The organism is Variovorax sp. 01T432 (assembly GCF_056398605.1).
On sequence record NZ_JBFTPS010000011.1, the window covers coordinates 1 to 112,785 of the forward strand.

Sequence of the window (112,785 nt, forward strand, 5' to 3'; positions counted from 1 at the left end):
GCCCTTGGCCGGCCGACGTCACCGCCCCTTCGGGGTCCCCTGCGCTGCTCACGTCAGGCGGGGTCACGTGCAAACTCGCTTCGCTCAAACAGCACGTGCCCTTATCCGCCTGCCGCTGCGCTGCTCGGCGGCGCCTCAACGGCCAGCCAAGGGCACACCGCCCCCCGCCGTGGACACGTTGGTGGCTTATCCCTCGGCCGGACGCTTCGTTGTCGTGCGGAGGTTGATCCGTTGGGGGTGCCCTCGGGAGGCACCCAAACTTCGATAGCGAGCAAGAGCGACCTAGAATCTTCAGTCCCGAAAGGGAGTGGGCTTGGCGGCTCATCAATCAGGGCTAACAACTACCTCTCATCAAGGAGTCCGCCATGGCTGACAACGCCGCCGCTTCCCGTCACCACATCGATGGACGCAACTTGCTGTCAGAACTGGTCGAGCAAATCTGCCGTCTACGCACCATCGTCTCCGCCATCTGCATGGCTGCTCGCCAAGACGAACCCAGCACGTTGTACTGGCCTGATCTGATCGAAATCATCCAGGACATGCTGCCGGACGAAGACAAGATTGATGCCACGTTCAGCCGCGTGTTCAAGAACTATGAAGCGCTGTTGCGCGAGGCTGAAGAAGCCGCTGGCGACGCAGAGCCGAAGGCCACCGCAAAGAGCCCCCGCAAGCGAAGAGCGGCTACCCCAGCGCCGACCACCTGACGGGGCGCACCGCATGCCGGGCGTGCTTCCATGGGACACTGCCCGCAAGACACTGCCATGAACCTCAACCAGGAGAGCCAGATGATCGTCGGCATGAACCATTTCACCGTGACCGCGGAGGATGAGAAGAAGACACTGGACTTCTACGTGGGCTTGCTCGGCCTGAGCGTCGGCCACCGGCCGGAACTCGGCTTTCCCGGCGCGTGGCTCTATGGCGCGAGCCCGCAGGCCGTGCTGCACCTCATCTTCGGCCGGCCGGTGCCCGCGCAGCGCACCGGCGTCATCGACCACATGGCCTTCACCGCGCGCGACCTGCGCGCCGTGAAGGCCCGCTTCGACGCGAGCGGCACCAGGTACACCTTGCAGCAGCAGGTGGGCTCGGGCACATGGCAGCTGTTCTGCCACGACCCCAGCGGGGCAAAGGTGGAATTGGACTTCGACGCGTCCGAGACGCTCTAGGAACGCACCCAGGGAGGCAGCCCGCCAGCAAGGCCAGAAAGCCACACCGCAGTGCCGGCATGCGCAAGACGCTGCGCCGAGTCATCGGCAAAGAATACCAGCGCGGGCCCGGGCGTCGGCCTGGCCGTCCCCCGCTTCAGAGCCATTCCTCATTGACGAACATCGACAGCATGGCCGTCCTCAGCTGCAGCATCCAGCGGGCATGGGGCTCGGCCGCGAACACGACTTCCTGTCGCCGCGAACCCAGCGCCACCCATTCGAGACCCATCGCCTTGCCGGCGCTGCGAACCTGGTAGCTGCGGGGCAACTCGTCCCGGCGCAGCAAGGTCGACACCTCGCTCGCGAGCTCCGGGCTTTCGATGATCAGGCCCATCTCGGTATTGCAATGCGCGGAGCGGCGATCCATGTTCATGGAGCCGATGGACAGCCAGCGCCGGTCCACCACGGCCAGCTTGGCATGCAGGCGGCCCAGCGAACCATGCCCCAGACCGGAGGACTCGGCGGGCGTATCCGCGCCGGGCATCAGCTCGTACAGGGCCACGCCCATCTCCAGCAGTTCGTCGCGATGGCGCGCATAGCCGAAGTGCACCAGCGGCACGTCGGTGGTCGCCAGCGAGTTGGTCAGCAGGGCGACACGGACCTTGTTGTTGGTGGCTTGCCTGAGGATGCCAAGGGTGCGCGAACCGGGGACGAAGTAAGGCGACGCGACGAGCACTTCCGAGCGCGCCGACTGCAGCAGTTCCAGGTTGGCGTCCATGACGGCGCCATCGGCCAGTCGGGCGTCGGCGGCGTCGGCCTTGGACGGGGCGTCGGCCAGCACGCGAACGGCCGCGGGGTGGAGCTCGACGCGTCCTTCGGCCAGCTGGGCGGCGACGCCGGTCTGTCCTAGCAGGTCCAGTGCCCTCGCGGGCGTGGCGGCGCCTGTCCGCGCCACGGCTTCGTCGAAGCCGCGCCGGGCCGCCTCCGCGCCATCGGGCTGCGCGGCCAGGCTCTGGATCGGATAGGCGTAGGGGCTGTTCCAGTAGCCGTCGAACACGGCCGACATCTCGCGCACCACCGGGCCCGCCGAGAGGATGTCCATGTCGATGAAGTTGGCGGGCAGGCCGCGGCCGAAGTAGCCGTCGGCGATGTTGCGGCCGCCACTGATCGCGAAGCTGTTGTCGACGACGAAGAGCTTGTTGTGCATGCGCCGGTTGATGCGGGAGAAGTCGTGCAGGGAGAGCAGCACGCGGGCGTTGACGCTGCCCTCGCGCACCGCCAGCGGATTGAACATGCGAAGTTCGACGTTCGGGCGGGCGGCCAGGCCGCTGAGCAGGCGGTCCTCCCCCGCCGCGTACATGTCGTCGATGAGCAGGCGCACCCGCACGCCGCGCGCGGCGGCATCGCGCAGGGCGCGCAGGAATTCGCGGCCCGAGGCATCGTCGGCGATCTGGTAGTACTGCGCGTCGATCGACTTCTCGGCGGCGTTCGCCAGCGCGATCCGGGCCTCGAAGGCCTGGCCGCCATCGGGCAGCAGGCGCAGGCCGGACCGGCGATCCGCCGCGGGCAGCGACGCGGCGGCCAGCGCGGCGAGGTGGGTGTCGGCGGTGTCCACGCGGGCCTGCGAAACCGGCCGTTGCACGCTCTCGGTGCTCGGCAAGGCGGCACAGCCCGTCAGCGCCGCGGCCACCCCCACGACCACCGCGCAGGCGATCCGTGTCACGGCGGGCGCCAGGCCGAGCGCGAGCAAGCGGATCTCCAGCTGGCTGACGATCAGAAGGACGAACAACCGGAACATCTGGCACTCCATCGGGGGCGGCGGGGAGCAGGATCGGCTCGCCTTCGCCAAGGCGCCAATCTAGGCCAGGCCTCCCACTGCCACGAGTGCGCAATGCGCCCGCCGGATGTGACAATGTTCACAGTGCCCGGATTCGGCGAAGGATGCAGAAACGGAGTGTCGAATGAGTTCCGACGCGGATGACCTGGACCGCCTGCCGCAGGCCTTGCTCGAAGCCATCGCGCCGCACGGGACGACGCGCACCTTCCCACCGCACGCCATCCTGATCAACGAGGGCGACACGACGGATTCGCTCTACATCGTGCTGAGCGGCCGGGTGAAGGTCTACGCGAGCTCGGACGACGGCCGCGAAGTCGTCCTGACCGAGTACGGCCCGGGCGAGTATTTCGGCGAGCTCTCGATCGACGGCGACCGGCGCTCGGCCTCGATCAAGGCGCTCGAAACCTGCCGGTGCCGCGTGGTCCAGGGATCGGACCTGCGCCAGTTCCTGGCCGACAACCCCGATTTCGCGGTGCACCTGACGCACAAGCTGATCCGCATGGTCCGGCGCCTGACACAGCAGTTTCGCAGCATGGCGCTGCAGGATGTCTACGGCCGCGTGGTGGAGCTGCTCCACACGCTGTCGGAGCCGGTCGGCGCGGAACGCGTCGTGCGCCACAAGCTCACCCAGCAGGACATTGCCGACCGCGTCGGCTCCTCGCGCGAGATGGTCAACCGCGTGATGAAGGACCTGAGCGTCGGCGGCTATGTCACGCAGCGCGAGGGGCGCCTCGTGATCCTGCGCAAGCCGCCGTCGGCCTGGTAGCGGCGCTCAGGCGCAGGCTCGCGCCGCCTCGAGGATCATGTCCTCGGACGGCAGCTTGCCGACGCCGGCCATGCCCTCGCGGCTGCATTCGATGTCCACCCAGCGCACGATGCCGTCGCGGTCGATCATGTACAGCGCCTTGAGCTGCGGCCATTGGCGATCGACGTCGGCCAGGTCGGTCGCCGTGCAGGCATAGCCGTCGCGCGCCTCGATCACCTTGGCGGCCTCGGGGATGGGCAGCGCCTCGGGCAAGTCGCCGAAGGGGTCGATGCGGGTCTCCTGCATCGCCTGCAGCAACTCAGGCGTCGGCTCGGGCTTGGGCACCCGGAAGGCGCGGTGCGTCGACAGGTCCGGGTCGGAGGCCAGACGCAGCCGCGTGGGCCTGAACTTGAAGTACAGGCGCGCGTTCTCGGGCTCGGTCGCCACCACCACGAGGCTCTCGACGCCCAGCGCCTTCAGCTTGTCCTCGAAGCCCCCGATCTGGACCAGTTGTCGTCGGCAGAAGGGGCACCACAGCCCGACCATCAGCGCCAGGAACAGGGGGCTGCGCCCCCGGTAGTCGGCGAGCGAAACGGTTTCGGGGCCGGCCACCGCCGGCAGCGTGAAGTCCGGGGCCGGTTCGCCCGGGGCCAGGGGTTGACTCATCGCGGTTGTCATGTCGCGGCTCCTTCCGGCAGGTTCAGCAAAGGAACGGAAGCACCATCAGGGCGTCCGGCTCGAGGCCGGCTCGCTCGCAAACCGCCTGCGCCATGGCGAGATAGTTCTCCGCCTGCGCAGGCCGCCCCGCATCGAGATACAGGGTCGCCAAACCATCGTAGCAGGGAAACAGCAGTTGAGGCTCATCGGCCTGCTCGGCCAGGGCCAGCGCCTCCTTGTACGAGGCGAACGCGTGCGCATGGTCGCCGTGGCACTGGTAGATCTGGCCCAGCACGATCAGCGGCACGGCGAGGTGCTCGAGCAGGCCCAGCCGGCGGTCCAGGCTGGCCGCGGCGCGCGCCGCCTCGATCCCCTCGGCCTCGCAGCGGTTGGTCAACGCGCAGTAGGCGACCGCCAGGTTGGCATAGAGCCGCGACTGGAAGCCCAGGTCGCCGACCTTCCGGGCTGTGTCGAGCCCGCGCAGGCAGGTCTCGATGCTGCGCTGCGGATCGAGCGACGCATACAGCACGCCCAGGTTGGTGTAGCCGCGGCAGGCCGCCTGCAACATATTGTTCGCCTCGGCTTGCGCGACGCTGTTCTCGATCTGCTCGACCGCCTCGGAGGGGCGGCCCAGGCGCGCCAGCGCGACGCCGAGCGTGTTGCAGGCCTGGGAGCGTACGACGGTGGCCTCGCGCGAGCGGCCGGCGGCGTCGGCGGGCAATTCGGCCAGCGCGCGTTGCGCCAGGGCGAGCGCGGTGGCGTTGTCGCCGGCGCGAAAGGCAAGGCGGCCCATCTCCTGGAACAGATGCGCGCGCTCGATCGGGTCGCCCTCCTCGCCCAGGCATTCCAGGCCGGCGCTGAAGCAGGCGCTGGCGCGGTCGCGTTCGCCGGCCTCCCAGTGCAGACCGCCGATCTTGCGCAGCAGGCGCGCGGCCCGCACCGGATCGCGCCGCCCCTCGGCCACGCGCCGCACTTCCTCGTATTGCGCCAGGGCCTCGGCACGCCGGCCTTGCAGGCCGAACAGGTCGCCGAGCCGCTCGCGCGCATCGCACATCGCGGCCTCGACCCGCGCCGCCGCGTCGGGCGTCTCGGCCGGTGCTTCGGCCAGGGTAGCGAGCGCGCGCTCGTAGTGGCGTATGGCGTCGTCGTTGGCATAGATCGCGCGCGCCCAGTCGCCGGCGGCCAGCAGATAGTGCGCGCCACGGGCCTTGTCCGGCGACAGGCTCCAGTGGTGGCCCAGCGCTTCAAGTTCGGCCAGCCGCCTCGGGCTGCGGGCTTCGCCATCGCCGTCCGGTGGCGCCTGTTCAGGGCCGAGCGCGGCTTCGAGCGCGAGGCCGGCACGCCGGTGCAGTTCGGTGCGGCGCGCCAGCAGCAGGTTCTGGTAGGCCACTTCGTGCAGCAGCGCGTGCGTGAAGCGCCAGCGTTGTCCGTCGGGTCCGTCGGCCCGGATCAGGTCGGCCGAGGCCAGCCGGGCCAGCGCCTGCGCGGCGGAACGCGGCTCGCTCGCGATGCCTTGCAGCAGCATGCCGTCGAATTCGGCGCCCAGCACCGCCGCCTCCTGCAGCGTCCGGCGCTCCTCGGCGCCCAGGCGGTCGATGCGCGAGAGCAGCAGGCCGTACAAGGTGGGCGGAACGTCCACCGCCTCGCATCTCTGCTGGCACACCCAGCGGCCGTTCTCGCGCATCAGCAGGCCACGGCCGGCCAGACTGCGGACGATCTCCTCGACAAACAGCGGGTTGCCACCGGCGCGCGCGGCAACGAAATCGCGCACCGGCGCGAGCCCATCGTCCGCGGGCGCGCCCAGCAGGTGGCTGACGAGGGCGCGCGCGTCCTCGTCGCCGAGCGGGCCCAGTTCGATGGTCGTGTGCTCGGCCCGCACGGTGCGCAGGGCGCGCGCGTCGGGGCGCTGCGAGACCAGCAGCATCAGGGGCCGGTCGGCGAGCTGCTCGAGCACCTCCTGCAGCAGGTCCACCGAGGCCGCATCGGCCCATTGCAAGTCGTCGATGACGAGCATGACGGGCTGCCGCGCCAGCCTGCGCTCGACCAGCGCGCGCGCCGCCATCGTGATCTGGCGCTGCAGCTGCTCGGGTTCGATGTCGCGCGGGCGCGCTTCCTGGATGCCGAGCAGGTAGTTCAGCACTTGCGCCACCGCATCGGCCTCGTCCGCGTCGGCACCCAGGGCGCGCAGGCCCTCCTGCAGCTTGCCCCGGGCCCGTTCCAGCGAATCGCTCTCCTCGACGCGGTAGGCCTCGCGGAACAGCGCGCCGAAGGTGCCGTAGGTCGGCTCGCCGAGCGACGAGCACGCGGCTCGGCGCACGCCCGTCGCCGCGAAGCGGCCGTCGCCCTCCAGCCGCGCGAACAGCTCGGCCAGCAGCCGCGACTTGCCCGCGCCGGCCTCGCCGACGATGCTGACGCACTGGGCCTCGCCGCCCTGCATGCGATCGCAGGCCGCCAGCAGGCGCTCGATCGCCTCGCCGCGTCCGATCAGCGGCGCCGCCAGTCCGAGCTCGGCCAGGCCGCGCGCGGAGGCAGGATCGGCGCGCGCGCCGATGAGGCGGTAGACCCGGACGGTCTGCGACCTGCCCCGCAAGGCCATTTCGTCGACGGCTTCGAAATCGAAGCAGTGGCGCACCATCGCCTGCGTGGCCTCCGACACCAGCACCGTGCCCGGCGCGGCGGCCGTGAGCAGGCGCGAGGCGGTGTTGACGGTATCGCCGGTGACCGCATAGGCACCCCGGGCCCCGGTGCCCAGGCTGCCGGCGACCACCGCGCCGGTGTGGACCCCGATGTGCAGCGTCACCGGCCGACCGAGGCGCGCGGCCCACTGCAGGCCGAGCCGGTCCACGCGCTGCAGCATGTCCTGCGCGGCGCGGAGCGCGCGCTGCGGGTCGTCCTCGTGCGCATGCGGCGCGCCGAACACCGCCATGACCGCGTCGCCGACGAACTTCTCGACGAAGCCGTCGTAGCGCGCGATGGCCTGTGCCATCGCCTCGAACAGCGCATTCTGGAAGCTACGCAGGGTCTCGGGGTCGAGCCGTTCGGCCAGCGAGGTGAAGCCCGTGAGGTCGGCAAACACCACGGTGACCTGGCGCCGGTCGGGCTCGTGCGCCGTGTCCTCGGGCGGCGGGCCAGGGTCGGCCAGCCGACGTCCGCAGTGTTGGCAGAAGGAGGATGTGGGCAGCACATCGCCGCCGCAGCCGGCGCAAGTCGTGGTCATGGCGAATCCCGATGCCCGATGCTGCCGCACTTCGCGCGGCCGCGCCACTGGGGTCGGAGCTCAGGCCGGCTTCGGGGCCGCCGCCAGCAGGTGCTGCAGCATGCGTTGCGCGTTCAGGGGCAGCGTGTCGACATCCCGGACGCAGGCGAGCAGGTGCCGAGCCGCCCATGGTTCCGCGATGTCGATCAAGCGCATGTGCGCCGCCGACGGCGAGCGCTGCGCCGCGGCCCTGGGAACGATGCCCACGCCGATGCCTTGCGCGACCATGCGGCAGACGGCTTCGAGACTTCTCACGCGCACGCGGTAGACGAGCCGCCTGCCCAGCCTCCTGGCGTACTGCGCGACGTGCTCCTGCAGCGGGCTGCCTTCCGCCAGGCCGATGAAGCGGCAGTCCAATACCTCCGCCAGGGCGACGCGCCGTCGCCGCGCGAGCGCATGGCCGCGCGGCACGACGAGCACGAGCTCGTCGCGCCGGAACACGAAATGCTGCAGGCCTTCGACATCGACGACGTCCGAGACGATGCCGATGTCGCAGAGCCCCGCGCGCACGGCATCGACGATGTCCGTGCTGGCATGCTCGTCGAGGTCGACCGAGATGCGCGGATGCTGCGCGAGAAAGGTGCCCAGCGCTTCGGGCAAGTGCTCCGTCATCGCCGAGGTATTGCACAGCAGCCGGACGTGGCCCTGCAGGCCGTCGCCGTATTCGCCGAGCTCGCTGCGCATGCGCTCCATCTGCTGCAGCACGAGCCGCGCGTGGTGCGCCAGCGTGCGGCCGGCCTCGGTCGGATGCACGCCCTGCTTGGAGCGCAACAGCAGCGGCGTGCGCAGGACGGCCTCCATGCCGAGCACCCGCTGGCTGGCCGAGGCCAGTGTCATGTGGGTCTGCGCGGCGCCCCCGGTGATGGTGCCGGCTTCGACGATGTTCGCGAACAGCCGCAGATCGGTGAGGTCGAATCGCATGCCGGCAAAGGTAGCACGGCAGCCTCAGGCGGCGCCTGAGGCTGGGTACGCCACTTCCGCATTTTCGGGCGACGTGTTCTTCGGGAAACTGCGTCGATGCCCGCACACGAGTTCTCATTCCCCACCTTTCCGACGCTGTGGGCGCTCGTCGCCGCGGTCTTCGTGCTCGCTGGCATGGTCAAGGGCGTGATCGGGCTCGGGCTGCCGACACTGTCGATGGCGCTGCTTGCGCTATGGATGCCGCCGGCCGCCGCGGCCGCGCTGCTGATCGCGCCCTCGCTGGCGACGAACCTGTGGCAATTGCGGCCGTGGGCGAGCCTGGGCGGCGTGGCGCGCCGCCTGGGCGGCATGCAGCTCGGCATCGTCGCCGGCACGCTGCTGGGCGCGTGGCGGCTTGGCGCACCCGCCGGTAGCGGCGCGACGGTGGCCCTCGGCGTGGCGCTGGCCGCCTACGCCGCGTGGGGCTTTCTGGCGCGGCCGCTGCACGTGGCGGCGGGCCATGAGCGGTGGCTCGGTCCCGCGGCGGGCGCGCTCACCGGCGCCGTCACGGCAGTGACAGGTGTGTTCGTGCTGCCGGCCGTCGTCTACCTGCAGGCCCTCTCGCTGTCGCGCGACGAACTGGTCCAGGCCATGGGGCTTTCATTCACCACCTCGACCCTCGCGCTGGGCTTCGCGCTGGCCGGGCAGCACGGCTACTCGACGCCGCTGGTCGGCGCCTCGTTGGCCATGCTGGTGCCGGCGCTGGCGGGAATGGCCTTCGGCCAATGGCTTCGCCCGCGGCTTCCGGTGCCGGTATTCAGGCGCTGCTTCTTTGGCGGGCTGGCCCTGCTGGGCATCTACATGGTCGCGCGGGAGCTGGGCGGATGATGGGCCGCGCGGCGCAAAGGTGCGCGGCTGAGACTCGCCATCCCCTGAGCGGGTGATTGCATCCGCGGCTCGGACGGCCACAATGCGCGAGGGAGTTGGGGCCATGCGTACCCGGACCATCCGGCGACGCCGCCCCGAGGGAGGAACGCCATGACAGTCTCCGGAAGCAGCCGCGTCAACACCGAAGTCAATACCTTCCCGCCGGCACGCAACTACATGATGCTGACGCTGGCCGACATCCTGGATGCGCGCCAGCACTACCACGTGCACCTGGCCCATCTGCCCCATGTCGTGGGAACGGCGGTGGGCCGCTACCTCATTCACGAGCGGGACTGGTATGCCACGCACGAGCCGAGCGTGCCCCGAAAGACACCCAAGCCGGCCAGCGCCCGCACGCTCTTCAACACCGTCGTCAAGCCCTGGTCGTGGCCCTGCGTGCTCGTCTTCCTCAATCAGTGGGAGCACCGAGGCGCCTTCACCCGGGACCCCGACCGGATGGTGCCGCGGGCGCTGTACCTGCCCGACGGGCGGGTCGTTCCGACCTGCACCATCCTCGTCGAGGAAGAGCCCGTGCCTTCGGCGCCCGACTACCAGCTGTCCTTCGCCAACAGCTTCCTCGGCGGGGGCTATCTCGCCTATGCGCAAGTGCAGGGGCAACTGCACCTCGGCTCCATCGCTTGCCTCGTCTCGGACGGTGACCTGACCTATGCGCTGACCAATCGGCATGTGACGGGATCGGCCGGCCGGGAGCTGTTCACCACGCTCAGCGGCAAGCGCCGCAGGATCGGCGTCTCGGATGCGAACCAGGTGGGCCTGCTGCCGTTCGAGAAGATGTACCCGGGCTGGCGCGGCGAGAACGTCCAGCTGCACGTGGACGCGGGTTTGATCCGCGTCGACGACATCGGCGACTGGACGACGCAGGTCGTCGGCATGGGGCCGCTCGCGGAATGGCTCGACCTCACGACCGACACGATGACGCTCGATCTCATCGACTCGGACGTGCGGGCCTTCGGGGCGGCGTCCGGCGATCTCAGGGGCCGCGTCGCCGCGCTGTTCTATCGATATTCGACGGCGGGCGGCGTCGACTACGTGACCGAGTTCCTGATTCGCCCGCGCTCCGTGGCGGAGCCCGGATCGCTGCATGGCGATTCAGGCACCTTGTGGTTCTGGGAGCAATGGCAGGACAAGAACACGCCGCAGGCCCGGCTCGCGGCGCTGCGGCCCTTCGCCATGCAGTGGGGCGGCCATTCGTGGGTGGATGCCGGTCAGGCCAGGCGGGTGGGCCGCTTCGCCCTCGCGGCGGCCCTCAGCCCGATCTGCCGGGAACTCGGCGTCTCGCTCGTGCGCGACTGGAACGCGAGCCTGCCCGAATACTGGGGGCCGGTGGGGCACTACACGATCGGCTACTTCGCGTGCGACGGCCTGCCTGGCAACCTGGGCAAGTTGATGAAGGCCAACCAGACGGTCGTGTCGTACCCGCTCGAGGCCATCAGCTCGAGAACCAGGATCGACGCGAAGGGGCCGGACGGCCTGGTGCCGCTTGCCGATGTGCCCGACCGTCTCTGGGCGCATGGGAAGACCCTGCGCGGAAGCGCCGACAAGCCGAGTCATTTCGCGGACATGGACCTGCCCGATGCGAAGAGGGGCAACAAGACGCTGCTGCAGCTGTGCGAAGACCCGGCCAACGTGAACCCGGACTTCTGGCTGGCCTACTACGCGGATGTGGGCGACACCGGCCACGGCCTGCTTCCCTTCAGGGTGTGGCAGTTCTTCGACGAGATGGTGGATGCGGTGCAGAAGAAGGACGCGACGCGCTACGTCTGCGCGGCGGGGATCCTGGCGCACTACGTCGGCGATGCATGCCAGCCGCTGCACCTTTCGTACCTGCACGATGGAGAGCCACAGGGCGCCGGCAAGCCCGCGCGCGGCAGCGGTGTGCACACGGCCTATGAAGAGACCATGCTGCGCCAGAACGCCCCGACCCTGCTGGAAGCCATGAAGAAGGCACTGCAGAAGAGCGGGAGCGTGGCGATCAAGGCGCCCCCCTCGGGGCAGGCCGCGGCGGTCGAGACAGTGAGGTTGATGCAGCGCACCTTCAAGACCTTCGCACCCATGGCCATCGTCGATGCCTTCGCTGCCGGCGACGACCTGTGGGACGCCTTCGGGACAAAGACGGTGGACGTGATGACCGACGGGGTGCGCACGCTGCGCGCGATCTGGCGCGGCGCCTGGGTCGCCGGCGAGGGCGACAAGCGCATCGCGGCCAACCGCCTCGCGGAGGCCCCGCACAAGGACCTCATCGCGCTCTACATGCGCAACACGTGGATGCCGTCCCGGACCTTGAAGACCGTGGGCCAGGTGCTCAAGGGCCCGCAGCCCTGAGCACCTCGCCTCGCCCGGGCCGGCGCAAACTCAGGCCAGGGTATAGGCCGTCTTCACCGTGGTGAAGAATTCCTGCGCATAGCGCCCCTGCTCGCGAGGCCCGTAGCTGGAGCCCTTGCGGCCGCCGAAGGGCACGTGGTAGTCGACCCCCGCCGTCGGCAGATTCACCATCACCATGCCCGCCTGGCTGTGGCGCTTGAAGTGCGTCGCGTACTTCAGGCTCGTGGTCGCGATCCCGGCGGAGAGGCCGAACTCCGTGTCGTTGGCGGTCGCCAGTGCTTCCTCGTAGTCCTTGACCTTGATCACGCTGGCCACCGGCCCGAAGATCTCTTCCTTGTTGATCCGCATCGAAGCCACCGATTCGCTGAACAGCGCGGGCGACATGTAGAAGCCCTCGGTCTCCAGCTTCAGCCGATCGCCGCCGGCAGCCAGCGTGGCGCCTTCGCCCTGCCCGATCTCGATGTAGTTCAAGTCCTGCTGCAGCTGGCTCTCGCTCGACACCGGACCGATGTCGGTGCCCTGCGCCAGCGCATCGCCCACCTTGATCTTCGCCATGCGGGCCTTCATCGCCTCGATGAACCGGGGGTAGATGCCCTCGGTCACGATGAGCCGGCTGGACGCCGTGCAGCGCTGGCCGGTGGAATAGAAGGCGCTCTGCACGCTCAGCTCGACCGCCTGCGCCAGGTCGGCGTCGTCCAGGATGACCTGCGGGTTCTTGCCGCCCATCTCCAGCTGCACCTTCTTGTGCTTCGTCACGCACTGCACCGCGATGTTGCGGCCGACGCCGACCGAGCCGGTGAAGCTGATGGCATGGATGCCGGGATGATTGACCAGCGCCTCGCCGATGACGCTGCCGCGGCCCATCACCAGGTTGAACACGCCGGCCGGAATGCCCGAGCGGCTGATGATCTCGGCCAGCGCCCAGGCGCAGCCGGGGACGAGGTCGGCGGGCTTGAGCACCACGCAATTGCCGAAGGCCAGCGCCGGCGCGATCTTCCACGCGGGGATGGCGATGGGGAAGTTCCACGGCGTGATCAGGCCGACCACGCCCACGGGCTCGCGCGTGATCTCGACGCCGATGCCGGGCCGCACCGAAGGCAGCAGCTCGCCCGACAGGCGCAGGCATTCGCCGGCGAAGAACTTGAAGATCTGGCCGGCACGGGCGGCTTCGCCCATGCCTTCGGCCTTCGTCTTGCCTTCCTCGCGCGCCAGCAGGGTGCCGAGCTCTTCCTTGCGCGCGAGGATCTCATTGCCGATCTTGTCCAGCGCATCCGAGCGCGCCTGGATGCTGCCCGTGGCCCAGGCCGGGAAGGCGGCGGTGGCGGCGGCGACGGCCGCGTCGACGTGGCCCGCGTCGCCCTGGGTGTACTGGCCCAGGATGTCGGCGAGGTTGCTGGGGTTGACGTTGGCGCTGTAGCTGGCGCCGGCGCGCCATTCGCCGTTGATGAGGTTGTCGAAGTTCTTCATGGCGGGTGTCCTTGGGGATCGGTCGAAAGGAAGCGGGGGCGTCTTACTGCGGGCCGAGCTTGGCGATCAGCGACGCCAGCGCATCGTACTCGGCCGGCTTGAGTTCGGTCAGCGGGGTGCGCACCGGGCCGGCGTCGTGCCCGACGATCTTCGCGCCGGCCTTGACGATGCTCACCGCGTAGCCCTGGCCCTTGTTGCGGATGTCCAGGTAAGGCATGAAGAAGTCCTTCAGCAGGCGGTGCTGCGTGGCCATGTCGTCCGCGGCCACCGCCTTGTAGAAGTCCATCGCGGTCTTCGGGATGAAGTTGAACACCGCCGACGAGTACACCGGTGTGCCCAGCGCCTTGTAGGCGGCGGCATAGACCTCGGCCGTCGGCAGGCCGCCCAGGTAGGCGAAGCGGTCGCCCATGCGCAGGTGGATGGAGCTCATGAGCTCGATGTCGCCGATGCCGTCCTTGAAGCCCACGAGGTTAGGGCAGCGCTCGGCCAGCTTCTCGAGCGTGGCCGGGTAGAGCCTGCTCTGGCCGCGGTTGTAGACGATGACGCCGAACTTGACGCTCTTGCACACCGCTTCCACGTGCGCGGCCAGACCTTCCTGGCCGGCTTCGGTGAGGTAGTGCGGCAGCAGCAGGATGCCGTGCGCGCCGGCCTTCTCGGCGGCCTGCGCGCACTGGATCGCGAAGCGCGTGGGGCCGCCCGCGCCGGCGATGATCGGCACGATGCCGCGGCAGGTGTCGACCGCCGTCTGGATGATCCCGGGGTATTCGTCACCGGTGAGCGAGAAGAACTCGCCGGTGCCGCCGGCGGCGAACAGCGCGCTCGCGCCGTAGGGGGCCAGCCATTCGAGGCGCTCGACGTAGCCCCTCTTGTGGAAGTCGCCGTTCGCGTCGAAGTCGGTCAGGGGGAACGACAGCAGGCCGGAGCCCATGATGGATTTGAGTTCTTGGGGGTTCATGCGAAGTGGAAGAAGAAGTTGGGTTGGAATACAGGCGGCCTATGGCGGCCGCCGCCGGGCCGCCTTGAGGCCAGCCGGGGGCTGTCGTGATCAGTCCAGCTTGATGTTGGCGGCCGTCACGACCTTGGCCCAGCGCTCGCGTTCCTTGTTGAAGAACTGCTCCTGCTCGGTCGGCGTCATGGTCACGACCTCGGCGCCCTGCCCGGCCAGGCGCGAGCGGATGTCGGCGGTGCGGATGATGGTCACCAGTTCCTTGTTCAGGCGCTGGATCACGGCATCGGGCGTGCCGCGCGGGGCCAGCACGCCTTGCCAGGTGCCGGATTCGAAGCCGGGCACACCCTGCTCCGCGATGGTGGGCACGTCGCCGATCAGCGGCATGCGCGTGCCCTTGGAAACGCCCAGCACCTTGAGCTTGCCGCTCTGCACGTGCGGCAGGGTCGCGAGCATGCCGTTCATCAGCACCTGGGTCTGGCCGCCGATGGTGTCCTGGATGGCCTGCACGCCGCCCTTGTAGGGCACGTACTCCCATTTCGCGCCGACCGCGCGCTGCAGCGCCACGCCCGCGAGGTGCGGCGCGCTGCCGGTGGCGGTGACGGCGAAGTTCAGGTCCGTCGTCTTCGACAGCGCGACCAGTTCCTTGAGGTTGTTCGCCTTCACGGAAGGATGGACCACCAGCAGGTGCGGCGAGTAGGCCAGCATGGTCACGCCGCGCAGGTCCTTCGACGGGTCGAAGGCCAGCTTGTTGTAGACCGAGGGGCTGATGGCGAGCGCGCCGACGTCGCACAGCAGCAGCGTGTAGCCGTCGCCCGGGGCCTTGGCGACGAAGTCGGCGCCGAGGTTGCCGTTGGCACCGGCCCGGTTCTCGACGATCACCGACACCTTGAGCGCCTCGGCAAGCGGCTGGGTGATCGAGCGGGCAATGATGTCCGACGAGCCGCCGGGCGGGTACGGGATCACGAGCCGGATGGGCTTCGAGGGCCAGGCGTCGGCCGCCTGCGCGGCACCTGCCGCCAGCAAGCCGCCACCCAAGGCACCTAGAACGAGGTCGCGTCGGTTCAAAGGCATTGTGTTTGTCTCCTGAGTTGGGATCGATGAGCATCGGCGATGGCTCCGCCGGTCGCCCGCGTTGTCAGTCATCGTACAACCAAGAAGATGACTTGTCCAGATCTGGCGGTCCTCAGGCCGCGGGCGGCACCGGCGCGCCCGCCGCCGCCTCGGCCGCGAGCCTGGCGGCCTCCTGGGCGATGCGCAGGCGCTCGCGGCTGTTGGTGAGGTGGATGCGCATGGCCGCGCGCGCCGACTCCGGGTCCCGCCGCGCGATGGCGGCGTAGATCTCCTCGTGCTCCCGGTTCACGCGGCTGAGGTATTCGCCGCGCCGGTCGTGGTTGCGGATGGCGTTGATGCGCGTGCGCGGAATGATCGTGGTGCCCAGGTGGCTCATGATGTCCGCGAAATAGGGATTGCCGGTGGCCTGGGCGATCTGCAGGTGGAAGCGGAAGTCGGGCGCGACCGTGTTGCCCGCCACCTCCACGTTGCGCTCGAAATCGTCCAGTGCCTCGCGCATCGCGAGCAGTTGCTCGTCGGTGCGACGCGTCGCGGCCAGCCCGGCCGATTCGGTTTCGAGGCTGATGCGCAGTTCCAGCACCGCCAGGACGTCGACCGAAGTCGCCATGTCGCTCGAATCGAGGCGGAACACCCCGCTCGCACGCGGCTGCAGCACGAAGGTGCCGACGCCGTGGTGGGTCTCGACAAGGCCCCCGGCCTGCAGCTTGGACAAGGCCTCGCGCACCACGGTGCGGCTCACGCCGAAGGCCTGCATGATTTCGGATTCGGTCGGCAGCTTGTCGCCAGGGCGCAGGGCACCGTCGCGAATCTTGAGGCTCAGGTCCTCGACCAGGCCATGCGCCAGGCCGCGTGCCCGCTTGCGCGGCTGGCCGGCGAAGGCCACGCCCGGCGCGGCCGCACCCGCCGCCCCGGCGTGCGCCGGCGACGCTCCTTCGACCTGGGGATTACCCGCAGCTGTCATTGCCATCCCAAGATGATAATTTGCAACCTGTTGTACGACAACATATGACTAACGTCTTTATAGCCAGAAGTATCACCTGGATTTCAGCAGCCAACCGGCCCATTTTTGACAAAGCACCACGGGCGCGACCTGCCCGCGAACGTGGTGAAGCCCATCCGAGGACTGAATGACCATGCAAGCCCCTTCCGACCGCAAGCTCTCCCGCCTGCTGCTGACCGGCGCCGCCGGCGGCCTGGGCAAGGTGCTGCGCGAAAGCCTGCGCCCCTTTGCCGACGTGCTGCGCCTTTCCGACATCGCCGCCATGACGCCCGCTCAGGGCACGCACGAGGAAGTCGTGCCCTGCAACCTGGCCGACAAGGCCGCGGTCGATGCGCTCGTGGCCGGCTGCGACGCCATCGTGCACCTGGGCGGTGTCTCGGTGGAGCGCCCGTTCGAGGAGATCCTCGAAGGCAACATCAAGGGCGTGTTCCACATTTACGAGGGCGCGCGCCGCCACGGCGTCAAGCGCGTGATCTTCGCCAGCTCGAACCATGTGATCGGCTTCTACAAGCAGAGCGAAATCCTCGACGCGCATGTGCGGCCCCGGCCCGACGGCAACTATGGCCTGTCGAAGTCCTTCGGCGAGGACGTGGCGCAGTTCTACTTCGACCGCTACGGCATCGAGACCGTGAGCATCCGCATCGGCTCGTCCTTCCCCGAGCCGCTCAACCGCCGGATGATGAACACCTGGCTGAGCTATCGCGACCTGACGACGTTGATCGAGAAGTCGCTCTTCACGCCCGACGTGAAGCATACCGTGGTCTACGGCGTGTCGGCCAACCGCGACGTCTGGTGGGACAACAGCGCCGCGGCGCACCTGGGCTTCGTGCCCCAGGACAGCTCGGAGGTCTTCCGCGCCAAGGTCGAGGCACAGCCGCCGGTGGCCGCGACCGATCCGAACGCGGTCTACCAGGGCGGCGCGTTCACGGCGCAAGGCCCCTTCGAATAAGCCGGCGTCGGTCCATCCTTTTTTCAGCAGTCCGACGAGACGATGGGTCTCGCAATTTCAAACCAAGGAAGAGACATGAAGATTCAGAAACGCAACCTGCTCAGCCTGGTCGCCACGGCCGTGCTTGCGCTTGCCGCCGTGCATGCGCAGGCGCGCGACTTCCGTTCGGCGGAGGTGCACGCCAAGGACTTCCCGACCAACATGGCGGTCAAGTTCATGAGCGACGAGCTGTCGGCCGCCACCGGCGGCAAGGACAAGATCAAGATCTTCGCCGACAGCTCGCTGGGCTCCGAGAAGGACACGGTCGAACAGGTCAAGATCGGCGCGCTGGACATGGTGCGGGTCAGCTCGGCTTCCTTCCACGGCATCGTGCCGGAATCGGTGATCCCCTCGCTGCCCTTCCTGTTCCGCGACATCGAGCATTTCCGCAAGGCGATGTACGGCCCGACGGGCGACAAGATCCTGGCGGCGTTCGACAAGGCCGGCTTCATCGGCCTGTGCATGTATGAAAGCGGCGCGCGCTCGGTGTACGCGAAGAAGCCGATCAAGTCGGTCGCCGACATGAAGGGCCTGAAGCTGCGCGTCCAGCCCTCCGACCTGATGGTCGGCATGGTCAGCGCGATGGGCGCCTCGCCCACGCCGATGCCCCTGGCCGAGGTCTATACCGGCCTCAAGACGGGGCTGGTGGATGCGGCGGAGAACAACTACCCCTCCTACGAGGAAGCCAAGCACTTCGAGGCGGCGCCGGTCTATTCGGAGACCATGCACGTGATGACGCCCGAGGTGCTGGTGTTCTCCAAGAAGATCTGGGACACCCTGCCGAAGGAGGAGCAGGCCGCGATCCGCAAGGCCGCCAAGGATTCGGTGCCCTACTACGTGAAGCTGTGGGAGCCGCGCGAGAAGGACGCCAAGGCCGCGGTCATCAAGGGCGGCGCGAAGATCGTCGCCGCCGCCGACATCGACCGCAAGAGCTTCGTCGAGGTCGAGAAGCCGGTGTGGGACAAGTTCGCGACCACGCCCGAGCTGAAGGCGCTGGTGCAGGAAATCGTCAACACCAAGTGACGAGCGCGCGATGAGCCTGTTCTCCCACATCAACGCGAAGCTGTCGCGCTGGACGATGTACCTCGCGTGCATCTGCCTGGTCGGGCTGCTCGGCGTCGTCGTCTACGGCGTGGTGCTGCGCTACGTCTTCAACGACGCGCCGCCCTACGTCGAGCAGGTCGCCCTGCTGCTGGTGATCTCGGTGGCCATGTTCGGCGCTTCCGCCGGGGTGCGGGACGCCGGGCACATCGGCATGGATTCGCTGGTGAAGACGCTGCCGCCGCGCGCGCAGTTCTGGTGCAGGTTCATCGTCTACGTCCTGAGCATCGCGTTCGCGGTCGCCCTCTTCCTCGGCGGCGCCGAGATGGCGGTCTCGACGCGGGACACCACGATCCCCACCCTGGGGCTTTCCGAGGCGACCCGCTACGCGCCGGTTCTGATCGCCGGCGTGCTCATCACCCTCTTTTCGCTCGAACACCTCATCGCGCAATTCACCGGCCATGAGGTCGTCCCATCATGGCACTGACGATCCTCTCCCTCGGCTTCCTGCTGTTCCTGCTGCTCGGGATGCCCGTCGCGTTCGCGATCGGGCTGAGCTGCCTGCTGACCTTCGCCTTCGAGGGCCTGCCCTTCGAGACCGCGATCCAGATGATGGTCTCGGGCATGAACGTCTTCTCGTTCCTCGCCATCCCCTTCTTCATCTTCTCCGGCGAACTGATGCTGCATGGCGGCATCGCCGACAAGATCGTCGCCTTCGCCCGCAGCCTGGTCGGCCACTGGAAGGGCGGCCTGGGCCTGGCCAACGTGATGGCCTCGACGCTGTTCGGCGGCGTGTCGGGCTCGCCGGTGGCCGACACCTCGGCCATGGGCGGCGTGATGATCCCGATCATGAAGCGCGAGGGCTACAGCGCGGCCTATGCGGTCAACGTCACGACGCACGCGTCGCTGTCGGGCGCGCTGATGCCGACCTCGCACAACATGATCATCTATGCGTTCGCGGCGCAGGCGGCCGCGGGCGAGATCGCGGGGCACACCATCAAGGGCGTCTCGATCGGCGACCTGATGTTCGCGGGCCTCATCCCGGTGTTCTGGATCATGGTGTGCATGCTGGTCGCGGCCTACTGGCAGGCGGCGAAGTACGGCTTTCCCAAGCGCGAGGACGGCACCACGATGCTCGAGCGCTTCCCGGGCTGGGCCGCCGTGGTGCGCACCTTCGTCGCCGCGATACCGGGCCTGCTGGTGATCGTCATCATCCTGGCGTGCGTGATGGAAGGCATCACGACGGCCACCGAGGCGGCGGCCATCGCGGTCACGTATTCGCTGCTGCTGACGGTCGTCATCTACCGCACGATGACACGGCAGAAGCTCTTCAAGTCCCTGGCCAAGGCCTCCAAGACCACGGGGGTGATCCTGCTGCTGATCGGCGTGTCGAACATGCTGCGCTACCAGATGGCGTACCTAGAGATCCCGGACACGATCGAGGCCGCGCTGCTGGCCGCGACCACCACGCCCTGGCTGATGCTGCTCTATATCAACATCATCCAGATCTTCCTGGGCATCTTCCTGGACATGGCGGCCCACATCCTGATCACCACGCCGCTGTTCCTGCCGCTGGCCATCCAGATGGGCGTGGGCCCGGTGCAGTTCGGGATGATGCTGCTGCTGAACTGCGCGCTGGGGCTGGTCCACCCGCCGGTGGGCACGGTGCAGTTCATCGGCTGCGCGATCGGCAAGATCTCCATTGGCGAGGCGACGAAGACCGCCTGGCCCTACTACCTGGCGATCTTCATTGCCATCACCCTGGTGACCTACGTGCCCGCCTTCTCGACCTGGCTGCCCACGCTCATCACCGGCCACCCGGTGTTCTGACCGATGTTCGCCGTCTATGTTTCCAACGCCGAGAGCGGCGATATCTCGGTCCTGCATATCGACCCACAGCGCGGCACGCTGGCGCCGATCCAGCGCGTGGAGGTCGGCGGCGAGGTGATGCCGATGGCGCTCAGCCCCGACCGGCGCCGGCTCTACGCCGCGCGCCGCTCGGAGCCGCGCGAGGCGCTCAGCTTCGAGATCGACCCGAAGAGCGGCGAGCTCGATGCCATCGGCCATGCCGCGCTGCCGCACAGCATGGCGTCCATCGCCACCGACCGCGGCGGCCGCTTCCTGCTGAGCGCTTCCTACGGCGGCAACCAGATCGCCGTCAGCCCGATCGATGCGAACGGCGTCGTGCAGGCCGCGCGACAGGTACTGCCGACCGATCCGAAGGCGCATGCGATCCACGCCGATCCCTCCAATCGCTTCGTGTTCGCGACCAGCCTGGGCGGCGGAGTCGTCATGCAGTTTCGCTTCGACGCCGCGACCGGGGAGCTGACGCCGAACACGCCGCCCACCTTCGCGCCGCACGCATCCGCGAGCCCGCGGCACTTCGTCTTCAGCGCCGACGCGCGCTTCGTCTACCTGCTCAATGAACTCGATGCGGCGATCGACGTCCTCGCGTTCGACGAAACGACGGGGACGCTGCGCACGGTGCAGACGATCGGCTCCCTGCCGCCCCGCTTCAGCGGCGAGCCGTGGGCGTCGGACCTGCACCTCACGCCCGATGGGCGTTTTCTCTACAGCAGCGAGCGCCGCTCCAGCACGCTCGCCGTGTTCCACGTCGACGCCGCCAGCGGCGAGCTGAGGCTCGTCGGCCACGTGCCCACCGAGGACCAGCCGCGCGGCTTCAACGTGACGCCCGACGGACGCTTCCTGGTCGCGGCCGGCCAGCGCTCGAACCGCCTGCGCCTCTATGCGATCGACCCCCATGCCGGCTCGCTGTCCGACTGCGGCGACAGCCCCGCGGGCCGCGGGCCCAACTGGGTCGAGAGCATCATGCTGTCGCCTTGAAGAGGATTCCCATGCCCAGTAGTACCACCAGCACCCCCATCCGCCCACCGCTCTACATCACGATGCACGAACGCGACAACGTCGCGATCGTCGCCAACGACGGCGGCCTGCCGGCCGGCACCGTCTTCCCTTCCGGGCTCACGCTGGTCGACAAGGTGCCGCAAGGCCACAAGGTCGCGCTGGTCGATCTCCCGGCCGGCACGCCGGTGCTGCGCTACAACGTGGTCATCGGCCACGCGACGCGCGACCTTCCGGCGGGCAGCTGGGTGCACGAGCGCCTGCTCGCGATGCCCGATGCGCGCTCGCTCGACGGTCTGCCGATCGCCACCGTCAAGCCGCCCGCCCAGCCGCCGCTGGAGGGCTACACCTTCGATGGTTATCGCAACGCCGACGGCTCGGTGGGCTCGCGCAACATCCTCGCGATCACCCAGACCGTGCAGTGCGTGGCGGGCGTGACGGACTTCGCGGTGCAGCGCATCAAGGCCGAGCTGCTGCCGAAGTACCCTCACGTCGACGACGTGGTGGCGCTGGAACACAGCTACGGCTGCGGCGTGGCCATCGACGCGCCCGACGCCATCGTGCCCATCCGCACTCTGCGCAACATCAGTCTGAATCCGAATTTCGGCGGCGAGGTGATGCTGGTGAGCCTGGGCTGCGAGAAGCTGCAGCCCGAGCGGCTGATGCCGCCGGGCACCATCCCGCTCATCGACGAGCGCAATGTGGCGGATGTCGGCGACAACGCCGACACCCACCTCGATGTCGTGTGCCTGCAGGACGAGGCGCACGTGGGCTTCATGTCGATGGTCGATTCGATCATGCGCCAGGCCGAGGAACATCTGGAGCGCCTGAACGACCGCCGGCGCGAGACCGTGCCGGCCAGCGAGCTGGTGGTCGGCGTGCAGTGCGGCGGCAGCGATGCGTTCTCCGGCGTCACGGCCAATCCCGCGGTCGGCTTCTGCACCGACCTGCTGGTGCGCGCCGGCGCCACCGTGATGTTCTCGGAAGTGACCGAGGTGCGCGACGGCATCGACCAGCTGACCTCGCGCGCCTCCACGCCCGAAGTCGCCCAGGCCATGATCCGCGAGATGGCCTGGTACGACGCCTACCTGGAGAAGGGCCGGGTCGACCGCAGCGCCAACACCACCCCGGGCAACAAGAAGGGCGGCCTCTCCAACATCGTCGAGAAGGCCATGGGCTCGATCGTCAAGAGCGGCAGCGCGCCGATCTCGGGCGTGCTCTCGCCTGGCGAAAAGGCCAGGCAGAAGGGCCTGATCTACGCGGCCACGCCGGCGAGCGATTTCATCTGCGGCACGCTGCAGATCGCCGCCGGCATGAACCTGCATGTGTTCACGACCGGCCGCGGCACGCCCTATGGCCTGGCCGAGGTGCCGGTGATCAAGGTCGCCACGCGCAGCGATCTCGCGCGCCGCTGGCACGACCTGATGGATGTCAACGCGGGGCGCATCGCCGACGGCGAGGCCACGATCGAGGAAATGGGCTGGGAGCTGTTCCACCTCATGCTCGACGTGGCGAGCGGCCGCAAGAAGACCTGGGCCGAGCACTGGAAGCTGCACAACGCATTGGTGCTCTTCAATCCCGCACCCGTCACCTGAAAGGAAAAGGAACCATGGAAGATCTCAAGGGCAAGACGGCGCTGGTCACGGGCGCCAGCACGGGCATCGGCGCCGCGGTCGCGATCGCCTACGGCGCGCGCGGCGTGCGCGTGGCGGTGCACTACAACAAGTCGGCGGGCGCGGCGCAGACGGTGGTCGATGCGATCACCCGGGCCGGCGGCGAGGCTTTCGCGCTGCAGGGCGACGTGCGCGACAGCGCGGCCATCCAGCGCGTGGTGGACGAGACCGCCGCGCGCTGGGGCGGCATCGACATCCTGGTCAACAACGCGGGCAGCCTGGTCAAGCGCGTGCCCATCGCCGAATTCGACGATGCGCTCTTCGACGATGTGCTTCACATCAACGCGCGCTCGGCGCTGGTCTTCTGCCGCGAAGTGGTGCCGCTGATGCGCCGGCGCGGCCAGGGCGGCTGCATCATCAACGTGACTTCGATCGCGGCGCGCAATGGCGGCGGACCCGGCGCCTATCTGTATGCGGGCGCCAAGGGCTTCGTGAGCACCGCGACACGCGGCCTCGCCAAGGAGCTCGCACCCGACAACATCCGCGTGAACGCGGTCGCGCCGGGCGTGATCCAGACGCCTTTTCACGACCAGTTCTCGACGCCGCAGATGCTCGAAGCCTTCAAGGCCTCCATTCCGATGGGCCGCATCGGCGACCCGCAGGAGTGCGTGGGCGCCTTCCTCTATCTCGCATCGACACAGATGTCGAGCTACGTGACGGGACAGATCCTCGAAGTCAACGGCGGTCAGTACATGCCCTGACACAGGTTCGCCCCCAGGCTGCGCGCACTTCGTGTCGCTTCGCCTTCCCCCCTCCGGGGGCGACACCGGAGGACCGGCGAAGCCGGATCCGCGGTGTCCCACCGGGCCTCGAAATACCAGGAGACTCCACTCATGCAACGACGCACTCTCATTCATACCGCCATCGCCTCTGTCGCCGGGGGGCTCTACGGGCTGCCGGCCTTCGCGCAAAGCCAATGGCCCACGGGCAAGGCCATCACCTACATCGTGCCCTTCCCCGCCGGCGGCACCACCGACGTGCTGGGCCGCCTGATCAGCCAGAAGCTCGGCGCGGCGCTGGGCACCAGCGTCATCATCGACAACAAGGGCGGAGCCGGCGGCAGCGTCGGATCGGAAGTCGCGTCGCGCGCGGCGCCGGACGGCTACACGTTGCTGGGCGGCACCATCAGTTCGCACGCGATCAACGTCAGCCTCTATCCGAGGATCGGCTACGACCCGCGGAAGTCCTTCTCGCCGGTCACGCTGATCGGCACCAACCCGGTCGTGCTGGTGGTCAACCAGGCGAGCCCCTACAAGACGCTGAAGGATGTGCTGGCCGCGAGCAAGACCAAGCCGGGCGGCATCTCGTCGGCTTCGGCCGGCACGGGCACCTCGCAGCACCTGGCGCTGGAACTGCTGGCCTACAAGTCGGGCGTGAAGTTCACGCACGTTCCCTACAAGGGCAGCGGCCCCGCCATCCAGGACGTGATCGGCGGCCAGGTCGAGATGATGTTCGACACCACCGTGGTCGCCGGCCCGCACATCCAGAGCGGCAAGCTGCGCGCGATCGCCGTGACCTCGGCCAAGCGCCTGCCTTCGATGCCGGACGTCCCGACGATCGCCGAATCGGGCGTGCCGGGACTCCAGGATTTCGAGGTGCTGTCGTGGCAGGCGATCTTCGTGCCCGCCGGCACGCCGGCGCCCATCATCGACCGCCTGCATACGGAAATCCGCAAGATCCTCGCGCAGCCCGAGATGCAGGAGAAACTCAAGAGCTTCGGCATGCAGCCCTCGGACATGACGACGACGCAGATCGCCGCCTTCCAGAAGTCCGAGGTCGAGAAATGGGCGCAGGTCATCAAGGCCGCCAACATCAAGGCTGACTGACGCGCTTGTTCCGCCGAGCGGCCCGATGGCCGCTCGATAGAATCGCCTTCCCCTTCATGGAAGACCTCTTGTCCGACCGCCTCCCCGTCCTGCCCCAGTACTTGTTTCCCAAGCAGGCGCTGACCTCTTTCGCCGGCTGGGTGGCCGGCAAGGAACGGGGCGCCGTCACGACCTGGATCATTCGCCGCTTCGTCGCCAAGTACGGCGTGAACATGGCCGAGGCGCTCGACAGCGACATCCGCAGCTACGCGAGCTTCAACGCCTTCTTCACCCGCGCGCTCAAGCCCGGCGCGCGGCCGATCGCGCAGGCGGCCCTGGTCTGCCCGGTGGACGGCGCCATCAGCCAGTTCGGCCCCATCGAAGGCGACCAGATCTTCCAGGCCAAGGGCCACCGCTACTCGACCACCGCGCTGGTCGGCGGCGATGCAAGCCTCGCCGCGCGCTTCGCGCATGGCAGCTTCGCCACGCTCTACCTGAGCCCGAAGGACTACCATCGCATTCACATGCCCTGCGACGGGCGGCTGCTGCGCATGATCTACGTGCCGGGCGACCTGTTCTCGGTGAACCCCACGACGGCGCGCGGCGTGCCCGGCCTGTTCGCCCGCAACGAGCGCGTGGTGTGCGTCTTCGAGACGGCGCGCGGGCCCTTCGTGCTCGTGCTGGTGGGCGCGACCATCGTCGGCAGCATGGCGACGGCGTGGCACGGCGTGGTCAACCCGCCGCGCGGCGGCGAGGTGCGCGAGTGGCACTACGAGGACCGGCAGATCCTGCTCAAGCAAGGCGAGGAGATGGGCCGCTTCCTGCTCGGCTCGACCGTGGTGATGCTGTTCCCCGCCCCGCCGCTGGTCTTCAACCCGGCGTGGTCGCCCGCCAGGCCCGTGCGACTCGGCGAAGCGATGGCCAACTACTCCAATTCCTGAGACTTCGCTTCGGAAGGCCGCAACAGGCCTCACGCTACAGCTATAAAACTTGTAGCATGAAATATTCTGCGATATAGTCGCCGGCCGATCCGGGCGGTCCCGGCATCCAGCAATAAGAAAAACGCGCCGACCCGAGGAGAAGACGTTCATGAGTGGCAAGGAAAACGCGGCGGTCAGCCAGTTGCTTGCGCTGCTGGAAGCCCGTTACGCGCTTCGCGTTCTTTGGGCCTTGCGCGACGGCCATGCGCAGACCTTCCGCCTGCTGCAGGACAGCGTCGGCGGCATCACGCCCAACACGCTCAACACCCGCATCAAGGAACTTCGCGAGGCCGGACTCGTGAACCACGGCGGCGACGGCTACAGCCTGACGCTCAGCGGCCAGGACCTGCTCAAGCGCCTGTCCGATCTGCAGGCCTTCGCCGGCAAGTGGCAGTTGAGCCAGATCAAGAAGACCCTGCCGACCGCGCCCCCCGTCACCGCAGATCGTTAAACTGCGCGGCTCTTTTCAATTCGAACCAAGGAGCGTTCCATGCCCACCACTTCCTCCGGCCTGCAGTACGAAGACACCACTGTCGGCGAAGGCGCCGAAGCCAAGGCTGGCCAGCATGTGCATGTGCACTACACCGGCTGGCTCTACAACGATGGCGTGCAGGGCGCCAAGTTCGATTCGAGCCGCGACCGCAACGATCCCTTCGCGTTCTCGCTGGGCGCGGGCCAGGTCATCAAGGGCTGGGACGAAGGCGTGGCCGGCATGAAGATCGGCGGCCAGCGCACGCTGATCATCCCGCCGGCGCTCGGCTACGGCGCGCGCGGCGCCGGCGGCGTGATCCCGCCCAACGCCACCCTGAAGTTCGACGTCGAGCTGCTCGACGCCCACTGAGCGCAGCGGCACCGCCGGCTCCCCCATGCGCCTTCGCGGGCGCTTTTTTTTGTCTTGAAAACGGCTTTGCCAGCCCCCAACTGGCGGGCTAATGTTCGTTTTCGTTGATTTTCCGGCGTGGCAGCCGGCTTTCTAAGCATGTCAGACCCGCACAACACCCCATCGAACCCCCAAACCCTGCAAGGCGAGCCCAGCCCCGAAGAGCTGGAAGCCGCGCAGGCCGCCAACGAGGCCGACGCGCTGGCAGCGGCCTCGAACGAGATCGCCGCGCTCAAGGCGAAGAACGCCGAGCTGGCCGACCAGTTCCTGCGCGCCCAGGCCGACGTGCAGAACGCGCGTCGCCGCGCCGACGAGGAAATCACCAAGGGCCGCAAGTTCGCGATCGAATCCTTCGCCGAAGGTCTGCTGCCCGTCCTGGACAGCCTGGAGGCGGGCCTGGCTATCCAGGACGCCACGCCCCAGCAGATCCGCGAAGGCGCCGAAGCCACGCTGCGCCAGCTCAAGAGCGCGCTGGAGCGCAACAAGGTGATCGAGATCGCGCCCCCGGCCGGCAGCAAGTTCGACCCGCACCAGCACCAGGCCATCTCGGTCGTGCCCGGCGTCCAGCAGGACCCGAACACCATCGTCGGCGTGCTGCAGAAGGGCTACACCATCGCCGAGCGCGTACTGCGCCCCGCGCTGGTCACGGTCAGCGCCCCCGGCTGATCCCCCTCCGAAAGCCAACGAATCCACAGGAAATCCCCGCTTCATCCCCTTGAATCGAGTCGGGTTATCCACAAGTTCACAACAACATATCTTTCGCACTCAGGAGAAACACAATCATGGCCAAAATCATCGGCATCGACCTCGGCACCACCAACTCGTGCGTGGCGATCATGGAAGGCAACACCATTCGCGTGATCGAGAACTCGGAGGGTGCGCGCACCACGCCGTCGATCGTCGCGTACCAGGAGGATGGTGAAGTGCTGGTCGGCGCCTCGGCCAAGCGCCAGGCCGTCACGAACCCCAAGAACACGATCTACGCCGTCAAGCGCCTGATCGGCCGCAAGTTCGACGAAAAGGAAGTGCAGAAGGACATCGACCTGATGCCCTACAGCATCGTCAAGGCCGACAACGGCGACGCCTGGGTGGAAGTGCGCGGCAAGAAGCTCGCGGCGCAGCAGATCAGCGCTGAAATCCTGCGCAAGATGAAGAAGACCGCCGAGGACTACCTGGGCGAGCCGGTCACCGAGGCCGTGATCACCGTGCCGGCCTACTTCAACGACAGCCAGCGCCAGGCCACCAAGGATGCCGGCCGCATCGCCGGCCTGGACGTCAAGCGCATCATCAACGAGCCGACCGCCGCGGCGCTGGCCTTCGGCCTCGACAAGCAGGACAAGACCGACCGCAAGATCGCCGTGTATGACCTGGGCGGCGGCACCTTCGACATCTCGATCATCGAGATCGCCGATGTCGATGGCGAGAAGCAGTTCGAAGTGCTGTCGACCAACGGCGACACGTTCCTGGGCGGCGAAGACTTCGACCAGCGCATCATCGACTACATCATTTCCGAGTTCAAGAAAGAGCAAGGCGTTGACCTCGGCAAGGACGTGCTCGCGCTCCAGCGCCTGAAGGAAGCCGCCGAGAAGGCCAAGATCGAACTCTCGAACAGCGCGGCGACCGACATCAACCTGCCGTATGTGACGGCCGACGCGTCGGGCCCGAAGCACCTGAACATCAAGCTCACCCGCGCCAAGCTCGAAAGCCTGGTCGACGAGCTGATCGAGCGCACGATCGCTCCCTGCCGCACCGCCATCAAGGATGCCGGCGTGAGCGTGTCCGACATCAGCGACGTGATCCTGGTCGGCGGCATGACCCGCATGCCCAAGGTGCAGGAAAAGGTGAAGGAGTTCTTCGGCAAGGAACCGCGCAAGGACGTGAACCCCGACGAAGCCGTGGCCGTCGGCGCCGCCATCCAGGGCCAGGTGCTCTCCGGCGACCGCAAGGACGTGCTGCTGCTCGACGTGACCCCGCTGTCGCTGGGCATCGAGACCATGGGTGGCGTGATGACCAAGATGATCACGAAGAACACCACGATCCCGACCAAGTTCGCGCAGACCTTCTCGACCGCCGAGGACAACCAGCCGGCCGTGACGATCAAGGTGTTCCAGGGCGAACGCGAGATCGCCGCGGGCAACAAGGCGCTCGGCGAGTTCAATCTCGAAGGCATTCCGCCGGCCGCGCGCGGCACGCCGCAGATCGAGGTGAGCTTCGACATCGACGCCAACGGCATCCTGCATGTCGGCGCGAAGGACAAGGGCACCGGCAAGGAAAACAAGATCACCATCAAGGCGAACTCTGGCTTGAGCGAAGAAGAAATCCAGAAGATGGTGAAGGACGCCGAGCTCAATGCCGCCGAGGACAAGAAGAAGGTCGAGCTGGCGCAGGCCCGCAACCAGGGCGAAGCCATGGCACACAGCGTGAAGAAGTCGCTGGCCGAACACGGCGCGACCCTGGATGCCGGCGAGAAGGAAAAGATCGAGGCAGCCATCAAGGCTGTCGAGGAAGCCCTGAAGGGCGACGACAAGGCCTCGATCGAGGAAAAGACCAACACGCTGATGTCCGCGAGCCAGAAGCTGGGCGAGAAGATGTACGCCGACTCGCAGGCGGCGGCTGCCGCGGCAGGTGGCCAGCCGGGCGCCGGCCCGGAAGCCGCAAGCGCTCCGGCCGACGACAACGTGGTCGATGCCGAAGTGAAGGAAGTCAAGAAGGGCTGAGCGCCCTGCCTTGACCCAGGGGCTGGATCACCTGAAAAGGCGGTCCGGCCTCTTTCCGCTTATTGACGCGCTTTTCCGTCTGCATTCCGATTCCGCTACCGCCCACTGAACATGGCCACCAAACGCGACTACTACGAAACCCTCGGCGTCCCCAAGAACGCGAGCGAGGAAGAGATCAAGAAGGCTTATCGCAAGCTCGCGATGAAGCACCACCCCGACCGCAACCACGGAGACACGGGCAAGGAGGCCGAGGCCAAGTTCAAGGAGGTCAAGGAAGCGTACGAGATGCTTTCGGACGCCCAGAAGCGCGCGGCCTATGACCAGTACGGCCATGCCGGCGTGGACCCGAACATGCGCGGCGGCCCGGGGCCCGAAGGCTTCGGCGGCTTCGCGGAAGCTTTCGGCGACATCTTCGGCGACGTGTTCGGCGGCGCGCGCGGCGGCCGCCAGGGTGGTGGGCGCCAGGTGTTCCGCGGCAGCGACCTGAGCTACGCGATGGAGATCACTCTGGAGGAAGCGGCGGACGGCAAGGATGCGCAGATCCGCATTCCGACCTGGGACGAGTGCGGCACCTGCAAGGGCAACGGAGCCAAGCCAGGTACCAAGCCCATCACCTGCACCACCTGCCACGGCCAGGGCGCGGTTCAGATGCGCCAGGGCTTCTTCAGCGTGCAGCAGACCTGCCCGACCTGCCACGGCACCGGCAAGATCATTCCCGAGCCCTGCACCGTCTGTCATGGCCAGGGGAAGATCAAGACCAACAAGACGCTGGAGGTCAAGATTCCGGCCGGCATCGACGACGGCATGCGCATCCGCAGCACCGGCAACGGCGAGCCGGGCACCAACGGCGGGCCGCCCGGCGACCTCTATATCGAGATCCGGCTCAAGAAGCATGACCTCTTCGAGCGGGACGGTGACGACCTGCACTGCGTCGTGCCGGTGAGCATCACCACCGCGGCGCTGGGCGGCGAGGTCAACGTTCCAACGCTCAAGGGCGCGGCCGCCATCGACATTCCGGACGGCACACAGAGCGGCAAGCAGTTCCGCCTGCGCGGCAAGGGGATCAAGGGCGTGCGCTCCAGCTACCCCGGCGACCTGTATTGCCACGTGCGCGTCGAGACGCCGGTCAAGCTCACCGAGCACCAGCGCAAGCTCCTGAAGGAACTCGACGAGTCGCTCAAGAAGGGCGGCGACAAGCACAGCCCGACCGAGAAGAGCTGGTTCGGCAAGGCGAAGGAATTCTTCAGCTAAGCGGCCCTAGAGGTTGCTCGTCGCGCGCACCTCATCGATGGTGGTCTGCCCGGAGAGCACCTTGTCGATGCCGTCCTGACGCAGGGTGCGCATGCCTTCGCGCAGCGCCGTCTCCTGAAGCATCTCGGCGCGGGCGCCGGTCTGAACCAGCCGCCGCAACTCGCGCGACATCACCATCAGTTCGTGGATGCCGACGCGGCCCTTGAAGCCCGTGTCGTCGCAGTGCGAGCAGCCGACGCTCGTGTATCTGAGCAAGCGGCCTTCGCGGCCGTGGCGCGCCAGCCAGTCGCCACGCGCATCCTCGCGCGCCTGCGGCGTGTCGCTGGACTCGAAGGCGTGCATGTAGTCCGACAGCAGCTCCTCGACCTCTTCTTCGGTGGCCGGCCGGCTCTCGACGCAATGCGAGCACAGCCGGCGCACCAGCCGCTGGGCCAGCACGGCGAGCAGCGAGTCGGCGAAGTTGAAGGGGTCCATGCCCATATCCAGCAGGCGCGTCACGGTCTCGGGCGCGCTGTTGGTGTGCAGGGTGGACAGCACCAGGTGACCGGTGAGCGAGGCCTCGACCGCCGTCTTGGCGGTCTCCTCGTCCCGGATCTCGCCGACCATGATCACGTCCGGGTCGGCGCGCAGGAAAGCCCGCAGCGCCTTGGCGAAGGTCCAGTCGATGCGCGGATTGACCTGAACCTGCCGCAGACCGGCCTGCGTGATCTCGATCGGGTCCTCGGCGGTCCAGATCTTGCGCTCCGGCAGGTTGATGTGCATCAGCGCCGAGTGCAAGGTGGTCGTCTTGCCCGAGCCGGTCGGCCCCACGCACAGCACCATGCCGTAGGGCCGCTCGATCGCGCGCTTCAATTGCGCGAGATTGCGCTCCGAGAGGCCGAGCCGGTCCAGCGCGATGGGCTTGGCCGATGCCAGGATGCGCATCACGACATCTTCCAGGCCGTTGTTGGTCGGGATGGTCGCCACCCGCAGTTCGATGCGGTGCTGCGGCGAGAACTTGGCGAAGTTGATCTTGCCGTCCTGCGGCTTGCGCTTCTCGCTGATATCGAGGTCGCACATGATCTTGATGCGCGCGATCATGGCGTTGCGGTAGTTCGGCGGCAGTTCGAGGTAGGTCTTGAGCCGACCGTCCTTGCGGAAGCGGATGCGGATCTTCTCGCGACCGGGGTAGCTTTCGATGTGGATGTCGGACACTCCGCCACCGTGGGCCTCGAGGATCATGCGGTTGATCATCCGCACCAGGGAGTTGTCCGACTGTTCGATGGGCGCGTCGTTGTCGCTCGAGTGCAGGCCTTCCTTCTCCAGGGTCTCCAGCAGCTCGTTGGTGTCGCCGAGGTCGTAGTCGATCGGCCGCAGCTCCGCGCCCTGGGGCCGGCCCTCGCTGGCACCGATCTTCTCGTACGCGGCCTGCAGCACGCCGTCGAGGTCGCGTGACTTGCCGAGCACGGCGACCACCTTCATCTGGGCGTTGAACTCGACCTCCTCGATGGCGGCGTGGCGATTGGCCGGGTCGTCCATCGCGAGGATGAGCCGGCCGTCACGCACCAGCAGCGGCATCACCTGCAGCCGCAGCGCGACGCCGTGGCCCAGCTTGCGAAGCGCCTCGGCCTCGACCGGAAAGACATCCAGGTTCACCAGCGGGTAGCCCATCTTCCGGGTCAGCGCCATCTGCAGGTCCGGACGGGTCACGACGCCCATCTGCACCAGGGTTTCGCCAAGGGGGATGCTGCGGTCGAGCTGCTGCAGTGTCAGTGCCTCGCGCAGCTGACTCTCGGTGATCATGCCCAGCGCGGTGAGCGCCTCGCCGATCCGCACGATGGGCATTCGGGCCTGCCGCTCGATCGCCGCCAGCAACTGCTCCGGCGACAGCACCTCCTGCGACAACAGATCGGGGGCGGCGGAATCGGGGGCCGCGCCTTGCTCGTCGAGCGAGAAGCTCTGATAGCCGCAGCGCGGCACGAACATGCGCCGAACGGCACCGTCATCGCCCGTCGGCGGGAACAGGAACAGGCCGAATCCGGTCTCGACCTGGCCCACCGTCTCGCCGTTCAGTTCGACGCCGTCATTCAGCAGCACGCGATAGTTGGAGCGCGCGGGCCGTGGCGCGGAGGATCGCGAACCCGCCGCCAGCGGCTCCAGCGGCGTGGTGATGGTCAGCGCGCGAAACTGCTCGAAACGCAGCGCGATCGCGGGCCGCGTGCGCGAAAGCTGAACGTGGGCTGTCTCCTCCGCCACGGCGAAGCCGGTCAACAGGCCGGGCACTCGCTTGTCGTTGAGGCCGAGGATCTCGCAAGGCAGGGGCGCGGATGGCGCCGTTGCGCCCGGGTAGAGAACATAGGGCGGATTCGGCCAGAGGAAGCCTTCGCCGGGCTCCTCTCGGTCCGTGGCAGTCGCCTTGCCGGGGGTTTGCAAGCTCAAGGGTTTGATTGTCATGGCCATGTGGATTAAGCGCCTCCAGCGCGGCGGGATCACGAAGAGCCCGCCGCCGCCGCGCCGCGCCTGAAAATATTTCGCCGCAGGTGTGGAGCTTTCCACAGGATGCGGAAAAGCGCGAATGACTGTGGTTGTCGTGACACACCCCCTCCCTACGATCCGCCGTCATGAAATCCACTGACTCGACGGGGCGCCGCCGCCTGCTGCGCGGCGCGGCCGCAGCCACGGCGGTCGCCACGCTGGCGGGCGCCGCAACATCGGCCATCGCGCAGCCACGACCGGCGGAAACGGCCGTCACACGCATCACCCAGCTTCTGGACACCTCACCCGATCAGCAGGAACTCTCGCGCGACTACAGCACAGGCATCCGCCTCGCCTTCGCCGAACTGAGGAAGTCGAATGTCCCCTTGCCGCTGCTGTCGACCGTCGAGACCGACGCCTCGCCAGCCTCGGTGCGCAATGCCTTGCAGCTCATCAAGAATGACACGGCACAGGTGGCGCTGATCGGCGCCGTGGGCGAAGGCCTGGCGCTTGCCAGCCTGCGGGAGGCGGCTCAGGTCCGGCTGGAGATCGCGCATGTGGCGCCCTGGCTGGCCGATTCGAGATTCGATGCCGGCGGCAACCTGTTCTCGCTGTTCGCATCTCGCGAGGACCAGATCCGCTACGTGATGAAGAACTTCGCCGCCATGGGCGTGACGGAACTCGGGATCGTCTACCCCAACCCGATGTTGGAGCAGGCATTGCACGCGGGCCTGGCGGAGGCGACCGAGCGGCTGAAACTGAAGGCGCGCGTACTGACGGTGCCGCAGGGCAAGGACATCGCCGCCTTCGCGTCCGGGCTGGCGCCGGACATTCCTGTCTTCCTTCTGTTCATGGGCGGCAGCATCGACCTGGCGCGCTTCACGCAGGGCCTGGACAGGAAGGGCCGGCAACGCTATCTGGTATGTCTGTCGGATGTGGACATCGCCAGCTTCCTCCAATTCAATCCCGGCAAGGCGGTGCCCGTCGTCTTCACGCGCGTCGTTCCCAATCCGATGTCGAGCAAGGTCCCTGTCGTGCGCGCATATCGCGAGGCGCTGGCCCGTCTGTTCGACGAAGCGCCGTCCCCGATGAGTCTGGCGGGCTATCTGGCGGGGCGGTACGCGGCCAACGTCCTCGGCGCCGCCGGCCCGAACGCCGGTCGAGCCCGCGTCCTCGCCGAATTCCAGAAACGGCGGTCGATCGAGTTCGACGGTTATCGCGTGGCATTCGCCGGGAACGGCAGGGCCGGCGGCTTCGTCAGCCAGATCCTGCTGAATTCCCAGGGCGGTTTCGTCGAATGAAGGAGCTCGCCGAACTCGCGGGAGAACCGCTGCAGCGCCTCATGCGGGACGGCGGTCTCTATCCGCTCTTCCAACCGGTGGTGAACTTCCGCGACGGCTGCATCTTCGCCCACGAGGCGCTGATCCGGGGCCCGGCGGGCGGAAGGCTGCACACGCCCGCCAGCCTCCTGGCGGCCGCCGCGCGCGAATCATCGCTGCCCGCATTCGAGTTGCACTGCGCCGAGGTGATCCTTGCCCACTGGGGCCGCATGCGCGAGCCGGGCCGCCTCTTCCTCAACATGAGTGCTGACGTGCTGACGGCCGCGATGACCGGTGACCAGCCCTACGCCCTCGAGCGCATGCTGGCGGCTTCGGGCGTGTCGCCGCGCATGCTGACGATAGAGATCACCGAGTACGAGGCAGCGAGCGACATCGCAGCGCTGCGCCAGGCCGTGAAGATGCTCCATGCCACGGGCGCGCTTCTGGCGCTGGACGATTTCGGCAACGGTCATTCGAGCCTTCGACTGTGGACCGAACTGAAGCCGGACTTCGTCAAGATCGACCGATTCTTCACCGAAGGCATTGCCGCCAGCGCCGAGAAACTGGAAGTCGTGCGCGCCATCCGCGCCATCGGCGACGCCTTCGGCACTCGACTCGTGGCTGAAGGCATCGAGAACGGCGATGACCTGCGCGTGCTGCGCGACCTGGAGATCGGGTACGGGCAGGGCTATTTCCTCGGCCGCCCCCAGGCCGGGCTCGCGATGGCCGTGCCGGCCGCCGCATTGAATGTCGTGAAAGGCAGCCGCGTGGCCGTCATGCCGCATGCGCAGCAGCAGGCGCGCCCGGGCGCCCTTCGAAGCCTGACGGTCATCCAGGCCGGTGCGATGTCCCCCCGGAGCACCAACGACGAGGTTGCCCTGGCGTTCCAGCGACACACGGACCTCCACGCGCTGGCGGTGGTCGCCGAGGGACGGCCGGTAGCACTCATCAACCGGCAGCAGTTCATGAACGACTACGCGCGCCTCTATTTCCGCGAGGTGCACGGCCGCCGGCCCTGCGTGGCCTATGCCAACCGGACACCGCGCGTGATCGAGCTCGATGACGACGTCGCCGAGTTGATCGGCATTCTGACTTCCGACGACCAGCGCTACCTCAGCGAGGGATTCATCGTCACCGAGAATGGAAGATATGTGGGGCTGGGCACGGGCGATCAGCTCGTGCGCGCCGTGACCGAGACACGCATCGAGGCGGCGCGCCACGCCAACCCGCTGACCTTCCTGCCCGGCAATATTCCGATCAGCCTGCACATCGACCGCCTGCTGGCCAGCGGCGCCGAGTTCGCGGCCTGCTATGCCGACCTGAACGACTTCAAGCCCTTCAACGACCGCTACGGTTTCTGGCTCGGCGACGAGATGATCCGCATGGTGGCCAAGCTGGCGATCTCGCATTGCGACGCTCGCCACGATTTCGTGGGGCATGTCGGCGGCGACGACTTCATCATCCTGTTCCAGAGCAGGGACTGGCAGCGGCGTTGCGAGCGCATCGTGGACGGATTCGCCCAACAGGCGCCCACGTTGTTCGACGAATCGGCACGCGCCGCCGGAGGCTTCGAAGCGGAGGACCGGCACGGCGTGACCCGTTTCTTCCCCTGCACGACGCTTTCCATCGGCGCTGTGCGCATTGCACGGGGCATGTACAGCCGGGCCGAGGAAGTCGCGAGCGAAGCAGCGCTGGCCAAGCACGAGGCCAAGCTGGCCCTCTCAGGCATCGCCGTTCGCGAAGCAGGCGCGCAGCGGCCGCCCGGCCGCTCGGCCTTTCCGGCGCCATCGACGCGGCTGATCGCCGTCCCGTGACGCCATGGCGCCGGAACCTTCGACGCCGGCGAACTCAGAACTCGAAACCGCTCTGCGCCCGAAGCGCGCGCGACCGAGGCCCCGAGATCCAGTCGACAAAGCATCGGGCGATCGCCGGATCGCTGGCGCTCGCGGCCACCGCGGCGGTGTACACCGTCACAAGATCGAAACTCTTAGGCAAGGCGCCCACCAGCACGACGCCGGGTGTGTCCCTGATGTCGGTGATCTGCGCGCAGCCGATCGCCCCGAGCTGCGGCGCGGCGGCGAGTTCGCTCATCACCAGGATGCCACTGGCGAAGGTGTGCAGCCGTCCGGACACCCCCTCGGCGATGCCCAGCTTCGCCAGCACCGTCGCGAAATGGATGCCCGCCGTCGAGAGTTGTGCGTGGGGGAAGTAGATCGCGCTGGCGGCCAGCAGGCGCGACCTCAGCGTCTCGGGCGTCGAGATGTCGGGCATCGGCTCGCCCTCGGGCACCGCCAGGCCAGTACGCACCCGCCCCAGGGCGGCTTCCGTTCGGGGCATCAGGCGACCTTCCCGCTGCAGGACGGCCACCATGGGCGCACTGGCGATCAGCACATCGCAAGGCTCACCCGCCAGCAAGGCCTCCTTCAAGAGGCTCAAGGGGCCGGAGCGCCACGTCACCTGGACACCTTCCGCCTCGAAGAATGCGCTCCGCGACGACCTGACCACACCGTGCGCAACGCCCGTGCAAAGAACATTCATCGTGCCACCCCTGCATCTGTCTTGATGACGCGAGACCTTCTCCACCCAGGCAATTGGTATCGATTGGTTGCCTGGCACGCCCAGTGATCGCGAATATATACGCCACCGTAACATCGGTCAATGCGGGGGGCTTTTCCGCAAGCCGGCGCCCGGCGGTCTTCAATAGCCCAGCAGGTTGCGCCGCACGTTCAGCAGGTGGTCAAGGCAGAGTCTTGCCGCGCGCTCGCCATCGCGATCCTTGAGCGCAGCGACCAGCTCGCGATGCTCGCGCTGGTAGTCCAGCCTGCGCTCGGTCGTGGCGCTGCGCCGCTTGAGCATGCCCCACTCGCTCTGCGCCCGCACCTCGCTCATGCGCTGGAAGACCGTGGAGATGAAACTGTTGTGCGTGGCATCTGCAATGGCCTCGTGCAGCCTGCCGTCCCACACCTCGAACTCCTCGATGGTTGCCGCTGTCTCGCCCCGATCGCAATACTCCTCCATTCGAAGAAAGTCCGCCGCCGTTGCGCTTCCGACCACCATCGCAACGATTGCCGGCTCGAGCACCAGGCGCGCGCTCATCAATTCCGCCGGACTGGTGGCCAGCGGCGAGCTGCCGTTGCTGAGTTCCGCCAGGGCGCGACCCACCTCCCCACTGACATAGGTGCCGCTGCCCACGGTCTGCGTGATGAGACCCCGGCTCTTGAGGTCCGCCAGCACACGACGGACCGTCGAACGGCTGAGGCCGTATTGCCCGCTCAGCTCGCGCTCCGTAGGCAGGCGATGGCCGGCCCGCCATACGCGCGATTTCAGGTTCTCGAGAATGGCTTCCCGCAAGGTCAGGGCACTGTGCACGATGGAGAAGCTGAACGGGTTGTGGACGAAGGCGCCGATCGTATCAACGATGGCACAGGATGGCGCTATTGTGAACTTGGTATCTCATTGGTAGCATCTTGATCCGCATTGGCCCAGATGCAGAACCTTCAGAAGAACACCATGGAGACAGAACAAATGCCCCCTCACCGACCCGCAACGCGCCGCGCCCTGCTCGTGCTCGCCGCGTGTTGCGCCGCGAACACCGCGGCGTTCGCGCAGCCGTCATGGCCCGACAAGCCGATCTCGATGATCGTGCCCTTTCCGCCGGGCGGCGTAGCCGATACGGTTGCGCGGCCGGTGGCCGACGCCTTGGCGCGCGAACTCAAGCAAGCCGTCATCGTCGAGAACAAGGCGGGCGCGGGCGGCGCCGTCGGCATGGGTTTCGTCGCACGCGCGCCCGCTGACGGCTATACCATCCTCATGAGTCTGTCCTCGATCTCGATCATTCCCGAGGCCGACACCCTCCTCGAACGCAAGACCGCCTACCAGATGAGCCAGTTCAAGCCGATCGCGCGCTTCACGGCGGACCCGACGGTGCTGGTCGTGCGCGCGGATGCGCCGTGGAAGACGCTGGCGGAGTTCATCGCCGACGCGCGCGCGAAGCCCGGCGCCTACAACTACGGGAGCTCGGGCAACTACGGCACCATGCATGTGCCGATGGAGATGCTGAAGAACGCGGCGGGCTTTCGCATGACGCACATCCCTTACACCGGCGCCGGGCCCGCTGTTGTTGCACTGCTCTCCGGACAGGTCGATGCGGTGGCGAGCGGACCATCCACCGTCGTGCAGCAGATCAAGGCCGGCAAGCTTCGTGCGCTTGCGCATTGGGGCGACAAGCCGCTGACCGCGCTGCCCGATGTGCCGAGCCTCGAACAGGCCGGATTCAAGGTGAAATTCGCGCAATGGTCGGGGCTCTTCGTGCCCGCCGCCACGCCGGACGACATCGTGCGCAGGCTTCGCGCCGCCGCGGCCAAGGCCGCCATCGATCCCATGGTGGTGCAGGTCATCGAGAAGGCCGGCAGCCCGATGGCCTACCTCGACGCGCCCGAGTTCCAGACATACTGGAGCGCCGACGCCGCAGTGATGACCAAGGCCGTGCGCACGATCGGCAAGGTCGAATAGCACAGGCCATGCGCGGAACCCAGCCGAGGACGCAGGTGCACGTCTCTCCTTCGTGCCGGCACTTTCCTCGCCGCCTTTCGAGCCGCACGCCTACGCCGGCCGAAGACGTGTAGGCTGAAGCTGGGCGACAGACGTTATGTGAGCGAATATGTCGGTAGATACGTGACGGCGGCGTTGGAACTTTTAGACGGTGCGGTCGTTCTTATTTGAAAACCAATTTGCTGGACGGGCTGTTTGTTCTATGCTTTGTGCAAGTCAAGTTCTCTGCTTGAGGAGTTAATCCAAAGCGTGCACACATCACCTGGCACCATTCCTGCGAACGATGCAAAGTGTGCAGCACGGAAACTCCGGGCAGCGCCCCGCTGACTCGATGGAGGTGTCTATGGTGGATGTCATCAGCAGCTTCGCCGCTCGTTACGAGCGTACGCGCGAAGAGGTCCTGTCCCTGCAGGAGTACCTTGAGATCTGCAAACGCGAACCGATGGCCTACGCCACCGCGTCGGAGCGGATGCTCAAGGCCATTGGTGAACCTGAACTGGTGGATACGCGCAACGACCCTCGTCTGTCGCGCATCTTCGCCAACAAGGTCATCAAGATCTATCCTGCATTCAGGGAGTTCTACGGCATGGAGGACGCCATCGAGCAGGTGGTGTCGTACTTCCGGCATGCCGCGCAGGGCCTTGAAGAGAAGAAGCAGATTCTCTACCTGCTGGGGCCGGTGGGCGGCGGCAAGAGCTCCATCGCCGAGCGTCTGAAGCAGCTCATGGAGCATGTGCCCTTCTACGCCATCAAGGGCTCGCCGGTGAACGAGACACCGCTCGGGCTCTTCGACGCGGCCGAAGACGGCGAGATCCTCGAGAGGGAATACGGTATCCCGCGCCGCTACCTCCAGCGCATTCTCTCGCCGTGGGCCGTGAAGAGGCTCGAGGAATACGGCGGCGACATCCGCAAGTTCCAGATCGTCAAACGCTACCCGTCGGTGCTGCGGCAGATCGCGGTGGCCAAGACCGAGCCGGGGGACGAGAACAACCAGGACATCTCCTCCCTCGTCGGCAAGATCGACATCCGCAAGCTCGAGACCTTCGCCCAGGACGATCCCGATGCCTATGCATACTCCGGCGGCCTGTGCCTGGCCAACCAGGGTCTGCTCGAATTCGTCGAGATGTTCAAGGCGCCGATCAAGGTGCTGCATCCGTTGCTGACGGCCACGCAGGAAGGCAACTTCAAGGGCACCGAAGGTTTCGGCGCCATCCCCTTCGACGGCATCGTGCTGGCCCACAGCAACGAGAGCGAGTGGAAGGCCTTCCGCAACAACAAGAACAACGAGGCCTTCCTCGACCGTATCTACATCGTCAAGGTCCCCTACTGCCTGCGGGTGTCGGAAGAGATCAAGATCTACGAGAAGCTGGTGCGGAACTCGTCGCTCGCCCAGGCGCCCTGTGCGCCCGGCACCATGCGCATGATGGCCCAGTTCTCGGTGCTGACGCGCCTGAAGGAACCGGAGAACTCCAGCATCTTCAGCAAGATGCAGGTGTACGACGGCGAGAACCTCAAGGACACCGACCCCAAGGCCAAGTCCATCCAGGAGTATCGCGACTACGCGGGTGTGGACGAGGGCATGAGCGGCGTCTCCACGCGCTTCGCCTTCAAGATCATCTCCAAGGTCTTCAACTTCGACAGCAGCGAGGTCGCCGCCAATCCCGTGCATCTGATGTACGTACTGGAGCAGCAGATCGAGCGCGAGCAGTTCGCGGCCGAGACCGAGCAGAAGTACCTCTCCTACATCAAGGAGCTGATGGCGCCTCGCTATGCGGAGTTCATCGGCAAGGAGATCCAGACGGCCTACCTCGAAAGCTACTCCGAGTACGGCCAGAACATCTTCGACAGGTACGTGACCTACGCCGACTACTGGATCCAGGACCAGGAATACCGCGACCAGGACACCGGCGAAGTCTTCGATCGCGGTTCGCTCAACGGCGAACTGGAGAAGATCGAAAAGCCCGCGGGCATCAGCAACCCCAAGGACTTCCGCAATGAGATCGTGAACTTCGTGCTGCGAGCGCGCGCCGGCAATGCGGGCAAGAATCCGCTGTGGACGAGCTACGAGAAGCTGCGCACGGTGATCGAGAAGAAGATGTTCTCGAACACCGAGGAGCTGCTCCCCGTCATCAGCTTCAACGCCAAGAGCAGCGCCGACGAGCTGAAGAAGCACGAGGATTTCGTGAACCGAATGGTGCAGAAGGGCTACACAGCGAAGCAGGTACGCCTGTTGTGCGAGTGGTATCTGCGCGTTCGCAAGAGCTCATGATGAGCTAGAAGGAGTTCCGGCCGTGGCCATGCTGCAGCAGATCATCGACCGCCGGCTGTCGGGGAAGAACAAATCCATCGGCAACCGCGAGCGTTTCCTGCGGCGTTATCGCGAGCAGATCGGCGAAGCCGTGCGCCGCGCGGTAAGCGGCCGCAACATCCGCGACCTCGAGCAGGGCGAGGACATCACGCTGCCCAAGCGCGACGTTTCCGAGCCGGTGTTCGGCCATGGTCAGGGTGGCGACCGCGAATACGTTCATCCCGGCAACAAGGAGTACGTCAAGGGAGACCGCATCGAGCGGCCGCAGCAAGGCGGCGGCGCAGGCAGCGGCCAGCAGGCCGGCGATGGTGAAGGCGGAGACGACGATTTCGTCTTCCGTCTCACGAAGGAAGAATTCATGAAGGTCTTCTTCGAGGACCTCGCCCTGCCCGACCTGGTGCGCACTCAGCTCGCGGAAGTGCCCGAATGGAAGAGCCACCGCGCCGGCTTCACCAGCGATGGCATGCCGACCAACCTGCATGTGGTGCGTTCGATGCGCGGCGCGCTGGCGCGGCGCATCGCGCTGGGGGGTGAGTCCCGACGCGAAATCCGTGAACTCGAAGCCCATCTCCTGCATCTTCGGCGCAGTCCGCGCGCGGCGGACGCCCTGGTCCAGCGCGAGATCAAGGAAACAGAGGCCAGGCTGGAGGAGCTTCGCGCCAAGGCAAAGCACATTCCCTACCTCGACCCGATCGACCTGCGTTACCGCAACCGGGTCAGGGTCCCGGTCCCCTCGGCGAAGGCGGTGATGTTCTGCCTGATGGACGTGTCGGGATCGATGGATGAGGCGCGCAAGGACATGTCCAAGCGCTTCTTCATGCTGCTCTATCTCTTCCTGACAAGGCACTACGAGAAGATCGACCTGGTCTTCATCCGCCATCACACCCAGGCCGCCGAGGTGAGCGAGGAAGAGTTCTTCCATGCCACCGAGACCGGCGGTACCGTGGTGTCGAGCGCGCTGACGCTGATGCACGAGATCATCCGGGCGCGCTATCCGAGCAGCGATTGGAACATCTACGGCGCACAGGCCAGCGATGGCGACAACTGGCACCAGGACAGCGGCCGATGCCGCGAGTTGCTGCGCGACCAGCTGTTGCCCCTCGTTCGCTACTACGCCTATGTGCAGGTCGCCGAAGCCGAGCAGAACCTGTGGGAGGAATACACCCAGCTCGTGGAATCGCACAGGAATTTTGCGATGCGCAAGGTTGCCGACGCCCAGGACATCTATCCGGTGTTCCGTGACTTGTTCAAGAAGGAGAGGACGCCGTCATGAGCACCACCACCGCGAGCACCAGAACGAGGGAGCCCCTGCCCAGCCCCTCGGACTGGACCTTCGAACTCATCGAGCAGTACCACGCCGAAATCGCACGTGTGGCACGCGGCTACAAGCTGGACACCTACGCCAACCAGTTGGAGATCATCACCGCCGAGCAGATGATGGATGCCTATGCCTCGGTCGGCATGCCGGTGATCTACCGCCACTGGTCCTACGGCAAGCAGTTCATCTCCACCGAGAAGAACTACCGCCGCGGACACATGGGCCTGGCCTACGAAATCGTCATCAACTCCGACCCGTGCATCGCCTACCTGATGGAAGAGAACACCATGGCGATGCAAGCCCTGGTGATCGCCCATGCCGCGTACGGGCACAACAGCTTCTTCAAGGGCAACTACCTCTTCAGGATGTGGACGGACGCCTCATCCATCATCGACTACCTGGTCTACGCCCGCAACTACATCACCGAGTGCGAGGAGCGTCACGGTGTGGGCGCCGTCGAAGACCTGCTCGACTCCTGCCACGCGCTGATGAACCATGGCGTGGACCGCTACCGCCGCCCCCAGAAGCTATCGCTCAGCCAGGAGCAGACCCGACGCCAGGAGCGTGAGCACCATCTCCAGCAACAGGTCAACGACCTGTGGCGCACATTGCCCAGGCGCGGCGGCCGCAGCGCGGAGGAGGAGGAAGCCTCGAAGCGCTTTCCGTCCGAACCCCAGGAGAACCTGCTCTACTTCATCGAGAAAAATGCACCATTGTTGGAACCCTGGCAACGCGAAGTGGTGCGTATCGTGCGCAAGATCGGGCAGTACTTCTATCCGCAGCGCCAGACCCAGGTGATGAACGAGGGCTGGGCCACCTTCTGGCACTACACCCTGCTCAATACCTTGTACGACGAGGGACTCCTGGCCGACGGCTTCATGATGGAGTGGCTGCAGTCCCATACCAACGTGGTCTTCCAGCCGCCGATCGGCCATCGCGCCTACACCGGCATCAATCCCTACGCACTGGGCTTTGCCATGTTCACCGACCTTCGCCGGATCTGCGAGAAGCCGACGGAGGAAGACAGGCGCTGGTTCCCCGACCTCGCCGGCTCCGACTGGGTGACCTCGCTCGACTATGCGATGCGCAATTTCAAGGACGAAAGCTTCATCGGACAATTCCTTTCGCCCAAGCTGATGCGCGACTTCCGGCTCTTCTCGGTGCGGGACAAGGAGAGCGATCCCGAACTCGAGGTGTCGGCCATCCATGACGACAGCGGCTACCGGCAGTTGCGCGAATCGCTGTCTCGCCAGTACGACCTCAATCACCGCGAGCCCAATATCCAGGTGTGGAGCGTCAATGTGCGCGGCGACCGCTCACTGACGCTGCGCCATACGCAGCACAACAATCGGCCCTTGCACGACGATTCTCAGGAGGTGCTGAAGCATGTCGCGCGCTTGTGGGGCTTCGACGTGCACCTGGAAAGCATCGACAGCCAGGGTCGGGTGAGCCACCGCAAGGTGGCGGCGCCGCCCTCCCACTGAGGGTATCAAGGCAGCAGCGAGATGCGAGGGATCGCGAGGGCGGGCAGCGTCGGGTCATAGGGGGCCTTCGGTGCCTTGTAGCCGGCGAAGTAGGCAGTCAGCGCATCGATGTCCTGCGCCCCGCCCAGCCTGTTGGTGCCGCCAAGCAGCGTCGTGAAGCCGTCGCCACCGGCGGCCATGAAGCTGTTGACGGTGACCCGGTAGCTCTTGCTCGGGTTCAGCACCACACCATTGGCCACGATGGTCTCGGGTGCGCCGGACACCACCGGCGGCGTGACGGTGACATCGGTCGGCGTGAGAACCACGTCGACGATCTTCGAGCAAGGGGCGGCTGAAGCGCTCCAGGAGTACTTCACTCCGTTCGAGACCTGCATCACACGCTGCGTGCCCTGGCCCAGGCAACCCACGAACTGCTGTTCGAGCAGATCCTTGAGCTGTTGCGCCGTCAGGCTCATGGTCACCAGGCTGTTGCCGAAGGGCTGCACCGTGAACGCGTTGCCGTAGGTCACGTTGTATGGATAGCTGACACCGGCAATGGCGAATCCCGGGTTGCGAACACCACCGGCATTCGTGAAGGACATGACGGCGCCTCCGAGCGCGGCCGGCTGGGTCGCCTGCAATTGATCGTCGGCAACCAAGTCGCCCGCCGGCATTTCACCAGCGGCATTCGTCGCGATCGGCAGCGGCGCTGCGATGGTTCCAATCACCTGATTGGCCAATGGCGACACCAGGGCGCTGTACCCGGAGACGATGTTTCTCACGCTCGGATCGCTGGCGATGGCATCGTTGATCGCGGGGTCGGTGCGGTCAACCAGTCTGTTGGTCGCCAACACCGCCATCACCTTGTGCGAATACGGATGGATCGTCATGTCGATGTCGGTCAGCACGCGGCCGAAAGCGCTCGCGCTGGTGACGGGTATCAGACGTCCTTTCTTGTTCGGCAGGCCCGTGGGCCGTGGCGTGCTGACGGCCACGCCACCGACGTTCTTCACGTCGACCGTGTTGGCGGAACAGTTGTACGCCGCGTGCGTGTGGCCGCTGATGACAAGGTCGACGGCGTCATCGAGCCGCTTGACGATGTTGGCGATGTCGGAGTCACTGCCATCCGCATTCTTCAGATTGCCGTCGCAGCCATTGATGTCGGCGACCGTCGGAGGCGTCTGAAACCCACCCTGGTGGACCAGCACGACGATGGCATGCACGCCCTCGGCATGCAGACGAGGAATCAGGGCGTTGATCGTGTCGGCCTCATCCCGGAATTCCAGGCCGGCGACACCGGTGGGCGTGACGATGCCGGGCGTGTCCTTCAGGGTCACGCCGATGAAGGCCACCTTGGCCCCGTCGAAGGTCTTGATGCGATAGGGTGGCAGCAAGGTGCGGCCGGTCGCGGTCTCGACGACATTGGCCGACAGCCATTGGAACTTCGCCCCGTCGAAGGTGCCCGGCGCGTTCGAACCCAGCCCCTTGCAGCTGTTCGGGTCCGGCAGGCCGTCCGTCAACTTGCACCCTCCCTTTTGCAGCCGCAGCAACTCGGCCGAACCCTTGTCGAACTCGTGATTGCCCACGGTATTGAACTCGACGCCGACCTTGTTCATTGTCTCGACCGCGGGTTCGTCGAAGAACAGCGCCGAAATCAGCGGCGACGCGCCGATGAAATCGCCTGCACCGACAACCACGTTCAATGGATTGCCGGCCTTCATTCGTGCGACATAGGCCGCGAGATATTCGGCACCGCCGACGGCTGGCGCGGCCGCTGGAACGACATTGTTGATTCCGAATGTTCCGGGCGACTGCAGAGTGCCGTGATAGTCGTTCAAGCCGATGATCTTGATGTTGATCGGCTCCGGCGGACGCCCGTGATGGTCATCCTGGTTGTCTGGATTGTCGAGCCCGACACTCCCGATGGGCTCGTGCGGATCGGCCCGCACGCTGTCGACTCTCAGGCCCAGTCCTGCAGCGGCGGCAGCCAGCGCGCAGGCCATTCCCCATTGGCGAATCTTCATGACATGGTCCCCCTGTCAACTCGTTGATTCGCCAGAATACTAATTGAACGAGTCTCGCAATGCCATATTCATTTCTCGAGTCAATCATGCCCGCGGAATGCAATGCAATTAATTGACATCAATTGCAATTCCATCAGTCCCCACTCAATGATTCGCAGTTGAATTGCATGCCTCCGCGACAGTACCCAGGCGGCACCGACACCGATCGATCAACGCGGCAACCTGAGCTTCGCTCGGGCCTGCAGCGCGAGCTCACGCGCATGGCAATCTTCGATGTGGTCGTTGACCAGCCCCATGGCCTGCATGAAGGCATAGACCGTCGTCGGCCCGACGAAGCTCCATCCCCGCTTCTTCAGGTCCTTCGACATCACCACCGATTCGGGCGAAGTGGTGATCGTCTTCAGCGTCTCGTGTGTGATGCGCGGGGGCCGGGACGAAGGATCGGGCTCGAAGCCCCATGCATACGCGGCCAGCGATCCGAATTCCTTGCGCAGCTCGAGCACTCGCCGTGCGTTGTTGATTGCGGATTCGATCTTCCCGCGATGCCGCACGATGCCCGCATCGGCCAGCAGCCGGTCGACATCCGATGCATCGAAGCGAGCGACCTTGTCCGCATCGAATTCGGCAAAGCCGCGACGGAAGGCTTCGCGCTTGTTGAGAATGGTGAGCCAGCTCAGGCCGGCCTGGAAGCCTTCAAGGCACAGTTTCTCGAAGAGGCGCCGATCGTCCGTGACCGGAAAGCCCCACTCCCTGTCGTGGTAGTCCTGGTAGACCTGCGTGGCCTGGCACCAGCGGCAGCGCCAGGTCCCGCCGGAATCCGCGAAAAGGCCGGCTCGTTCGCTCGTCATGCCGCGGCGTCGCTCACCCTCACCAGTGCTTCGATAGCGAGCGGGTAGCCCTTCACGCCGAGCCCGACGATGATTCCGCGCGCGGCGGGCGAGATGTAGGAGTGATGGCGGAAAGATTCGCGCGCATGCACGTTGGAAATGTGCAGCTCGATCAGCGGAACGCTTGCGCCCTTGATCGCATCGTGCAGCGCGACGGAGGTGTGCGTGAAGGCGCCGGGGTTCATCACCACGCCGAGCATGCGGCCCGCCGCCACCTCGCGTCCCGACTCCTGGATCCAGTCGATCAGCAAGCCTTCGTGGTTGGACTGCCGGCACTCGATCTCGACGCCCAGTTTCGCGCCGGCCTCGTGGCACATGCGCTCGACGTCGGCCAGGGTTTCGCGGCCATACTGCTCGGGTTCGCGCGTGCCGAGCAGATTGAGATTGGGGCCATTGAGGATGAGGATCTTTTTCATGATGTGACGCTCCAGTGCCGGGCATCTTATAGTGGCCGCTCTTGAACCGAACCCGAACATTCCATGAAAACCAAAGCCGCCGTCGCCTGGAAATCCGCCGCTCCCCTGACCATCGAGACCGTCGACCTGGAGGGCCCGAAGTTCGGCGAGGTGCTGGTCGAGATCAAGGCCACCGGCATCTGCCACACCGACTACTACACGCTCTCAGGCGCCGACCCCGAAGGCATCTTCCCCGCCATCCTGGGCCATGAAGGCGCCGGCATCGTGGTCGACGTGGGCCCGGGCGTGACAACCCTCAAGAAGGGCGACCACGTCATCCCGCTCTACACGCCGGAATGCCGCCAGTGCAAGTTCTGCCTCTCGCGCAAGACCAACCTGTGCCAGCTGATTCGCGGCACGCAGGGCAAGGGCCTGATGCCAGACGCCACCAGCCGCTTCAGCATGGACGGCAAGCCGATCTTCCACTACATGGGCACCTCGACCTTCAGCAACTTCACGGTCGCGCCGGAGATCTCGCTGGCCAAGATCCGCGAGGACGCGCCCTTCGACAAGGTCTGCTACATCGGCTGCGGCGTGACGACCGGCATCGGCGCCGTGATCTTCACGGCCAAGGTGGAGGCCGGCGCCAACGTGGTCGTGTTCGGCCTGGGGGGCATCGGCCTGAACGTGATCCAGGGCGCGAAGATGGTGGGCGCGGACAAGATCATCGGCGTCGACCTGAACCCGGCGCGAGAGGCGATGGCACGCAAGTTCGGCATGACGCACTTCATCAACCCCAAGGACACGGCAAACGTCGTCGACGCCATCGTGCAGCTGACCGACGGCGGCGCCGACTACAGCTTCGAGTGCATCGGCAACACGCAGGTGATGCGCCAGGCGCTGGAGTGCACACACAAGGGCTGGGGCCGCAGCATCATCATCGGCGTGGCGGAGGCCGGCGCGGAGATCAGCACGCGCCCCTTCCAGCTGGTCACCGGCCGCAAATGGGAAGGCTCGGCCTTCGGCGGCGCGCGCGGGCGCACCGACGTGCCGAAGATCGTCGACTGGTACATGGAGAACAAGATCAACATCGACGACCTGATCACCCACACCATGCCGCTGGAGGACATCAACAAGGGCTTCGACCTGATGAAGCGGGGCGAGTCGATCCGCGGCGTCGTCCTCTACTGATCCACGGAGGGAATCGGCATGCAACGCATGGAGCCACTGCGCACCATCCAGGCCGGCGTGCTGGAGGTCGCCTACTTCGAAGCCGGCCCCGCGAGCGGGCCGCCCGTGCTGCTCATGCACGGCTTTCCCTACGACATCCACGCCTACGCCGAGGTCGCACCCCTGCTGGCCGATGCGGGCTGCAGGGTGATCGTGCCCTTTCTGCGCGGCTACGGCGCGACGCGCTTTCTCAGCGAGGCGACGCCGCGCTCCGGCGAACAGGCGGCCCTGGGCGCGGACCTCCTTGCGCTGCTCGACGCGCTGGCGATTCCGCGCGCCGTGCTGGCCGGCTACGACTGGGGCGGACGCGCGGCCTGCGTTGTCGCGGCCCTCTGGCCCGAGCGCTGCGCGGGGCTGGTCTCGTTCAACGGCTACAACATCCAGAACATCGCGAAGGCCATGGAGCCGGACTCCCCGGAGAACGAACTGCGGCTCTGGTACCAGTATTACTTCCACAGCGAACGCGGACGCGCCGGCCTGGCGGCTGACCGCCGAGCGCTGACGCGGCTGCTCTGGCGTCTCTGGTCGCCCACCTGGGACTTCGACGAAACCACCTTCGAACGCAGCGCCGCCGCCTTCGACCACCCGGATTTCGTCGAGGTCGTGATCCAGTCGTACCGCCACCGCTTCGGCCTCGCGTCGGGCGACCCGGCCTACGCCGCCATCGAGGCGCGGCTGGCGGCTCAACCTCCCATCACGGTCCCGGCCATCACCTTCGACGGCGCCGACGACGGCGTGCGCCCGGCGGCCGACGCATCCGCGCACGCACACCGCTTCACCGGGCCGCGCTCGCATCGCGTGGTGCCAGGCGTTGGCCACAACATGCCGCAGGAGGCGCCCCGCGTCTTCGCCAAAGCGGTGCTCGAACTCCTGGCTCAACTGCAGACATGACAGATACCTTGAAGACTCTTTCCGAGCATCGCTGCTTCGGTGGTGTGCTGCGCTTTCACGAACATGCCTCGCGCGAAACCGGCCTGCCGATGCGCTTTTCGGTGTTCCTGCCGCCCCAGGCGTCGCAGGGGCCGGTGCCGGCCGTGACATACCTCGCGGGCCTGACCTGCAACGAGGAAACCTTCATGATCAAGGCCGGGGCCCAGCGCATGGCGGCCGAGCTCGGCCTGGCGCTGATTGCGCCCGACACCAGCCCGCGTGGCGAGGAGGTGGCGGTGCTGCCGGGCGCCAGCTCGAGCTGGGACTTCGGCATCGGTGCGGGCTTCTACCTGGACGCGACCGAACCGCCCTGGTCGCGGCACTGGCGCATGGAAAGCTGGCTCATCCATGAACTGCTGCCGCTCGCCATCAAGTCCTCGGGTCTGGACGCCCGCCGCATCGGCATCTTCGGCCATTCGATGGGCGGCCATGGCGCGCTCACGCTGGCGATGCGGCATCCGGGGCGCTTCCAGTCGCTCTCGGCCTTCGCGCCAATCTGCGCACCGACGCTGTGCCCGTGGGGCGAGAAAGCCTTCGGCGGCTATCTCGGTGCCGACCGCGGGGCCTGGCTCGCGCATGACGCCAGCGCCTTGATGCAGTCTCAATGTGCCCCACCCTACCCCGCGGGCATCCTGGTCGACCAGGGCCTGGCCGACCCATTCCTCGCGCAGCAGTTGCATCCGGAGGCCTTCGAGGCGGCGTGCCGCGCGGCCGGCCAGCCGCTGACGCTGCGCCGCCATGAGGGCTACGACCACGGCTACTATTTCATCCAGACCTTCATGGCGGACCACCTTCGCCACCATGCCGCGACGCTGGCAGCACGATGAGCGAGTTCGTTGCAAGCCTGCAGGAGGTGTTCGAGCGCTTCGGCCGCATCGAAGGCAAGCGCATGTTCGGCGGGCATGGCATCTACCATGAGGGGCGAATGTTCGCCCTGGTCGTCAGGGACACCCTCTATCTCAAGTCCGACGCCACCAGCGTCGGGCATTTCGACCGGCTTCGCCTGCCGGCCTTCGAATACACCCGACAAGGGAAGACGATGAAGATGTCATACCGCGAGGCACCCGCGGAGGTGTTCGAGGACCGCGACGAGGCCGCGCTGTGGGCGCGTCGTGCATGGGAAGCGGCCTTGCGTTCGGGCCAGGCGCCCCAGCCGCGCCGCCAGCGGGCCAGGCGCGCATGAGCCACGAAGCACCACTTCTGCCCAGCCGCGAGGAGATCGCGCTGCTCGAAGCCTTCGACGGCCTCGGGCTGCGAGACATCCGTGTCGTCGACACGCCGCAGGAAGCCGAGCGCGCCGCCGCCGCGCTGCTGGACAGCGGCGTGGCCGGCTTCGACACCGAATCGAAGCCCACCTTCGCCAAGAACGAAATCTCGGGCGGGCCCCATGTGCTCCAGTTCGCGACGCTCGAGAACGCATGGCTGTTCCAGTCGCATCGCACCGACTGCAATGCGATCCTGGGGGAACTGCTTGCATCGACAGAACTCCTCAAGGTCGGCTTCGGCCTGTCGACCGACCTGAGCCTGATCCGTCAGCGCTTCGGCGTCGAGCCCGGCGCCATCTTCGACATCGACACCGAGTTTCGCCGCCGCGGCTATCGAAAGTCGGTCGGCGTGAAGGTGGCGGTTGCGCTCGTCTTCCATCGCCGGTTCGCGAAATCGCGCAAGGCGACCACCTCGAACTGGGCCAACCGGCAATTGACCGAGGCCCAACTGCGCTACGCGGCCAACGACGCCTATGCCGCGATGCGCGTGTTCGACGCGCTGGGCTTGCAAGCGCCGGCCTAGGTTGTCGCTTCGGCGAACGCCGGCAGCTGGCACGCATCTTGATCGTGCCTACCGGCTCTACGGCCAAAGCCGGTTCTGCGCGGGCACCTGACGCAATCGGCGTAGATTGCTGGGCTGCGCCACGTAAAGCTTCCGCATGACATGAAAAGTCATGGGTTCTCTCCTTATGATGGCGCCCTCTCGCCCAGGAAGTAACAAGTCGTGTCCATGGTCCAGCTGGCCTTGCGCCGCCCCTACACCTTCATCGTGATGGCGATGCTGATCGTCCTCGCGACGCCATTCGTCCTGCTGCGGATGGCGACCGACATCTTTCCGGAGATCAATATTCCGGTCATCAGCATCATCTGGAACTACGGCGGACTGCCGGCGCAGGAGATGGGTCAACGCATCGCCGGCCAGACGGAGCGCGGCCTGACCACCACGGTCAGCGATGTCGAGCACATCGAATCGCAGTCTCTGGCCGGCGTCACGGTCATCAAGGTCTTCTTCCAGCCGACGGCGAACATAGAAACCGCCATCGCCCAGGTGGTGGCCTCGACACAGACGCAAGTTCGGCAGTTGCCCCCTGGCATCACCCCGCCGCTCGTCATCAAGTATTCGGCGTCGAGCATTCCTGTCATCCAGCTCGCGCTGTCGAGTCCCACGCGGGCAGAGAACGCGCTCTTCGATTCGGCCATCAACCAGCTGCGCCCGCAGCTCATCACGATTCCGGGCGTCGCCGTGCCCTTCCCCTACGGCGGCAAGAACCGGCTGATCTCGGTCGACCTGGATTCCCAGGCAATGCAGGCGCGCGGGCTTTCTCCGGCTGACGTGGTGAACGCGGTCAACGCGCAGAACCTGATCCTCCCTTCGGGCACGGTCAAGTTCGGCGCGACCGAATACAGCGTGAAGATGAACGGCTCGCCCGAAGAGATCGCCGGTCTCAACGACCTGCCGGTGCGCACCGCCAACGGCGCCACCATCTATCTGCGCGACGTGGCCAATGTGCGCGACGGCTTCTCGCCGCAGACGAACGTGGTGCGGCAGGACGGCGTGCGCGGCGTGCTGCTTTCGGTGCTCAAGAACGGCGGCGCGTCGACGCTGGACATCGTGTCGAACCTGCGCGCGCTGCTGCCCGTCGCCGCGCAGGCGATGCCGAGCGACATCAAGATCACGCCGCTCTTCGACCAGTCGATCTTCGTCAAGGCCGCCGTGCAGGGCGTCGTGGCCGAAGCCATGCTCGCCGCCGCGCTGACGGCCGCGATGGTGCTGCTGTTCCTCGGCAACTGGCGCAGCACCCTGATCATCGCGCTGACCATCCCGCTGTCGATCCTGGCGTCGATCCTCGTGCTCTATGCGCTGGGCGAAACGCTCAACCTCATGACCCTGGGCGGGCTTGCGCTCTCGGTCGGCATCCTGGTGGACCAGGCGATCGTGACGATCGAGAACATCGAGCGCCACCTCCACATGGGCACCGAACTCACCGAGGCCATCATGGTCGGCGCCGGCGAGATCGGCCCGGCCGCCTTCGTCTCGACGCTGTGCATCTGCATCGTCTTCGTGCCGATGTTCTTCCTCTCCGGCGTGGCGCGCTTCCTGTTCGTGCCGCTGGCCGAGGCGGTCGTGTTCGCGATGCTGGCGTCCTACCTGCTTTCGCGCACGCTGGTGCCGACGATGGTCATGCTGCTGATGGGCGGCGCGCATGCGAAGGCGGCCGCCGACGCCAGGCCCAGCCTGCTGCAGCGCGTCTATCGCGGCTTCGATCGCCAGTTCGAACATGTGCGGCGCGCTTACACGCTGGTGCTGTCGGCGCTGCTGTCCAGGCGCGGGGGCTTCATCTCGCTGTTCCTCGGCTTCTGCCTGCTGTCGTGCCTGCTCTACCCGGTGCTGGGGCGCGACTTCTTCCCGAGCGTGGATGCCGGCCAGATCCGGCTGCACATGCGCGCGCCCACGGGCACGCGCATCGAGGAGACCGCGCGCCTGGCCGACCAGGTCGAAGTGGCGATCCGCGAGCTCGTGCCCAAGGACCAGCTCGACACCATCCTGGACAACCTGGGCGTGCCCAACAGCGGCATCAATCTCTCCTACAGCAATGCCGGAACGATCAGCACGCTGGACGGCGAGATCCTGCTCTCGCTGCACGAGGGGCATCAGCCGACGGAAAGATTCGTGTCGCTGCTTCGCGCCGAACTGCCCAAGCGCTTCCCCGGCGTCGAGTTCTTCTTCCAGCCGGCGGACATCGTCACGCAGATCCTGAACTTCGGTCTGCCCGCGGCGATCGACGTGCAATTCAGCGGCAACGACCTCGCGGGCAACGCGGTGCGCGCCGCCGACCTGGTGAGAGCCATTCGCCGGATTCCGGGAGCGGTCGATGCCCACGTGCATCAGCGGCTGGACGGCCCCGCGCTGAACCTGCAGATGGACCGCACGCGGCTCCAGCAGTTCGGGTTGACGGCCGCGAATGTCGGGCAGAACGTGCTGATCGCGCTGTCGGGCAGTTCGCAGACCGCGCCGGCCTTCTGGCTCAATCCCCAGAATGGCGTGGTCTACAACATCGCGGTGCAGTCGCCGCAATACAAGATCGATTCGCTCGACGCGCTGCTCAACATTCCCGTCGGCAGCCCCGGCGCGGCAGCCGGGGCGCCGCAGCTGCTCGGCAACCTGGTCAGTGCGCAGGCGGCGCGGCAGCCGCTGGTGGTCTCGCACTACGACATCCGGCCGGTGGTCGACGTCTTCGTCAGTGTTCAGGGAACCGATCTCGCCAGCGTGGCGGGCAAGGTCAAGACGCTGGTCGACGACATGCGGCCCAGGCTTTCGCGCGGCAACCAGGTCACGATCCGCGGACAGGTGCAGACGATGCAATCGTCCTTCATCGGCCTCGGCGTCGGGCTGGCGATGGCGATCGTGCTGGTCTACCTGCTGATCGTCGTCACCTTCCAGTCGTGGCTCGACGCCGCCATCATCATCACGGCCCTGCCGGCCGCGCTGGGGGGCATCGCGTGGATGCTCTTCATCACCGGTACGACGCTGAGCGTGCCGGCATTGACCGGGGCGATCATGACGATGGGCGTGGCCACGGCCAACAGCATCCTGCTGGTGTCCTTCGCGCGCGAGCGCCTGCAGGCCGGCGTACCGCCGTTGTCGGCCGCGCTCGAGGCCGGCGCGACGCGCATCCGCCCCGTGCTGATGACCGCCCTGGCCATGATCATCGGCATGATACCGATGGCCCTGGGCCTGGGCGAAGGCGCAGAGCAGAACGCGCCGCTCGGTCGCGCCGTGATCGGTGGCCTGATCTTTGCGACCGTCTCGACGCTCTTCTTCGTTCCGGCGGTCTACGCCGAAATCCACAGCCGCCGGGCGCACCGCAAGGCGGCGCGCGAAGCCGACGGCCACCCCACGCCACCGTCGCCGCCCCAGCTCGGGGCCGCGCCCCAGGAGACTTGAAAACATGTCGGAGCAACGCCACGCGGGCTTGGCCATCCATCCGATCGCCAATGAGCAGGACGGAGATCACCACGAACTGCTGAAGCGGCGCCAGATCGTGCGCCGCACGCGCCTTCTCGTCGTCGCTGTTCTCGTGCTGCTGGGCGTCGGCACGGCGCGCGTCGTGTGGGTCCGCCTGGCCAACGCCAGCGCCCTGGAAACCAGCGCGGCCCTGCACGCCACGCAATACGTCAAGACCGCCCTGCCCCGGCAGGCGGGCGCCGGCCAGACGCTGGCCTTGCCGGGCACGCTGCAAGGCTTCGTGCAGTCGCCGATCTCGGCGCGCGCCAGCGGCTACCTCAAGCGCTGGACCAAGGATATCGGCAGCACCGTCAAGAAGGGCGAATTGCTGGCGGAGATCGAGACGCCCGAGATCGACCAGCAGCTCTCGCAGGCCGTCGCCGCGCGGCAGCAGGCCGCGTCCGCCCTCGACCTGGCCAGGAGCACCGTCGCGCGCTGGGAAGGTCTGCGCAAGAAGGATGTGGTCTCGCAACAGGACCTGGACGAGCGCCGCGGCGCCGTCGAGCAGGCCACGGCCAACCTCGCCGCCGCCGACGCGAACATGCAGCGGCTGCGGCAGACCGAGGGATTCAAGCGCGTGGTGGCCCCCTTCGACGGCGTGATCACGCGGCGCAACGTCGACGTGGGCGACCTGATCGACGCGGGCGGCGGCGGCGGGGGCCGAGCGCTGTTCCAGCTCGCGCAGATCGATCCGCTGCGCGTATACATCAATGTGCCGCAGGCCTACGCCCAGCTCATCAAGCCGGGGCAACCCGCGGTCGTGACGCAGGCCGAGCTGCGCGGCAAGGAGTTCCGCGGCGAAGTGGCGCGCACCTCGGGCGCCATCGATGCCACGACGCGCATGATGCAGGTCGAGGTCTCGCTGCCGAACCGCGATGGCACCCTGCTGCCGGGCGCCTACGTGCAGGTCTCGCTGCCGCTTGCGGCCAGCCTCTCGCTCACCATTCCCGCCAACGCCCTGCTCTTTCGCGCCGAAGGCACGCGCGTCGCCGTGGTCGACGGCGAGGGCCGCGTGCAACTGCGCGCCGTCACACTGGGTCGCAACTACGGCGAGACGGTGGAGATTCTGGACGGCATCAACGGCACGGACAGGCTGGTTTTGAATCCCTCGGATTCGATGACGGACGGCGACCGGGTGACTGTCGCCAAGGATCAGGCGTGATGCGCATGCGTGCCACCGCGCCGGGCGCCGCAGCCCTTGTCCTGCTTGCGGCATGCGCAGCCGGGCCTGACTACCGCAAGCCGGCTGTCGATGTGCCTGTGACCTGGCAGACCGAGCAGCCTTGGCGTCAGGGCGCTCCGAATGACGCCACCGACAAGGGTCCGTGGTGGCAACGCTTCGGCGATCCACAGCTCGACGCATTGGCGCGCAGGGCGCTGGCCAACAGCCCGACGCTGGCGCTTGCCGGTGCGAGGCTCGCACAGGCACGCGCTTCCCTGGCCGGAAGCGATGCCAGCCGCTTTCCGCAACTCGGCCTCGGCACGCGCGCGCAGCGCCTGCGAATTTCCGCGAACCGGCCGCTGACCAACTACGCCGCACCCAACTTCTCGACGATCCAGGACGACTATGCCCTGTCGCTGACTGCAAGCTACGAAGTCGATCTGGCTGGCCGCGTGCTGCGATCGATCGAAGGCGCAAGCGCCTCCGCCGCGCAATCCGCCGCCGACCTCGAGAACACGCGGCTGCTGCTCACGACGGACCTGGCAACGAACTACTACAACCTGCGCTCGACCGATATCGAACTCGACGTCGTGACGCGCTCCATCGGGCTGCAGCGCCGCGCGCTCGAATTCGTGACGGCGCGGCATGAAGGTGGCGCCGTGTCGGGCCTGGACGTGGCGCAGCAGCAGGCCCTGCTCGACAGCACGCTCACGCAGGTCGACCTCCTCAGGAAGCAGCGCTCGCAATACGAGCACGCCATCGCCGCGCTGATTGGAACGCCGGCGCCCTCGTTCGCGCTCGCGCCCGATCTCACGCCTCTCACGCCGCCGGCCATACCGATCGGCGTGCCATCGGACGCGCTGGAACGCCGCCCCGACGTCGCCTCTGCGGAGCGCGCGATGGCCGCGGCCAACGCACAGATCGGCGTGGCCCGCGCGGCCTTCTACCCCAGCGTGATCCTGGGCCCCTCGCTGGGGGTGGACAGTCGCATGTTCTCGGCCCTCTTCGATGCACCGAGCCTGCTGTGGTCGGTGGGGGTCTCGGCGACGCAGTCGATCTTCGACGGCGGCCGCTTGCGCGCCAATGTCGATTTCGCGCGCGCCGGCTACGACGCCAGCGTGGCCAACTATCGTCGCGTCGTCCTGACCGCAATGCAGGAGGCGGAGGACGGCATCACCGGCCTCGCCTCGCTCGACCGGGCCTCGGCGCAATCCCTGGCCGCCGTGGCCACCTCGCGCCGCGTGCTCGACATGGCGACCAGTCGCTACGAAGGCGGCGCGTCGACCTACCTGGATGTGATCACGGCCCAGCAAACGCTGCTGACGGCTGAGCGGCAGGCCGCGCAACTGACTGGCCAGCGCATGCTGACCTCGGTGTTTCTGGTGAAGGCCCTTGGCGGCGACTGGTGCGGCGTCGAGCCGGCCAGCGCCACCGACTCTAGAACAGGTTGCCCTGCCCCGCTGCGCCAGGTGGCCGAAAAGCGCTGACATCGAGCGTGATGCGCTCGCGGTTGAAGCCGATGCGCTGCGTCGCCTTCTCGAAGCGCTGACGGATCAGATCGGCCCACAGGCCGCTCCCCTTCATGCGGGTGGCGAAGTCGGCCTCGTAGTCCTTGCCGTCGCGCATCTCGTGGATGCGCGCCATGATGCGCGCCGCGCGCTGCGGATAGTGCAGTTCCAGCCATTGCCGGAAGAGCGGCGCCACTTCCCAGGGCAACCTCACCACCGCATAGAACGCACTGCGGGCACCGGCTTCCCACGCGGCTTCGAGCACCTGCTCCATGTCTTCCGTGACGAAGGGAATCTGCGGCGCCACGCTCACGCCCACCGGCACGCCCGCATCGGCCAGCGTGCGCAGGGTGCGCAAGCGCCGGTGCGGCGCGGCGGCCCGCGGCTCCAGCTTGCGGGCGACATCGCCGTCGAGCGTGGTGATGGTGATGTAGACGGCCGCCAGTCGGTCCGCCGCCATGGGCGCGATGAGATCCAGATCGCGCTCCACAGCGCTCGACTTGGTGAGCAGGGCGAAGGGATGGCGCGTTTCCTTCAGCAGTTCGATGACAGAGCGCGTGAGCCGCAGTTCGCGCTCGATGGGCTGGTAGCAGTCGGTGGCCGTGCCGATCGCGATGTGGCTGGGCCTGTAGGTCTTGCGACCCAGTTCCGCGCGCAGCACCTCGACGATGTTGCGCTTGGCGATCAGCCTGGTCTCGAAATCGAGGCCGGGCGAGAGATTGAGGTAGCTGTGCGTGGGCCGCGCGAAGCAATAGATGCAGCCGTGCTCGCAGCCCCGGTAGGGATTCAGTGAGCGATCGAAGGGCACGTCGGGCGAGTCGTTCTCGCCCAGGACCGATTTGACGTCCTCGAAGCGCACCTCGGTGGCGAGCGGCGGCGAAGGCTCGGCCACGCCCTCTTCGAGCGTGCCCCAGCCGTCGTCGAAGGCATCGCGGACATCGCGTTGGAAGCGATGCGCAAGGCGCGTCGCCGCGCCCCGGCCCTTGAGGGCGGTGACGGGAATGAAAGCGTCGGCCATGATGCGTTGAATATACTGTATAAAATTACAGTATTGCACCAATCGACCGAAGACGCCAGCACGCGCTCAGATATGCAGCACCGCCAGGACGCCGATCAGCAAGCCGACCCCGGCGACGCCGAACATGCCCCACTCCAGCCACCTTTTCCGGGTCAGCAAGGCGATGGCCGCCAACGCGATCGATACCTGCAATATGGTGGTGGCCTGGGCCCAGCGGTGGTGCTGGTGCAACTGCTCATCGGACTGCCGGTCCCAGTCATTGGCCTGGGCTTCGAGCTTCTGCGCGGCGGCCTGGATCTCCGCCTTCTCACGCTCGTAGCGAACCACCTTGTCGTCCCACACCTGCTTGCGCTCGTCCGTGGAGGTGTCGCGCGCGAATTCGGCAAGAGACTGCTTGGTGCTCTTGGACTGGAAGTAATTCCACTGGTTGGAGGCTTCCGTCTTCTTGATCGCCGCATTGTTCTTGTAGAGACCCGCGTTCGCCTGGGTGGCCCCTCCCATGTAGGCAAAGATCGCCCCCACGGTCGCGATGATCGCGGTGCACACCGCGATCTGGCTTGTCATGCTCCCGCGCCCCTCGGCATCGGGGCCGTGGTGCGCGGACTGGGCAGCGTGCTCGAGTTCGTGGTCGTGCGGGCCGTGCACGTGGAAGCCGTGGTTTGACATGAGTGCCTTTGAACGAGGAAGAAATTGCAGGGCGCGGCCAGAGTATGGCAAGGTTGGCCGCGAGAGCCGCGGCATGCCCTGCGGACAGATCTTGAATCGACTGTTTACAGGATCTTTGCAGGCTGCCGGTCCACCAGGGCGTTGCCCGGACGTTGAACATCCAACGGGACGATCTGTTGTCCTGATATGGAGATTCTGATGAGCTTCAATCGCTCCGCCGTCCTCAAGCTTGCCATTGCCGGAGCAACGGCAGCCGTCGCACTCTTCGGCGCGGCCACGGCAAGCGCCGAGGTGAACTGGTCAGTCGGCGTGACCCTGCCTGGCGTGGTGGTGACGGAACCCGCGCCCGCCTACTATGAGCCGGCACCCGTGTATTCGCGGCCGGCGCCGACCTACTACCAGCCCGCGCCTCCTGTGTACTACAGCCCGCCGCCGCCCCGGGTCTATGCCCCGGCGCCGGTGTACTACGAACCCGGCTATCGGGTGGAAGAGCGGCGCGTCGATCGCCGGGACTGGCATCGTGACCATGATCGCCGCGACTGGGACCGCGACCATGATCGCCGCGACTGGGACCGCGACCATGATCGCCGGGACTGGGACCATGATCGGCGCGAACGCCGGGATTGACCCGGGGAACGGCCGGACCCACGGGCGGGCGCGGATTCAGAACTCCGCGTCGAGTTCGTCGATCTCTTCCGGCTCCTGCCTGGCCGCCTGAATCCATTCCTGCATCGCAGGCAGCCCGATGATCCGCTTGCAGTAGCCGGCGCAAACGCTGTCGAGCGAGACGTCGTAGGTGATGAAGCGCGTGACCACCGGCGCATACATGGCATCCGCCATGCACGGCTGCTTGCCGAACAGGAAGGGGCCGCCGTAGTCCTTCAGGCATTCGCGCCAGATCGTCACGATCCGGTCGATGTCGCTTTGCGCGCGTGACCAGATCTTGAAGTTCGGAAACCTCGCCTTGACGTTCATGGGGAGCGATCCGCGCATCGCGCTGAAGCCCGAATGCATCTCGCCGCAGATGGCCCGGCAGTGCGCGCGCGCCTTGGCGTCGGCGGGCAGCAAGCCGGCCTTGGGCTTGATTTCGTTGAGGTACTCGCCGATGGCGAGCGTGTCCCAGACCTTCACGCCGCCGTGCTGCAGCGAAGGGACCAGCATGGAAGCGGAGAGCAGCAGCATCTCGGCCTTCATCGCCGGATCGTCCGGCGGTATCACCTTCTCGGCGAAGTCCAGCCCCGCGAGACGGCACATCAGCCAGCCGCGCAGCGACCATGCGCCGTAGTTCTTGCTGCTGATGGTGAGAACGGGTTTGGCCATGCTGACGCTCCTTGGCTGCCGGATCGGCTTTGGACGTGTGCAAGGCCTGTGCCAGAAAGGTGCGCCCTGCCTTCCTTGGCCCACAACTTGCCTATGGCCTCTGCATGCTGTACCGGGCCTACCAAACAAATGCCGACCTGCTGTCGCCGTCCCGGCTCGCAGCCCAGTATCTCGGCCGCGCGCTGTGGCAGCAGGATACCGATCGAAGCGCGACTCGGCGCATCGCCTCTCTCATGGAGGTCTATTCGCGCATGCGGCTCACCCACACTCGACCGGCCTACGACATCCGGAGCGTGATGGTCGACGGCGAGGAAGTCGCAGTCCATGAAGAAGCCACGCTGGTGGCCCCCTTCGGCACCCTGCTGCACTTCCGCAAGGACACCACCGCGGTGCATCCGCCGGTACTGCTGGCCGCACCACTTTCGGGCCACTTCGCCACCCTGTTGCGCGAAACCGTGCGGACGCTGCTGCGCGACCATGATGTCTACGTGACCGACTGGCACAACGCGCGCGACGTGCCGCTGTGGAACGGCGGATTCGGCCTCGACGACTACACGCTGCAGCTCGTCCGCTTTCTCGAAGCCATCGGCGCGGGCGCGCACATGGTGGCGGTCTGCCAGCCCTGCGTGGCGGCGCTCGCGGCCACCGCGCTGATGAGCGAGGACGACAATCCCGCCACGCCGCGCAGCCTGACGCTGATGGCCGGCCCGGTCGATTGCCGCGTCAACCCCACGGCCGTCAACAAGCTCGCGAACGAGCGCGACATCGGCTGGTTCGCACGCAACCTGATCAGCCGCGTGCCATGGCCGCACGCCGGCATGATGCGCCGCGTGTACCCCGGCTTCCTGCAGCTGAGCGCCTTCATGAGCATGAATCCGGAGCGGCACAAGCAGCAATTCATCAAGCTCTACCAGCACCTGGTCGACGGCGAACTCGAACAGGCCGAGACCATCCGCAATTTCTACGACGAATACCTGGCGGTGAATGACCTGCCGGCCGAGTTCTACCTGGAGACGGTGGAGCGCGTATTCCAGACCTACGACCTGCCGCGCGGCGCGCTCACGGTGGGTGATCGCAAGATCAATCCGGCCGCCATCCGCCGCACGGCGCTGCTGACAGTGGAAGGCGAACGCGACGACATCTGCGCGGTCGGGCAGACGGTGGCGGCGCAGGATCTGTGCACCGGCGTGCGGCCCTATCTCAAGACGCATCACCTGCAGGCGGGCGTCGGGCATTACGGCGTGTTCAGCGGCAGCAAGTGGAACACCCAGATCTACCCCCGCGTGCGCGAGACGATTCACGCGGCGGCCGAGCTTCACTGACACACGAAATCCAGCCACATTCGATTCGATGTCGCCTGGAGCGCAGGGTCGGCATCATGCCGACGGTCGGCTGCGGCGCGAGCGCGCGCTGCGCGCGGGCTCCTTGATTGCCTCGCTGGGCAAGGGCAGGCGCAGCCGGAGGAACGCAATGAACTCATGCGCCGCCACGTTGCGCATCGGCCCCGGCAGATAAACCAACACGATGCGTCGCTCCACCACTGGCATGCGCAGTTGCAGCACCACCAGTTCGGGGTCGCGCAGCGACGATGTATAGAGCCGCGGCATCAACCCGAGTGCGAGCCCGCCGCGCACCAGCGCATAGAGCGTCTCCGAATAGCCGACACGGTAGGGCTGCGCGCCTTGAGCGAACTGTGCGCGGGCCGAATCGCCCAGCGCCGGCATGCTCCCGCTCTCGAACAGCACCAGTCGCTCATGCCCGATCTCCTCCCAGCTGGCCTCGCCCATCCGCGCCAATGGATGGCCCCGTCGGACGATCAGCACCAGGGGATCGCGAAACAGGTCGATGCACACCAGACCGCCCGGCGGTTCGGTGATGGCCGCCACCGCCATGTCGAGTTGCCCGCTGCGCACCTCCGCCAGCAGCACGGTGGAGGGCGCATCGCGCCAGGCGAACTCGACCTCTTGCGTCGCTTCGCGAACAAACTCGCTTACGGCCGACGCGACGCGCGCGCTGGCGGATGGGATCACGCCCACGTTGATCAGCGCGCGCCCGCTGCGCACTGTGCTGTAGATGTCGCGCAATGCCAGCTCGAAGGCGTTGACCAGGAAATCCGTGCGCGCCAGCACTTCGGCGCCCACGGGGGTGAGTTCCAGCTTGTGCGTGGAGCGCGTCAGCAGTTCTTCGCCGAGCAGCTGTTCCATCTGCTTGATGGCATTGCTGAGCGCCGGCTGGGTGATGGCAAGGCGGCGCGCCGCGCGCCCGAAGTGTCCCTCCTGAACCAGAACCGAAAAGAACTGGAGCTGACGCAGTGTCAGCGCGCGCAGGGACGAGGGGATCATTTCTAAGCCGGCTATAGATCGGATGAATTAAATTATAGAAATTCAAAATTTTCCTTATCAAGATCCCTTCACTAGACTGCATGCATGTCCTCCATCACCGAGACCTCCACACCCGCGCTGGAGTCTTTTCTTCACGCGATGCCGAAGGTGGAGCTCCACTGCCATCTGTTCGGCACGGTCCGGCACGAGACCTTCCTGCAACTCAATCGCCGCGCTGGCGGACCGCTGGCCGAAGAAGAGATCGAGGACTTCTATACGCGCGGCGAGAAGCCGGTCGGCGTGCTGCGCGTGCTGCGCGCGCTCGACGCGCAGCTGGTGCGCACCGCGGACGACCTGCACCAACTCACTTACGAGTACCTTGAAGACGCGGCCGCCCACAACGTGCGCTATGCCGAGTTCTCCTGGAACCCCACCGGCACGGCACAGGCATCCGGCATTCCTTACCGGCAGGCACAAGACGCGATCGTGCGGGCCATCCACGACGCCCAGGCCGACCGTGGTATCACCGGGCGCCTGATCGCAGCCATCGACCGGGAGGCGAGCCCCGAAGCGGCCGTGGAGATGGTGGAATGGGTGACGGCGCACCGTTGCGAGGAAGTGGTCGGCATCGGCATCGACTATCGCGAGGTCGACCGCCCGCCTGAGCTTTTCGTCAATGCCTACCGCGAAGCACGCCGTGCCGGCCTCAAGACCACGGCGCATGCCGGCGAATTCGGAACGCCCTGGACCAACGTGCGCACAGCGCTCGACTACCTGCAGGTCGACCGCATCGACCACGGCTATACGGTCGTCGACCGCTTCGAGTTCGCGCGCGAGTGCGCCGACCGCGGCGTTCTGTTCACGGTGGTGCCCACCAACTCCTACTACTTGCGCACGCTGCCGCGCGAACGCTGGGCGCTCGACCATCCGATCCGCCGCATGCCCGGACTGGGCCTGCGCATCCACCCCAACACCGACGATCCGACACTGCACAAGGTCACGCCCACGCAGGCCTGGCTGATGATGACGCGCGACTTCGGCTTCAGCCTCGACGACCTGCGCGACTTCATGCACAACGGGCTCGACGGCGCCTGGATCGACGACACGACGCGCCGGCAGTGGATACCCCAATGGAGCGCCGAGTTCGATGCGCTGCGCGCCCGGTTGCCGCAAGACCCACCCCCCTCCGAAGAACAATGATCAAACGCAAGGCCTTCCTGCTCCCCTCGATCCTCTCCGTTTCGCTGTTGCTGCCCGGCGTCGCACTCGCCCAGGCCGCCTGGCCCGCCGCCAAGCCGATCACGCTGATCGTTCCCTACTCCGCGGGCGGCAGTGTGGACTTCATTGCGCGCCTCGTCACCCACAAGCTGGGAGAGCGGCTCAAGCAATCCATCGTGATCGAAAACGTGACCGGCGCGGGCGGCGCGATCGGCGTCGCCAAGGCGGCGAACGCGGCGCCGGACGGCTACACCCTGGTCGCGGGGCCCGACAGCGTCATGGCGATCGGCAAGCTCGTCAACCCGAGCGCCTTTCGCTTCGATCCCCTCAAGGACCTCGCGCCGGTGGCCATGCTGAACACAGCGCCCATGGTGCTGGTCGCGCGACCGGGACTGCCCGCCGGCAACTATGCCGAGTTCGTGAAGCTCGCCAAGGCCGCGCCGGGCAAGTACAACTACGCGACCTCGGGCGTCGGCACCGTGCTGCAACTGGCGATGGAGTTGCTCAAGGAGCGCAGCGGCATCTTCGTGACCCACGTGCCCTACCGCGGCGGCGCGCAGATCGCCACCGACGTGATCGGCAACCAAGTCGATCTGGCCATGCTGGTCAGCACCAGCGCGATCCCGCATGTGAACGCCAAGCGCCTGAAGGCCCTCGGCGTCACCGGCGGCAAACGACTCGAAGCGCTGCCCGACGTGCCGGCCTTCAATGAGATGCCGGGCCTGAAGGACTATTCGATGGTGAGCTGGACCGGCATCTTCGCGCCTGCCGGCACGCCGGCCGCGACCGTGAACCGCATCAACCAGGAACTCAACGCGGTGCTGCGGGACCCGGACGTACGCGCCAAGCTGCAGGAGCAGGGCGCGCTGCCCGGCAGCGGCTCGGCCGAGGAACTCGGGCGCTTCGTGCAGTCGGAATACGCTCGCAACCAGAAGATCGTCCAGGCCGCGAACATCCGGGAGTGAGCGTCTAGGACGACGACTCGTCTTCCGCCGGCCAGTCGCGGATGTAGGCCTTGAGCATCTTGTTCTCGAAGTTCTGGCTGTCGACCACGGCCTTGGCAACGTCGTAGAAGCTGATCACACCCATCAGCATGCGCTTGTCCATGACGGGCATGTAGCGCGCATGGCGCTCCAGCATGATGCGGCGGATCTCGTCGAGGTCGGTCTCGACGGTGCAGGTGACGGGATGGTCGTCCATGGCCTTGCGCACCAGCGTGCCACCCACCTGGCCGCCGTTGGCGACGATGGCGACGATCACTTCGCGGAAGGTGAGCATGCCCACCAGGTCCCCATGCTCCATGACCACCAGCGAACCGATGTCCTTGTCGGCCATGGTATTGACTGCGACAGCCAAAGGTTCGTCGGGCGTGACGGTAAAGAGCGTGTTGCCCTTGACGCGCAGGATGTCGCTGACTTTCATCGTGTTGCTCCTCTCATGCTCGGCGGTGTGCCAATTTGAATATAGCCCACAATGGCCGCCCGTCCACAGGCCCGCGTCGACGTTGCAGACAGTGCGCGTAACGGGGCATTGCAGAAACGACATCGAAAGGCCTCCATGCCCGGTTACTCCGACCCCGGTTTCGATACGCTGGCATTGCATGCCGGCGCCACCCCGGACCCCGCCACCGGCGCGCGCGCCGTTCCGATCCACCTGACGACCTCCTTCGTCTTCGAGTCGAGCGACCATGCGGCGGCGCTCTTCAACCTCGAGCGCGCGGGACACGTGTACTCGCGCATCAGCAACCCGACCAACGCGGTGCTCGAACAGCGCGTGGCCGCGCTGGAAGGCGGCATCGGCGCGATCGCAACCGCCAGCGGCCAGGCCGCGCTGCATCTCTCGATCGCCACATTGATGGGCGCGGGCTCGCACATCGTCGCGAGCACCGCGCTCTACGGCGGCTCCCAGAACCTGTTGCATTACACGATGCGCCGCTTCGGCATCGAGACGACCTTCGTGAAGCCCGGCGACCTGGACGGCTGGCGCGCGGCGGTCCGGCCCGAGACCAAGCTGCTGTTCGGCGAAACCGTGGGCAACCCGGGCCTCGACGTGCTCGACATCCCCGCCGTGAGCGACATCGCGCATGCGGCCGGCGTCCCGCTGCTGGTCGATTCGACGCTGACCTCGCCCTACCTGATAAGGCCCTTCGACTGGGGCGCCGACCTGGTCTACCACTCGGCCACCAAGTTCCTGTCGGGCCATGGCACCGTGATCGGGGGCGTGGTGGTCGACTCCGGAAATTTCGACTGGGAGCGGGCCTCGGGAGGCACGGGCAAGTTCACCGAACTCACGAAGCCCTACGATGGCTTCCACAACATGGTGTTCACCGAGGAGAGCACGGTGGGCGCCTTCCTGCTGCGCGCTCGGCGCGAAGGCTTGCGCGACTTCGGCGCTTCGATGAGTCCGCACACGGCATGGCTGATCCTGCAGGGCATCGAGACGCTGCCGCTGCGCATGGAGCGCCACATCGACAACACGCAGAAGGTGGTCGAGTTCCTGGCCGCCCACCCCTTCGTCGCGAAGGTCGGGCATCCCCTGCTCGAAGAGCACCCGAGCCATGCGCTGGCCGGCAAGCTGCTGCGCCACGGCGCGAAGGGCGCGGGCGCCGTCTTCAGCTTCGACCTCAAGGGCAATCGCGAGCAGGGCAAGAAGTTCATCGAGGCGCTGAGGCTCTTCAGCCATCTTGCGAATGTGGGGGACTGCCGCAGCCTCGTGATCCATCCCGCGAGCACCACGCACTTCCGGATGACCGACGAGGCATTGGCCGGGGCCGGCATCACGCAAGGAACCATCCGCCTCTCGATCGGACTCGAAGACCCGGCCGACCTGATCGACGATCTGAAGCGCGCGTTGAAGGCCGCGGAAAAGGCAGGAAGCTGATGGACTTCGTCGTCAACGGTCACCGGACCTATTGCTACACCGGCGGCAAGCCGCTCGACAGCGCGAAGCCGACTGTCGTCTTCATCCATGGCGTGCTCAATGACCACAGCGTGTGGATCCTGCAAAGCCGCTGGTTCGCCAACCACGGCTGGAACGTGCTGGCGCTGGACCTGCCGGGCCATTGCAGGAGCGAAGGGCCGCCGCCCTCCAGCGTGGAGGAAGCGGCGGACTTCGTCATCGCGCTGCTGGACGCGGCCGGCGTCGGCAAGGCCGCGCTCGTCGGGCACAGCTTCGGCTCGCTGATCGCCCTGGAGGCGACGGCGCGGTCGCCCGACCGCGTCAGCCATCTTGCGCTCGTGGGCACCGCGTACCCGATGACCGTGTCGCCGGCGCTGCTCGACGGCGCGCTGAACGATCCGCAGCGCGCGATCGACATGGTCAACAACTTCTCGCATTCGCTGCTGGCGCCGCCGCCCTCCTCGCTCGGGCCCGGCACCTGGCTGTATGGCGGCTCCCGCGCCCTCATGCGGCGCGTGCTTGCGAGCAACCGGCAAGCCAACGTGTTCCACCTCGGCTTCAAGGCCTGCAACGACTATGCGCATGGCGAAGAGGCGATGGCCCGGGTGCACTGTCCCACGCTCTTCCTGTTGGGCGACGCCGACCAGATGACGCCGCCGCGGGCCACCCGCACGCTCGTCGGCAAGGCCGGCAACGCCAGGGTGGTGAGCGTCAAGGCTGGTCATGCGCTGATGACCGAGGCGCCGGACGAGACGCTGTTCGCCCTGAAGGCCTTTCTCGGCGCCTGAACCGCGGCCGCTTCTCAGCGCAGGTTGTTGATGTCGATGGTCTCGAGCAGCGGCTTGGGCGCGCCCCGCTTGGCGACCACGAGCATCGCGTGCCCCACCTGCTCGCTGGTGGTCACCCAGCTCGGGGCCAGGCGGCGCAACAGCCCGAACAGCGGGCCCGCGACCCGGTAGATCCAGCGATAGAGCGCGGTCCTGGAACGCACGCCGTGCAGCGGCTGGATGCCGCCGGGACGAAACATGTATGTGGCCTTGAAGGGCAGGCGCATCAGCGCATTCTCGGTCGCACCCTTCACCCGCGCCCACATGACGCGGCCGCGCTCGCTGCTGTCCGTGCCCGCACCGGACACGTAGACGAAGGTCATCTCCGGATTGAGCCGGGCCAGGGTCTGGGCCGCCGACAGCGTGAGCTCGTAGGTGATGCGCCGGTAGTCCTCTTCGCTCATGCCGGCCGACGAAACGCCGAGGCAGAAGAAGCAGGCGTCGAAGCGCAGGAGGTCGAGCACCACGCTCGAAAGACTGCCGGGGTCCGCCACGATCAGTTCGCGCAGCTTCGGGTGGGTCAGTCCGGTGGGGCTGCGACCGACGCTGAGCACCTGGGTCACTTCCTCGTCCAGCAGGCATTCGCGCAGGACGCCTTGCCCGACCATGCCCGTGGCGCCGAAAAGCAGAACCTTCATGGAGCGGGAGGCCGGCACGACGGCTTCAGGCAACGAGGAAGGCCGCGGGCTCGCGCTCCAGCGCCTCGAGCAACGCGCGGACCTCGGGCGCGGCGGGCTGTGCCGGCTGCAACGCATCGAGCATCCGCCTCAGCGTCTCCGCATATGGCAGCAATGGGCCGAGAAAGCGCGTTCCCGATCCGCCGGCAATGAGAAGCGTGGGGAAGGTCGTGACGTCGAAGTCGTCCGCCAGGTCCGCATGATCTTCGATGTCCACCCACGCGAAGCGGAACTGCGGATGCTCGCGCGCGACCTCCTCGAAGAGCGGATGGTATTCGCGGCAGGCGCCGCACCATTCGGCGCACAGGCAGATCACCCACAGCGGCTCGACGGAAGCTTCGGGGGTCGCGGGAAAGGTCGAGGCCACTTTGGAAACGTCGGTAGTAAGTATGGAAGAAGAGCGCAGGACAAAGGCGGCGCCATTATCGATTCGGCAGCACGTCCTGCAGGCGAAGCGTGCTCAATGGTCCTTTATGCCACAGGTTGTCGAGCGATGGCGCATGGGGCATGAGCAGCAGGCCGAGCAAAGGCTCGAGCAGCGTGCTGGCGGGATCGGCCAGCAGCACGAGGCGCGGGTCCTCGTCGGCAGGCTCCTCGGCGATCGGCGCGATCCAGTCGAGCGCGACCAGCGTCTCCAGGACCGGCGCGAGCTGCAGCGCATCCACCCTCATTCGAAGCACCAGTTCGGCCGCGCCCAGGCCCTTGTCCGGCGTGGCCTTCGCGCCGGCCAGGTGCTGCAGCGCCTCGACGGCGAGCTGAAGCGGCCAACCCGCCGCTCCACCGCGCCGCGCCACCCCGGTGAGCAGGCTCGGCAGGTAGGCGGCAATCACCGCGCCCAGCAGCACGATGACCCAGGCGACGTAGATCCAGACCAGCAGGATCGGCACCGCGGCAAAGGCGCCGTAGACCACAGAGTAGGTCGGCACGAGGCTGAAGTAGTAGCCCAGCACGCGCTTGGCGATCTCGATCGCCGAGGTGGCGAAGAGCCCGCCCGCCCAGGCATGAGCCCACTTCACGTGGGTGTTGGGCACGTAGTGGTAGAGCCCGGCCATGCCGGCGGCCAGCAGCACGAATTCGAAACTGTCGAACACCAGCTTGATCATCCCGCCGCCGACCACTTCGCGCGACGCGGCGAACACATAGGCGCTGGTGCTCAGGCTCACCGCCAGCAGAACGGGCCCGAGCGTGATGGCAGCCCAGTAGATGAGCACCCGCTGGGCCAGCGGCCGCGGTGAACGCACTCGCCAGATGTTGTTGAGCGCCCTGTCCATCGTGAGGATCAGGGCGATCGCCGTCACCACCAGCGCGACAAGGCCGGCCGCGCCGAGTCCGCTCGCCTTGCTCGCGAACTGGTTGAGATAGCCCAATACCTGGCGCGCGATGTTTTCCGGGATGAGGCTCTCGATCAGCCAGCGCTGTACGCGCCCCTGCATCTTGGAGAACATCGGAAACACGGTGAACAAGGCCAGCGCCACCGTGAAGAAGGGCACCATGGCGATGGTGGTGGTGAAGGTCAGGCTGCTGGCCGTGAGGCCCAGCCGGTCTTCGCGAAAGCGCTCGCCGAGCACCGCGGCGGTGTTGCCCCAGGGAAAATGCGAAAGGTCCCTCCACAGTTGCCGGCGATTCATGGCCGGTATCATGCCATCCGCCTCCCCCTTCCTTGTCCCATCCGACGCTTCCCTCGTGATCGCTCCCACCGTCTCCCCCGCTTCCGTCACCGCCACCCGATGGCTCGCCGTCGGCAGCCTCGTCGGCCTGATTGCGCTCGGGCTCGCCTGGGAGCTGTGGCTGGCGCCCTTGCGTCCGGGCGGCTCCTGGCTGGCACTCAAGGTCCTGCCCCTGGTAGTGCCGCTGGCCGGCCTTCTCAAGAACCGCATGTACACCTACCGCTGGGTCAGCCTGATGATCTGGCTCTACTTCACCGAAGGCGTCGTGCGCGCCTGGAGCGACACCAACGGCATCGGCCAGGTGCTGGCGCTGATCGAGATCGTGCTGTGCCTTTCGCTCTTCGTCGCCTGTGCCTGGCACGTCCGTCTTCGCCTGCGCCATGCGGCGCGGGCCCGAACCCTCGAAGGAGCCGCGCCATGAGCGCCTTGCTGGAACAGTTGCGCGCCATCGTCGGCGCTTCCCACGTGCTGACGGACGGCGACCTCACCGCCTGGGAGCAGGACTGGCGCAAGCGCTCGCGCGGCAAGGCGCTCGCGGTCGTCCGGCCCGCCAGCACGCAGGAGGTGGCCGAGGTGGTCAGGGCCTGCGCGGCGGCGGGCACCGCCATCGTTGCGCAGGGCGGCAACACCGGCCTGGCCGTCGGCTCGATCCCCGACGAGAGCGGCACCGAGCTCGTGCTGAGCCTGCAGCGAATGATCGCCGTGCGCGGCATCGACGCCGCGAACCTCACGATGACCGTCGAGGCCGGCTGCGTGCTGCAGTCCGTGCAGGAGGCCGCGGCATCGGCCGGATTCCTGTTTCCGCTCAGCCTCGCGGCCGAGGGCAGTTGCACCATCGGCGGCAACCTCGCGACCAACGCGGGCGGCACGCAGGTGCTGCGCTACGGCAACGCGCGCGACTTGTGCCTGGGGCTCGAAGTCGTCACGCCGCAGGGTCGGATCTGGGAGGGCACCAGCGGGCTGCGCAAGGACAACACGGGCTACGACCTGCGCGACCTGATGATCGGCAGCGAAGGCACCCTCGGCATCATCACCGCCGCTACCCTGAAGCTCTATCCCCTGCCCGCCGCGCAACTCACGGCCTGGGCGGCCGTGCCGTCGATGGATCATGCCGTGACGCTGCTGGGCCTGGCGCACAGGCATCTGGGCTCCGGCCTGACCGGCTTCGAGGTGATGGGCCGCTTCGCGCTCAGCCTCGTGGCCAAGCATTTCCCGACGATGCGCGTGCCCTTCATCAACGACGAGGCCAGCCCGTACAGCGTGCTGCTCGAGAACTCCGACAGCGAGTCCGAGGACCACGCCCGCTCGCGCTTCGAGGCGCTGCTGGAAACCGCCTTCGAGAACGGATGCATCAGCGATGCGGTGGTAGCCGAGAACCTCGCGCAGGCCCATCAGCTCTGGCACATCCGCGAAAGCATTCCGCTCGCGCAAGCCGAGGAAGGGCTCAACATCAAGCACGACATCTCGATCGCCGTGTCGCGCATCCCGGGCTTCGTGACCGAGACAGACGCCTTGCTCCAGCGGGAGGTTCCCGGCGTGCGGCTGGTGAACTTCGGCCACCTCGGCGACGGCAATCTGCACTACAACGTGCAGGCGCCGGCCGGCGGGGACAACAAGGCTTTCCTGCGCGATCAGGAAGCCCGCATCAACACCCTGGTGTACGACTGCGTCGCGCGCTTCGGCGGCTCCTTCTCGGCCGAGCATGGCGTGGGCGCGCTCAAGGTCGCCACGCTGGAGAAGCACAAGTCGCCGGTGGCCCTGGAGATGATGCGCGCGATCAAGCGCGGCCTCGACCCGCACAACATCCTGAACCCGGGTCGCCTGATCCGCACGGAGAGCCTTCAATGACCCGCCCCATCCGATCGCAGTATGAAGACTTCATGCGCCATGTCGACACGGCGGGCGTGCAGAAGGGCGACCGCACCGGCACCGGCACGAAGAGCGTGTTCGGCTACCAGATGCGCTTCGACCTGAACGAAGGCTTTCCGCTGGTGACCACGAAGAAGGTGCATCTGAAATCCATCATTCAGGAACTGTTGTGGTTCCTCACGGGTTCGAGCAACAACAACTGGCTGAAGGAGCGCGGCGTCACCATCTGGGACGAGTGGGCACGCGAAGACGGCGACCTGGGCCCGGTCTACGGCGTGCAATGGCGCAGTTGGCCGACGCCGGACGGCGGGCACATCGACCAGATCCAGCAGGTGATCGACACGCTCAAGACCAACCCCGATTCGCGCCGCATCATCGTGAGCGCGTGGAACGTCGCCGAGTTGTCGAAGATGGCCTTGATGCCGTGCCATGCCTTCTTCCAGTTCTACGTCGCGCCGCCCCAGGCGGCGGGAGAACGCGGCAAGCTGAGCTGCCAGCTCTACCAGCGTAGCGCGGACATCTTCCTGGGCGTCCCCTTCAACATCGCGAGCTATGCGCTGCTGACGCACATGATCGCGCAGCAGTGCGACCTGGATGTCGGCGACTTCATCTGGACGGGGGGCGACTGCCACATCTACAGCAATCACGCGGAGCAGGTGGCGCTGCAACTGAGCCGGGCCCCGCATCCGTACCCGACGCTCGTGATCAAGCGCAGGCCGGCGTCGATCTTCGAGTACGCGTACGAGGACTTCGAAATGGCCGACTACCGGCACCACCCTGCCATCAAGGCACCGGTGGCGGTGTAGCTTCCTGGGCTGGTGCGCCCGGCCGGTCCTGGACCGTCCACCACATGCCGCCGGGCAGATCGTGGGGCACCGTGCCCGCAGGCGGTGTCTCGATCCCGCCGCCCACCCAGAGGAGCTTCTGCCCAGCGAGTTGTTCGGCACGCAGCCATGGACTGCGATCGAGCCGCCCATCGATCAATACCAGCGGTCGCTCATCGAGCCGCAAGGCGATGACCTCGGCGTAGCGAGAAGACCCCGCAATCACCTTGATGGGGCCGTTCAAAGCCTCGCGAGCCGGCCCGCCAAGCGCTTTCGCAGCAGCTTGCGACGGCAGATTGCGGTTGTGATGCTTCACGGTCGCCGAAGGGCCGAGCGGAGAGGTCACCCAGTTCACCGCAACCAGCACCGCCTGGATGATCACGAAGCCGGCCACCGCATGGCGCCACTCGACGGCCTCCCAAGCCTTCGGCCTCCAGGTGTCCATGATCCAGGCGCAGGTCAGCGCAACGAATGCGGTACCCCATTGAAGCTGCAGATCGGCACCGGTCGCCAATCCGATGACTGCGACCGTCAGCAGCGGCAACACGCCCCACGCAAACAGGAAGCTCGAAACCTTCTTCTGCGGGTCGCTCGCGGGCGGTCGAACGCGCAAAGCCCGATCGCGCTTCCTGTTCGACCAGGCCAGCAAGCCCGTACCCAGCAGCAGCGCCGGCGCGAGGCGCTGAGCCTGGTCCGCAAGCCAGGCAAGAGCGTGCAGGGTCCGGTCGCATCCCGACAGCGCCGCACCGAGCGAGGTGGCCGCGGCATACCTGAAGGGCGGGAAGTCATGCGAGAAGAGCCACAGGACGTGAGGGAGGCAGATCAGCGCCGCGACGACGCACGCGAGCAACAAACCGCGGCGATGCACCGGTTGGCGCCAGCCGCGCTGGGTGAGCCAGAAGAAGCCCAGGGAAACAAAGGCCAGGGCGACCTGATACTTGGACATGGCCCCGAGGCCCAGCATCGTTCCAACCCCGATCCATGCGCCCAGCGAGCGGTCCTCGAAGGCCCGCCAGCAGAACCACGCGGCGCCCACCACGAACATCAGCAGCACGACGTTGTGGTTGTAATAGTTGATCCGGCCGTTGTAGTAGGTGATGCAGAGCGTGCCCAGGGTCGACAAGCCGGCGAAGTGGGCGCCCTTCAGGTCGCAGGTGAGGCGCCAGGCCAGCAGCAAAGATGCTGCGAGCGTCGCGGCACCGGCCAAGGCCGCGACCCAATCATGCAGCCCGAAGATTTGAACCAGCGGCCAGAGCAGGACCGTCGGCAGCGGCGGGTGCTTGTAGTAACCCCATTCGAGAGATCGGACCCACGTCAACTGCTCGACGCTGTCCACGGGGGGGGACAAGCTGGTCCAGGCGAGGATGACGAGCCAGACCGCCGCCCAGAGCGCAAGCACCAGCAGGACCCGGGGCGCCTCGGCAGTGCCGGGCGCAGCGCCGGCCAGGAAATGAAGGAGCCGCCGCAAGTGCGCAGCGATGCCGGGATGAGGCAATTGCCGCGCCAAGGGCAGCCCATTCAAACTTGATTTGGGCATACCCATGACGGCGAGAATAGCGTACCTATCCTGACGGCTACCTATTGGCCGCCATGCTTGCCGCCCACGGGGCTCAATTGCATCGCTGTTGTCGAAAGCCGGCGGAGCCACCGCGTGCGCCCAGGGAAATCGAACAGAATCACGGGATGCAACCCAAGGAACCCCGAAACCGCACGGCCGCCAGGGCGCCGGTGGCCGCCTGACTTCATGGCACGTCTCAATCTGATCTACGCCCGCGCCGCCAACGGCATCATCGGCAGGAACAACACGCTGCCCTGGCACTTGCCCGAGGACATGGCGCACTTCAAGCGCATGACGGCGGGGTGCCCGGTGGTCATGGGCCGGAAGACCTGGGATTCGCTGCCGCCCAAGTTCCGCCCCCTGCCCGGTCGCCGCAACATCGTCGTCACGCGTCAACCGAACTGGTGCGCGGCCGGCGCGGAACGCGCCGCGAGCCTGCGCGAGGCAGTGTCCATGGGAGATCAGGCGGCCGAGATCTGGGTGATCGGCGGCGCGCAGATCTATCAGGAAGCGGCTGCGCTCGCGCAGCGGGCCGTGGTGACCGAGATCGATCGCGAATTCGAAGGCGACGCCCGCGCGCCCGAGTTGGGCAGCGGCTGGCGCGAAACATCGCGCGAAGCGCAGTTGTCAGCCGGGGGCCTTCCCTTCAGCTTCGTGACCTATGAGCGGATCCCCTCATGACGTTTCGCGAGCGCGCGGGAATGAAGGCCGGTCGCGGCAGAATGCCACAGGCTTCAGCGAAGACCCACCCCCGCTTATCCGCTTCAGTTTGAGGAATCCCTGCCTGTGAAAATCGCCACCTGGAACGTCAACTCCCTCACCGCGCGCCTGCAGCACGTCCTCGACTGGTTGAGCGCCAACCCGGTCGACGTGCTGTGCCTGCAGGAACTCAAGATGCGCGACGACAAGTTTCCGCTCGACGTCCTGCGCTCGGCCGGATACCACGCGGCCGTGTTCGGCCAGAAGACCTACAACGGTGTCGCGATCCTGAGCCTCGCGCCGGTGCGCGAGGTCATGAAGAACATCGGCGGATTCGCCGATGAGCATTCGCGCGTGATCAGCGCCACCATCGACACGCCGGCCGGCGAGCTGCGCGTCGTCAACGGCTATTTCGTCAACGGCCAGGCGCCGGGCAGCGAGAAGTTCGAATACAAGATGAAGTGGCTGAACGCGCTGCGTGACTGGCTGCGCGCCGAACTCGCGGCCCATCCGAACCTGGTGCTGCTCGGCGATTTCAATATCGCGCCTGAAGACCGCGACAGCTTCGACCCCATCGGCCTTGCCGAAACCATCCACCACACGACCGAGGAGCGCGACCACTTCAAGGCCTTGCTGCAACTCGGCCTGACCGACAGTTTCCGCCTGTTCGACCAGCCCGAAAAAAGCTACTCCTGGTGGGATTACCGCATGCTGGGTTACCAGAAGAATCGCGGACTTCGCATCGACCACATCCTGGTGAGCGAGCCGCTGGTACCGCGCGTGAAGAGCTCCACCATCGACCGCGCGCCGCGCAAATGGGAAAAGCCGAGCGACCATGCGCCGGTGACCGTGGAGATCGAGGCATGAGAGCCGTCGCCATCGTCATGCTCTCTGCCGCGCTCGCCCTTTCCGCTTGCACCTCGACGAAGCCGCAGGGCAAATCCGACGAGGCAGCATCCGCCAAGCCGGGCACCGGAGAGGATGACACGAAGCCCTCCGACCCGGCTGTGGCGAGCATGAGGCCCATCACCGCCCAGACGCCCGCTGTGCGGGCCTATCGCAAGATCGGAGCGAGGCACATCTACAAGACCTATCCGACACGCATCTACAAGGGCCGCATCCCGCCGCTCGTGTATGCCGTGGTGGTGACGGAAACCGAGATCGACGCGTCGGGCCGCGTCACGGCCGTGCACTTCAGCCGCACGCCGAGCCATGCGCCGGAGGTCAGCGGGATGATCGCCGACCTGATCCGGCAGGCATCGCCCCTGCCCAGTCCAGGGAAGCTCGGCGCGCACACTTACGTCGACACCTGGCTCTGGGACAAGAGCGGCCAGTTCCAGCTGGACGCGCTGACCGAAGGCCAGCGCAGCCGCTGAACCGGCGCTTGGTTATTCCAGGCCCAACTCCTGGATCTTGCGCGTGATGGTGTTGCGACCGATGCCGAGCTTCTGGGCGGCCTCGATACGGCGGCCACGCGTGTTTTCCAGCGCGGTGGTGATGAGGCGCGATTCGAAACGGTGCGAGAGCACCTCCCAGACATCGGTACGACCTGCCGCGAGCATGGTTTGGGCTTCGAGCCCGAGCCCGATTTCCCACTCGACCGCCGCGGCGACGCCGGCAGTTGCCGCCGCGGCCGAGGGTGCGACAGCCGGCGACGAAACCAGGGGCGAGTCGCGATCGGCGGCGAACGAGGGCATCGCCACCGCGGCAAGAGAAGTCGCAGGCGCCTCCACCGGCACCGTGGCCATCACCTCGGGCGGAAGATCCTTCGGCTCGATCAGTTGGGCCGGCGCCATCACGGTCAGCCAATGGCAGATGTTCTCCAACTGCCGCACGTTGCCGGGAAAGGCAAAGGTCGCCAGCTGCACGAGCGCGGCATCGGAAATTCGCTTGGGCTCGACGCCGAGCTGCTTCGCGCTCTGCTGCAGGAAGTGGCGCGTGAGCGCTGGAATGTCTTCGCCTCGCTCGCGCAACGCGGGCAGGCGCAGCCGGATGACGTTGAGCCGGTGGAAGAGGTCTTCTCGGAAGCCGCCGAGCTTGACGCGCTGCTCCAGGTCCTGGTGCGTGGCGGCGATCACGCGCACGTTGGCCTTGACCGAATTGTGCCCCCCGACGCGGTAGAAGTGCCCGTCGCTCAGCACGCGCAGCAAGCGCGTCTGAAGGTCGAAGGGCATGTCTCCGATCTCGTCGAGAAACAAGGTCCCGCCCTCGGCCTGCTCGAAGCGCCCGCGCCGCATTGTCTGCGCGCCGGTGAAGGCGCCGCGTTCGTGGCCGAACAGCTCGCTCTCGAGCAGATCCTTCGGAATGGCCGCAGTGTTGATGGCAACGAAGGGACCCATGGCACGTGGCGAATGCTTGTGCAATGCGCGGGCGACCAGTTCCTTGCCCGAGCCGGATTCACCGGTGATCAACACCGTGACGTTGCTCTGCGAAAGGCGACCGATCGCGCGGAACACGTCCTGCATCGCGGGGGCCTGCCCCAGCATTTCAGGCGCGGCCGCCATGCGCTCTTCGGCCACTTCCTCGCGCTGGCTTTCGTCGACCGCACGGCGGATCAATTCGACCGCGCGCGGCAGGTCGAACGGCTTCGGCAGGTATTCGAAGGCACCACCCTGGAAGGCCGACACGGCGCTGTCGAGATCCGAGAACGCGGTCATGATGATGACGGGCAGACCGGGATGCTTGGCCTTGATCTTGTCGAGCAGATCGAGCCCTGAACCACCCGGCATTCGGATGTCGCTCACCAGGACCTGGGGGCCCTGCATTTCATCGTCGGCCGCGGCCTCGAGGGCGGCGAGCACCTCGCGGGTATTGGTGAAGCTACGGGTCGGCAGGTCTTCGCGCAACAGCGCTTTTTCCAGCACGAAGCGGATTGATTGGTCATCATCCACTATCCAGATCGGCTTCATGCAGCTCCTTGTTGCTTGGCTGCTAAGGCAGCGGTATCAGTATCTTGAAATCGGTCCGGCCCGGGACGCTGTCGCACTCGATCACGCCGTGATGCTGCTGCACAAAGGTCTGCGCCAGCGTCAATCCCAAGCCCGTCCCGCCTTCCCTGCCCGACACCAGCGGGTAGAAGATGCGGTCCTTGATCGTGTCCGGCACACCCGGTCCATTGTCGATGACATGCAATTCCAGTGCCAGTCGGTACCACTGCTTGTTGAAGATGACCTGACGCGCGATGCGCGTCTTGAAAGTGATCTGCGCGTCGCCCGCGGCGCGCCGCTCCGTCAGGGCTTGCGCCGCGTTGTGGACGATGTTGAGCGTGGCCTGGATGAGCTGTTCGCGATCGCCGCGAAATTCGGGAATCGAGACATCGAAATCCCGCTCGATGTTCAGGTCGCGCGGGAACTCCGCCAGGATCACGGAGCGCACGCGTTCGCACACTTCATGGATGTTGACGTCGCCCACCACGTGCGGCCGGCGATGCGGCGCAAGCAGGCGATCGACCAGCGTCTGGAGCCGGTCGGCTTCGTGGATGATGACCTGCGTGTACTCGATGAGGTCGCGCGACTCGACCTCCATCTGCAGGAGCTGCGCGGCACCGCGGATGCCACCCAGCGGGTTCTTGATCTCGTGCGCGAGGTTGCGGATCAGCTCCTTGTTGGCCTGGGCCTGATCGAGCAGGCGCTCTTCGCGGTCCTGCCGAACCTGCTGCTCCAGCGGCGACAGCTCGATGATCAGTTCGCCAGCCCTGTCGCTCTGCGCGAGCGTAACCTGCACGGGCATCAGCTCGTGGTTGACGCGGCGCAGCAAGGCCTCGTAGCGCAAGGTTGCGAAGTCATTGCTGCTCGCGCCATCGATGGCCGTGCGCAGCACCTGTGGCTCGTGAAAGCAGGCACCGAACTGTGAGCCTTCGAGCGTTCGGCGGGAGGTACCGAGAGCGTCCTCCAAGCCCGAGTTGGCGAACAAGACAGACCCATCGATGCGAACGACCGCAATCAAGGTGGAGAGGAGATCGAAGGCCTGAAAGCGCTTGCTGGCGGCGGCCGGTTTTCCGAAGGCCATGACTAGATGGTCGCCGAACGACCGGCGCACAGGCGCAGGGTCGAAAGCGGGCGTGCCATCAGGGATTGGCCGGCAGGCGGCCGAGTTCGCGGCGAATACCAGCGATGTCGCTCTCGTTGCGCGCGATCTCGGCTTTCATTTCGCTCACGCGGTCGAGGTACTTCTGGTAATTGCGGCTCTCGCTGCCCTGCTTCTCAGGCTCGCCGTTGTTGTACTCCTTGAGGAGTTGAGCCTGGCGCTCTTCTGCCTTCTTGAGTTCGGCCTCGAGCACCGAGCGCGCCTCGCCGTCGCGTGCGCGCTGGTCTGCCCCATTGACGCGGGGACTGCCCGCAGGGGCGCGCACCGCCGCACTGCTGGCGGCAGCCGAGGCAACCGGGCGGGTCCCCTGGACGACGGTGACGTTGCCGCCCTCCATGATCTTGCAGCCCTTCTGCTGGGCGACCGTCGCATTGTTGGTGTATTCGTTGCCGCAGCGCCAGACGCGCTCCGGCGCCTGGGCTTGGGCGGGGGCCTGCAAGCCGGCGACGGCCCCGGCCAGCAAGAGAAGGGAGACAGTCTTCATGATCAAGGATGGAGTCGCATCAGTCGGCATTTTGAGGCAATTCGATCCCAATCCCACGCCAGCGTTCCCCAAAAGAAAAAGGACGGCAAAGCCGTCCTTTTGACTGACGCCCGGCGCCCTCGAAGGGCGCCCCGCCATCAGAGCGAGTAGTACATGTCGAATTCGACCGGATGGGTGGCCATGCGGAAGCGCGTGACTTCCTGCATCTTCAGGTCGATGTAGGCATCGATGTAGGCATCGGTGAACACGCCACCCTTGGTGAGGAAGGCGCGGTCCTTGTCGAGATACTCCAGCGCCTGGTCGAGGCTGTGGCACACGGTCGGGATCAGCGCGTCTTCTTCCGGCGGCAGGTGGTACAGATCCTTGCTGGCGGCTTCGCCCGGATGGATCTTGTTCTCCACGCCGTCGAGACCGGCCATCAGCAGGGCGGCGAAGCCCAGGTAGGGGTTCATCAGCGGATCAGGGAAGCGCGCTTCGACACGGCGGCCTTTAGGGTTCGCCACGAAGGGAATGCGGATCGACGCAGAGCGGTTCTTGGCCGAGTAGGCCAGCTTCACCGGCGCCTCGAAGCCGGGCACCAGGCGCTTGTAGCTGTTGGTGCCGGGGTTCGTGATGGCATTGAGCGCGCGGGCGTGCTTGATGATGCCGCCGATGTAGTGCAGCGCATATTCGCTCAGGCCCGCATAGCCGTCGCCGGCGAACAGGTTCTTGCCGTCCTTCCACACCGACTGGTGGACGTGCATGCCGGAGCCGTTGTCGCCGACGATGGGCTTGGGCATGAAGGTCGCGGTCTTGCCGTAGGCGTGGGCGACGTTGTGGATCACGTACTTCTGCAACTGGATCCAGTCGGCGCGCTGCACCAGCGTGCTGAACTTGGTGCCGAGTTCCATCTGGCCGGCATTCGCCACTTCATGGTGATGCACTTCGACCGGGATGCCCAGCGATTCGAGCACCAGGCACATCTCGGAGCGCATGTCCTGGAAGCTGTCGACCGGCGGAACGGGGAAATAGCCGCCCTTGGTTGCCGGGCGATGGCCGGTGTTGCCGTGTTCGAACTCCTTGCCGGTGTTCCACGAAGCCTCTTCGGATTCGATCTTCACGAAGCAGCCGGACATGTCGTTCTGCCAGCGTACGCCGTCGAACACGAAGAACTCGGGTTCCGGTCCGAAGAACGCGGTATCGCCCAGGCCGGAGGCCTTCATGTACGCCTCGGCGCGCTTTGCGAGCGAGCGCGGATCACGTTCGTAGGGCTTGCCATCCGACGGGTCGATCACGTCGCAGGTCAGGATCAGCGTCGTCTCTTCGAAGAACGGATCGATGTTGGCGGTGTTCGGGTCGGGCATGAGCTGCATGTCGGACGCTTCGATGCCTTTCCAGCCAGCAATCGACGAGCCGTCGAAGGCATGGCCGTCAGTGAACTTGCCTTCGTCGAAGGCCGAGACCGGCACGGTCACGTGCTGCTCTTTGCCGCGGGTGTCGGTGAAGCGAAAGTCGATGAACTTGACCTCGTTTTCCTTGACGAGTTTGAGTACATCGGCGACGGTCTTTGCCATCAGGATCTCCTGGTTTGGATAGTGGTTGGAAGTACGGGAATTCAGGATGCAGTTTCTATGCCATTGTCACTGGCGCGGATGTGCCTTCAGCGGCCTCCGGGAACACCAAGAACAGGCAAGTTGTAACCAATTTGGTGCAGATCAGTTTATCGCACCAATTCGGGGCCAAGCCGCGCCTTAAAGGCGTGCAGGCCCTCCAGCAACGCAGCATAGGCGGCGTTGATGAGTTCGGCGTCGCCCTTGACGCCGAGTTCGATATGGCGCCCGTGCTCAGGATGATCCACGCTCGGCAGGCTGAACACCTTGATGGCGGGATGGGCATGCTCGATGGCCTCCATCAGCGGGGTGAGGGCGGCCTCCATTGCGCCATAGACGATCACTGATTTCTCCGCGACGCGCCCGTGGGCAAAGAGGCCGGCATAGCGCTCGTCGAGCACCGACTCGATCATCGGCCAGGCCATGACCGGAAAGCCGGGCACGAAGTGCACATCGCCCACGCTGAAGCCGGGGATCTTGTTGTAGGGGTTGCGGATGATCTTGGCGCCGAGCGGGAAGACGCCCATGTTGAGACGGTGCGCGTTGTCGGGACGGTCGGGCTCGTAGACGATGCCCTGCTCCCGCGCGGTGTCCTGCATGCGCTCGCGGATCAGGACCTCGGCCTCCGGATGCAGCCCCAGCGGCACGCCCAGCGCCGCGGCCGCGCATTGGCGCGTGTGGTCGTCCGGCGTGGCGCCGATGCCGCCGGTCGAGAAGACGACGTCGCCCGACGCGAAGGCGCGCGCGAGCGCCGCCGTGATGCGCGAAGGCACGTCGCCCACATACTCGGCCCAGGCCAGTTGCAGGCCGCGTGCGGCCAGCAGCTCGATGACCTTGGGCATGTGCTTGTCGGCGCGTTTGCCGGAGAGGATCTCGTCGCCGATGACGAGCAAGCCGAATGAACGGGTCATGGTGCGCCCCATTGAGTTGCGATCGCGGTGGCGTCTGCCGTACCGGCCGCGGAAGGTGAAATGGCAAGTGCCGCGCGCTGCGCCCGCAGCTGGGTCAGCGCGTCGAGGCAATAGTGCGCGAACCAGAGCGCCGAGAACGCGAACACCAGTGTGTAGATCCAGATCGCGAGCGGAACAAGAACGAAGAATGCCGCGGCGAACAGCAGCCCCGACGCCCATACGATGCTTGGCGCGGCCCCCAGGTACCCGCATAGAACGCCGATGGCGAGCAGCGGCAGCCGGTGCACCCGCAAGAGTGCCGAGCGTTCCTCCGCGCTCGCGTGTTCGGCCAGTGCATCGAAACTCATCACGCGATAGGTCAGCCAGCCCCAGATGAGCGGCGGCAGGATCAGCACGAGCGGCGGAATGAGCCAGAGCGGCATCGAGACGATCAGGGCGAGCACCGCCAGCGCAGTGAGCCCCAGCGAGCGAGCCATGCTTGCGAAGAAGGACGAGCCCTTCTTCCGCTCCAGCGTCGGGAAGCGACGCTCCGCCACCAGGCGCGTGAGAGGCGAGGCCATGAGCCCGGCAACGATGAGCAGTGAAGCCACCACGATCAGCGGTGTGGCCGCCAGCACCACGACCAGAGGTGCCAGCATGGCCGTGACATTGCCTGAGAAGAAGCGGCCGATCCAGCCCCAGACGCTGGACAGCAGGGGCCAGGCATCCAGGGCCGCGCGGGTCCACGAGACGGAAGCATCCCAGTAGAAGTAGCCGAAAAGCGCCGCCAGGACGACCATGACGCCGAGTGGCAGGAACGAAAGCACGATCACCCGGGGGTGCATGCAATAGGCTACGGATCGCCAGAAGGAATCGAGAAGAAGACGCATTGGGTGCCGAGGATAACGCCAGCGCGTGAACGAACCCGCGAAGCCCTCAGCCCCGGCCGACCAGCCGCTTGAGTCCCAGCCACTGCTGCGCCCAGAAGCCGCTGCCGTAGTTCCGGGTGCGGCCTCGCGCATCGCGCTCCACCTGATCGCGAATGCCGGTGGGGTCGTAGCGATCCTCGAAACTCACGGTGCGAAACAGCATGTCCCACCACGGCAGCAGCACGCCGAAGTTGTGCCCCCCGAGCGTGCGCGGCCCTTGCGACTCGTGCCCGATGCCGATGCTGTGGTGCAGGCGGTGGAAGCGAGGGCTGATCCAGAGCCTCTCGCCGAGCCGGCCGAAGGTCAGCCGGAGGTTCGCATGCTGCAGGCTCTGGCTGAGTTGCGTGAAGGCCACGAGCGCAATGAACTGGCCCGGCGCCACGCCGATCAATTGGGCGACGACCACGATGATCGCGTCGTGAATGATGTCGTCGAGCAGATGGTTGCGGTTGTCGCTCCACATCGTCATCTGGCGCTGAGAATGGTGCAGCGAATGGAGTGCCCACCACCAGTTGAAGCCATGCTGGCCCCGATGGATGAAGTACTCGACCAGGTCGAGCACGACGAGATAGATCGCGAAGGCGATCCATGGCACGTCGGTGACGCCGGGCCAGAGTTCGTCCAGATGAAGCGTGCCGAAGCCGGCGGCGCGCACCGTGCCGAGCACCTGGTCGAAGACCGGGTCCAGGGCGAAGAACATCGCCAGCCGGAACACGCCGAGCCGGTGGATGAGCGTATAGAGGATGTCGGTGCGGATGGCGGGCCGGTCGACCACCGGCTCGGCGGGGCGCCAGCGCTGCAAGGGGCCGACCAGGGCCACCAGGATCACGATCTGGATCAGGCCCACCAGCAGCCAGCCGGTGGCGTTGAAAGCATCCTCCACCCAGCCGCCCAGGCCGATGGCGTATACCAGCGGCTGCACGGCGGCTTCGAAGAGCCACTGCTGCAGGTGCGCGAATTGATCGGTCAGCCAGTCCATCACCATGCGATTCGATGCGCCGCGCAAAGGTTCAGGGGTGGGCGGCAATCCATTCGCGGTACGCCGGATGCTGGCGCAGCGTCTGGAAGCAGAAGCCCTTGGCCTTGAGGCCGACGATCAGCGGCTCCAGATCGGCCGGCGCCCACGGGTCCTTGCGCGACCAGATACCCAGGTGGGCGAGGAGGATGTCCCCGGGCTTGATCTTGTCGAGCGCCTGCCGGAGGAGCAGCTCGTTGCTGAACTTCTCGCTCGGCAGTTCGTCACCCAGGAAGCCCGCAGGCGCCCAGCCGACGTACTCGTAGCCGCAAGCCTTTGCGGCCGCCAGGAGTCGGGGTGAAGTCTTGCCGCCCGGCGCCCGGAACAGGGGCAGCGGTTTCTTGCCCGTGATCTGCTGAAGGCGGTCGGAGGCCTTGGCGATGTTGGCGCAGTACTCCGCGGCATCCCAGGTGAACTCTCGGTTCGCGAAGGCGCCGGCCGAGGGCCGGATGCGGAAGCGCGGCGCGATGCCCTTGACGTCACCGCGCCAGTAGGCATGGTCGTAGGTGTGGGACGCGAACTCGTTGCCTTCGGCCGCCCTCGCCTTCCACCAGGACGCCCAGTGGTTGTCGAGGCTGTCGCCGTCGGTCTGCGTGGGCTCGGCCGCGGCGAAGAAGGTCACGCGCACGTCCTGCCGCTTGAGGACCTCGGCCACGAGGGGTGCGATCCCCATGTGGCCGGTGTCGAAGGTGAGATAGACCGGCTTCTCGCAGCTTCCCTGCGCGACGGCACCCAGGGAGACTGCGCAGGTCAGCGCGCCGGCCACGGCGCGGGCGAACGCGGCGCTCGCGCGCCCCCCGCGGACTTCAGGGCTTTGCATGATCGAGCGTCCAGACGCCGTGCGGCGAACGGCCCACATTGACCTGCTGCACAACCTTGTGGCTGGCCAGATCGACGACGCTGAGCTTCTTGGCCCAGCGCGAGGTCACGTAGAGCGTCTTGCCGTCGGCCGAGACGTCCATGCAATCGGGACCGCCCGGCACCGGATAGGTGTCGGTGATCTGGAGGGTCTGCAGGTCGATGCGGCTGATCGTGTTGGCCACCCGGTTGCTGATGAAGACGCTGCGCCCGTCGCCCGCCGAGCGGAAGGCATGCGCGCCCTTCCCGGTGGCGAGCTTGCCGACCAGCTTGGGCTCCGCGCCCGCGACGTCGAACACCTGGACGCCATCACCGCCGGTGAGCCCGACCAGCAGCGTCTTGCTGTCGTGGACGCCGAAGATGTCGGCCGGCATCGGCCCGGTGGGCGTGCGCCAGCGGATCGTCTGCGTGGCGAGGTCGACCGCGATCAGTTCATCGCTGTCCTGCATCGAGACGTAGGCCGTCGTGCTCTTGCCGTCGATCCAGATGTGGCTCGGCGTCTTGCCCGATGGAATGCGCTTGACGAGCTTCGGCTCCTTGCCGTCCCAGCGATAGATGTCGACGTGATTCAGCCGGTTGCCGGCCGTGACGAACCACTTCATGTCGGGGGAAAAGCGCAACTGGTATGGATCGATGATGCCGTAGACCACGCGCTGGACCTCGGCCGTGCGCGGATCGAGGAAGGTCAGGGAATCGCCGGCCGAATTCGCAACGATCAGCGAGTGCTCGTCGGGCGTCAGGTAGAGGTGGTGCGGCTCCTTGCCCGTCGGGATTCGCTGTCTCTCGGTCCAGTTGGCGCGGTCGATCACGCTGACAGTGGCGTCCAGCGAATTGAGCACGAAGATCGGCGGAGGGGGCTCGGCGGCCTGCGCGCAGAGGCCGACGCAGGCAAGCAAAAGGGCCGCGGCGCGGCCCATCGGGGAGGAAATGAATCGCAAGGGGGAGTTCCGGAAGAGGACCTTGGATTCTAACGATCGACCTTAGCTGCCGGCTGACCTGCGCGCGCTGTTCTCAGCGCTTCGACCTGTTCTTCGCGCAGCCAGCGCCACTGGCCCGGCGCAAGATCGTCGGGCAGCGAGAGCACGCCAATCCGGGAACGATGCAGCTCCTCGACACGATTGCCGACGGCGGCGAGCATGCGCTTGACCTGGTGATACTTCCCCTCCGTGAGCGTGAGCCGCAGGTGCAGCGGGCCCGCCACCTCGCAGGCGGCGGCGCGCACGGGCTTGGGGTCGTCGTCCAGCACCACGCCGGCCAGGAGGCGCGCCACCTGGGTATCGTCGACCGGGTGCTTGGTCGACACTTCATAGACCTTGGGCACGTGGTGCTTCGGGGAACCCATGCGGTGAATGAACTGGCCGTCATCGGTCAGCAGGAGCAGGCCGGTGGTGTCCTGATCGAGCCTGCCGATCGCCTGCACACCCTGCACCGCGCCCTTGTTCGGGCGCAGGCGCAGCGGCGAAGGCAGCAAGGTGTAGATGCTGGGGTAGGTCGAGGGCTTCTGCGAGCACTCGGTGCCCGCCGGCTTGTGCAGCATCAGATAGGCCTTCTCGTGGTATTCCCACTCGGTGCCCTGCACCGTGAAACGCAGGCCTTCGGTGTCGAGATCGACGAAAGGGTCCGCGACGACGGCCCCGCCCACTGTCACGAGACCCTGCTGGACCAACCCGGTGCACACGCGCCGCACGCCAAAGCCCTGGGTATAGAGGATTTCCTGGAGTTGCATCAGTTCAGTATCCGAGCGCCAGCCCGGTGTTGCGGCGCGGATCGTTGGCGCCATAGAAGCGATCCTTGCCCACCGGCTTGCCGCCCAGCGTCGGCGCGCCGACGATGATCGCCTCGATGTGATTGGCCGGCCGTTGCTCACGGATGTTGTGGCCCATGCCGGCGAGCAGATTGCGCGTGTCGGGGCTGAGCGCGAAAGGCTCGACCTCGGTCACGTCCGGCAGCCATTGCTGGTGGAAGCGCGGAGCATCGGCTGCCTCTTGCACATCCATGCCGTAGTCGACCACGTTCAGAATGGTATGCAGGACCGTCGTGGGGATGCGGCTGCCGCCCGGCGTTCCGACCACGAAGACGGGCTTGCCGTCCTTGGTCAAGATGGTCGGGCTCATCGAACTGAGCGGACGCTTGCCCGGCGCGATGGCGTTGGCCTGGCCCTGCACCAGGCCGTAGAGATTCGGCTCGCCGACCTTGGAGGTGAAATCGTCCATCTCGTTGTTGAGCAGCACGCCGGTGCCACTCGCCATGACCTTGGCGCCGAACCAGTCGTTGAGGGTGTATGTCACGGAGACCGCGTTGCCCCAGCGGTCGACGATCGAATAATGCGTGGTGTTGTTGCCTTCATGCGGCGCCACTCCAGGCTTGATTTCCTTCGATACCCCTGCCTTCTTCGGGTCGATCACCGCCCGGATCTTCTCGGCATAGCCCTTGTCGAGCATCCGGTCGAGCGGGTTCTTCACGAAATCGGGATCCCCCAGGTAGCTGTTGCGGTCGACATAGGCGTGCCGCATCGCTTCGATCTGGTAGTGCACCGCCTGGGCCGAGCGATAGCCGAGGTCCTTGAGCGGGTAGCCCTCGAGGATGTTCAGGATCTCGCAGATCACCACGCCGCCCGAACTCGGCGGCGGTGCCGAGACCACGTGGTAGCCGCGGTAGTCGCATTCGACGGGCGCCAGTTCGCGCGTCGAGTACTGGTCCAGGTCGGCCTGCGTGATGATGCCCCTGCCGGCTTGGCTCGAAACCACGATGGCGGCGCCGACGCGGCCTTTGTAGAAACCCTCCATGCCTTTGGCACTGATGGACTTGAGGGTCCTTGCCAGGTCCTTCTGGACCAGCTTCTGACCCACCGCAAAGGGCTCACCCTTGTTCAGGAAGATCGCGCCCGAAGCCGCATCCTTCCTGAAATCGGCGGTCGAGCTGAGCAGCATGTCGATATCGCCCTGTTCCAGGACGAATCCGCGTTCGGCCAGCGCGATGGAAGGCGCAATCAGGGAGGAGCGCTTCATGGTGCCGTACTTCATGCGCGCAAATTCGAGGCCGGAAACGGTACCCGGCACACCGGCCGCGAGTTGCCCATGGGTACTCAAGCCCTCGATGACCTTGCCCTCCTTGTCGAGGAACATGTCGGCGGTTGCCGCCAGCGGTGCCTTTTCGCGGAAGTCGAGAAAGGTCTTGCGGCCATCCTCCAGCTGCATGGTCATGAATCCGCCACCGCCCAGGTTGCCGGCCGCAGGATAGACGACGGCCAGCGCATAACCGACGGCAACGGCCGAATCGATGGCATTGCCGCCACGCTTGAGTACGTCGACCCCCACCCTGGTAGCCAAGTGCTGCGCCGTCACGACCATGCCATTCTCGGCCGCGACTGGCGCTTGCGAAGCTGCGTGCAGTTGGGCGACGCCCGCCAGCGCCAGCGCAGCCGCGATCGCGCCGCGCAAGGTCGAAATCCAGTGAAGGTGCATATCGGAACTTCCCCGGGATGGATTCAGCCTGCGAGCAAGGCCTTGCGCCGCAGATCCCGTAGCGCGAGCGCCACCTGCGCCTCGGTGAATTCGCGTAACGCGTCTTCGTCGGTGAGGGGCTTCTCGTCCTTGATAAAGCGCAGGCGCTCGGCACGCGCCTCCGCCGCCAGATGCCGCGCCAGGTCGACGTGCGAATGTCTGCCGTCCAGGAGCGGCAGCAGGCAGCGTTCGAGCAGCGAAAGTCCGACCGGCTCGTGCCACTGGTTGCAGACGCTGGCCGAGGGGCCGGCACTCAATGCCAGACTGCGCAGGCCGCGCAATGCGTCGAGTGCGCGCGGGAACTCCGACACCTGCGCCGCCACCTCGGGCGCCGTCAGCCGGATGCGCACAGCACCGAGAATCAGCAGCTCTTCGAGCATTGCCATGACCAGGGGCTCCACGGCGGCGCGAGGCTCCCCGGTGCGCGCCGAGACGCCGGCAATCAAGGTATCGACCGAAGCCGTGGCCGGATAACGTTCGTCGAGCACCTGCGCCACCGCCTTGTGAACGGGGAGCCGCAGCGTGAGTTTGAGATTGCGCATGGCGTTGCAAGGCTGGTCGCCCGCATCGAGCGTCAACACGCCGCCGTTCTCGGCCGTGAACACGCCGGCGAATTCGAGCGCTCGGATTCGCTCGAAATCGAGGCGATAGCGGATGTCGGTGGCGCGGGCCTGCTTGACCAGCAGCGTCTGGCGGAAGGTTCGGTTGACCAGGAAATCCAGGTACTGCTCCATCAGGAGCTGGCTGCCGCCGCATTCGCGCATCAAGGGTTCGCGAACCTTTTCACCGTAGTTCTGCACGAACATGGTCGCCGGGTCGGCATCCGCCAGATAGCAAAGGCCGTGTGCGCTGGCGCGCTCGACAAAGTCCTTGAAATAGCAGGGCAGGTTGCTGGGCTCGAGGAATTCGTGCAGCAGGTAGGAACTGCTTGCGGCGCGCACGATCGGCATGTTCTCCTCAAGCGTCTTCTTGAGCACGCTGCCGGGCCGCGAAGATTGCTCGAGGAATTCGAGCATGCCGCGCGCATAGGAAAGCTTTTCGTCCGGCTCGTCGCGCGGTGCGCCGCGCAGGATCATGGCGTCGCGCACGATCTCGCGCGCCTTCCAGCCGGGGTAGACGTTGTAGCTGACGTAGGCCACACCATCGGGCGCGAGATTCTCCGAACACACGCGCAGGATCGCGTCCTGCACCTCCGGCGTTACGCAGCTGTAGACGCCATGGCAGATGATGTAGTCGAACTGGCCGAAAGACGCATCGATGGTCGCAAGATCGAGGACGCGCAGCTCGATATTCAGCAAGCGCGCCTGCGCGATGGCCGTCGCGCCCTGGCGCAGTTGAACCTGCGACAGATCCACCCCCATCGCCAATGCGTCGGGATGGCGCGCGGCAAAGGGAATCAGGTTGCCGCCGGAAGCACAGCCCAGCTCCAGCACGCGGGCGCGCTCGGGAACGGGGGAATCGAGGCCAAACAGGAAGGCCAGCGCCTCCAGATGCTCCGCGCTCGCCTGCGGAAAAGGATGCGAGTCGTACGGCACAGTGTCGTAGTAACTCGTGAGCGTGGTCGTCATTGAATCCATAGGTCCTCTGCGCAAGCGTGGCAATGAGCAGCCGCGAAGTCGAGTCGGACTATATCCTCGCGCACAGGACGACAAAAAAAGGGCCAACCCCAAAAGGTTGACCCTCATTCGATATGGTGGAGCTGGGGGGATTTGAACCCCCGTCCGCAAGCCTTCTTCGCACAGATCTACATGTTTAGCGATCTGATTTAAGTCTCGCCACCGGTGTCGCGCAGTCGCACGCTCCACCGGCCGCCAGCACCCTATTTTCTCGTCCCGATCCAAGGTACCCGGATCGGAGCCAGCCGATGTAGATTATCTTTGCAGCCGGGAGGCGTCAGATTGCTCTAGCGCCCCCTTGCCCAGCCCATCGGCCTGCTGTTGCAAAGCTCACCGGCAATTAAGCGGCGAGTGCGAAACGTTCGTCGTTTGCAGTTAGTTTGTTTGAATCTGTTTTACGAGCGCATTCAGCTCGACATGCACCGCTACGATTCCGAACCCACGTCGAAACCAGTGCAGCCCCAAGACAGTGATTTTAGGCCTGTTTGAGCAAATGCAAGAGGTCCATCGGTGCTGCAATGGCGGCATCGGCCCTCCAGAGCGTCACATCGGCCTCCGCGCCCATGTAGCCATAGGTCGCGGCCACCGTTCGCATGCCTGCCGCGCGCCCCGCCACGATGTCGCGCTCGTCGTCGCCGACGTACATGCAGCGGGCAGCCTCGATGCCGAGCCGGCGCGCCGCCTCGAAGAGCGGCTCGGGGTGCGGCTTGGCATGGGGCATGGTGTCGCCACTGACAATCGCCCTTGCGGTCTCGAAGAGAGGAATGGCGCGAGTCAATGGCTCCGTGAACCGGGCTGACTTGTTCGTGACGACCCCCCACTGCAAGCCACGTGCGCACAGCGCCTCGACGAGTTTCACCACGCCATCGAAGACCTGAGTATGGCGCAGCATCCTGGCTTCATAGTTTGCGAAGAACTCCTCGCGCAGGGCCGCGAACTCCGGCGCGTCCGGCGCAATTCCAAACGCCACGCCGAGCATGCCGCGTGCACCAGCTCCGGCCATCGGGCGATACCGCGCGAGCGGCAACGGCGCCATCCCGCGATCCGTGCGCATCTGATCGGCGGCGGCGCCCAGATCGGGCGCGCTGTCGATCAAGGTCCCGTCCAGATCGAAGAGGACAGCCTGCGTGACGAACGCGGTCGTCATGTCGAGGACGCCACGGGCTTGCGGGTTGCAAACATGTAGTTGACGCCAGTGTCGTTGCTGAGCCAGTAGCGTCGCGTCACCGGGTTGAATTCGAGCCCCCGCGTTTGCCGCAGGTCGAGGTTGGCGGCTCGACAGTACGCAGCCAGTTCGCTAGGCCGAATCAGTTTGCGATATTCATGCGTACCGCGCGGCAACATGCCCAGCACATACTCGGCGCCCACGATCGCCAGCGCGAAGGACTTCAGATTGCGATGAATGGTGGAGAAGAACACCCACCCGCCGGGCTTGACAAGATCGGCGCAGGCCTTCACGACGGAGGCGGGCTGAGGCACGTGCTCCAGCATCTCCATGCAGGTCACGATGTCAAAGCTCTCGGGTTGCTCCGCGGCCAGCGCCTCGACGCTGACCTCGCGGTACTTCACGCCGCGTGTCCCGGCTTCAAGAGCGTGGAGTTGAGCGACTTTGAGCGCCTTGTCGGCCAAATCGATGCCCAGAACCTCGGCCCCTTTTCGCGCCATGGCATCGGCAAGGATTCCGCCGCCACAGCCAACGTCCAGCACCTTGCGTCCCGCGACCGGCGCAATGCTGTCGAGCCACTCCAGGCGCAGCGGGTTGATTTCGTGCAGCGGCCGGAATTCACTTTCGAGATCCCACCAGCGATGGGCGAGTTCAGAGAATTTGGCAAGTTCTGCAGGATCAGCATTCACGGTATCGGTCATGTGCCGATTATGAAACGACGTGAATTGCGAGCGTCAGTCCCGGAGAAAGGAATGCGCCGCGATTGCCCATAAAAAAACCCCGCCGGAGCGGGGTTTGTTCGAAGACTCTTGCGAATCAACGGTTGGCGCGGGTACCGACCACTTCGATTTCCACGCGACGATTCTTCGCGCGACCTTCCTTGGTCTTGTTGTCGGCCACAGGCTGCGATTCGCCCTTGCCTTCGGTATAGACGCGATTGCGTTCGATACCCTTGGAAACCAGGTAGGCCTTCACGGCTTCAGCGCGGCGAACCGACAGCTTCTGGTTGTAAGCCACGGTACCGATCGAGTCGGTATGACCGACAGCGATGATGACTTCGAGGTTCACGTCTTTGATCTTCGAAACCAGGTCGTCCAGCTTGGCGCGGCCTTCCGGCTTGAGGACCGACTTGTCGAAGTCGAAGAATGCATCAGCGGCGAAGGTGACCTTCGAGGCAGCAACTGCAGGCGCTGCGGGAGCAGGGGCCGGAGCAGGAGCAGCAGCAGGCGCAGCAGCGGCGGGCGGAGCAGGAACGAGCGCACCGTCGCAACCAGCGGCAGCCGTTGCGGGCGTCCAGTTGGCATCGCGCCAGCACAGTTCATTGGTGCCGTTTTTCCAGACCAATTCGCCAGTGCCATTTTGCCAGTTGTCGATGACGGGGCCGCCATCTGCGGCGGTGACACGGGTCTGCGCGCCGGCGGCAGTGGCGAGCGCAGCGACTGCAAACATCATCGCCACTTTATTCAGTTTCTTCATGGTTCTCCTCTTGGGGAAAAAGCCGCAGCCGCGCTGCGAATCAAGGACGCTTTAAGTGACCACCACCCAAAACGTTGAGGCGATTGTGCCATAGGGTCTTTGGCAAACAGCCCGCGAGCGCCCCTCGAAGCGTAGGACGGAGGCGGAATACGGCCCTTGTGTTGCGGCGGTGCGACACCATCCACGGCGTAAAATTTCGCTCCTTGCCGTCAGCCTGCCGCCCATGACCTCGTTCGCCAAAGAAACACTCCCCATCAGCCTCGAAGAGGAAATGCGTCGCAGCTATCTCGATTACGCCATGAGCGTGATCGTGGGTCGCGCCCTTCCGGACGCCCGCGACGGCCTGAAACCGGTTCATCGGCGGGTCCTGTTCGCCATGCACGAGCTCAACAACGATTGGAACCGGGCCTACAAGAAGTCTGCCCGCATCGTCGGCGACGTGATCGGCAAGTACCACCCGCACGGCGACCAGTCGGTCTACGACACAATCGTGCGGCTGGCGCAGGACTTCTCGATGCGACACATGCTGGTCGACGGCCAGGGCAACTTCGGCTCCGTCGATGGAGACAATGCCGCCGCAATGCGGTATACGGAAATCCGGCTCGCGAAAATTGCCCACGAAATGCTGGCCGATATCGACAAGGAAACGGTCGATTTCCAAGACAATTACGACGGCTCCGAAAAAGAGCCGATGGTGCTCCCGAGCAAACTGCCGAATTTGCTCGTCAATGGCTCCGGCGGTATTGCAGTCGGCATGGCGACGAATATTCCGCCGCACAATCTCAATGAAGTGGTGGACGCCTGCGTGCATCTGCTTCGCAACCCACAGGCCAGCATCGACGAACTGATGGAGATCGTGCCGGCCCCGGACTTCCCCACCGCCGGCATCATCTACGGCATCAACGGCGTCAAGGATGGCTACCGCACGGGTCGCGGCAAGGTCGTGATGCGGGCCAAGTGCCACTTCGAGGACATCGACCGCGGACAGCGGCAGGCGATCATCGTCGACGAGCTTCCCTACCAGGTCAACAAGAAGACGCTGCAGGAGCGCATGGCCGAGCTGGTGCACGAGAAGAAGATCGAAGGCATCAGCCACATCCAGGACGAGTCCGACAAGTCGGGCATGCGGCTGGTCATCGAGCTCAAGCGCGGCGAAGTGCCCGAAGTCGTGCTGAACAACCTGTACAAGCAGACGCAGCTTCAGGACACCTTCGGCATCAACATGGTGGCCCTGGTGGACGGCCAGCCCAAGCTGTGCAACCTGAAGGACCTGATCGAGGTCTTCCTGCAGCATCGCCGCGAAGTCGTGACGCGCCGCACCGTCTTCACGCTGCGCAAGGCGCGCGAACGCGGACACGTGCTCGAAGGCCTGGCCGTTGCGCTCGCGAACATCGACGAGTTCATCGCAATCATCCGCAATGCACCCACACCGCCGGTAGCCAAGACGGAGCTGATGAACCGCTCATGGGACAGCAAGCTCGTGCGCGAGATGCTGACCCGCACGCGCGCCGACGGCGGCGTCATCAATGCCGACGACTACCGGCCGGACGGACTCGAACTCACGTACGGAATGGGGTCCGACGGCCTCTACCGCCTGTCCGAAACCCAGGCACAGGAAATCCTGCAGATGCGGCTGCAGCGCCTGACCGGCCTGGAGCAGGACAAGATCGTCGCCGAATACAAGGAAGTGATGGCCGAGATCGATGATCTGCTGGACATCCTCGCCAAGCCCGAGCGCGTATCGGTGATCATCGGCGACGAACTGGGCGCGATCAAGCAGGAATTCGGCCAAAGCAAGCTAGGTGCACGCCGCAGCCTGGTCGAGCACAGCGCCTTCGACCTTTCCACGGAAGACCTGATCACGCCGACGGACATGGTGGTCACACTGTCCCACAGCGGCTATATCAAGAGTCAGCCCCTTGGCGAATACCGGGCCCAGAAACGCGGCGGACGAGGAAAGCAGGCCACGGCGACCAAGGAAGACGACTGGATCGACCAGCTCTTCATCGCCAACACGCACGACTACATCCTGTGCTTCTCCAACCGCGGGCGGCTCTATTGGCTCAAGGTCTGGGAGGTGCCAGCCGGCTCGCGCGGTTCACGCGGCCGCCCGATCGTCAACATGTTCCCTCTCCAGGAAGGCGAAAAGATCAATGTGGTCCTCGCCCTGACCGGCGAGAAACGCACCTTCCCTGCCAACCAGTACGTCTTCATGGCGACCTCGATGGGTACCGTCAAGAAGACGGCGCTCGATGAGTTCAACAACCCGCGCAAGGCCGGCATCATCGCGGTGGACCTCGACCCGGGTGACTACCTGATCGGCGCCGCGCTGACCGACGGCGCGCACGACGTGATGCTCTTCTCCGATGGCGGGAAGGCCGTGCGCTTCGACGAGAACGACGTGCGCCCGATGGGTCGCAACGCGCGCGGCGTGCGGGGCATGACGCTCGAGGATGGCCAGGGCGTGATCGCCATGCTGGTCGCCGAAGATGAGCAACAGAGTGTGCTCACGGCCACCGAGAATGGTTACGGAAAACGTACAAGCATTACCGAATACACGCGCCATGGCCGGGGAACCAAAGGCATGATCGCGATTCAACAAAGTGAGCGTAACGGCAAGGTCGTGGCTGCGACTCTCGTGCATGCCGACGACGAGATCATGCTCATCACCGACAAGGGTGTCCTCGTACGCACCCGTGTCTCCGAAATTCGAGAGCTCGGACGCGCCACACAGGGCGTCACGCTCATCGGGCTCGACGAGGGTGCCAAGCTCAGCGGTCTGCAGCGCATCGTCGAAAACGATGCGAATGTCGAGCCCGAGCCAGACGCCGACGACACTTCCTCACCATCTTCAACGGAGAACTCCTAAGTGAACAAAATCAAACTCGCGCTCCTCACGGCCGCGCTCGCCTGCAGCTCGCTGGCCATGGCGCAGGACAAGGCCGCGATGATCAAGCAGTTCCTGGACCTGCAGAAACCCGGCATCGAGTCGCTGGCGCGGGGGTTGGTCGAACAATCCAGTGCACCCATCGCGCAGGCGGGGTCGCAATACCTGCAAACGCAGGTTCCCGCAGAAAAGCGCGAAGCAGCAGCGAAGGCGGCCGACACCGAACTCAAGAAGTACTTCGACGATGCCTATCCGATCGTGCGCGACAAGGCCGTGCAGCTGGCGCCTGGCGCGCTGACGCCGATCCTGGAGCAGAACTTCAGCGAGGACGAGCTTCGCCAATTGCTGGCGTGGATCAGCTCACCATTGAGCAAGAAGTACCAGGAACTCAATCCCAAGCTTCAGACCGCGCTCACCGAAAAGCTGGTCGCCGAGACGCGTGCGACCATCGAACCGAAGATGCGCGCGCTGGACACCAGCGTGGCAAAGGCACTGGGCGCGCCCATGAACACCGACGCAGCACCGGCCGCAGGCGCAGCAACACCGAAGGCGGCGCCCAAGGCGCCCGCCAAGAAGTGACCCGGCCCGCGGGTATCCGCCCGTACAACTTCTCCGCCGGCCCGGCTGCCATGCCGGAGAGCGTGCTGCAGCGCGCCGCCGCCGAAATGCTGAACTGGCAAGGCAGCGGCATGAGCGTGATGGAGATGAGCCATCGCGGCAAGGAGTTCGGCCTCATCTGCACGCAGGCGGAGGCTGACATCCGGGCCCTGCTCGCGGTGCCCGCGCACTTCCACATCCTTTTCATGCAAGGCGGCGGGCTCGGCGAGAACGCGATCGTCCCGATGAATCTTTCGCGCGGCACCAGCGCGGATTTCGTCATCACCGGCAGCTGGAGCGCCAAGTCGCAAAAGGAAGCGCTGCGCTACTGTGCGGCGAACATCGTCGCGACCAATGCCGCTGGCCAGCACACCCAATTGCCCGATCCGGCCACCTGGGAACTCAGCGCGGACGCGTCGTACGTGCACGTCTGCACGAATGAAACGATCAACGGCGTCGAGTTCCAGGAGTTGCCTGACCTCGCCGCCCTCGGCAGCAAGGCACCGCTGGTGATCGATTTTTCGTCCCATGTGGCATCGCGCCCGGTGGATTGGACCCGCGTGGGCCTGGCTTTCGGCGGCGCCCAGAAGAATCTCGGGCCCGCCGGCCTGACGATCGTGGTCGTCCGGGACGACCTGCTGGGCCATGCTCTAGACATCTGCCCGAGTGCCTTCAACTACAAGATCGTCGCCGACAACAAGTCGATGTACAACACGCCGCCGACGTGGGGGATCTACGTCGCGGGACTGACCTTCCAATGGCTGCGGCAGCAGACGGAAGGCGGACTCACCGGCGTCGAGGCCATGGAGCAGCGCAACATCGCGAAGGCGCGCCTGCTTTACGACTTCATCGACAGCTCTTCCTTCTACGACAACAAGGTCGAATCCACCTGCCGCTCGCGCATGAACGTGCCCTTCTTTCTCCGCGACGAGAGTCGCAACGAGGCCTTTCTGGCCGGCGCGCGCGAAGCGGGCCTGTTGCAACTCAAGGGCCACAAGTCCGTCGGGGGAATGCGGGCAAGCATCTACAACGCCATGCCGCTCGCCGGCGTGCAGGCCCTGGTGAGCTACATGCGAGAATTCGAGCGGTCGCACGCCTAGACGCATGCGTACCTGAACGATGACCGCACCCGCACCACCCACTCCCGCCTCCGACTCCTCTTCCAGCCTCGGCGATCTGCGCGTGCAGATCGACTCGCTCGACCAGCAGCTTCTCGACCTCCTGAACAGGCGCGCGCATGTCGCGGAACTGGTCGGCGAAGTCAAGAAGCGCGAGGGCACGCCCTACTTCCGCCCCGATCGCGTGGCCCAGGTCATCGACAAGATGCAGAAGAGCAACGGCGGCCCGCTGAAGGCGCTGCACGTGGCCGCCATCTGGCGCGAGATCATGTCGGCCTGCCTCGCCCTCGAATCGCCGCAGCGGGTTGCCGTGCTCGGGCCCGAGGGTACGTTCACGGAGCAGGCCGCGATCGAATACTTCGGTGGCGCGGCAGATCTGATCTATTGCGCCAGCTTCGATGAAGTCTTCCACGCGACGGCAGCCGGCAGCGCTCAATATGGCGTGGTCGGCGTCGAGAACTCCACCGAAGGCGTGGTCACACGCTCGCTCGACCTCTTCCTGCACTCGCCTACCCACGTGGTCGGTGAAGTCAGCCTGCTCGTGCGCCACCATCTGCTGCGAAGCAGCAATACGCTCGACGGAATCGAAGCCGTGCTGGCCCACCCCCAGGCGCTCGCGCAGTGCCAGACCTGGCTCGCGAAGCACCTGCCGCACGCCGAACGCCGGGCCGTCTCCAGCAACGCCGAAGGCGCGCGACTGGCCGCCGGCAACCCGGCCTGGGCCGCTCTCGCGAGCGAACGCGCCGCGACCCGCTTCGGACTGCACATCGTCGCCCACGCCATCCAGGACGACTCGTACAACCGCACGCGCTTTGCCATCATCTGCCTGCCCCAGACGCTGGCCATGCCGCCCGCTTCGGGCAAGGACTGCACCAGCCTGGTGGTCTCGGTGCCCAATCGTCCGGGCGCCGTGCACGACCTGCTGATGCCGCTCAAGACCAACAACGTCTCGATGACACGTTTCGAGTCGCGGCCGGCGCGCACCGGCCAGTGGGAGTACTACTTCTACATCGACCTCGACGGCCATCCGTCGCAGCCCAACGTCGCCGCCGCGCTCACGGAATTGCGAAAGCTTTGCGCTTTCTACAAGGTCATCGGCGCCTACCCTGTCACGGCCTGAGGCAAGCACATGTTTGAACAGCTCGGTCTGATTGGCTGCGGGTTGATGGGCGGATCCTTCGCGCTCGCGCTCAAGCGCGCCAAGCTGGTGAAGCGCGTCGTGGGCTACAGCAAGTCACCCTCGACCACGGAGCGCGCCCGGCAACTCGGGGTGATCGACGTCGCGGCGCCATCGGCGCTGCTCGCGGTGTCGGGCGCCGATCTCGTGCTGATCGCAGTACCCGTGGGCGCATCCGAGCTGACCTTCAAGGCCATCCGGCACGGCATCACCGAGCACATGCTGGTGATGGACGTCGGTTCGACCAAGGGCGACGTGATTGAGGCCGCGCGGCGCGGGCTGCAGGACCAGCTCGGCGCCTTCGTGCCCGCGCATCCGATCGCGGGCAAGGAGGTGGCCGGCGTCGAGCATGCCGACGTCGACCTATACAAGGGGCGTCAGGTCGTGCTCACGCCCATCAAGGCCACGCTGCGCTCGAATGTGCAACGCGCCACGCAGGTGTGGTCCGGCATCGGCGCCAAGGTGGTGACGATGACGCCCGAAGCGCACGACAGCGCCTTCGCCGGCGTGAGCCACCTCCCGCACCTGCTGGCTTTTGCCTTCATCAATGCCCTCAGCGCCCATCCGCAAGGCGATCGTTTTCTGGAGCTCGCCGGCCCCGGATTTCGCGACTTCACGCGCATCGCGGCCAGCGAGCCGGCCGTCTGGCGTGACGTTCTGCTGGCGAACCGCGAGCAGGTGCTGCTGCAGTCCCAGGCTTTCCGCGACGTGCTGGTGCAGTTCGAATCCCTGATTGCCTCGGGCAACGCCCAGGCCCTGGAGGACGCGATCGCCGCGGCGAGCCGCGTACGCGCCCATTGGCAGCCCGGCGCGGCAGCCTCGCCGGACTGACGATGTTCTCGACACCCTTCCTCGACATTCCGCCGCTGTCCGCCGCGGGCGGCACAGTCCGCCTGCCGGGCTCCAAGAGCATTTCCAATCGTGTGCTGCTGCTGGCCGCGCTCGCCGCGGGTGCAACCACGGTGCACGACCTGCTCGACTCGGACGACACGCGCGTAATGCTCGATGCCCTTGCCGCGCTCGGCTGCCGCATCGACCGCATCGGCAATGAACTCCGGATCGAAGGACTGGGTGGCAAGCTGCGCACGCCGGGCGCCTCGCTGTTCCTGGGCAACGCCGGAACGGCGATGCGCCCGCTGACCGCAGCGCTTGCGCTGCTTGGCGGGGAATTCGAGCTGCGCGGCGTTCCGCGCATGCACGAACGGCCCATTGGCGATCTGGTCGACGCGCTGAGCCAACTCGGCTGCCGCATCGACTACACCGGCAACCCCGGCTATCCGCCGCTGCGCATCCATCCCGTCGCGCTACACGCTCTCCAACTCGATGCGCCGATCCGCGTGCGCGGCGACGTCTCCAGCCAGTTCCTGACGGCCTTGCTGCTGGCGCTGCCGCTGGCCGCGCATCGTGACATCGTGATCGAGGTCGTCGGCGAACTGATCTCCAAACCGTACATCGAAATCACCCTGAATCTGCTGGCCCGCTTCGGCATCGCGGTTCAACGCGACGGCTGGCAGAAGTTCATCATCCCGGCTGGCAGCCAGTACCAGTCGCCGGGAGCCATCCACGTCGAGGCCGATGCCTCGTCCGCAAGCTATTTCATCGCGCTCGGCGCCATCGCGGCGCCGGCCGCCGGCCGGTCCGGCATCCGCATCGAAGGCGTCGGCGGCGACTCGATCCAGGGAGACATCCGCTTCGTCGACGCCGCCCGGCAGATGGGCGCGCAGATCGAAAGCGGCCCGAACTGGCTCGACATCTCGCGCGGCAACTGGCCTCTGAAGGCGATCGATATCGACGCCAATCACATTCCGGACGCCGCGATGACGCTCGCGGTGATGGCGCTCTACGCGGACGGACCCTGCACCCTGCGCAACATCGCGAGCTGGCGCGTGAAGGAGACCGACCGCATCGACGCCATGGCCAACGAGCTGCGCAAGCTGGGCGCCACCGTCGAGGACGGCCCCGACTTCATTCGCGTCCATCCGCTTGCGGCGGGCGAATGGCGCGCGGCAAGCATCCGCACCTACGACGATCATCGGGTGGCGATGTGCTTCTCGCTGGCGGCCTTCAACCCTCGCGGGATACCGGTGCGCATACTCGAACCGCATTGCGTCGCCAAGACCTTTCCGGACTATTTCGAAGCGCTCTTCTCGGTTGCCGAAGCCGCCGACGTGCCGGTGATCTGTGTGGACGGCCCGACCGCCTCCGGCAAGGGCACGCTCGCCGTCCAGGTGGCACTGCGGCTCGGGTATCACTATCTCGACTCCGGCTCGCTCTACCGCGTGACCGGCCTGGCGATGCGCCGCGACGGGCTCAGCGCCGATCCCGAACACGAGGAAAGAATCGCGACGCTCGCCCGTACACTGCCGCTCAGCTTCAGCGAAGGGAAGGTTCTGCTCGCCGGCGAGGATGTCAGCGACGCCATCCGGACCGAAGCCGCCGGCATGGATGCATCCCGCGTCTCCGCCCTGCCGGCCGTGCGCGACGCCCTCCTCGCCCTGCAAAAGGGCTTCCGGCGCCTGCCGGGTTTGGTCGCGGATGGCCGCGACATGGGCACCGTGATCTTTCCCGACGCGCCCCTCAAGATCTACCTGACCGCCAGCGCCGCGCAACGCGCCGAACGCCGGCATAAGCAATTGATTTCAAAGGGTATTTCGATTACACTTGACAGTCTTCGCGCCGATTTGGAAGCGCGTGATGCCAGGGATTCATCCCGCAGCGTCGCGCCACTCAAACCGGCGCCTGATGCCCGCCTCCTGGACAACTCCCTTCTTTCGATTGAGCAATCGGTCGAACAGGTGCTTGGCTGGTGGCAGCAAGTACAGCCTTTCGAGCATTCTTGAAGGGTATTCCGGTCCAGCAGGTCCCCGCCGCGCGACAGCGCACCGGCCTGCTGGTTGTTCAATCCAACCGGGCCTCGAGCCCAGACAACCGCCGTCTCCAGACCAAGCCAGTCGCACGCAATATCGCATCGGCGCCTGCGGAACCCTGAGTGACGGAAGGAAAACACAATGTCAGAATCTTTTGCCGACCTATTCGAAGAATCCCTGAAGCGTTCAGAGATGCGCACCGGTGAGGTCATCACCGCCGAAGTCGTGCGCGTCGAACACAACCACGTCGTGGTCAACGCAGGCCTCAAGTCCGAAGCCTACGTGCCGATCGAGGAGTTCAAGAACGACAAGGGCGAACTCGAAGTCCAGGCCGGCGATTTCGTTTCCGTTGCCATCGGCAGCGTTGAAAACGGCTACGGCGACACCATCCTCTCGCGCGACACCGCCAAGCGTCTGGCCTCGTGGCTCGCGCTCGAGAAGGCGCTCGAGTCCGGCGACTTCGTCACCGGCACCACCAGCGGCAAGGTCAAGGGCGGCCTCACGGTGCTCGTCAACGGCATCCGCGCCTTCCTGCCGGGTTCGCTGATCGACACGCGTCCCATCAAGGACCTGACGCCGTACGAAAACAAGACGCTCGAATTCAAGGTCATCAAGCTCGACCGCAAGCGCAACAACGTGGTGCTCTCGCGCCGCGCCGTGGTCGAAGCCAGCATGGGCGAAGAACGCGCCAAGCTGATGGAAACCCTCAAGGAGGGTGCAGTGGTGCGCGGTGTCGTCAAGAACATCACCGAATACGGTGCGTTCGTCGACCTCGGCGGCATCGACGGCCTGCTGCACATCACCGACATGGCATGGCGCCGTGTTCGCCATCCGAGCGAAGTGGTGCAGGCCGGCCAGGAAATCACCGCCAAGATCCTCAAGTTCGACACGGAAAAGAACCGCGTCTCGCTGGGTCTCAAGCAAATGGGCGACGACCCTTGGATGGGCGTTTCGCGCCGCTACCCGCAGTCGACCCGCCTGTTCGGCAAGGTCACGAACATCGCCGACTACGGTGCATTCGTCGAACTCGAACCCGGTATCGAAGGCCTGGTGCACGTGTCCGAGATGGACTGGACCAACAAGAACATCGCGCCGAACAAGATCGTCTCGCTCGGCGACGAAGTCGAAGTCATGGTCCTCGAAATCGACGAAGACAAGCGCCGCATCAGCCTGGGCATGAAGCAGTGCAAGGCCAACCCCTGGCAGGAATTTGCGCAGAACACCAAGCGCGGCGACCGCGTCAAGGGCCCGATCAAGTCGATCACCGACTTCGGCGTGTTCGTGGGTCTGGCTGCCGGCATCGACGGCCTGGTTCACCTCTCGGACCTCTCTTGGAACGAAGCCGGCGAAACCGCCGTTCGCAACTACAAGAAGGGCCAGGAAGTCGAAGCGCTCGTGCTGGCTGTGGACGTCGATCGCGAGCGCATCAGCCTCGGCATCAAGCAGCTCGACAGCGACCCGTTCACCACCTTCACCACGGTGAATGACAAGGGCCAGATCGTGACCGGCAAGGTCAAGACCGTGGACGCCCGTGGCGCCGAGATCGACCTTGGTGAAGACATCATCGGCTACCTGCGCGCCAGCGAAATCTCCCGCGATCGCGTGGAAGATGCACGCAACGTGCTCAAGGAAGGCGACGAAGTCACGGCCGTGGTGGTCAATGTGGATCGCAAGACCCGCAACATCCAGTTGTCGATCAAGCAGAAGGACATGGTCGACGAGCAAGGTGCCATGGCCAGCCTGAGCCAGCAGTCTGCACGCGAGAACGCGGGCACGACGAGCCTGGGCGCCCTGCTGCGCGCCAAGCTGGACAACAGCGACAAGTAAGTCGAGTCCGATGGACAGGGTGAGCAGTGCGCCGCCCTGTCCTTTTTTTTCGTCCATGTTTCTTGTGCCATGACACGCTCAGACCTCGTCGAAGAACTCGCAGCCCGCTTTGCGCAGCTCACGCATCGCGATGCCGAATACGCTGTCAAGACCATTCTTGACGCGATGGGCGATGCGCTGGTGCGTGGACACCGGATCGAAATCCGCGGCTTCGGCAGCTTCACGGTGAACCGGCGTCCCCCACGCGTCGGGCGCAATCCGCGCTCGGGCGAGAGCGTCCAGATTCCCGAGAAACGCGTGCCGCACTTCAAGCCGGGCAAGGCCTTGCGCGAGGCGGTCGACGCACGCACCGCTCAGCTCGACGCCGAGAAGCACAAGCCGGGCAACTAGCCGGGCATAGAATTCCCCCGCCAACGGGGACGCGCATGAAATACCTCCTGTGGCTGCTCAAGGCAGCCATTTTTTTTACCCTCTTTGCTTTCGCGCTGAACAACCAGCACGACGCAACCGTCTACTTCTTCTTCGGCACCTCATGGCGTGCTCCACTGGTGCTGGTGGTGCTCGCCGCGTTCGCGGGGGGCCTGGTGGTCGGCGCGCTGGGCATGCTTCCGGGCTGGTGGAAGCATCGCAGCGCCGCGGCCCAGCGGCCCCTCACCGCGCCCTTCGAAGCGCCATCGACGCCGATGAATTCCCCACCGCCCCCCACCGCGGACCTCCCCGCCGTACGACAACATGGACTTTGACCTCAGCTGGCTGCTGCTCGGCCTGCCCATCGCCTTCGTCCTCGGCTGGCTGGCTTCGCGTTTCGACCTGCGGCAACTGCGCATCGAGAACCGGCAGGCGCCGAAGGCCTACTTTCGCGGTCTCAACTTCCTGCTCAACGAACAGCAGGACCAGGCCATCGATGCCTTCATCGAGGCCGTGCAGAATGACCCCGACACGCAGGAGCTGCATTTCGCGCTTGGCAACCTGTTCCGCCGTCGTGGCGAATACCAGCGCGCCGTGCGGGTGCACGAGCACCTGCTGGGCCGCGGTGACCTGAGCGGGACCGACCGCGACCGCGCGCAGCACGCCCTGGCGCAGGACTTTCTGCGCGCCGGCCTGCTCGACCGCGCCGAGGCCGCGTTGCAGAAGCTCGAAGGCACGCGCTACGAGAATGAGGCAAGGCTCTCCCTGCTCGCCATCTACGAGCGTTCGCGCGAATGGACACAAGCCGCCGCGGTGGCGCAGAAGCTCGACGAATCCGAGCAGGCGAGCTACAGCACACGCCGGGCGCATCATCTTTGCGAGCAGGCGGCCGAACACGTTGCCGCCGGTGATCTCAACGGCGCGGCCCTTCTGCTCGAAGAAGCGGTCGCGTTGGCCCCACAGGCCCCCCGCCCTGCCATCGATACTGCGACCCTGCAACTGCGCGTTGGCGACTCCGCGGGCGCCTATGACACGCTCGCCGCGCTCAGCGAGACCGCGCCGCTCGCGCTGCCGCTGTACGCCTCGGCGCTGCAACAGGCCGCCGTTGCTTCGCAGCGCTCCGGCGAAGCCCTCGTACTACTGCAGCGGCGCTACGCAAAGTCCCCGTCGATCGATGTGCTCGAAGCGATCATCGCGCTGGGCGGAACGCCCACGCTGCCCGATGACGCTCCGTCCGACAGCACCGCAATGCCCGAACCGCGCGACAGCTATATCGACCATCTGGCCCATCACCCGTCGCTCGTGGCGGCCTCGCGCTGGCTTGCAGGGGAGCGCTTCGAACACGAGCAATTTCATCCTCAGGTCCAGCGTGCGCTCGACCAGGCGACGCGGCCGCTGATGCGCTACCGGTGCGCAGCATGCGGCTTCGAAGCCCACCAGTACTTCTGGCATTGCCCGGGCTGCCAGGCCTGGGACAGCTACCCGCCTCGGCGCGTCGAGGAACTTTGACCACCAGCGGCCCCCAGACCGGCCGACAGCGCGAAGTTGTTCAGGATTCGCTTCATTCCATCGATCCAGTCGGGCTGGGGCCGGGGTTCATCGCGCGCGGCGAAGCGCAGGCACAGCAGCATGGTCGCCGCGACACTGACGAACAGTGCTCCCGCCAGCGAGAGCACCTCGCCCACACTGACGCTGAAATTCCAGACCCGCGCCACCCCCAGGAAGGCGCAGTACATCCACAAGCTGTTGGACAGACCCACCGGCGCGACGACGCACAGCAGATCGATCCCTGACCATCGCGCCACCGTTTCGCCGCGCGCCAGGCGCGGGAAAGTGATGGCGTGCAGGACGAAGGCATTGGCGCACAACAGGCCGACCAGTATCAGCTTGGCCTGCAGCTTCGGGTTTTCCAGGTACCGTGGATCGATCGTCAGGCCTTGCGCCACCAGCAGACATCCGCTCAGGAGCAGCGTGATGATGGCGACCATGACCATGCGAGTCTCGAAACGCGGGGGCCGCAGGATCACCACCCGGTAGCCGACGACCTTGGCCAACAGGCGCAAGTCGGTCATGAAAATGACGCCGATCGCGATGCACGTGGCGACGAGGTGCACGTAGACGATCAGCACATGCTGCATGGCACGCCAGACATTTGAAGAAAGCTCCCTGGATATCAACCAACAATGCGTCAACCGCCGCGCGCTCACTTGCGTTGACGTCGACGCCGCGCGTATTTTGGCGTGCGGTGGAACGCCTTCGGCGTTCTTCAAACGACAATTTCAGGGAGTTTCATATGTTGAAGAAGATCGTGGCCGCTGCGGCCATGCTGTTCGCTGTCGCTGCGTGGGCATCCGTCGATGCCAACAAGGCAAGCGACGCGGAACTGGACGCGCTCAAGGGCGTCGGACCCGCGATGTCCAAGCGCATCATCGATGCGCGCAAGCAGAGTGAGTTCAAGGACTGGACGGACATGATGAGCCGGGTCAAGGGTCTCAAGGAGAAGGCCGCCACCAAGTTGTCGGCCGAAGGCCTGACTGTGAACGGCAAGAGCTTCGACGGCGCGGCGCCTGCCGCGCCCAAGGCCACCGCCAAGCCCTGAGCCCCATGAGCGCGAGCCGCTCGCGCTGATCAAGGAGCCGCCTTCGGGCGGCTCTTTTTTTGCCCATCCACCCCTCGGCCCGGGCGGGCAATGACAGGGAAAGGCCCGAGCAATGGCCCGATATTTGCACGTAAGCTCTCGTCGCCTTTTCACATCCGTCGTTTTGGAGAACTCATGAATCACAAGTTCGGCATCGCACTCGCCGGCCTCATGCTCGGTGCAACGGCCTTTGCGCAGACCAAGTGGGACCTGCCCACCGCCTACCCGGCGGCCAACTTCCACACGGAGAACATCACCCAATTCGCCAGCGACGTCGACAAGGAAAGCGGGGGAAAGCTAAAGATCACGGTGCATGCGAACGCGGCCCTCTTCAAGGCGCCCGAGATCAAGCGCGCCGTGCAGGGCGGGCAGGCGCAGATGGGCGAGATCCTGCTCGTCAACTACCAGAACGAGTGGCAGATGTTCGGCGCCGATGGCATCCCCTTCCTGGCGGACAGCTATGACGCGGCCTGGAAGCTCTATCAGGCACAGAAGCCGGTGCTCGAGAAGAAGCTTGGCGAGCAGGGCATCATGCTTCTCTATGCGGTGGCATGGCCACCCCAGGGCATCTTCGTCAAGAAGGAGATCGCATCGGCGGCCGATCTCAAGGGTGTGAAATGGCGCGCCTACAGCCCCGCCACTGCCCGCATCGGCGAACTGGTCGGCGCTCAGCCCGTCACCGTGCAACAGGCTGAGCTATCCCAGGCCATGGCGACCGGCGTGATCGAGTCGTACATGTCTTCCGGCTCCACCGGCTATGACACCAAGACCTACGAATACATCAAGAACTTCTACGACACGCAGGCCTGGCTTCCGAAGAATGCCGTGCTCGTCAACAAGAAGGCCTTCGACGCACTCGACAAGGCATCTCAGGATGCGGTGCTCAAGGCCGGCGCCGAGGCTGAGAAGCGCGGCTGGGATCTCTCGAAGAAGAAGAATCTCGAGTACCTCGAGCTCCTCAAGAAGAACGGCATGACCGTGCATGTGCCTTCCGCGCAACTCAAGACCGACATGAAGAAGGTCGGTGACATCATGATCAAGGAGTGGCTCGAAAAGGCGGGCCCCGAAGGCCAGAGCGTCGTGGATGCCTACAAGAAGATGTAAAGACCCAGGCCCCTGATGCGCAAGACACTCGACTTTATCTACGACAGCGCCGCCGCCCTGGCGGCGCTTTTTTTGGTTGGCCTGCTGGTAATGGTGCTGCTGTCGATCATCGGACGGCAGCTTCACTTCAACCTCCCCGGCATCGACGCCTATGCGGGCTACCTCATGGCCGGCAGCGGCTTCCTGGCGCTCGCGCACACGCTCAAGCGCGGCGAGCACATCCGCGTGACGCTGATTCTCCAGAGCCTGGGGCCGAATGCACGGCGCTGGCTCGAACGCTGGGCCATGGGCCTGGGCGCGTTGCTGGCGGTGCTCTTCGCGTACTACAGCGCTCGCCTGGTCTGGCAGTCGCTCGATTTCCACGACATCTCCACAGGCAACGACGCGACCCCGCTCTGGCTCCCCCAGCTTGGCATGGCCATCGGCGCCGCAGTGTTCATGATCGCCTCGATCGACGAGTTCGTGATCGAATGGAATGGCCGTCCGCTGCGCATGGACGCGGAGGCACTGCGCCATGAATGACATCGCTGTTGCCGGCCTTCTGATTGCGGCGCTGTTCCTGATCCTCGGCAGCGGCGTCTGGATCGGCCTGACCCTTTCGGGTGTGGCATGGATCGCGATGCAGCTCTTCTCGTCGCGCCCCGCGGGGGATGCGATGGCCGTGACCATCTGGGGCTCGGCCTCTGGCTGGACGCTCACCGCCCTTCCGCTCTTCGTGTGGATGGGCGAGATCCTGTTCCGCACCCGTCTGTCGCAGGACATGTTCAAGGGGCTGGCACCGTGGATGCAAAGCCTGCCCGGCCGGCTGCTGCACACCAACGTGGTGGGCTGCGCGGTCTTCGCGGCGGTGTCGGGCTCCAGCGCCGCCACCTGCGCGACCATCGGGAAGATGACCCTGCCCGAACTCAAACGGCGCGGCTACCCCGACGACATGGTCATCGGCACGCTGGCCGGCGCGGGCACGCTGGGCCTGCTGATCCCGCCTTCGATCATCATGATCGTCTACGGCGTCAGTGCCGACGTCTCCATCGCGAGGCTGTTCATCGCCGGCGTGGTGCCGGGCATCATGCTCGCGCTGCTGTTCTCGGGCTACATCGTGTTCTGGGCGCTGCGCCACCCGGATCTTGTGCCGCCCTCGGACGCGCGCCTGCCTTTCTTCGAGAAGCTGCGTGCCTCGCTGTCGCTGATCCCTGTCGCGCTGCTGATCCTGTCGGTGCTGGGTTCCATCTACGCGGGCGTGGCCACAGCGACGGAGGCCGCCGCCGTGGGTGTGGTCGGCGCGCTGGCGATCTCGGCGGCACAGGGCTCGCTCAGCTGGAACACCTTCAAGGAAGCGCTGCTGGGCGCCACCCGGCTCTACTGCATGATGGCGCTGATCCTCGCGGGCGCGGCATTCCTGACGCTGGCCATGGGCTACATCGGCCTGCCGCGCCACCTGGCCRAGTGGATCGGTTCGCTCGGCTTGTCGAAGTTCCAGCTGATCCTGATGCTGGCGGGCTTCTACGTCGTGCTGGGCTGCTTCCTCGACGGCATCTCGATGGTCGTACTGACGATGGGCGTGATCATGCCCACCGTGATCGCCGCAGGCATCGACCCCGTCTGGTTCGGCATCTTCATCGTGCTGGTGGTCGAGATGGCACAGATCACGCCGCCGGTGGGCTTCAACCTGTTCGTGCTCCAGGGCATGACCGGAAGAGACCTGCTGTACATTGCGCGCGTCACCTTGCCGATGTTCTTCCTCATGGTCGCGGCGGTGCTCATCATCTACTTCGTTCCGCAACTGGTGACATGGCTGCCGCAGCAAATGGCGCCCTGAGCCTCCTTCCCGTCCTATGCCTCTCCAAATCGCCGCCATCTGCGCGGGTGCATCCGTCGGCGCCCTGCTTCGATGGTTCCTGGGCCTCTGGCTTTCGTCCCCTGGCTCGTTTCCATGGGGCACCCTTGCGGCCAACCTCGGCGGTGGCTACCTGATCGGTATCGCCGTCGCGGTGTTCCAGGCCATGCCGCAGCTCGACCCCGTCTGGCGACTGGCACTCATCACCGGCTTCCTGGGCGGACTCACGACCTTCTCGAGTTTCTCGGCCGAAGTGATGGCGATGATGTTGAACGGAAGACTGGGCCTGGCCCTGGTCACGGCTGCATTGCATGTCTGCGGTTCTTTCACCCTGACCTGGCTCGGCATCCGCACGGTGCGGCAATTCACCGCCTGAATCGAAGGGACTGACACAGCCCCCCGGCCGAGGGTCGATCGATAGAATCGATCGGGATGCCCCTTGTCCTTCTCGTCGCGCTCCCCTTCATCGCCAGCGTGCTGGCGGCGTTGCTACCGCAGAACGCGCGGAATCGGGAGTCGACACTCGCAGGCCTGGTTGCGCTGGGCTGCGCCATTCAGGCCGCATGGTTCTTTCCCCATCTCTCGAACGGCCATGTGATCCGCGAAGAGATCGAGTGGCTGCCCGCGCTCGGTCTGAACCTCGTGTTCCGCATGGACGGCTTCGCCTGGCTGTTCTGCATGCTGGTGCTCGGCATCGGAACGCTGGTGGTGCTCTATGCGCGCTACTACATGTCGGCATCGGACCCGGTACCGCGCTTCTTCGCCTTCTTTCTTGCGTTCATGGGCGCAATGATGGGCGTGGTGCTCTCGGGCAACCTGATCCAGATGGTGCTGTTCTGGGAACTCACCAGCCTGTTCTCCTTTCTCCTGATCGGCTACTGGCACCACCGGCGCGATGCCCGGCGCGGTGCGCGCATGGCGCTCACGGTCACCGGCGCGGGCGGCCTCTGCCTGCTGGCCGGGGTGCTGCTGCTGGGGCGCATCGCCGGCAGCTACGAACTCGATGTCGTGCTGGCCTCCGGCGAGGCGATTCGCGCGCACGCGCTCTATCCGGTGGTGCTGGTCCTCGTAGTGCTCGGCGCCTTCACCAAGAGCGCGCAGTTCCCCTTCCACTTCTGGCTGCCGCGCGCGATGGCGGCGCCCACGCCCGTATCGGCCTACCTGCATTCGGCCACCATGGTCAAACTCGGCGTGTTCCTGATGGCTCGCTTGTGGCCGGTGCTCTCCGGTACCGAGGAATGGTTCTGGCTCGTTGGCGGAGCTGGCGCCGTCACGCTGCTGCTGGGCGGTTTCGTGGCGATGTTCCAGCGCGACCTCAAGGCGCTGCTGGCCTATTCGACCATCTCGCACCTCGGCCTCATCACCCTGCTGCTCGGGCTCAACAGCCCGCTGGCCGCCGTCGCGGCGGTGTTCCACATCATGAATCACGCGACCTTCAAGGCCTCGCTCTTCATGGCGGCCGGCATCATCGACCACGAGAGCGGAACGCGCGACATCCGCAAGCTGAGCGGGCTGCTCAAGCTGATGCCCATTACCGGCACGCTGGCGATCATCGCGAGCGCGTCGATGGCGGGCGTGCCGCTGCTCAACGGCTTTCTCTCCAAGGAGATGTTCTTCGCCGAGACCGTCTTCATCCAGTCGACGCCCTGGGTCGACTGGAGCCTGCCGGTCATTGCCACGCTGGCCGGCATATTCAGCGTCGCCTATTCGGCGCGCTTCGTGTTCGACGTCTTCTTCGGGCCGCCCTGCGGCCCCGAGGTGCCCAAGCGGCCGCACGAGCCGCCGCACTGGATGCGCGTTCCGGTCGAGCTTCTGGTGCTGGCCTGCCTGGTGGTCGGCGTGGCGCCGGCCTGGTCGGTGGGTGCCTTTCTGGCGACGGCCGCGACGCCGGTGGTCGGCGGCGATCTGCCCAAATACAGCCTGGCCGTATGGCACGGCTTCAATCTGCCGCTGCTGATGAGCTTCGTCGCGCTCGCGGGCGGCGCGGTGCTCTACATGTTCCAGCGGCGCCAACGGGCGCGCGGCGATCTCGCGCGCACGCCGGTGCTGCATCGCTTCGACGGCCAGCGGATCTTCGAGAACCTGCTGGCGCGGCTGAGCGAGCTCGGCCGGCGCAGCCGCCGCGTGCTGGGCACGAGTCGGCTGCAGATGCAGTTGCTGCTGCTGATCGCGGTGGCCATGGCCGGCGCGGCGGCCTCGCTCTGGCTCTCGCCGGCCGAGCGCGGAAGCCGCGAGCTGCTCGCCTTCTCGCCGATGTTCGCGATGACCTGGCTCATCGGCATGGTCTGCGCGCTCGGCGCGGCGTGGCAGGCCAAGTTCCACCGCCTGGCCTCGCTGATGCTGGCATCGGGCGCCGGCCTGGTGTGCTGCATCACCTACATCTGGTTCTCCGCGCCTGACCTCGCGCTCACGCAGCTCGTGGTCGAGACGGTGACCACCGTGCTCATCCTGCTCGGGCTGCGCTGGCTGCCGATGCGCACCGCCAAGCCCGAGTCCTCGCGCACGCGCTTGCGCCTCTGGGGACGGCGCGGGCGCGACCTGCTGATTGCCGCCACCGCCGGAAGCGGCATGGCCGCGCTGGCCTGGTTGATGCTGACGCGGCCCTTCCCTCAAAGCATTTCCCGCTTCTTCCTGGAGCGCGCCCTGTCCGAGGGCGGCGGGACCAATGTGGTCAACGTGATGCTGGTCGACTTCCGTGGCTTCGACACCTTCGGCGAGATCACGGTGCTGGGCGTGGTGGCGCTGACCGTCTACGCCCTGCTGCGGCGCTTCCGGCCCGCCGTCGAGTCCATGGCGCTGCCCGTGCAGCAGCGCCTGCAAGCCAAGGACGGCAGCAGCGACCTGATCAATCCGCGACGCGCCAAGGACACTGCTATCGGCTACCTGATGGTGCCGGCGGTGCTGGTGCGGCTGCTGCTGCCGCTTTCGGTGCTGGTCTCGGTCTATTTCTTCATGCGCGGCCACAATCAGCCCGGCGGCGGCTTCGTCGCCGGTCTCGTGATGTCGGTGGCGCTGGTGCTGCAATTCATCGTCTCCGGCACCGAGTGGGTGGAGGAGCATCTGCGCATCTACCCCCGGCGCTGGATCGCGGTCGGGCTGCTTCTCGCGCTGGCGACCGGCGCCGGTTCGGTCGCGTTCGGCTACCCCTTTCTCACCACGCACACCGCGCACCTGCATGTGCCGCTGATTGGCGAGGTGCACGTGCCGAGTGCGCTGTTCTTCGATATGGGCGTGTTTGCGCTGGTGCTGGGCGCGACCATGCTGATCCTTACCGCGCTGGCCCACCAATCGGTGCGCAGCCACCGTTGGGCAGAAGAATGACGCTCACCCCCAGGCTGCGCGCACTTCGTGTCGCAACGCCCACCCCCTCGCAAGGGGCAACACCGGCGGCCCGGAGCAGCCGGTTCCGCAGTGTTCCCGGAACGGGAGGGGGATGATGGAGATCGTGCTGGCCATCGCCATCGGGGTGCTCACTGCGTCGGGCGTGTATCTGCTGCTGCGCCCGCGCACCTTCCAGGTGATCATGGGGCTCACGCTGGTCTCCTATGCGGTCAACCTCTTCATCTTCAGCATGGGGCGGCTCAAACTCGACAGCGAGCCGGTGCTGGTTCCCGGCTTTGCCACCACGCTCGCTAACACGGCCGACCCGATGCCGCAGGCCCTGGTGCTCACAGCCATCGTGATCGGCTTCGCGATGACGGCCCTGTTCCTCGTCATCCTGCTCGCCTCGCGCGGGCTCACGGGCACCGACCATGTGGACGGCGAGGAACGACGGGAGCCCCGGGAATGAAGGAATTCGTCGGGCTGCTCGACCGCCTGCTGGAACTCGGCATGCCGCACCTCA

102 protein-coding genes and 1 other RNA gene (1 of these 103 only partly in view) are annotated in these 112,785 nt (G+C 66.1%); 63 read left to right on the forward strand and 40 right to left on the reverse strand.

The window, feature by feature from the left end:
* Window positions 1-365: 365 nt before the first annotated feature.
* Window positions 366-704 (forward strand): hypothetical protein, encoded by a 339-nt coding sequence (locus tag AC1DNF_RS11030; protein ID WP_478148624.1) that lies wholly within the window; start codon window positions 366-368, stop codon window positions 702-704.
* A 57-nt stretch (window positions 705-761) separates the two neighbouring features.
* Entirely contained in the window at window positions 762-1,163 is a 402-nt protein-coding gene (locus tag AC1DNF_RS11035) for a VOC family protein (protein ID WP_478148625.1), read from the forward strand.
* Window positions 1,164-1,299: 136 nt separating this feature from the next.
* Here AC1DNF_RS11035 and AC1DNF_RS11040 read toward each other — a convergent pair whose 3' ends face one another.
* Window positions 1,300-2,940: a phospholipase D-like domain-containing protein gene (locus AC1DNF_RS11040; protein ID WP_478148626.1), complete on the reverse strand. Its 1,641-nt coding sequence runs from the start codon at window positions 2,938-2,940 to the stop codon at window positions 1,300-1,302.
* Between the two features lie 163 nt (window positions 2,941-3,103).
* Here AC1DNF_RS11040 and AC1DNF_RS11045 point away from each other — a divergent pair, with 163 nt between their 5' ends.
* Complete coding sequence (locus AC1DNF_RS11045) at window positions 3,104-3,745, forward strand: Crp/Fnr family transcriptional regulator (protein ID WP_478148627.1); 642 nt, start codon at window positions 3,104-3,106, stop codon at window positions 3,743-3,745.
* A 6-nt stretch (window positions 3,746-3,751) separates the two neighbouring features.
* On the opposite strand, the gene AC1DNF_RS11050 is transcribed toward AC1DNF_RS11045, so the two are convergent.
* From AC1DNF_RS11050 to AC1DNF_RS11060, 3 genes are read right to left on the reverse strand one after another with little or no spacing between them, the layout of a single operon-like run.
* Window positions 3,752-4,402: a peroxiredoxin family protein gene (locus AC1DNF_RS11050; protein WP_478148628.1), complete on the reverse strand. Its 651-nt coding sequence runs from the start codon at window positions 4,400-4,402 to the stop codon at window positions 3,752-3,754.
* Window positions 4,403-4,424: 22 nt separating this feature from the next.
* A complete protein-coding gene (locus AC1DNF_RS11055; RefSeq protein ID WP_478148629.1) occupies window positions 4,425-7,598 on the reverse strand; it encodes an adenylate/guanylate cyclase domain-containing protein in 3,174 nt (1,057 codons plus the stop codon).
* 60 nt (window positions 7,599-7,658) lie between these two features.
* Entirely contained in the window at window positions 7,659-8,558 is a 900-nt protein-coding gene (locus tag AC1DNF_RS11060; RefSeq protein ID WP_478148630.1) for a LysR substrate-binding domain-containing protein, read from the reverse strand.
* Between the two features lie 96 nt (window positions 8,559-8,654).
* Between AC1DNF_RS11060 and AC1DNF_RS11065 the strand changes: the two genes are divergently transcribed.
* Window positions 8,655-9,425: a sulfite exporter TauE/SafE family protein gene (locus tag AC1DNF_RS11065; RefSeq protein WP_478148631.1), complete on the forward strand. Its 771-nt coding sequence runs from the start codon at window positions 8,655-8,657 to the stop codon at window positions 9,423-9,425.
* Window positions 9,426-9,575: 150 nt separating this feature from the next.
* The gene (locus tag AC1DNF_RS11070; RefSeq protein WP_478148632.1) at window positions 9,576-11,807 is read left to right on the forward strand and encodes a S1/P1 Nuclease; all 2,232 of its coding nucleotides are present in this window, start codon (window positions 9,576-9,578) and stop codon (window positions 11,805-11,807) included.
* Window positions 11,808-11,837: 30 nt separating this feature from the next.
* On the opposite strand, the gene AC1DNF_RS11075 is transcribed toward AC1DNF_RS11070, so the two are convergent.
* From AC1DNF_RS11075 to AC1DNF_RS11090, 4 genes are all read right to left on the reverse strand, one after another.
* The gene (locus AC1DNF_RS11075; RefSeq protein WP_478148633.1) at window positions 11,838-13,274 is read right to left on the reverse strand and encodes an aldehyde dehydrogenase family protein; all 1,437 of its coding nucleotides are present in this window, start codon (window positions 13,272-13,274) and stop codon (window positions 11,838-11,840) included.
* 43 nt (window positions 13,275-13,317) lie between these two features.
* Entirely contained in the window at window positions 13,318-14,229 is a 912-nt protein-coding gene (gene kdgD / locus AC1DNF_RS11080; protein ID WP_478148634.1) for a 5-dehydro-4-deoxyglucarate dehydratase, read from the reverse strand.
* Window positions 14,230-14,319: 90 nt separating this feature from the next.
* Window positions 14,320-15,294 (reverse strand): Bug family tripartite tricarboxylate transporter substrate binding protein, encoded by a 975-nt coding sequence (locus AC1DNF_RS11085; protein WP_478148635.1) that lies wholly within the window; start codon window positions 15,292-15,294, stop codon window positions 14,320-14,322.
* 112 nt (window positions 15,295-15,406) lie between these two features.
* On the reverse strand, window positions 15,407-16,261 hold the full coding sequence (locus tag AC1DNF_RS11090) for a FadR/GntR family transcriptional regulator (protein ID WP_478148636.1): 855 nt from the start codon (window positions 16,259-16,261) through the stop codon (window positions 15,407-15,409).
* A 160-nt stretch (window positions 16,262-16,421) separates the two neighbouring features.
* On the opposite strand from AC1DNF_RS11090, the gene AC1DNF_RS11095 reads away from it, so the two are divergent.
* From AC1DNF_RS11095 to dnaJ, 14 genes are all read left to right on the forward strand, one after another.
* Window positions 16,422-17,243: an NAD-dependent epimerase/dehydratase family protein gene (locus AC1DNF_RS11095; protein WP_478148637.1), complete on the forward strand. Its 822-nt coding sequence runs from the start codon at window positions 16,422-16,424 to the stop codon at window positions 17,241-17,243.
* Window positions 17,244-17,318: 75 nt separating this feature from the next.
* Window positions 17,319-18,305 (forward strand): TRAP transporter substrate-binding protein, encoded by a 987-nt coding sequence (locus AC1DNF_RS11100; protein ID WP_478148638.1) that lies wholly within the window; start codon window positions 17,319-17,321, stop codon window positions 18,303-18,305.
* 10 nt (window positions 18,306-18,315) lie between these two features.
* Window positions 18,316-18,810 carry a TRAP transporter small permease gene (locus tag AC1DNF_RS11105; protein WP_478148639.1) on the forward strand — a complete coding sequence of 165 codons (495 nt, stop codon included), beginning with the start codon at window positions 18,316-18,318 and terminating at the stop codon, window positions 18,808-18,810.
* A complete protein-coding gene (locus tag AC1DNF_RS11110; RefSeq protein WP_478148640.1) occupies window positions 18,801-20,153 on the forward strand; it encodes a TRAP transporter large permease in 1,353 nt (450 codons plus the stop codon). The genes AC1DNF_RS11105 and AC1DNF_RS11110 overlap by 10 nt, the downstream gene beginning before the upstream one ends.
* Before the next feature lie 3 nt (window positions 20,154-20,156).
* The gene (locus AC1DNF_RS11115; RefSeq protein ID WP_478148641.1) at window positions 20,157-21,167 is read left to right on the forward strand and encodes a lactonase family protein; all 1,011 of its coding nucleotides are present in this window, start codon (window positions 20,157-20,159) and stop codon (window positions 21,165-21,167) included.
* 11 nt (window positions 21,168-21,178) lie between these two features.
* A complete protein-coding gene (gene garD / locus AC1DNF_RS11120; RefSeq protein WP_478148642.1) occupies window positions 21,179-22,780 on the forward strand; it encodes a galactarate dehydratase in 1,602 nt (533 codons plus the stop codon).
* A gap of 14 nt (window positions 22,781-22,794) precedes the next feature.
* On the forward strand, window positions 22,795-23,559 hold the full coding sequence (locus tag AC1DNF_RS11125) for an SDR family NAD(P)-dependent oxidoreductase (RefSeq protein ID WP_478148643.1): 765 nt from the start codon (window positions 22,795-22,797) through the stop codon (window positions 23,557-23,559).
* A 132-nt stretch (window positions 23,560-23,691) separates the two neighbouring features.
* A complete protein-coding gene (locus AC1DNF_RS11130) occupies window positions 23,692-24,684 on the forward strand; it encodes a Bug family tripartite tricarboxylate transporter substrate binding protein (RefSeq protein ID WP_478148644.1) in 993 nt (330 codons plus the stop codon).
* Between the two features lie 68 nt (window positions 24,685-24,752).
* Window positions 24,753-25,604: an archaetidylserine decarboxylase gene (gene asd, locus AC1DNF_RS11135; protein ID WP_478148645.1), complete on the forward strand. Its 852-nt coding sequence runs from the start codon at window positions 24,753-24,755 to the stop codon at window positions 25,602-25,604.
* Between the two features lie 148 nt (window positions 25,605-25,752).
* A complete protein-coding gene (locus AC1DNF_RS11140) occupies window positions 25,753-26,094 on the forward strand; it encodes a winged helix-turn-helix transcriptional regulator (protein ID WP_478148646.1) in 342 nt (113 codons plus the stop codon).
* Between the two features lie 39 nt (window positions 26,095-26,133).
* Complete coding sequence (locus AC1DNF_RS11145) at window positions 26,134-26,484, forward strand: FKBP-type peptidyl-prolyl cis-trans isomerase (protein WP_478148647.1); 351 nt, start codon at window positions 26,134-26,136, stop codon at window positions 26,482-26,484.
* A 138-nt stretch (window positions 26,485-26,622) separates the two neighbouring features.
* A complete protein-coding gene (gene grpE, locus AC1DNF_RS11150; RefSeq protein ID WP_478148648.1) occupies window positions 26,623-27,189 on the forward strand; it encodes a nucleotide exchange factor GrpE in 567 nt (188 codons plus the stop codon).
* Between the two features lie 116 nt (window positions 27,190-27,305).
* Complete coding sequence (dnaK, locus tag AC1DNF_RS11155; protein ID WP_478148649.1) at window positions 27,306-29,240, forward strand: molecular chaperone DnaK; 1,935 nt, start codon at window positions 27,306-27,308, stop codon at window positions 29,238-29,240.
* Window positions 29,241-29,351: 111 nt separating this feature from the next.
* Window positions 29,352-30,491 carry a molecular chaperone DnaJ gene (gene dnaJ / locus AC1DNF_RS11160; protein WP_478148650.1) on the forward strand — a complete coding sequence of 380 codons (1,140 nt, stop codon included), beginning with the start codon at window positions 29,352-29,354 and terminating at the stop codon, window positions 30,489-30,491.
* A gap of 6 nt (window positions 30,492-30,497) precedes the next feature.
* Here dnaJ and AC1DNF_RS11165 read toward each other — a convergent pair whose 3' ends face one another.
* Complete coding sequence (locus AC1DNF_RS11165; protein WP_478148762.1) at window positions 30,498-32,378, reverse strand: GspE/PulE family protein; 1,881 nt, start codon at window positions 32,376-32,378, stop codon at window positions 30,498-30,500.
* Window positions 32,379-33,091: 713 nt separating this feature from the next.
* On the opposite strand from AC1DNF_RS11165, the gene AC1DNF_RS11170 reads away from it, so the two are divergent.
* Both AC1DNF_RS11170 and AC1DNF_RS11175 read left to right on the forward strand, forming a co-directional pair.
* Window positions 33,092-34,246: an ABC transporter substrate-binding protein gene (locus tag AC1DNF_RS11170; RefSeq protein ID WP_478148651.1), complete on the forward strand. Its 1,155-nt coding sequence runs from the start codon at window positions 33,092-33,094 to the stop codon at window positions 34,244-34,246.
* The gene (locus AC1DNF_RS11175) at window positions 34,243-36,078 is read left to right on the forward strand and encodes an EAL domain-containing protein (protein WP_478148652.1); all 1,836 of its coding nucleotides are present in this window, start codon (window positions 34,243-34,245) and stop codon (window positions 36,076-36,078) included. The genes AC1DNF_RS11170 and AC1DNF_RS11175 overlap by 4 nt, the downstream gene beginning before the upstream one ends.
* A gap of 34 nt (window positions 36,079-36,112) precedes the next feature.
* Here the strand turns inward: AC1DNF_RS11175 and AC1DNF_RS11180 are convergent, their stop codons facing one another.
* Both AC1DNF_RS11180 and AC1DNF_RS11185 read right to left on the reverse strand, forming a co-directional pair.
* Window positions 36,113-36,916, reverse strand: coding sequence for a molybdate ABC transporter substrate-binding protein (locus AC1DNF_RS11180; protein WP_478148653.1), 804 nt, complete (start codon window positions 36,914-36,916; stop codon window positions 36,113-36,115).
* Between the two features lie 45 nt (window positions 36,917-36,961).
* Complete coding sequence (locus tag AC1DNF_RS11185; protein ID WP_478148654.1) at window positions 36,962-37,615, reverse strand: FadR/GntR family transcriptional regulator; 654 nt, start codon at window positions 37,613-37,615, stop codon at window positions 36,962-36,964.
* Window positions 37,616-37,774: 159 nt separating this feature from the next.
* Between AC1DNF_RS11185 and AC1DNF_RS11190 the strand changes: the two genes are divergently transcribed.
* The 4 genes from AC1DNF_RS11190 (at window position 37,775) to AC1DNF_RS11205 (ending at window position 43,925) form a co-directional block, all read left to right on the forward strand.
* Complete coding sequence (locus AC1DNF_RS11190; RefSeq protein WP_478148655.1) at window positions 37,775-38,776, forward strand: tripartite tricarboxylate transporter substrate binding protein; 1,002 nt, start codon at window positions 37,775-37,777, stop codon at window positions 38,774-38,776.
* Between the two features lie 385 nt (window positions 38,777-39,161).
* On the forward strand, window positions 39,162-41,084 hold the full coding sequence (locus AC1DNF_RS11195; protein WP_478148763.1) for a PrkA family serine protein kinase: 1,923 nt from the start codon (window positions 39,162-39,164) through the stop codon (window positions 41,082-41,084).
* 28 nt (window positions 41,085-41,112) lie between these two features.
* Window positions 41,113-42,396 carry a YeaH/YhbH family protein gene (locus AC1DNF_RS11200; protein ID WP_478148764.1) on the forward strand — a complete coding sequence of 428 codons (1,284 nt, stop codon included), beginning with the start codon at window positions 41,113-41,115 and terminating at the stop codon, window positions 42,394-42,396.
* The gene (locus AC1DNF_RS11205; RefSeq protein ID WP_478148656.1) at window positions 42,393-43,925 is read left to right on the forward strand and encodes a SpoVR family protein; all 1,533 of its coding nucleotides are present in this window, start codon (window positions 42,393-42,395) and stop codon (window positions 43,923-43,925) included. Before AC1DNF_RS11200 ends, AC1DNF_RS11205 begins: the two co-directional genes overlap by 4 nt.
* A gap of 5 nt (window positions 43,926-43,930) precedes the next feature.
* Here AC1DNF_RS11205 and AC1DNF_RS11210 read toward each other — a convergent pair whose 3' ends face one another.
* From AC1DNF_RS11210 to aroQ, 3 genes are all read right to left on the reverse strand, one after another.
* On the reverse strand, window positions 43,931-45,928 hold the full coding sequence (locus AC1DNF_RS11210) for a bifunctional metallophosphatase/5'-nucleotidase (RefSeq protein WP_478148657.1): 1,998 nt from the start codon (window positions 45,926-45,928) through the stop codon (window positions 43,931-43,933).
* 209 nt (window positions 45,929-46,137) lie between these two features.
* Window positions 46,138-46,776 carry a DNA-3-methyladenine glycosylase I gene (locus tag AC1DNF_RS11215; protein ID WP_478148658.1) on the reverse strand — a complete coding sequence of 213 codons (639 nt, stop codon included), beginning with the start codon at window positions 46,774-46,776 and terminating at the stop codon, window positions 46,138-46,140.
* Window positions 46,773-47,231, reverse strand: coding sequence for a type II 3-dehydroquinate dehydratase (aroQ, locus tag AC1DNF_RS11220; protein WP_478148659.1), 459 nt, complete (start codon window positions 47,229-47,231; stop codon window positions 46,773-46,775). The genes AC1DNF_RS11215 and aroQ overlap by 4 nt, the downstream gene beginning before the upstream one ends.
* Window positions 47,232-47,294: 63 nt before the next feature.
* Between aroQ and AC1DNF_RS11225 the strand changes: the two genes are divergently transcribed.
* The 8 genes from AC1DNF_RS11225 to AC1DNF_RS11260 all read left to right on the forward strand — a co-directional run bounded on the left by AC1DNF_RS11225 (window position 47,295) and on the right by AC1DNF_RS11260 (window position 57,290).
* Window positions 47,295-48,401, forward strand: coding sequence for an S-(hydroxymethyl)glutathione dehydrogenase/class III alcohol dehydrogenase (locus AC1DNF_RS11225; RefSeq protein WP_478148660.1), 1,107 nt, complete (start codon window positions 47,295-47,297; stop codon window positions 48,399-48,401).
* Window positions 48,402-48,419: 18 nt separating this feature from the next.
* Window positions 48,420-49,331 (forward strand): alpha/beta fold hydrolase, encoded by a 912-nt coding sequence (locus tag AC1DNF_RS11230; protein WP_478148661.1) that lies wholly within the window; start codon window positions 48,420-48,422, stop codon window positions 49,329-49,331.
* The gene (fghA, locus tag AC1DNF_RS11235) at window positions 49,328-50,197 is read left to right on the forward strand and encodes an S-formylglutathione hydrolase (RefSeq protein WP_478148662.1); all 870 of its coding nucleotides are present in this window, start codon (window positions 49,328-49,330) and stop codon (window positions 50,195-50,197) included. Before AC1DNF_RS11230 ends, fghA begins: the two co-directional genes overlap by 4 nt.
* A complete protein-coding gene (locus tag AC1DNF_RS11240; protein ID WP_478148663.1) occupies window positions 50,194-50,553 on the forward strand; it encodes a TfoX/Sxy family protein in 360 nt (119 codons plus the stop codon). Before fghA ends, AC1DNF_RS11240 begins: the two co-directional genes overlap by 4 nt.
* Window positions 50,550-51,158 (forward strand): 3'-5' exonuclease, encoded by a 609-nt coding sequence (locus tag AC1DNF_RS11245; RefSeq protein WP_478148664.1) that lies wholly within the window; start codon window positions 50,550-50,552, stop codon window positions 51,156-51,158. The genes AC1DNF_RS11240 and AC1DNF_RS11245 overlap by 4 nt, the downstream gene beginning before the upstream one ends.
* Window positions 51,159-51,365: 207 nt before the next feature.
* Window positions 51,366-54,581 (forward strand): efflux RND transporter permease subunit, encoded by a 3,216-nt coding sequence (locus AC1DNF_RS11250; protein ID WP_478148765.1) that lies wholly within the window; start codon window positions 51,366-51,368, stop codon window positions 54,579-54,581.
* Window positions 54,582-54,585: 4 nt separating this feature from the next.
* The gene (locus AC1DNF_RS11255; protein WP_478148665.1) at window positions 54,586-55,803 is read left to right on the forward strand and encodes an efflux RND transporter periplasmic adaptor subunit; all 1,218 of its coding nucleotides are present in this window, start codon (window positions 54,586-54,588) and stop codon (window positions 55,801-55,803) included.
* Window positions 55,803-57,290, forward strand: a complete 1,488-nt coding sequence (locus tag AC1DNF_RS11260) for an efflux transporter outer membrane subunit (RefSeq protein ID WP_478148666.1) — start codon at window positions 55,803-55,805, stop codon at window positions 57,288-57,290. Before AC1DNF_RS11255 ends, AC1DNF_RS11260 begins: the two co-directional genes overlap by 1 nt.
* Here the strand turns inward: AC1DNF_RS11260 and AC1DNF_RS11265 are convergent.
* Both AC1DNF_RS11265 and AC1DNF_RS11270 read right to left on the reverse strand, forming a co-directional pair.
* Window positions 57,241-58,329: a PA0069 family radical SAM protein gene (locus AC1DNF_RS11265; protein ID WP_478148667.1), complete on the reverse strand. Its 1,089-nt coding sequence runs from the start codon at window positions 58,327-58,329 to the stop codon at window positions 57,241-57,243. The genes AC1DNF_RS11260 and AC1DNF_RS11265 overlap by 50 nt on opposite strands.
* Window positions 58,330-58,395: 66 nt before the next feature.
* Entirely contained in the window at window positions 58,396-58,995 is a 600-nt protein-coding gene (locus AC1DNF_RS11270) for a DUF4337 domain-containing protein (RefSeq protein ID WP_478148668.1), read from the reverse strand.
* Between the two features lie 198 nt (window positions 58,996-59,193).
* Between AC1DNF_RS11270 and AC1DNF_RS11275 the strand changes: the two genes are divergently transcribed.
* A complete protein-coding gene (locus AC1DNF_RS11275; RefSeq protein WP_478148669.1) occupies window positions 59,194-59,622 on the forward strand; it encodes a hypothetical protein in 429 nt (142 codons plus the stop codon).
* 36 nt (window positions 59,623-59,658) lie between these two features.
* Here the strand turns inward: AC1DNF_RS11275 and AC1DNF_RS11280 are convergent, their stop codons facing one another.
* Window positions 59,659-60,315, reverse strand: coding sequence for a glutathione S-transferase family protein (locus AC1DNF_RS11280; protein ID WP_478148670.1), 657 nt, complete (start codon window positions 60,313-60,315; stop codon window positions 59,659-59,661).
* Window positions 60,316-60,419: 104 nt separating this feature from the next.
* Between AC1DNF_RS11280 and AC1DNF_RS11285 the strand changes: the two genes are divergently transcribed.
* Complete coding sequence (locus AC1DNF_RS11285; protein WP_478148671.1) at window positions 60,420-61,637, forward strand: polyhydroxyalkanoate depolymerase; 1,218 nt, start codon at window positions 60,420-60,422, stop codon at window positions 61,635-61,637.
* 54 nt (window positions 61,638-61,691) lie between these two features.
* Here AC1DNF_RS11285 and AC1DNF_RS11290 read toward each other — a convergent pair whose 3' ends face one another.
* Window positions 61,692-62,657, reverse strand: coding sequence for a LysR family transcriptional regulator (locus AC1DNF_RS11290; protein ID WP_478148672.1), 966 nt, complete (start codon window positions 62,655-62,657; stop codon window positions 61,692-61,694).
* Window positions 62,658-62,741: 84 nt separating this feature from the next.
* On the opposite strand from AC1DNF_RS11290, the gene add reads away from it, so the two are divergent.
* Window positions 62,742-63,836: an adenosine deaminase gene (add, locus tag AC1DNF_RS11295; RefSeq protein WP_478148673.1), complete on the forward strand. Its 1,095-nt coding sequence runs from the start codon at window positions 62,742-62,744 to the stop codon at window positions 63,834-63,836.
* Window positions 63,833-64,819 carry a Bug family tripartite tricarboxylate transporter substrate binding protein gene (locus AC1DNF_RS11300; RefSeq protein WP_478148674.1) on the forward strand — a complete coding sequence of 329 codons (987 nt, stop codon included), beginning with the start codon at window positions 63,833-63,835 and terminating at the stop codon, window positions 64,817-64,819. Before add ends, AC1DNF_RS11300 begins: the two co-directional genes overlap by 4 nt.
* A 4-nt stretch (window positions 64,820-64,823) precedes the next feature.
* Here AC1DNF_RS11300 and AC1DNF_RS11305 read toward each other — a convergent pair whose 3' ends face one another.
* Window positions 64,824-65,276 carry a CBS domain-containing protein gene (locus tag AC1DNF_RS11305; RefSeq protein WP_478148675.1) on the reverse strand — a complete coding sequence of 151 codons (453 nt, stop codon included), beginning with the start codon at window positions 65,274-65,276 and terminating at the stop codon, window positions 64,824-64,826.
* Window positions 65,277-65,411: 135 nt separating this feature from the next.
* On the opposite strand from AC1DNF_RS11305, the gene AC1DNF_RS11310 reads away from it, so the two are divergent.
* Both AC1DNF_RS11310 and AC1DNF_RS11315 read left to right on the forward strand, forming a co-directional pair.
* Complete coding sequence (locus AC1DNF_RS11310; protein WP_478148676.1) at window positions 65,412-66,734, forward strand: O-acetylhomoserine aminocarboxypropyltransferase; 1,323 nt, start codon at window positions 65,412-65,414, stop codon at window positions 66,732-66,734.
* Window positions 66,734-67,540, forward strand: a complete 807-nt coding sequence (locus AC1DNF_RS11315) for an alpha/beta fold hydrolase (protein ID WP_478148677.1) — start codon at window positions 66,734-66,736, stop codon at window positions 67,538-67,540. Before AC1DNF_RS11310 ends, AC1DNF_RS11315 begins: the two co-directional genes overlap by 1 nt.
* Before the next feature lie 14 nt (window positions 67,541-67,554).
* Here AC1DNF_RS11315 and AC1DNF_RS11320 read toward each other — a convergent pair whose 3' ends face one another.
* From AC1DNF_RS11320 to AC1DNF_RS11330, 3 genes are read right to left on the reverse strand one after another with little or no spacing between them, the layout of a single operon-like run.
* Window positions 67,555-68,217 carry an NAD-dependent epimerase/dehydratase family protein gene (locus tag AC1DNF_RS11320; protein ID WP_478148678.1) on the reverse strand — a complete coding sequence of 221 codons (663 nt, stop codon included), beginning with the start codon at window positions 68,215-68,217 and terminating at the stop codon, window positions 67,555-67,557.
* A gap of 25 nt (window positions 68,218-68,242) precedes the next feature.
* Window positions 68,243-68,623, reverse strand: a complete 381-nt coding sequence (locus AC1DNF_RS11325) for a thioredoxin family protein (RefSeq protein WP_478148679.1) — start codon at window positions 68,621-68,623, stop codon at window positions 68,243-68,245.
* A 55-nt stretch (window positions 68,624-68,678) separates the two neighbouring features.
* Window positions 68,679-69,896, reverse strand: a complete 1,218-nt coding sequence (locus AC1DNF_RS11330) for a YihY family inner membrane protein (RefSeq protein ID WP_478148680.1) — start codon at window positions 69,894-69,896, stop codon at window positions 68,679-68,681.
* Here AC1DNF_RS11330 and AC1DNF_RS11335 point away from each other — a divergent pair.
* Genes AC1DNF_RS11335 through AC1DNF_RS11345 form a run of 3 tightly spaced genes read left to right on the forward strand, consistent with a single transcriptional unit; the run spans window position 69,895 to window position 72,598 of the window.
* The gene (locus AC1DNF_RS11335; RefSeq protein WP_478148681.1) at window positions 69,895-70,344 is read left to right on the forward strand and encodes a DUF2069 domain-containing protein; all 450 of its coding nucleotides are present in this window, start codon (window positions 69,895-69,897) and stop codon (window positions 70,342-70,344) included. The genes AC1DNF_RS11330 and AC1DNF_RS11335 overlap by 2 nt on opposite strands.
* Entirely contained in the window at window positions 70,341-71,771 is a 1,431-nt protein-coding gene (locus AC1DNF_RS11340) for an FAD-binding oxidoreductase (protein ID WP_478148682.1), read from the forward strand. The genes AC1DNF_RS11335 and AC1DNF_RS11340 overlap by 4 nt, the downstream gene beginning before the upstream one ends.
* The gene (locus AC1DNF_RS11345; RefSeq protein WP_478148683.1) at window positions 71,768-72,598 is read left to right on the forward strand and encodes a thymidylate synthase; all 831 of its coding nucleotides are present in this window, start codon (window positions 71,768-71,770) and stop codon (window positions 72,596-72,598) included. Before AC1DNF_RS11340 ends, AC1DNF_RS11345 begins: the two co-directional genes overlap by 4 nt.
* On the opposite strand, the gene AC1DNF_RS11350 is transcribed toward AC1DNF_RS11345, so the two are convergent.
* A complete protein-coding gene (locus tag AC1DNF_RS11350; RefSeq protein ID WP_478148684.1) occupies window positions 72,576-74,264 on the reverse strand; it encodes an ArnT family glycosyltransferase in 1,689 nt (562 codons plus the stop codon). The two genes, AC1DNF_RS11345 and AC1DNF_RS11350, sit on opposite strands and share 23 nt — an antisense overlap.
* A gap of 96 nt (window positions 74,265-74,360) precedes the next feature.
* Here AC1DNF_RS11350 and AC1DNF_RS11355 point away from each other — a divergent pair, with 96 nt between their 5' ends.
* The 3 genes from AC1DNF_RS11355 (at window position 74,361) to AC1DNF_RS11365 (ending at window position 76,249) form a co-directional block, all read left to right on the forward strand.
* On the forward strand, window positions 74,361-74,855 hold the full coding sequence (locus tag AC1DNF_RS11355; RefSeq protein WP_478148685.1) for a dihydrofolate reductase: 495 nt from the start codon (window positions 74,361-74,363) through the stop codon (window positions 74,853-74,855).
* Window positions 74,856-74,960: 105 nt separating this feature from the next.
* Window positions 74,961-75,740 (forward strand): exodeoxyribonuclease III, encoded by a 780-nt coding sequence (gene xth, locus AC1DNF_RS11360; RefSeq protein ID WP_478148686.1) that lies wholly within the window; start codon window positions 74,961-74,963, stop codon window positions 75,738-75,740.
* Window positions 75,737-76,249 (forward strand): hypothetical protein, encoded by a 513-nt coding sequence (locus AC1DNF_RS11365; RefSeq protein WP_478148687.1) that lies wholly within the window; start codon window positions 75,737-75,739, stop codon window positions 76,247-76,249. The genes xth and AC1DNF_RS11365 overlap by 4 nt, the downstream gene beginning before the upstream one ends.
* 12 nt (window positions 76,250-76,261) lie before the next feature.
* Here AC1DNF_RS11365 and ntrC read toward each other — a convergent pair whose 3' ends face one another.
* The 16 genes from ntrC to ompA form a co-directional block, all read right to left on the reverse strand.
* Complete coding sequence (gene ntrC / locus AC1DNF_RS11370) at window positions 76,262-77,782, reverse strand: nitrogen regulation protein NR(I) (RefSeq protein WP_478148688.1); 1,521 nt, start codon at window positions 77,780-77,782, stop codon at window positions 76,262-76,264.
* 22 nt (window positions 77,783-77,804) lie between these two features.
* Window positions 77,805-78,881, reverse strand: a complete 1,077-nt coding sequence (gene glnL, locus AC1DNF_RS11375; RefSeq protein WP_478148689.1) for a nitrogen regulation protein NR(II) — start codon at window positions 78,879-78,881, stop codon at window positions 77,805-77,807.
* A 58-nt stretch (window positions 78,882-78,939) separates the two neighbouring features.
* Entirely contained in the window at window positions 78,940-79,443 is a 504-nt protein-coding gene (locus tag AC1DNF_RS11380) for a hypothetical protein (RefSeq protein WP_478148690.1), read from the reverse strand.
* A 137-nt stretch (window positions 79,444-79,580) separates the two neighbouring features.
* On the reverse strand, window positions 79,581-80,996 hold the full coding sequence (gene glnA / locus AC1DNF_RS11385) for a type I glutamate--ammonia ligase (RefSeq protein WP_478148691.1): 1,416 nt from the start codon (window positions 80,994-80,996) through the stop codon (window positions 79,581-79,583).
* Between the two features lie 146 nt (window positions 80,997-81,142).
* Complete coding sequence (locus AC1DNF_RS11390) at window positions 81,143-81,943, reverse strand: competence/damage-inducible protein A (RefSeq protein WP_478148692.1); 801 nt, start codon at window positions 81,941-81,943, stop codon at window positions 81,143-81,145.
* A complete protein-coding gene (locus AC1DNF_RS11395) occupies window positions 81,940-82,812 on the reverse strand; it encodes an EI24 domain-containing protein (RefSeq protein ID WP_478148693.1) in 873 nt (290 codons plus the stop codon). The genes AC1DNF_RS11390 and AC1DNF_RS11395 overlap by 4 nt, the downstream gene beginning before the upstream one ends.
* A gap of 46 nt (window positions 82,813-82,858) precedes the next feature.
* A complete protein-coding gene (locus AC1DNF_RS11400; RefSeq protein WP_478148766.1) occupies window positions 82,859-83,830 on the reverse strand; it encodes a sterol desaturase family protein in 972 nt (323 codons plus the stop codon).
* A gap of 31 nt (window positions 83,831-83,861) precedes the next feature.
* Window positions 83,862-84,686 (reverse strand): polysaccharide deacetylase family protein, encoded by an 825-nt coding sequence (locus AC1DNF_RS11405; protein WP_478148694.1) that lies wholly within the window; start codon window positions 84,684-84,686, stop codon window positions 83,862-83,864.
* Entirely contained in the window at window positions 84,673-85,641 is a 969-nt protein-coding gene (locus AC1DNF_RS11410) for a YVTN family beta-propeller repeat protein (protein ID WP_478148767.1), read from the reverse strand. The genes AC1DNF_RS11405 and AC1DNF_RS11410 overlap by 14 nt, the downstream gene beginning before the upstream one ends.
* 50 nt (window positions 85,642-85,691) lie before the next feature.
* The gene (locus tag AC1DNF_RS11415) at window positions 85,692-86,450 is read right to left on the reverse strand and encodes a 16S rRNA pseudouridine(516) synthase (RefSeq protein ID WP_478148695.1); all 759 of its coding nucleotides are present in this window, start codon (window positions 86,448-86,450) and stop codon (window positions 85,692-85,694) included.
* 4 nt (window positions 86,451-86,454) lie between these two features.
* The gene (ggt, locus tag AC1DNF_RS11420) at window positions 86,455-88,188 is read right to left on the reverse strand and encodes a gamma-glutamyltransferase (protein WP_478148696.1); all 1,734 of its coding nucleotides are present in this window, start codon (window positions 88,186-88,188) and stop codon (window positions 86,455-86,457) included.
* 23 nt (window positions 88,189-88,211) lie between these two features.
* On the reverse strand, window positions 88,212-89,912 hold the full coding sequence (locus tag AC1DNF_RS11425; protein WP_478148697.1) for a methyltransferase regulatory domain-containing protein: 1,701 nt from the start codon (window positions 89,910-89,912) through the stop codon (window positions 88,212-88,214).
* 6 nt (window positions 89,913-89,918) lie between these two features.
* Window positions 89,919-90,306, reverse strand: a transfer-messenger RNA (tmRNA) gene (gene ssrA / locus AC1DNF_RS11430).
* A gap of 12 nt (window positions 90,307-90,318) precedes the next feature.
* Window positions 90,319-90,990 carry a phosphoglycolate phosphatase gene (gph, locus tag AC1DNF_RS11435; RefSeq protein ID WP_478148698.1) on the reverse strand — a complete coding sequence of 224 codons (672 nt, stop codon included), beginning with the start codon at window positions 90,988-90,990 and terminating at the stop codon, window positions 90,319-90,321.
* Window positions 90,987-91,709, reverse strand: coding sequence for a bifunctional 2-polyprenyl-6-hydroxyphenol methylase/3-demethylubiquinol 3-O-methyltransferase UbiG (ubiG, locus tag AC1DNF_RS11440; protein WP_478148699.1), 723 nt, complete (start codon window positions 91,707-91,709; stop codon window positions 90,987-90,989). Before ubiG ends, gph begins: the two co-directional genes overlap by 4 nt.
* Window positions 91,710-91,824: 115 nt before the next feature.
* Complete coding sequence (gene ompA, locus AC1DNF_RS11445) at window positions 91,825-92,484, reverse strand: outer membrane protein OmpA (RefSeq protein ID WP_478148700.1); 660 nt, start codon at window positions 92,482-92,484, stop codon at window positions 91,825-91,827.
* Window positions 92,485-92,707: 223 nt separating this feature from the next.
* Between ompA and gyrA the strand changes: the two genes are divergently transcribed.
* The 10 genes from gyrA (at window position 92,708) to lapB (ending at window position 104,874) form a co-directional block, all read left to right on the forward strand.
* Complete coding sequence (gene gyrA / locus AC1DNF_RS11450; RefSeq protein ID WP_478148701.1) at window positions 92,708-95,353, forward strand: DNA gyrase subunit A; 2,646 nt, start codon at window positions 92,708-92,710, stop codon at window positions 95,351-95,353.
* Window positions 95,354-95,950: a DUF2059 domain-containing protein gene (locus AC1DNF_RS11455; RefSeq protein ID WP_478148702.1), complete on the forward strand. Its 597-nt coding sequence runs from the start codon at window positions 95,354-95,356 to the stop codon at window positions 95,948-95,950.
* 14 nt (window positions 95,951-95,964) lie between these two features.
* Window positions 95,965-97,068 (forward strand): 3-phosphoserine/phosphohydroxythreonine transaminase, encoded by a 1,104-nt coding sequence (gene serC / locus AC1DNF_RS11460; protein WP_478148768.1) that lies wholly within the window; start codon window positions 95,965-95,967, stop codon window positions 97,066-97,068.
* Between the two features lie 19 nt (window positions 97,069-97,087).
* On the forward strand, window positions 97,088-98,206 hold the full coding sequence (gene pheA / locus AC1DNF_RS11465) for a prephenate dehydratase (protein WP_478148703.1): 1,119 nt from the start codon (window positions 97,088-97,090) through the stop codon (window positions 98,204-98,206).
* A gap of 9 nt (window positions 98,207-98,215) precedes the next feature.
* On the forward strand, window positions 98,216-99,094 hold the full coding sequence (locus AC1DNF_RS11470; protein WP_478148704.1) for a prephenate dehydrogenase: 879 nt from the start codon (window positions 98,216-98,218) through the stop codon (window positions 99,092-99,094).
* A 2-nt stretch (window positions 99,095-99,096) separates the two neighbouring features.
* The gene (locus AC1DNF_RS11475; protein WP_478148705.1) at window positions 99,097-101,103 is read left to right on the forward strand and encodes a bifunctional 3-phosphoshikimate 1-carboxyvinyltransferase/cytidylate kinase; all 2,007 of its coding nucleotides are present in this window, start codon (window positions 99,097-99,099) and stop codon (window positions 101,101-101,103) included.
* 168 nt (window positions 101,104-101,271) lie between these two features.
* Window positions 101,272-102,957 carry a 30S ribosomal protein S1 gene (gene rpsA / locus AC1DNF_RS11480; protein ID WP_478148706.1) on the forward strand — a complete coding sequence of 562 codons (1,686 nt, stop codon included), beginning with the start codon at window positions 101,272-101,274 and terminating at the stop codon, window positions 102,955-102,957.
* 69 nt (window positions 102,958-103,026) lie between these two features.
* A complete protein-coding gene (locus AC1DNF_RS11485; RefSeq protein WP_478148707.1) occupies window positions 103,027-103,347 on the forward strand; it encodes an integration host factor subunit beta in 321 nt (106 codons plus the stop codon).
* A 35-nt stretch (window positions 103,348-103,382) separates the two neighbouring features.
* Window positions 103,383-103,700: a lipopolysaccharide assembly protein LapA domain-containing protein gene (locus tag AC1DNF_RS11490; protein WP_478148708.1), complete on the forward strand. Its 318-nt coding sequence runs from the start codon at window positions 103,383-103,385 to the stop codon at window positions 103,698-103,700.
* Entirely contained in the window at window positions 103,690-104,874 is a 1,185-nt protein-coding gene (lapB, locus tag AC1DNF_RS11495) for a lipopolysaccharide assembly protein LapB (RefSeq protein ID WP_478148709.1), read from the forward strand. Before AC1DNF_RS11490 ends, lapB begins: the two co-directional genes overlap by 11 nt.
* Here the strand turns inward: lapB and AC1DNF_RS11500 are convergent.
* Window positions 104,844-105,635, reverse strand: coding sequence for a hypothetical protein (locus AC1DNF_RS11500; RefSeq protein ID WP_478148710.1), 792 nt, complete (start codon window positions 105,633-105,635; stop codon window positions 104,844-104,846). The two genes, lapB and AC1DNF_RS11500, sit on opposite strands and share 31 nt — an antisense overlap.
* Before the next feature lie 23 nt (window positions 105,636-105,658).
* Here AC1DNF_RS11500 and AC1DNF_RS11505 point away from each other — a divergent pair, with 23 nt between their 5' ends.
* The 8 genes from AC1DNF_RS11505 to AC1DNF_RS11540 form a co-directional block, all read left to right on the forward strand.
* Window positions 105,659-105,964 (forward strand): ComEA family DNA-binding protein, encoded by a 306-nt coding sequence (locus AC1DNF_RS11505; RefSeq protein WP_478148711.1) that lies wholly within the window; start codon window positions 105,659-105,661, stop codon window positions 105,962-105,964.
* A gap of 174 nt (window positions 105,965-106,138) precedes the next feature.
* Window positions 106,139-107,107, forward strand: coding sequence for a TRAP transporter substrate-binding protein (locus AC1DNF_RS11510; protein ID WP_478148712.1), 969 nt, complete (start codon window positions 106,139-106,141; stop codon window positions 107,105-107,107).
* A 15-nt stretch (window positions 107,108-107,122) separates the two neighbouring features.
* Complete coding sequence (locus AC1DNF_RS11515; RefSeq protein ID WP_478148713.1) at window positions 107,123-107,629, forward strand: TRAP transporter small permease; 507 nt, start codon at window positions 107,123-107,125, stop codon at window positions 107,627-107,629.
* Window positions 107,622-108,923 carry a TRAP transporter large permease gene (locus AC1DNF_RS11520; RefSeq protein WP_478148714.1) on the forward strand — a complete coding sequence of 434 codons (1,302 nt, stop codon included), beginning with the start codon at window positions 107,622-107,624 and terminating at the stop codon, window positions 108,921-108,923. The genes AC1DNF_RS11515 and AC1DNF_RS11520 overlap by 8 nt, the downstream gene beginning before the upstream one ends.
* Window positions 108,924-108,939: 16 nt before the next feature.
* Window positions 108,940-109,317, forward strand: a complete 378-nt coding sequence (gene crcB, locus AC1DNF_RS11525; RefSeq protein WP_478148715.1) for a fluoride efflux transporter CrcB — start codon at window positions 108,940-108,942, stop codon at window positions 109,315-109,317.
* Window positions 109,318-109,373: 56 nt separating this feature from the next.
* Window positions 109,374-112,262 carry a monovalent cation/H+ antiporter subunit A gene (locus AC1DNF_RS11530; protein WP_478148716.1) on the forward strand — a complete coding sequence of 963 codons (2,889 nt, stop codon included), beginning with the start codon at window positions 109,374-109,376 and terminating at the stop codon, window positions 112,260-112,262.
* A 115-nt stretch (window positions 112,263-112,377) separates the two neighbouring features.
* Window positions 112,378-112,731 carry a Na+/H+ antiporter subunit C gene (locus tag AC1DNF_RS11535; protein ID WP_478148717.1) on the forward strand — a complete coding sequence of 118 codons (354 nt, stop codon included), beginning with the start codon at window positions 112,378-112,380 and terminating at the stop codon, window positions 112,729-112,731.
* Window positions 112,728-112,785, forward strand: the 5' portion of a protein-coding gene (locus tag AC1DNF_RS11540; protein WP_478148718.1) for a monovalent cation/H+ antiporter subunit D. It continues 1,643 nt past the right edge of the window; 58 of the gene's 1,701 nt are visible here — the first part of the coding sequence; it begins with the start codon at window positions 112,728-112,730; its stop codon lies off the right edge, out of view. Before AC1DNF_RS11535 ends, AC1DNF_RS11540 begins: the two co-directional genes overlap by 4 nt.

What these genes read in the sequence shown, in the direction of transcription:
- AC1DNF_RS11030 (WP_478148624.1), top strand. Translation starts at nt 366, where the DNA reads ATGGCTGACAACGCCGCCGCTTCCCGTCACCACATCGATGGACGCAAC.
- AC1DNF_RS11035 (WP_478148625.1), top strand. Translation starts at nt 762, where the DNA reads ATGAACCTCAACCAGGAGAGCCAGATGATCGTCGGCATGAACCATTTC.
- AC1DNF_RS11040 (WP_478148626.1), bottom strand. Translation starts at nt 2,940, where the DNA reads ATGTTCCGGTTGTTCGTCCTTCTGATCGTCAGCCAGCTGGAGATCCGC.
- AC1DNF_RS11045 (WP_478148627.1), top strand. Translation starts at nt 3,104, where the DNA reads ATGAGTTCCGACGCGGATGACCTGGACCGCCTGCCGCAGGCCTTGCTC.
- AC1DNF_RS11050 (WP_478148628.1), bottom strand. Translation starts at nt 4,402, where the DNA reads ATGACAACCGCGATGAGTCAACCCCTGGCCCCGGGCGAACCGGCCCCG.
- AC1DNF_RS11055 (WP_478148629.1), bottom strand. Translation starts at nt 7,598, where the DNA reads ATGACCACGACTTGCGCCGGCTGCGGCGGCGATGTGCTGCCCACATCC.
- AC1DNF_RS11060 (WP_478148630.1), bottom strand. Translation starts at nt 8,558, where the DNA reads ATGCGATTCGACCTCACCGATCTGCGGCTGTTCGCGAACATCGTCGAA.
- AC1DNF_RS11065 (WP_478148631.1), top strand. Translation starts at nt 8,655, where the DNA reads ATGCCCGCACACGAGTTCTCATTCCCCACCTTTCCGACGCTGTGGGCG.
- AC1DNF_RS11070 (WP_478148632.1), top strand. Translation starts at nt 9,576, where the DNA reads ATGACAGTCTCCGGAAGCAGCCGCGTCAACACCGAAGTCAATACCTTC.
- AC1DNF_RS11075 (WP_478148633.1), bottom strand. Translation starts at nt 13,274, where the DNA reads ATGAAGAACTTCGACAACCTCATCAACGGCGAATGGCGCGCCGGCGCC.
- kdgD (WP_478148634.1), bottom strand. Translation starts at nt 14,229, where the DNA reads ATGAACCCCCAAGAACTCAAATCCATCATGGGCTCCGGCCTGCTGTCG.
- AC1DNF_RS11085 (WP_478148635.1), bottom strand. Translation starts at nt 15,294, where the DNA reads ATGCCTTTGAACCGACGCGACCTCGTTCTAGGTGCCTTGGGTGGCGGC.
- AC1DNF_RS11090 (WP_478148636.1), bottom strand. Translation starts at nt 16,261, where the DNA reads ATGGCAATGACAGCTGCGGGTAATCCCCAGGTCGAAGGAGCGTCGCCG.
- AC1DNF_RS11095 (WP_478148637.1), top strand. Translation starts at nt 16,422, where the DNA reads ATGACCATGCAAGCCCCTTCCGACCGCAAGCTCTCCCGCCTGCTGCTG.
- AC1DNF_RS11100 (WP_478148638.1), top strand. Translation starts at nt 17,319, where the DNA reads ATGAAGATTCAGAAACGCAACCTGCTCAGCCTGGTCGCCACGGCCGTG.
- AC1DNF_RS11105 (WP_478148639.1), top strand. Translation starts at nt 18,316, where the DNA reads ATGAGCCTGTTCTCCCACATCAACGCGAAGCTGTCGCGCTGGACGATG.
- AC1DNF_RS11110 (WP_478148640.1), top strand. Translation starts at nt 18,801, where the DNA reads ATGGCACTGACGATCCTCTCCCTCGGCTTCCTGCTGTTCCTGCTGCTC.
- AC1DNF_RS11115 (WP_478148641.1), top strand. Translation starts at nt 20,157, where the DNA reads ATGTTCGCCGTCTATGTTTCCAACGCCGAGAGCGGCGATATCTCGGTC.
- garD (WP_478148642.1), top strand. Translation starts at nt 21,179, where the DNA reads ATGCCCAGTAGTACCACCAGCACCCCCATCCGCCCACCGCTCTACATC.
- AC1DNF_RS11125 (WP_478148643.1), top strand. Translation starts at nt 22,795, where the DNA reads ATGGAAGATCTCAAGGGCAAGACGGCGCTGGTCACGGGCGCCAGCACG.
- AC1DNF_RS11130 (WP_478148644.1), top strand. Translation starts at nt 23,692, where the DNA reads ATGCAACGACGCACTCTCATTCATACCGCCATCGCCTCTGTCGCCGGG.
- AC1DNF_RS11140 (WP_478148646.1), top strand. Translation starts at nt 25,753, where the DNA reads ATGAGTGGCAAGGAAAACGCGGCGGTCAGCCAGTTGCTTGCGCTGCTG.
- AC1DNF_RS11145 (WP_478148647.1), top strand. Translation starts at nt 26,134, where the DNA reads ATGCCCACCACTTCCTCCGGCCTGCAGTACGAAGACACCACTGTCGGC.
- grpE (WP_478148648.1), top strand. Translation starts at nt 26,623, where the DNA reads ATGTCAGACCCGCACAACACCCCATCGAACCCCCAAACCCTGCAAGGC.
- dnaK (WP_478148649.1), top strand. Translation starts at nt 27,306, where the DNA reads ATGGCCAAAATCATCGGCATCGACCTCGGCACCACCAACTCGTGCGTG.
- dnaJ (WP_478148650.1), top strand. Translation starts at nt 29,352, where the DNA reads ATGGCCACCAAACGCGACTACTACGAAACCCTCGGCGTCCCCAAGAAC.
- AC1DNF_RS11170 (WP_478148651.1), top strand. Translation starts at nt 33,092, where the DNA reads ATGAAATCCACTGACTCGACGGGGCGCCGCCGCCTGCTGCGCGGCGCG.
- AC1DNF_RS11175 (WP_478148652.1), top strand. Translation starts at nt 34,243, where the DNA reads ATGAAGGAGCTCGCCGAACTCGCGGGAGAACCGCTGCAGCGCCTCATG.
- AC1DNF_RS11180 (WP_478148653.1), bottom strand. Translation starts at nt 36,916, where the DNA reads ATGTTACGGTGGCGTATATATTCGCGATCACTGGGCGTGCCAGGCAAC.
- AC1DNF_RS11190 (WP_478148655.1), top strand. Translation starts at nt 37,775, where the DNA reads ATGGAGACAGAACAAATGCCCCCTCACCGACCCGCAACGCGCCGCGCC.
- AC1DNF_RS11200 (WP_478148764.1), top strand. Translation starts at nt 41,113, where the DNA reads ATGCTGCAGCAGATCATCGACCGCCGGCTGTCGGGGAAGAACAAATCC.
- AC1DNF_RS11205 (WP_478148656.1), top strand. Translation starts at nt 42,393, where the DNA reads ATGAGCACCACCACCGCGAGCACCAGAACGAGGGAGCCCCTGCCCAGC.
- AC1DNF_RS11210 (WP_478148657.1), bottom strand. Translation starts at nt 45,928, where the DNA reads ATGAAGATTCGCCAATGGGGAATGGCCTGCGCGCTGGCTGCCGCCGCT.
- AC1DNF_RS11215 (WP_478148658.1), bottom strand. Translation starts at nt 46,776, where the DNA reads ATGACGAGCGAACGAGCCGGCCTTTTCGCGGATTCCGGCGGGACCTGG.
- aroQ (WP_478148659.1), bottom strand. Translation starts at nt 47,231, where the DNA reads ATGAAAAAGATCCTCATCCTCAATGGCCCCAATCTCAATCTGCTCGGC.
- AC1DNF_RS11225 (WP_478148660.1), top strand. Translation starts at nt 47,295, where the DNA reads ATGAAAACCAAAGCCGCCGTCGCCTGGAAATCCGCCGCTCCCCTGACC.
- AC1DNF_RS11230 (WP_478148661.1), top strand. Translation starts at nt 48,420, where the DNA reads ATGCAACGCATGGAGCCACTGCGCACCATCCAGGCCGGCGTGCTGGAG.
- fghA (WP_478148662.1), top strand. Translation starts at nt 49,328, where the DNA reads ATGACAGATACCTTGAAGACTCTTTCCGAGCATCGCTGCTTCGGTGGT.
- AC1DNF_RS11240 (WP_478148663.1), top strand. Translation starts at nt 50,194, where the DNA reads ATGAGCGAGTTCGTTGCAAGCCTGCAGGAGGTGTTCGAGCGCTTCGGC.
- AC1DNF_RS11245 (WP_478148664.1), top strand. Translation starts at nt 50,550, where the DNA reads ATGAGCCACGAAGCACCACTTCTGCCCAGCCGCGAGGAGATCGCGCTG.
- AC1DNF_RS11250 (WP_478148765.1), top strand. Translation starts at nt 51,366, where the DNA reads ATGGTCCAGCTGGCCTTGCGCCGCCCCTACACCTTCATCGTGATGGCG.
- AC1DNF_RS11255 (WP_478148665.1), top strand. Translation starts at nt 54,586, where the DNA reads ATGTCGGAGCAACGCCACGCGGGCTTGGCCATCCATCCGATCGCCAAT.
- AC1DNF_RS11260 (WP_478148666.1), top strand. Translation starts at nt 55,803, where the DNA reads ATGCGCATGCGTGCCACCGCGCCGGGCGCCGCAGCCCTTGTCCTGCTT.
- AC1DNF_RS11265 (WP_478148667.1), bottom strand. Translation starts at nt 58,329, where the DNA reads ATGGCCGACGCTTTCATTCCCGTCACCGCCCTCAAGGGCCGGGGCGCG.
- AC1DNF_RS11270 (WP_478148668.1), bottom strand. Translation starts at nt 58,995, where the DNA reads ATGTCAAACCACGGCTTCCACGTGCACGGCCCGCACGACCACGAACTC.
- AC1DNF_RS11275 (WP_478148669.1), top strand. Translation starts at nt 59,194, where the DNA reads ATGAGCTTCAATCGCTCCGCCGTCCTCAAGCTTGCCATTGCCGGAGCA.
- AC1DNF_RS11280 (WP_478148670.1), bottom strand. Translation starts at nt 60,315, where the DNA reads ATGGCCAAACCCGTTCTCACCATCAGCAGCAAGAACTACGGCGCATGG.
- AC1DNF_RS11285 (WP_478148671.1), top strand. Translation starts at nt 60,420, where the DNA reads ATGCTGTACCGGGCCTACCAAACAAATGCCGACCTGCTGTCGCCGTCC.
- AC1DNF_RS11290 (WP_478148672.1), bottom strand. Translation starts at nt 62,657, where the DNA reads ATGATCCCCTCGTCCCTGCGCGCGCTGACACTGCGTCAGCTCCAGTTC.
- add (WP_478148673.1), top strand. Translation starts at nt 62,742, where the DNA reads ATGTCCTCCATCACCGAGACCTCCACACCCGCGCTGGAGTCTTTTCTT.
- AC1DNF_RS11300 (WP_478148674.1), top strand. Translation starts at nt 63,833, where the DNA reads ATGATCAAACGCAAGGCCTTCCTGCTCCCCTCGATCCTCTCCGTTTCG.
- AC1DNF_RS11305 (WP_478148675.1), bottom strand. Translation starts at nt 65,276, where the DNA reads ATGAAAGTCAGCGACATCCTGCGCGTCAAGGGCAACACGCTCTTTACC.
- AC1DNF_RS11310 (WP_478148676.1), top strand. Translation starts at nt 65,412, where the DNA reads ATGCCCGGTTACTCCGACCCCGGTTTCGATACGCTGGCATTGCATGCC.
- AC1DNF_RS11315 (WP_478148677.1), top strand. Translation starts at nt 66,734, where the DNA reads ATGGACTTCGTCGTCAACGGTCACCGGACCTATTGCTACACCGGCGGC.
- AC1DNF_RS11320 (WP_478148678.1), bottom strand. Translation starts at nt 68,217, where the DNA reads ATGAAGGTTCTGCTTTTCGGCGCCACGGGCATGGTCGGGCAAGGCGTC.
- AC1DNF_RS11335 (WP_478148681.1), top strand. Translation starts at nt 69,895, where the DNA reads ATGCCATCCGCCTCCCCCTTCCTTGTCCCATCCGACGCTTCCCTCGTG.
- AC1DNF_RS11330 (WP_478148680.1), bottom strand. Translation starts at nt 69,896, where the DNA reads ATGATACCGGCCATGAATCGCCGGCAACTGTGGAGGGACCTTTCGCAT.
- AC1DNF_RS11340 (WP_478148682.1), top strand. Translation starts at nt 70,341, where the DNA reads ATGAGCGCCTTGCTGGAACAGTTGCGCGCCATCGTCGGCGCTTCCCAC.
- AC1DNF_RS11345 (WP_478148683.1), top strand. Translation starts at nt 71,768, where the DNA reads ATGACCCGCCCCATCCGATCGCAGTATGAAGACTTCATGCGCCATGTC.
- AC1DNF_RS11355 (WP_478148685.1), top strand. Translation starts at nt 74,361, where the DNA reads ATGGCACGTCTCAATCTGATCTACGCCCGCGCCGCCAACGGCATCATC.
- AC1DNF_RS11365 (WP_478148687.1), top strand. Translation starts at nt 75,737, where the DNA reads ATGAGAGCCGTCGCCATCGTCATGCTCTCTGCCGCGCTCGCCCTTTCC.
- ntrC (WP_478148688.1), bottom strand. Translation starts at nt 77,782, where the DNA reads ATGAAGCCGATCTGGATAGTGGATGATGACCAATCAATCCGCTTCGTG.
- glnL (WP_478148689.1), bottom strand. Translation starts at nt 78,881, where the DNA reads ATGGCCTTCGGAAAACCGGCCGCCGCCAGCAAGCGCTTTCAGGCCTTC.
- AC1DNF_RS11380 (WP_478148690.1), bottom strand. Translation starts at nt 79,443, where the DNA reads ATGAAGACTGTCTCCCTTCTCTTGCTGGCCGGGGCCGTCGCCGGCTTG.
- glnA (WP_478148691.1), bottom strand. Translation starts at nt 80,996, where the DNA reads ATGGCAAAGACCGTCGCCGATGTACTCAAACTCGTCAAGGAAAACGAG.
- AC1DNF_RS11390 (WP_478148692.1), bottom strand. Translation starts at nt 81,943, where the DNA reads ATGACCCGTTCATTCGGCTTGCTCGTCATCGGCGACGAGATCCTCTCC.
- AC1DNF_RS11395 (WP_478148693.1), bottom strand. Translation starts at nt 82,812, where the DNA reads ATGCGTCTTCTTCTCGATTCCTTCTGGCGATCCGTAGCCTATTGCATG.
- AC1DNF_RS11400 (WP_478148766.1), bottom strand. Translation starts at nt 83,830, where the DNA reads ATGGACTGGCTGACCGATCAATTCGCGCACCTGCAGCAGTGGCTCTTC.
- AC1DNF_RS11405 (WP_478148694.1), bottom strand. Translation starts at nt 84,686, where the DNA reads ATGCAAAGCCCTGAAGTCCGCGGGGGGCGCGCGAGCGCCGCGTTCGCC.
- AC1DNF_RS11410 (WP_478148767.1), bottom strand. Translation starts at nt 85,641, where the DNA reads ATGGGCCGCGCCGCGGCCCTTTTGCTTGCCTGCGTCGGCCTCTGCGCG.
- AC1DNF_RS11415 (WP_478148695.1), bottom strand. Translation starts at nt 86,450, where the DNA reads ATGCAACTCCAGGAAATCCTCTATACCCAGGGCTTTGGCGTGCGGCGC.
- ggt (WP_478148696.1), bottom strand. Translation starts at nt 88,188, where the DNA reads ATGCACCTTCACTGGATTTCGACCTTGCGCGGCGCGATCGCGGCTGCG.
- AC1DNF_RS11425 (WP_478148697.1), bottom strand. Translation starts at nt 89,912, where the DNA reads ATGAGGGTCAACCTTTTGGGGTTGGCCCTTTTTTTGTCGTCCTGTGCG.
- gph (WP_478148698.1), bottom strand. Translation starts at nt 90,990, where the DNA reads ATGACGACCGCGTTCGTCACGCAGGCTGTCCTCTTCGATCTGGACGGG.
- ubiG (WP_478148699.1), bottom strand. Translation starts at nt 91,709, where the DNA reads ATGACCGATACCGTGAATGCTGATCCTGCAGAACTTGCCAAATTCTCT.
- ompA (WP_478148700.1), bottom strand. Translation starts at nt 92,484, where the DNA reads ATGAAGAAACTGAATAAAGTGGCGATGATGTTTGCAGTCGCTGCGCTC.
- gyrA (WP_478148701.1), top strand. Translation starts at nt 92,708, where the DNA reads ATGACCTCGTTCGCCAAAGAAACACTCCCCATCAGCCTCGAAGAGGAA.
- pheA (WP_478148703.1), top strand. Translation starts at nt 97,088, where the DNA reads ATGACCGCACCCGCACCACCCACTCCCGCCTCCGACTCCTCTTCCAGC.
- AC1DNF_RS11470 (WP_478148704.1), top strand. Translation starts at nt 98,216, where the DNA reads ATGTTTGAACAGCTCGGTCTGATTGGCTGCGGGTTGATGGGCGGATCC.
- AC1DNF_RS11475 (WP_478148705.1), top strand. Translation starts at nt 99,097, where the DNA reads ATGTTCTCGACACCCTTCCTCGACATTCCGCCGCTGTCCGCCGCGGGC.
- rpsA (WP_478148706.1), top strand. Translation starts at nt 101,272, where the DNA reads ATGTCAGAATCTTTTGCCGACCTATTCGAAGAATCCCTGAAGCGTTCA.
- AC1DNF_RS11485 (WP_478148707.1), top strand. Translation starts at nt 103,027, where the DNA reads ATGACACGCTCAGACCTCGTCGAAGAACTCGCAGCCCGCTTTGCGCAG.
- AC1DNF_RS11490 (WP_478148708.1), top strand. Translation starts at nt 103,383, where the DNA reads ATGAAATACCTCCTGTGGCTGCTCAAGGCAGCCATTTTTTTTACCCTC.
- lapB (WP_478148709.1), top strand. Translation starts at nt 103,690, where the DNA reads ATGGACTTTGACCTCAGCTGGCTGCTGCTCGGCCTGCCCATCGCCTTC.
- AC1DNF_RS11505 (WP_478148711.1), top strand. Translation starts at nt 105,659, where the DNA reads ATGTTGAAGAAGATCGTGGCCGCTGCGGCCATGCTGTTCGCTGTCGCT.
- AC1DNF_RS11510 (WP_478148712.1), top strand. Translation starts at nt 106,139, where the DNA reads ATGAATCACAAGTTCGGCATCGCACTCGCCGGCCTCATGCTCGGTGCA.
- AC1DNF_RS11515 (WP_478148713.1), top strand. Translation starts at nt 107,123, where the DNA reads ATGCGCAAGACACTCGACTTTATCTACGACAGCGCCGCCGCCCTGGCG.
- crcB (WP_478148715.1), top strand. Translation starts at nt 108,940, where the DNA reads ATGCCTCTCCAAATCGCCGCCATCTGCGCGGGTGCATCCGTCGGCGCC.
- AC1DNF_RS11530 (WP_478148716.1), top strand. Translation starts at nt 109,374, where the DNA reads ATGCCCCTTGTCCTTCTCGTCGCGCTCCCCTTCATCGCCAGCGTGCTG.
- AC1DNF_RS11535 (WP_478148717.1), top strand. Translation starts at nt 112,378, where the DNA reads ATGGAGATCGTGCTGGCCATCGCCATCGGGGTGCTCACTGCGTCGGGC.